Origin of the sequence: Caulobacter segnis, assembly GCF_023935105.1 — a bacterium.
Classification (GTDB): Bacteria; Pseudomonadota; Alphaproteobacteria; order Caulobacterales; family Caulobacteraceae; genus Caulobacter; species Caulobacter segnis_B.
The window spans coordinates 666,480-779,479 of sequence record NZ_CP096040.1; the positions used below are offsets into that span (position 1 = coordinate 666,480).

The 113,000-nt window shown below is 68.7% G+C and carries 100 protein-coding genes, 1 tRNA gene and 5 pseudogenes (1 of these 106 only partly in view); 45 read left to right on the plus strand and 61 right to left on the minus strand.

The features are described from left to right. A protein-coding gene (gene groES / locus MZV50_RS03295) for a co-chaperone GroES (RefSeq protein WP_172270611.1) crosses the window boundary here: on the minus strand, positions 1–120 show its beginning. 171 nt of this gene lie to the left of the window's left edge; 120 of the gene's 291 nt are visible here — the first part of the coding sequence; the start codon lies at positions 118–120; its stop codon lies beyond the left edge, outside the window. Positions 121–296: 176 nt separating this feature from the next. On the opposite strand from groES, the gene MZV50_RS03300 reads away from it, so the two are divergent. After that, on the plus strand, positions 297–707 hold the full coding sequence (locus tag MZV50_RS03300; RefSeq protein ID WP_252632995.1) for a VOC family protein: 411 nt from the start codon (positions 297–299) through the stop codon (positions 705–707). Positions 708–738: 31 nt separating this feature from the next. Then, positions 739–1,167: a DUF4345 family protein gene (locus MZV50_RS03305; RefSeq protein WP_252632996.1), complete on the plus strand. Its 429-nt coding sequence runs from the start codon at positions 739–741 to the stop codon at positions 1,165–1,167. Here MZV50_RS03305 and MZV50_RS03310 read toward each other — a convergent pair. Both MZV50_RS03310 and MZV50_RS03315 read right to left on the minus strand, forming a co-directional pair. Then, on the minus strand, positions 1,151–1,672 hold the full coding sequence (locus MZV50_RS03310) for a methylated-DNA--[protein]-cysteine S-methyltransferase (RefSeq protein ID WP_252632997.1): 522 nt from the start codon (positions 1,670–1,672) through the stop codon (positions 1,151–1,153). The genes MZV50_RS03305 and MZV50_RS03310 overlap by 17 nt on opposite strands. A 216-nt stretch (positions 1,673–1,888) precedes the next feature. Beyond that, a complete protein-coding gene (locus MZV50_RS03315) occupies positions 1,889–3,193 on the minus strand; it encodes an acyl-CoA dehydrogenase family protein (protein WP_252632998.1) in 1,305 nt (434 codons plus the stop codon). A gap of 157 nt (positions 3,194–3,350) precedes the next feature. Between MZV50_RS03315 and MZV50_RS03320 the strand changes: the two genes are divergently transcribed. Both MZV50_RS03320 and MZV50_RS03325 read left to right on the plus strand, forming a co-directional pair. Next, a complete protein-coding gene (locus tag MZV50_RS03320) occupies positions 3,351–3,947 on the plus strand; it encodes a GNAT family N-acetyltransferase (protein WP_252632999.1) in 597 nt (198 codons plus the stop codon). 96 nt (positions 3,948–4,043) lie between these two features. Then, positions 4,044–5,426 (plus strand): hypothetical protein, encoded by a 1,383-nt coding sequence (locus MZV50_RS03325; protein ID WP_252633000.1) that lies wholly within the window; start codon positions 4,044–4,046, stop codon positions 5,424–5,426. Between the two features lie 6 nt (positions 5,427–5,432). On the opposite strand, the gene MZV50_RS03330 is transcribed toward MZV50_RS03325, so the two are convergent. Beyond that, positions 5,433–5,843 carry a VOC family protein gene (locus MZV50_RS03330; RefSeq protein ID WP_252633001.1) on the minus strand — a complete coding sequence of 137 codons (411 nt, stop codon included), beginning with the start codon at positions 5,841–5,843 and terminating at the stop codon, positions 5,433–5,435. Positions 5,844–5,959: 116 nt separating this feature from the next. On the opposite strand from MZV50_RS03330, the gene MZV50_RS03335 reads away from it, so the two are divergent. Then, positions 5,960–6,766 carry a MerR family transcriptional regulator gene (locus MZV50_RS03335; protein WP_252633002.1) on the plus strand — a complete coding sequence of 269 codons (807 nt, stop codon included), beginning with the start codon at positions 5,960–5,962 and terminating at the stop codon, positions 6,764–6,766. 68 nt (positions 6,767–6,834) lie between these two features. Here MZV50_RS03335 and mutL read toward each other — a convergent pair whose 3' ends face one another. Continuing rightward, a complete protein-coding gene (gene mutL / locus MZV50_RS03340; protein ID WP_252633003.1) occupies positions 6,835–8,763 on the minus strand; it encodes a DNA mismatch repair endonuclease MutL in 1,929 nt (642 codons plus the stop codon). 118 nt (positions 8,764–8,881) lie between these two features. Between mutL and MZV50_RS03345 the strand changes: the two are divergent. Together MZV50_RS03345 and MZV50_RS03350 are read left to right on the plus strand one after the other, a co-directional pair. Then, positions 8,882–9,927: pseudogene (locus tag MZV50_RS03345) on the plus strand (TraB/GumN family protein). A gap of 57 nt (positions 9,928–9,984) precedes the next feature. Beyond that, complete coding sequence (locus MZV50_RS03350; RefSeq protein WP_252633005.1) at positions 9,985–10,932, plus strand: TraB/GumN family protein; 948 nt, start codon at positions 9,985–9,987, stop codon at positions 10,930–10,932. Positions 10,933–11,031: 99 nt separating this feature from the next. Here MZV50_RS03350 and MZV50_RS03355 read toward each other — a convergent pair whose 3' ends face one another. The 7 genes from MZV50_RS03355 to MZV50_RS03385 form a co-directional block, all read right to left on the minus strand. Continuing rightward, a complete protein-coding gene (locus MZV50_RS03355; RefSeq protein ID WP_252633006.1) occupies positions 11,032–11,601 on the minus strand; it encodes a DUF3035 domain-containing protein in 570 nt (189 codons plus the stop codon). Positions 11,602–11,725: 124 nt separating this feature from the next. Beyond that, positions 11,726–12,256, minus strand: coding sequence for a signal peptidase II (gene lspA, locus MZV50_RS03360; RefSeq protein ID WP_252635162.1), 531 nt, complete (start codon positions 12,254–12,256; stop codon positions 11,726–11,728). A gap of 125 nt (positions 12,257–12,381) precedes the next feature. After that, a complete protein-coding gene (gene ileS / locus MZV50_RS03365) occupies positions 12,382–15,288 on the minus strand; it encodes an isoleucine--tRNA ligase (protein ID WP_252633007.1) in 2,907 nt (968 codons plus the stop codon). A 79-nt stretch (positions 15,289–15,367) separates the two neighbouring features. After that, entirely contained in the window at positions 15,368–15,412 is a 45-nt protein-coding gene (locus tag MZV50_RS03370) for a hypothetical protein (RefSeq protein WP_252635163.1), read from the minus strand. 158 nt (positions 15,413–15,570) lie between these two features. Further along, positions 15,571–16,524, minus strand: coding sequence for a bifunctional riboflavin kinase/FAD synthetase (locus MZV50_RS03375; protein WP_252633008.1), 954 nt, complete (start codon positions 16,522–16,524; stop codon positions 15,571–15,573). Next, the gene (locus MZV50_RS03380) at positions 16,524–16,958 is read right to left on the minus strand and encodes a MaoC family dehydratase (RefSeq protein ID WP_252633009.1); all 435 of its coding nucleotides are present in this window, start codon (positions 16,956–16,958) and stop codon (positions 16,524–16,526) included. Before MZV50_RS03380 ends, MZV50_RS03375 begins: the two co-directional genes overlap by 1 nt. A gap of 58 nt (positions 16,959–17,016) precedes the next feature. Further along, positions 17,017–17,877 (minus strand): TIGR01459 family HAD-type hydrolase, encoded by an 861-nt coding sequence (locus tag MZV50_RS03385; protein ID WP_252633010.1) that lies wholly within the window; start codon positions 17,875–17,877, stop codon positions 17,017–17,019. A gap of 161 nt (positions 17,878–18,038) precedes the next feature. Here MZV50_RS03385 and MZV50_RS03390 point away from each other — a divergent pair, with 161 nt between their 5' ends. Further along, positions 18,039–18,605 (plus strand): NnrU family protein, encoded by a 567-nt coding sequence (locus tag MZV50_RS03390; RefSeq protein WP_252633011.1) that lies wholly within the window; start codon positions 18,039–18,041, stop codon positions 18,603–18,605. Between the two features lie 31 nt (positions 18,606–18,636). Here the strand turns inward: MZV50_RS03390 and MZV50_RS03395 are convergent, their stop codons facing one another. The 3 genes from MZV50_RS03395 to tipF form a co-directional block, all read right to left on the minus strand. Next, complete coding sequence (locus MZV50_RS03395; protein ID WP_252635164.1) at positions 18,637–19,284, minus strand: 2OG-Fe(II) oxygenase; 648 nt, start codon at positions 19,282–19,284, stop codon at positions 18,637–18,639. Between the two features lie 35 nt (positions 19,285–19,319). Next, positions 19,320–20,051, minus strand: a complete 732-nt coding sequence (locus tag MZV50_RS03400; protein WP_252633012.1) for a methylated-DNA--[protein]-cysteine S-methyltransferase — start codon at positions 20,049–20,051, stop codon at positions 19,320–19,322. 99 nt (positions 20,052–20,150) lie between these two features. Continuing rightward, the gene (gene tipF / locus MZV50_RS03405) at positions 20,151–21,419 is read right to left on the minus strand and encodes a flagella assembly cyclic-di-GMP phosphodiesterase TipF (RefSeq protein ID WP_252633013.1); all 1,269 of its coding nucleotides are present in this window, start codon (positions 21,417–21,419) and stop codon (positions 20,151–20,153) included. Positions 21,420–21,632: 213 nt separating this feature from the next. Here tipF and MZV50_RS03410 point away from each other — a divergent pair, with 213 nt between their 5' ends. After that, a complete protein-coding gene (locus MZV50_RS03410; protein WP_252633015.1) occupies positions 21,633–21,956 on the plus strand; it encodes a FeoA family protein in 324 nt (107 codons plus the stop codon). A 22-nt stretch (positions 21,957–21,978) separates the two neighbouring features. Beyond that, entirely contained in the window at positions 21,979–23,880 is a 1,902-nt protein-coding gene (gene feoB, locus MZV50_RS03415; RefSeq protein ID WP_252635165.1) for a ferrous iron transport protein B, read from the plus strand. A 1-nt stretch (position 23,881) separates the two neighbouring features. On the opposite strand, the gene MZV50_RS03420 is transcribed toward feoB, so the two are convergent. The 6 genes from MZV50_RS03420 to MZV50_RS03445 all read right to left on the minus strand — a co-directional run bounded on the left by MZV50_RS03420 (position 23,882) and on the right by MZV50_RS03445 (position 28,137). Continuing rightward, positions 23,882–25,132, minus strand: a complete 1,251-nt coding sequence (locus tag MZV50_RS03420; RefSeq protein WP_252633016.1) for a DUF418 domain-containing protein — start codon at positions 25,130–25,132, stop codon at positions 23,882–23,884. A gap of 30 nt (positions 25,133–25,162) precedes the next feature. Next, complete coding sequence (locus tag MZV50_RS03425; RefSeq protein ID WP_252633017.1) at positions 25,163–26,041, minus strand: 3-hydroxybutyryl-CoA dehydrogenase; 879 nt, start codon at positions 26,039–26,041, stop codon at positions 25,163–25,165. Positions 26,042–26,181: 140 nt separating this feature from the next. Beyond that, on the minus strand, positions 26,182–27,219 hold the full coding sequence (locus MZV50_RS03430) for a lysine-2,3-aminomutase-like protein (RefSeq protein WP_252633018.1): 1,038 nt from the start codon (positions 27,217–27,219) through the stop codon (positions 26,182–26,184). Between the two features lie 68 nt (positions 27,220–27,287). Beyond that, a complete protein-coding gene (locus tag MZV50_RS03435; RefSeq protein ID WP_252633020.1) occupies positions 27,288–27,551 on the minus strand; it encodes a hypothetical protein in 264 nt (87 codons plus the stop codon). Then, positions 27,548–27,760 carry a hypothetical protein gene (locus tag MZV50_RS03440; protein ID WP_354668922.1) on the minus strand — a complete coding sequence of 71 codons (213 nt, stop codon included), beginning with the start codon at positions 27,758–27,760 and terminating at the stop codon, positions 27,548–27,550. The genes MZV50_RS03435 and MZV50_RS03440 overlap by 4 nt, the downstream gene beginning before the upstream one ends. A gap of 143 nt (positions 27,761–27,903) precedes the next feature. Beyond that, positions 27,904–28,137 carry a hypothetical protein gene (locus tag MZV50_RS03445; protein ID WP_252633021.1) on the minus strand — a complete coding sequence of 78 codons (234 nt, stop codon included), beginning with the start codon at positions 28,135–28,137 and terminating at the stop codon, positions 27,904–27,906. Between the two features lie 166 nt (positions 28,138–28,303). On the opposite strand from MZV50_RS03445, the gene MZV50_RS03450 reads away from it, so the two are divergent. Further along, the gene (locus MZV50_RS03450) at positions 28,304–28,615 is read left to right on the plus strand and encodes a hypothetical protein (RefSeq protein ID WP_252633022.1); all 312 of its coding nucleotides are present in this window, start codon (positions 28,304–28,306) and stop codon (positions 28,613–28,615) included. Here MZV50_RS03450 and epmA read toward each other — a convergent pair. After that, on the minus strand, positions 28,612–29,667 hold the full coding sequence (gene epmA / locus MZV50_RS03455; RefSeq protein WP_436792205.1) for an EF-P lysine aminoacylase EpmA: 1,056 nt from the start codon (positions 29,665–29,667) through the stop codon (positions 28,612–28,614). The genes MZV50_RS03450 and epmA overlap by 4 nt on opposite strands. A gap of 120 nt (positions 29,668–29,787) precedes the next feature. On the opposite strand from epmA, the gene efp reads away from it, so the two are divergent. Beyond that, positions 29,788–30,354, plus strand: a complete 567-nt coding sequence (gene efp / locus MZV50_RS03460) for an elongation factor P (protein ID WP_252633023.1) — start codon at positions 29,788–29,790, stop codon at positions 30,352–30,354. Between the two features lie 20 nt (positions 30,355–30,374). After that, a pseudogene (locus MZV50_RS26655) lies at positions 30,375–30,511 on the plus strand (hypothetical protein); the annotation flags it as partial. Between the two features lie 11 nt (positions 30,512–30,522). On the opposite strand, the gene MZV50_RS03465 reads toward MZV50_RS26655, so the two are convergent. From MZV50_RS03465 to MZV50_RS03475, 3 genes are all read right to left on the minus strand, one after another. After that, positions 30,523–33,000: a TonB-dependent receptor gene (locus MZV50_RS03465; RefSeq protein ID WP_252633024.1), complete on the minus strand. Its 2,478-nt coding sequence runs from the start codon at positions 32,998–33,000 to the stop codon at positions 30,523–30,525. Positions 33,001–33,118: 118 nt separating this feature from the next. Then, positions 33,119–37,141, minus strand: a complete 4,023-nt coding sequence (locus tag MZV50_RS03470; protein ID WP_252633025.1) for a beta strand repeat-containing protein — start codon at positions 37,139–37,141, stop codon at positions 33,119–33,121. 120 nt (positions 37,142–37,261) lie between these two features. Continuing rightward, positions 37,262–38,200, minus strand: coding sequence for a LysR family transcriptional regulator (locus MZV50_RS03475; protein WP_252633026.1), 939 nt, complete (start codon positions 38,198–38,200; stop codon positions 37,262–37,264). Positions 38,201–38,292: 92 nt separating this feature from the next. Between MZV50_RS03475 and MZV50_RS03480 the strand changes: the two genes are divergently transcribed. Further along, complete coding sequence (locus MZV50_RS03480; RefSeq protein ID WP_252633027.1) at positions 38,293–39,285, plus strand: NAD-dependent epimerase/dehydratase family protein; 993 nt, start codon at positions 38,293–38,295, stop codon at positions 39,283–39,285. Positions 39,286–39,498: 213 nt separating this feature from the next. Here MZV50_RS03480 and MZV50_RS03485 read toward each other — a convergent pair whose 3' ends face one another. The 4 genes from MZV50_RS03485 to MZV50_RS03500 form a co-directional block, all read right to left on the minus strand. After that, positions 39,499–41,493, minus strand: a complete 1,995-nt coding sequence (locus MZV50_RS03485; protein WP_252633028.1) for a response regulator — start codon at positions 41,491–41,493, stop codon at positions 39,499–39,501. Positions 41,494–41,501: 8 nt separating this feature from the next. Then, positions 41,502–47,360 (minus strand): hybrid sensor histidine kinase/response regulator, encoded by a 5,859-nt coding sequence (locus MZV50_RS03490; RefSeq protein ID WP_252633029.1) that lies wholly within the window; start codon positions 47,358–47,360, stop codon positions 41,502–41,504. 155 nt (positions 47,361–47,515) lie between these two features. Beyond that, positions 47,516–49,129: a serine hydrolase gene (locus tag MZV50_RS03495; protein ID WP_252633030.1), complete on the minus strand. Its 1,614-nt coding sequence runs from the start codon at positions 49,127–49,129 to the stop codon at positions 47,516–47,518. A 200-nt stretch (positions 49,130–49,329) separates the two neighbouring features. Continuing rightward, on the minus strand, positions 49,330–51,018 hold the full coding sequence (locus MZV50_RS03500) for an acyl-CoA dehydrogenase family protein (RefSeq protein ID WP_252633031.1): 1,689 nt from the start codon (positions 51,016–51,018) through the stop codon (positions 49,330–49,332). Between the two features lie 205 nt (positions 51,019–51,223). On the opposite strand from MZV50_RS03500, the gene MZV50_RS03505 reads away from it, so the two are divergent. Next, entirely contained in the window at positions 51,224–52,426 is a 1,203-nt protein-coding gene (locus tag MZV50_RS03505) for a glycosyltransferase (RefSeq protein WP_252633032.1), read from the plus strand. Here MZV50_RS03505 and MZV50_RS03510 read toward each other — a convergent pair. Both MZV50_RS03510 and MZV50_RS03515 read right to left on the minus strand, forming a co-directional pair. Next, positions 52,332–52,616, minus strand: a complete 285-nt coding sequence (locus tag MZV50_RS03510; protein ID WP_252633033.1) for a hypothetical protein — start codon at positions 52,614–52,616, stop codon at positions 52,332–52,334. The two genes, MZV50_RS03505 and MZV50_RS03510, sit on opposite strands and share 95 nt — an antisense overlap. Beyond that, positions 52,529–53,224 (minus strand): glucosamine inositolphosphorylceramide transferase family protein, encoded by a 696-nt coding sequence (locus MZV50_RS03515; protein WP_436792224.1) that lies wholly within the window; start codon positions 53,222–53,224, stop codon positions 52,529–52,531. Before MZV50_RS03515 ends, MZV50_RS03510 begins: the two co-directional genes overlap by 88 nt. 206 nt (positions 53,225–53,430) lie before the next feature. On the opposite strand from MZV50_RS03515, the pseudogene MZV50_RS03520 reads away from it, so the two are divergent. Further along, positions 53,431–53,986 (plus strand): annotated as a pseudogene (locus tag MZV50_RS03520) (SH3 domain-containing protein). 97 nt (positions 53,987–54,083) lie between these two features. Here MZV50_RS03520 and MZV50_RS03525 read toward each other — a convergent pair. The 3 genes from MZV50_RS03525 to MZV50_RS03535 all read right to left on the minus strand — a co-directional run bounded on the left by MZV50_RS03525 (position 54,084) and on the right by MZV50_RS03535 (position 57,615). Beyond that, positions 54,084–54,602 (minus strand): CPBP family glutamic-type intramembrane protease, encoded by a 519-nt coding sequence (locus tag MZV50_RS03525; protein ID WP_252633035.1) that lies wholly within the window; start codon positions 54,600–54,602, stop codon positions 54,084–54,086. Between the two features lie 163 nt (positions 54,603–54,765). Next, positions 54,766–55,929 (minus strand): aromatic ring-hydroxylating oxygenase subunit alpha, encoded by a 1,164-nt coding sequence (locus MZV50_RS03530; RefSeq protein WP_252633037.1) that lies wholly within the window; start codon positions 55,927–55,929, stop codon positions 54,766–54,768. Between the two features lie 207 nt (positions 55,930–56,136). Further along, the gene (locus tag MZV50_RS03535) at positions 56,137–57,615 is read right to left on the minus strand and encodes a M20 family peptidase (protein WP_252633038.1); all 1,479 of its coding nucleotides are present in this window, start codon (positions 57,613–57,615) and stop codon (positions 56,137–56,139) included. A gap of 235 nt (positions 57,616–57,850) precedes the next feature. On the opposite strand from MZV50_RS03535, the gene MZV50_RS03540 reads away from it, so the two are divergent. Further along, positions 57,851–58,162 (plus strand): hypothetical protein, encoded by a 312-nt coding sequence (locus MZV50_RS03540; RefSeq protein WP_252633039.1) that lies wholly within the window; start codon positions 57,851–57,853, stop codon positions 58,160–58,162. A gap of 73 nt (positions 58,163–58,235) precedes the next feature. Here the strand turns inward: MZV50_RS03540 and spt are convergent, their stop codons facing one another. Next, a complete protein-coding gene (spt, locus tag MZV50_RS03545) occupies positions 58,236–59,456 on the minus strand; it encodes a serine palmitoyltransferase (RefSeq protein ID WP_252633040.1) in 1,221 nt (406 codons plus the stop codon). Positions 59,457–59,568: 112 nt separating this feature from the next. Here spt and MZV50_RS03550 point away from each other — a divergent pair, with 112 nt between their 5' ends. After that, entirely contained in the window at positions 59,569–60,201 is a 633-nt protein-coding gene (locus MZV50_RS03550; RefSeq protein WP_252633042.1) for a TetR/AcrR family transcriptional regulator, read from the plus strand. Positions 60,202–60,340: 139 nt separating this feature from the next. Here MZV50_RS03550 and ccrA read toward each other — a convergent pair whose 3' ends face one another. Further along, positions 60,341–61,612: a crotonyl-CoA carboxylase/reductase gene (ccrA, locus tag MZV50_RS03555; RefSeq protein WP_252633044.1), complete on the minus strand. Its 1,272-nt coding sequence runs from the start codon at positions 61,610–61,612 to the stop codon at positions 60,341–60,343. 260 nt (positions 61,613–61,872) lie between these two features. On the opposite strand from ccrA, the gene MZV50_RS03560 reads away from it, so the two are divergent. After that, positions 61,873–62,604: an enoyl-CoA hydratase/isomerase family protein gene (locus tag MZV50_RS03560; RefSeq protein WP_252633045.1), complete on the plus strand. Its 732-nt coding sequence runs from the start codon at positions 61,873–61,875 to the stop codon at positions 62,602–62,604. Here MZV50_RS03560 and MZV50_RS03565 read toward each other — a convergent pair. Next, positions 62,601–62,960, minus strand: a complete 360-nt coding sequence (locus MZV50_RS03565; RefSeq protein WP_252633046.1) for a DUF6481 family protein — start codon at positions 62,958–62,960, stop codon at positions 62,601–62,603. The two genes, MZV50_RS03560 and MZV50_RS03565, sit on opposite strands and share 4 nt — an antisense overlap. Positions 62,961–63,025: 65 nt before the next feature. Beyond that, complete coding sequence (locus tag MZV50_RS03570) at positions 63,026–63,235, minus strand: cold-shock protein (protein ID WP_252633047.1); 210 nt, start codon at positions 63,233–63,235, stop codon at positions 63,026–63,028. Between the two features lie 367 nt (positions 63,236–63,602). Between MZV50_RS03570 and MZV50_RS03575 the strand changes: the two genes are divergently transcribed. Together MZV50_RS03575 and MZV50_RS03580 are read left to right on the plus strand one after the other, a co-directional pair. Next, positions 63,603–65,591: a protein meaA gene (locus MZV50_RS03575; RefSeq protein ID WP_252633048.1), complete on the plus strand. Its 1,989-nt coding sequence runs from the start codon at positions 63,603–63,605 to the stop codon at positions 65,589–65,591. A gap of 31 nt (positions 65,592–65,622) precedes the next feature. Next, positions 65,623–66,366: a hypothetical protein gene (locus tag MZV50_RS03580; protein WP_252633049.1), complete on the plus strand. Its 744-nt coding sequence runs from the start codon at positions 65,623–65,625 to the stop codon at positions 66,364–66,366. A gap of 247 nt (positions 66,367–66,613) precedes the next feature. On the opposite strand, the gene MZV50_RS03585 is transcribed toward MZV50_RS03580, so the two are convergent. After that, entirely contained in the window at positions 66,614–67,984 is a 1,371-nt protein-coding gene (locus MZV50_RS03585; RefSeq protein WP_252633050.1) for an MFS transporter, read from the minus strand. 146 nt (positions 67,985–68,130) lie between these two features. Between MZV50_RS03585 and MZV50_RS03590 the strand changes: the two are divergent. The 3 genes and pseudogenes from MZV50_RS03590 to MZV50_RS03600 all read left to right on the plus strand — a co-directional run. Then, a pseudogene (locus tag MZV50_RS03590) lies at positions 68,131–68,760 on the plus strand (glycerate kinase type-2 family protein); the annotation flags it as partial. Positions 68,761–69,044: 284 nt separating this feature from the next. After that, entirely contained in the window at positions 69,045–69,407 is a 363-nt protein-coding gene (locus MZV50_RS03595) for an MOFRL family protein (RefSeq protein WP_252633052.1), read from the plus strand. Next, entirely contained in the window at positions 69,404–70,489 is a 1,086-nt protein-coding gene (locus MZV50_RS03600) for a tartrate dehydrogenase (protein ID WP_252633053.1), read from the plus strand. Before MZV50_RS03595 ends, MZV50_RS03600 begins: the two co-directional genes overlap by 4 nt. A 72-nt stretch (positions 70,490–70,561) precedes the next feature. On the opposite strand, the gene MZV50_RS03605 is transcribed toward MZV50_RS03600, so the two are convergent. Together MZV50_RS03605 and MZV50_RS03610 are read right to left on the minus strand one after the other, a co-directional pair. Then, a complete protein-coding gene (locus tag MZV50_RS03605) occupies positions 70,562–72,724 on the minus strand; it encodes a TonB-dependent receptor (RefSeq protein ID WP_252633054.1) in 2,163 nt (720 codons plus the stop codon). A gap of 150 nt (positions 72,725–72,874) precedes the next feature. Further along, the gene (locus MZV50_RS03610) at positions 72,875–73,636 is read right to left on the minus strand and encodes a GntR family transcriptional regulator (protein ID WP_252633055.1); all 762 of its coding nucleotides are present in this window, start codon (positions 73,634–73,636) and stop codon (positions 72,875–72,877) included. A 158-nt stretch (positions 73,637–73,794) separates the two neighbouring features. On the opposite strand from MZV50_RS03610, the gene MZV50_RS03615 reads away from it, so the two are divergent. From MZV50_RS03615 to MZV50_RS03630, 4 genes are all read left to right on the plus strand, one after another. Further along, complete coding sequence (locus tag MZV50_RS03615) at positions 73,795–75,132, plus strand: CitMHS family transporter (RefSeq protein ID WP_289781898.1); 1,338 nt, start codon at positions 73,795–73,797, stop codon at positions 75,130–75,132. A gap of 116 nt (positions 75,133–75,248) precedes the next feature. Beyond that, positions 75,249–76,634 carry an acyclic terpene utilization AtuA family protein gene (locus tag MZV50_RS03620; RefSeq protein WP_252633056.1) on the plus strand — a complete coding sequence of 462 codons (1,386 nt, stop codon included), beginning with the start codon at positions 75,249–75,251 and terminating at the stop codon, positions 76,632–76,634. Next, positions 76,634–76,942, plus strand: coding sequence for a DUF4387 domain-containing protein (locus MZV50_RS03625; protein ID WP_252633057.1), 309 nt, complete (start codon positions 76,634–76,636; stop codon positions 76,940–76,942). The genes MZV50_RS03620 and MZV50_RS03625 overlap by 1 nt, the downstream gene beginning before the upstream one ends. Positions 76,943–77,001: 59 nt before the next feature. Then, on the plus strand, positions 77,002–77,220 hold the full coding sequence (locus MZV50_RS03630) for an AbrB family transcriptional regulator (protein WP_252633058.1): 219 nt from the start codon (positions 77,002–77,004) through the stop codon (positions 77,218–77,220). 15 nt (positions 77,221–77,235) lie between these two features. Here the strand turns inward: MZV50_RS03630 and MZV50_RS03635 are convergent, their stop codons facing one another. From MZV50_RS03635 to MZV50_RS03645, 3 genes are all read right to left on the minus strand, one after another. After that, a complete protein-coding gene (locus tag MZV50_RS03635; protein ID WP_252633060.1) occupies positions 77,236–78,174 on the minus strand; it encodes a LysR family transcriptional regulator in 939 nt (312 codons plus the stop codon). A 47-nt stretch (positions 78,175–78,221) separates the two neighbouring features. After that, the gene (locus MZV50_RS03640; RefSeq protein WP_252633061.1) at positions 78,222–79,226 is read right to left on the minus strand and encodes a phosphoglycerate dehydrogenase; all 1,005 of its coding nucleotides are present in this window, start codon (positions 79,224–79,226) and stop codon (positions 78,222–78,224) included. Positions 79,227–79,372: 146 nt separating this feature from the next. Further along, complete coding sequence (locus MZV50_RS03645) at positions 79,373–79,855, minus strand: SRPBCC family protein (RefSeq protein ID WP_252633062.1); 483 nt, start codon at positions 79,853–79,855, stop codon at positions 79,373–79,375. A gap of 274 nt (positions 79,856–80,129) precedes the next feature. Here MZV50_RS03645 and MZV50_RS03650 point away from each other — a divergent pair, with 274 nt between their 5' ends. From MZV50_RS03650 to MZV50_RS03660, 3 genes are all read left to right on the plus strand, one after another. After that, positions 80,130–80,894, plus strand: a complete 765-nt coding sequence (locus MZV50_RS03650; protein WP_252633063.1) for an SDR family oxidoreductase — start codon at positions 80,130–80,132, stop codon at positions 80,892–80,894. Between the two features lie 122 nt (positions 80,895–81,016). Then, positions 81,017–82,777 (plus strand): aspartyl protease family protein, encoded by a 1,761-nt coding sequence (locus MZV50_RS03655; RefSeq protein WP_252633064.1) that lies wholly within the window; start codon positions 81,017–81,019, stop codon positions 82,775–82,777. A 328-nt stretch (positions 82,778–83,105) separates the two neighbouring features. After that, the gene (locus tag MZV50_RS03660; RefSeq protein WP_252633065.1) at positions 83,106–85,691 is read left to right on the plus strand and encodes a response regulator; all 2,586 of its coding nucleotides are present in this window, start codon (positions 83,106–83,108) and stop codon (positions 85,689–85,691) included. Between the two features lie 5 nt (positions 85,692–85,696). Here MZV50_RS03660 and MZV50_RS03665 read toward each other — a convergent pair whose 3' ends face one another. From MZV50_RS03665 to MZV50_RS03680, 4 genes and pseudogenes are all read right to left on the minus strand, one after another. Next, entirely contained in the window at positions 85,697–86,857 is a 1,161-nt protein-coding gene (locus MZV50_RS03665) for an aminotransferase (protein ID WP_252633066.1), read from the minus strand. Between the two features lie 28 nt (positions 86,858–86,885). Further along, positions 86,886–87,020: pseudogene (locus MZV50_RS03670) on the minus strand (hypothetical protein); the annotation flags it as partial. Between the two features lie 3 nt (positions 87,021–87,023). Further along, positions 87,024–89,471, minus strand: a complete 2,448-nt coding sequence (locus tag MZV50_RS03675) for a putative bifunctional diguanylate cyclase/phosphodiesterase (protein ID WP_252633067.1) — start codon at positions 89,469–89,471, stop codon at positions 87,024–87,026. Between the two features lie 245 nt (positions 89,472–89,716). Next, positions 89,717–90,322: a TetR/AcrR family transcriptional regulator gene (locus tag MZV50_RS03680; protein ID WP_252633068.1), complete on the minus strand. Its 606-nt coding sequence runs from the start codon at positions 90,320–90,322 to the stop codon at positions 89,717–89,719. Between the two features lie 73 nt (positions 90,323–90,395). Here MZV50_RS03680 and MZV50_RS03685 point away from each other — a divergent pair, with 73 nt between their 5' ends. Beyond that, positions 90,396–90,764, plus strand: a complete 369-nt coding sequence (locus tag MZV50_RS03685) for a VOC family protein (protein WP_252633069.1) — start codon at positions 90,396–90,398, stop codon at positions 90,762–90,764. 242 nt (positions 90,765–91,006) lie between these two features. Here MZV50_RS03685 and typA read toward each other — a convergent pair whose 3' ends face one another. Both typA and MZV50_RS03695 read right to left on the minus strand, forming a co-directional pair. Continuing rightward, the gene (gene typA, locus MZV50_RS03690) at positions 91,007–92,842 is read right to left on the minus strand and encodes a translational GTPase TypA (RefSeq protein WP_252633070.1); all 1,836 of its coding nucleotides are present in this window, start codon (positions 92,840–92,842) and stop codon (positions 91,007–91,009) included. Between the two features lie 537 nt (positions 92,843–93,379). Further along, complete coding sequence (locus MZV50_RS03695) at positions 93,380–94,105, minus strand: SDR family oxidoreductase (protein WP_252633071.1); 726 nt, start codon at positions 94,103–94,105, stop codon at positions 93,380–93,382. A gap of 87 nt (positions 94,106–94,192) precedes the next feature. Between MZV50_RS03695 and MZV50_RS03700 the strand changes: the two genes are divergently transcribed. Continuing rightward, entirely contained in the window at positions 94,193–95,113 is a 921-nt protein-coding gene (locus MZV50_RS03700; RefSeq protein WP_252633072.1) for a LysR family transcriptional regulator, read from the plus strand. Here the strand turns inward: MZV50_RS03700 and MZV50_RS03705 are convergent. Both MZV50_RS03705 and MZV50_RS03710 read right to left on the minus strand, forming a co-directional pair. Beyond that, positions 95,110–95,703: a thermonuclease family protein gene (locus tag MZV50_RS03705; RefSeq protein ID WP_252633073.1), complete on the minus strand. Its 594-nt coding sequence runs from the start codon at positions 95,701–95,703 to the stop codon at positions 95,110–95,112. The two genes, MZV50_RS03700 and MZV50_RS03705, sit on opposite strands and share 4 nt — an antisense overlap. Further along, complete coding sequence (locus tag MZV50_RS03710) at positions 95,703–96,122, minus strand: DUF5991 domain-containing protein (RefSeq protein WP_252633074.1); 420 nt, start codon at positions 96,120–96,122, stop codon at positions 95,703–95,705. The genes MZV50_RS03705 and MZV50_RS03710 overlap by 1 nt, the downstream gene beginning before the upstream one ends. Positions 96,123–96,372: 250 nt before the next feature. Here MZV50_RS03710 and MZV50_RS26455 point away from each other — a divergent pair, with 250 nt between their 5' ends. Next, entirely contained in the window at positions 96,373–96,504 is a 132-nt protein-coding gene (locus tag MZV50_RS26455) for a hypothetical protein (protein WP_289781899.1), read from the plus strand. Between the two features lie 12 nt (positions 96,505–96,516). Here MZV50_RS26455 and MZV50_RS03715 read toward each other — a convergent pair whose 3' ends face one another. Beyond that, positions 96,517–97,443, minus strand: coding sequence for an N-formylglutamate amidohydrolase (locus MZV50_RS03715; protein ID WP_252633076.1), 927 nt, complete (start codon positions 97,441–97,443; stop codon positions 96,517–96,519). 203 nt (positions 97,444–97,646) lie between these two features. Between MZV50_RS03715 and cpdR the strand changes: the two genes are divergently transcribed. From cpdR to MZV50_RS03730, 3 genes are all read left to right on the plus strand, one after another. After that, entirely contained in the window at positions 97,647–98,003 is a 357-nt protein-coding gene (gene cpdR, locus MZV50_RS03720) for a cell cycle two-component system response regulator CpdR (RefSeq protein WP_010918630.1), read from the plus strand. A 101-nt stretch (positions 98,004–98,104) separates the two neighbouring features. Beyond that, positions 98,105–98,179, plus strand: a tRNA-Val gene (locus MZV50_RS03725). Between the two features lie 229 nt (positions 98,180–98,408). Then, positions 98,409–99,305: a 3'-5' exonuclease gene (locus MZV50_RS03730; RefSeq protein ID WP_252635169.1), complete on the plus strand. Its 897-nt coding sequence runs from the start codon at positions 98,409–98,411 to the stop codon at positions 99,303–99,305. 15 nt (positions 99,306–99,320) lie between these two features. On the opposite strand, the gene MZV50_RS03735 is transcribed toward MZV50_RS03730, so the two are convergent. Beyond that, positions 99,321–99,584: a DNA -binding domain-containing protein gene (locus MZV50_RS03735; protein ID WP_252633077.1), complete on the minus strand. Its 264-nt coding sequence runs from the start codon at positions 99,582–99,584 to the stop codon at positions 99,321–99,323. 790 nt (positions 99,585–100,374) lie between these two features. On the opposite strand from MZV50_RS03735, the gene MZV50_RS03740 reads away from it, so the two are divergent. Both MZV50_RS03740 and MZV50_RS03745 read left to right on the plus strand, forming a co-directional pair. After that, entirely contained in the window at positions 100,375–100,662 is a 288-nt protein-coding gene (locus MZV50_RS03740) for a hypothetical protein (protein ID WP_252633078.1), read from the plus strand. Positions 100,663–100,695: 33 nt separating this feature from the next. Then, complete coding sequence (locus MZV50_RS03745; RefSeq protein WP_252633079.1) at positions 100,696–101,070, plus strand: transcriptional regulator domain-containing protein; 375 nt, start codon at positions 100,696–100,698, stop codon at positions 101,068–101,070. A 12-nt stretch (positions 101,071–101,082) separates the two neighbouring features. On the opposite strand, the gene MZV50_RS03750 is transcribed toward MZV50_RS03745, so the two are convergent. Both MZV50_RS03750 and MZV50_RS03755 read right to left on the minus strand, forming a co-directional pair. Beyond that, a complete protein-coding gene (locus MZV50_RS03750) occupies positions 101,083–101,451 on the minus strand; it encodes an XRE family transcriptional regulator (RefSeq protein ID WP_252633080.1) in 369 nt (122 codons plus the stop codon). Between the two features lie 277 nt (positions 101,452–101,728). Next, entirely contained in the window at positions 101,729–102,187 is a 459-nt protein-coding gene (locus MZV50_RS03755; RefSeq protein ID WP_252633081.1) for a VOC family protein, read from the minus strand. Positions 102,188–102,684: 497 nt separating this feature from the next. Here MZV50_RS03755 and MZV50_RS03760 point away from each other — a divergent pair, with 497 nt between their 5' ends. Next, the gene (locus tag MZV50_RS03760) at positions 102,685–103,482 is read left to right on the plus strand and encodes a LytTR family DNA-binding domain-containing protein (RefSeq protein WP_252633083.1); all 798 of its coding nucleotides are present in this window, start codon (positions 102,685–102,687) and stop codon (positions 103,480–103,482) included. Between the two features lie 102 nt (positions 103,483–103,584). Beyond that, entirely contained in the window at positions 103,585–105,819 is a 2,235-nt protein-coding gene (locus tag MZV50_RS03765; protein ID WP_252633084.1) for a CocE/NonD family hydrolase, read from the plus strand. Positions 105,820–106,059: 240 nt separating this feature from the next. Here the strand turns inward: MZV50_RS03765 and MZV50_RS03770 are convergent, their stop codons facing one another. Both MZV50_RS03770 and MZV50_RS03775 read right to left on the minus strand, forming a co-directional pair. Next, positions 106,060–106,659: an NADPH-dependent F420 reductase gene (locus MZV50_RS03770; RefSeq protein WP_252633086.1), complete on the minus strand. Its 600-nt coding sequence runs from the start codon at positions 106,657–106,659 to the stop codon at positions 106,060–106,062. A 52-nt stretch (positions 106,660–106,711) separates the two neighbouring features. Then, a complete protein-coding gene (locus MZV50_RS03775) occupies positions 106,712–107,446 on the minus strand; it encodes an SDR family NAD(P)-dependent oxidoreductase (RefSeq protein ID WP_252633087.1) in 735 nt (244 codons plus the stop codon). Between the two features lie 179 nt (positions 107,447–107,625). Between MZV50_RS03775 and MZV50_RS03780 the strand changes: the two genes are divergently transcribed. Then, positions 107,626–108,543: a LysR family transcriptional regulator gene (locus MZV50_RS03780; RefSeq protein ID WP_252633088.1), complete on the plus strand. Its 918-nt coding sequence runs from the start codon at positions 107,626–107,628 to the stop codon at positions 108,541–108,543. A 246-nt stretch (positions 108,544–108,789) separates the two neighbouring features. Here MZV50_RS03780 and MZV50_RS03785 read toward each other — a convergent pair whose 3' ends face one another. Further along, positions 108,790–109,152 (minus strand): glutathione binding-like protein, encoded by a 363-nt coding sequence (locus MZV50_RS03785; RefSeq protein WP_354668944.1) that lies wholly within the window; start codon positions 109,150–109,152, stop codon positions 108,790–108,792. 81 nt (positions 109,153–109,233) lie between these two features. After that, positions 109,234–110,724, minus strand: a complete 1,491-nt coding sequence (locus MZV50_RS03790; protein ID WP_252633089.1) for an alpha/beta fold hydrolase — start codon at positions 110,722–110,724, stop codon at positions 109,234–109,236. A gap of 697 nt (positions 110,725–111,421) precedes the next feature. On the opposite strand from MZV50_RS03790, the gene MZV50_RS03795 reads away from it, so the two are divergent. From MZV50_RS03795 to MZV50_RS03805, 3 genes are all read left to right on the plus strand, one after another. Further along, positions 111,422–111,865 carry an Hsp20 family protein gene (locus tag MZV50_RS03795; RefSeq protein WP_252633090.1) on the plus strand — a complete coding sequence of 148 codons (444 nt, stop codon included), beginning with the start codon at positions 111,422–111,424 and terminating at the stop codon, positions 111,863–111,865. 12 nt (positions 111,866–111,877) lie between these two features. Further along, positions 111,878–112,141: a hypothetical protein gene (locus MZV50_RS03800; RefSeq protein ID WP_252633091.1), complete on the plus strand. Its 264-nt coding sequence runs from the start codon at positions 111,878–111,880 to the stop codon at positions 112,139–112,141. A 69-nt stretch (positions 112,142–112,210) separates the two neighbouring features. Next, positions 112,211–112,447 carry a hypothetical protein gene (locus tag MZV50_RS03805; RefSeq protein WP_252633092.1) on the plus strand — a complete coding sequence of 79 codons (237 nt, stop codon included), beginning with the start codon at positions 112,211–112,213 and terminating at the stop codon, positions 112,445–112,447. A gap of 20 nt (positions 112,448–112,467) precedes the next feature. On the opposite strand, the gene MZV50_RS03810 is transcribed toward MZV50_RS03805, so the two are convergent. Further along, entirely contained in the window at positions 112,468–112,830 is a 363-nt protein-coding gene (locus MZV50_RS03810) for a CZB domain-containing protein (RefSeq protein WP_252633093.1), read from the minus strand. Positions 112,831–113,000: the final 170 nt, after the last annotated feature.

Consider the following 113,000-nt stretch of genomic DNA (forward strand, 5'->3'; position numbering starts at 1 on the left):
GACTTCGCCTTCCTGCGGCTTTTCCTTGGCGGTGTCGGGGATGATGATCCCGCCCTTGGTCTTGGTTTCTTCTTCGACGCGCTTCACGAGGACGCGGTCGCCCAGGGGACGAAACTTCATTGTGGTTCTCCGTCGGAACGGTTTGTGTAAAGGCTTCGCTGGTCCGGGGGAGCGGTGCTGTTAGCAGTCGCTCCCATCGAGTGCCAACGTCGGTGGGTGAGTTAGGCAGCCCCCTTCGAGGAGTCAAGGACGCCAAAGGCGAACTTTTTTTGGCGCGTGAGCGCGGGAGGCTTTCGATGATCGACCATATGGGCGTGACGGTGCGTGATCTCCAGGCGGCCAAGGCGTTTTATGACGCCGCGTTCGCGCCGCTGGGGATCTGCGTGGTGATGAGCGTCACCGCCGAGGAGACCGGCGGCTCGGCCCACTATGGCTACGGCGCCACCGCGGATCGGCGCGACATCCAGGCCGGCAAGCCCAGCCTGTGGATCACCGAAGGCGGGACCGCGACGGGTCCGATGCACCTGGCGCTGGTCGCCGCCGACCGCGCCCAGGTGGACGGCTTCCACGCCGCGGCCCTGGCGGCGGGCGGGACCGACAACGGCGCGCCCGGCGTGCGGCCTCATTATCATCCCAATTACTATGCCGCCTTCGTGCTTGACCCGGACGGACGAAACGTCGAGGCCGTCTGTCACAAGCCCGCCTGAGGCCATCCCCCACGCGCCCCGAGGAGACCCGATGTCCAGCTATGTCCTGTCGCTGCTCCTGGCGGTCCTGGCCTGCATCATCGGCGGCACGCTGGGCGGCATGATCCTGGCGCGGCCGCAGGTGATGCTGGAGCTGGCGGGCCTGGCCGACGAGGCCAATTCCAAGCCGAAGCTGTTCGCCGAGGGCCGCGCGATGGGCGGGGTGCTGATCGCCTCGCACGGGATCGCGGCGCTGTATCTCGGCTATCAGCCCCGCATCGGGGCGGCCATGGCTCTGGTCCTGGCCGTCGCCTGGCTGGGCGCGGCGGCGGGGCGGGCGCTGTCGGCGGCGCTGGACAAGGACGCGGGACGCTTCAACGCCGGCTCGATGGTGTTCAACGCCCTGATCGGCGTCACGCTCAGCCTGCCGTTCTTCAACATCGGCCGCGTCGTGCTGCGGGGCGTCAGCGGCCTGGCCTGACCCCTTCGTGGGCCAACAGCCAGCGCTTGCGCTCGATTCCGCCGCCATAGCCGGTCAGCGACCCGTCCATGCCGATCACCCGGTGGCAGGGCGCGACGAGGCTCAAGGGGTTCGAGCCATTGGCGTGGCCGGCGGCGCGGATGGCGGCCGGACGGCCGGCGCGACGGGCCAGTTCCGAATAGGTGATGGTCTGGCCTGCGGGGATCTGGGTCAGCGCCGTCCACACCGCGTTCTGGAAGGTCGTGCCGTTGGTCGCCCAGGCCAGGGACGACAGGGCCTCGAACCGGCCCTCGAAATAGGCGGCCAAGGCGGCGCGCGTCACGGCGGGGGCCGGACCCGTATCGGGGCGTAGCGGGCCGTAGTGGGTCTTCAGCAGCCGATCCAGGCGGTGCTCGTGATCATGGAAGTCGACGGCCCGTAGCAGGCCGGCCTCGTCGGTGACGATCAGCAACTCGCCGATCGGCGAGGGCTGGCGATCCAGGAACAGGCGGGCGGGACGACTCATCGGGCGATTGTCGCCGGGACGGGCGAGAGTGTCCGCCCGGAAGTTGCTCTCGCGCCAATAGCCTCGCTTCCCCGGCGAAAGCCGGGGCCCAGATCGAACCCATGGGATTTGCGGGTCAGACCTGGGCGGACACTCGGATCATCTCCAGTCGCTCAGGCGGAACCTGGGCCCCGGCTTTCGCCGGGGAGACGTAGTTTCGAGGCGTTACGTGGAAGCCTACCGAATCCCCGGCACCTGCCGCGCGGCTTCCCGCTCGACCTTCTGCTTGTAGGCCAGGTCGCCGTATTTCGACATTTCCATGCGGGCGATGGTGCGGCAGTGGACCTCGTCCGGGCCGTCGGCCAGGCGCAGGGTGCGGATGCCGGCATAGGCCTTGGCCAGGCCGAAGTCGGTGGTCACGCCGCCGCCGCCGTGGGCCTGGATGGCGTCGTCGATGATCTTCAGGGCCAAGCGCGGCGCGGCGACCTTGATCATCGCGATCTCCAGACGCGCCGACTTGTTGCCGGCCTTGTCCATCATGTCGGCGGCCTTCAGGCACAAGAGGCGGCACATCTCGATGTCGATGCGGGCCTCGGCGATGCGCTGCTCCCACACCGAGTGGTCCGAGATGTACTTGCCGAACGCCTTGCGGCTCATCAGGCGCTGGACCATCTTCTCCAGCGCCACCTCGGCCGTGCCGATGGTGCGCATGCAGTGGTGGATGCGGCCCGGGCCCAGGCGGCCCTGGGCGATCTCGAAGCCGCGGCCCTCGCCCAGCAGCAGGGCGTCCTCGATCGGCACGCGCACGTCCTTCAGGATCACCTCGGCGTGGCCGTGCGGGGCGTCGTCATAGCCGAACACCGGCAGCATGCGGACGATCTCGATGCCCGGCGCGTCCAGCGGCACCAGCACCTGGCTCTGCTGGCTGTGGGGGGCGGCGGTCGGATCGGTCTTGCCCATCACGATGGCGACCTTGCAGCGCGGATCGCCCACGCCCGAGCTCCACCACTTGCGGCCGTTGATCACGTAGTGGTCGCCGTCGCGCTCGATGCGGGTCTCGATGTTGGTGGCGTCCGAGCTGGCCACGGCCGGCTCGGTCATCAGGAAGGCCGAGCGGATCTCGCCGTTCATCAGCGGGCGCAGCCACTTTTCCTTCTGCGCCAGCGTGCCGTAGCGCATCAGCACTTCCATGTTGCCGGTGTCGGGCGCGGAGCAGTTGAACACTTCCGAGCCGAAGCCGACCTTGCCCATCTGTTCGGCGATCAGGCTGTATTCCAGGTTGGTCAGTTGCTCGCCTTCGAACTCGAAGGTGTCGTCGACGTGGGTCTGGCCGCTGTGCGGCGGCATGAAGAAGTTCCACAGGCCGGCGGCCTTGGCCTTCTTCTTCAGCTCCTCGACCACCTGGACGACTTTCCAGCGTTCGGCGCCCAGCACGTTCATCTCGGCCTCGTAGGTCGGGATGGCCGGATAGACGTGCTCGTCCATGAACGCGGTGACGCGGTCCATGAAGGCGCGTTGCTTGGGGGAGATGTCGAAGTCCATGGCCGTTCCCTCTACCCGCTCTCTTTGAGTCAAACAGTTGTTTGAAGTGGTTGTAGCACCGCCTTGACGCGAGGGGCAAGCGGGCAGACGCGCTTAAGGAGCCTCAATCGCGGCCCGGCGGGTTGTCACGGCGCCCGTCCTGGTCGAAAACAGCGTCATGCTGACCTTGACCGCCGATACCCTGCAGGGCCGCTACGTCCGGCTCGAACCGATCACCATCGATCACCGCGACGAGCTGAAGGCCGCCGTCGACTGCGATCCCGAGAGCTGGGAGATCATGTCGGTCAACGGCTGCGGCGAGGGCTTCGACGACTTCTGGGGCGCGCTGCAGGGCGAGACCGACCGAGGCGAGCGCATCGGCTTCGCCATCCGCCGCCTGTCGGATGGCAAGGTGATCGGCACCTCCAGCTATCTGAACATCCGCCGGCTGCACGGCGGGCTGGAGATCGGCTCGACCTTCCTGAACCCCGAGGCGCGTTCGGGTCCGGTCAATCCGGAAAGCAAGCGCCTGATGCTGGCCCACGCCTTCGAAAAGGCCAACGCCATCCGCGTCGAGTTCAATATCGACGTCCGCAACGCCCGCAGCCAGGCCGCGGTGCAGAAGCTGGGCGCCAGCAAGGAAGGCGTGCTGCGCAACCACAAGGTCACCTGGACCGGCCACATCCGCGACACGGCCGTGTTCTCGATCACCGACTACGACTGGCCGGCGATCCGCGAGCGGCTGGAATTCCGTCTCAGCGAAACCTTCGTCTAGGGCGGCCGAATAGGACGGTTTGTCGCGGGAAATAAACCGCGGTTTTCCTGTCGGTTGTAAGGATTCACAAATATTGCGCCGATACCGTCGGATGTCATGACGGCCATCGCCTGCCTGCGAATCCTGTTCACCGCCGATGGCGAAAGCCAGCCGGGCGATATCCCCAAGCACAAGGCGCAGGGGGTGGCGGACGCGTTTCTGAAGGCCCGCTGGCGCGCGCCGCGCAAATGCGGGGCCGTGGCGCCGCTGGCCTTCGTGGTGGCCGACCATCACGTCGAGCATCTGGATCCGACCGAGGTTCAGGGCCTGGCCGCCGAGCTTGAAAAAGTTCTGTTCCCCGGTCGCCCGATCGGCCAGATCGCGCTGATGACCTTCGAGGGCGACGAGCAGGCGGTGCTGAAGTTCGCCAGCCTGTCGCAGAAGGCGCTGAAGGGTCTGCTGAACGGCGAAGGCTACGGCGGCGAGCCGGGCCGCGTCCACGTCATCACCGCCGACTCCATCGAGCCGCTGCCCGCCACCCGCGCGGAAGCCAAGGTCCATGCCGAGGAGAAGGCCGCCGAGAAGAAATCCGGCCTGGCGGCCGCCACCACGATCGAGCGCGAGCCCGCGTCGGCCAAGGCCGCCGCCGCGCCCGCCCCGGTCGTCCCCGTGGTCGAGCCGGCCAAGGCCGAGGCCCCGCCGGCGAAGGACGGTCCGCCCATCGTTAAGCCCGAACCCGGCAAGGCCAAGCCGCAGCCGAGCCTGGCCACCAAGCTCGCCGCCAAGGTCGAGCCGCCGCCGCCGCCGCCCGCCGAGACCGGCTGGTGGGGGATCTATGACCTCGCCGAGGGCGTCTTCGTCGGCTCGGCCATCGGCATGCGCGCGGACCTGATCGGCCCGCCGCCGGAAGACGATTCCAAGCTGCTCAAGCGCGACCTGATCGCCCTGACCGACGCGCAAGGCCAGCTCAAGACCGCCAAGTTCGGCGAGATCCATGTGCCGTTCGGGTTCTGGAACCTGACCACGCCGGCCTCGCAGGACGCCTACAAGACCCGCCTGTCGCGCTATCCGCTGGACCAGCAGCCGCGCCTGGTCGCCACGGTCTACGGCACGCCGCGCGAGGCCTCGATCGGCATGCTGCAGCAGGCCCGGGCGTTCCTGCAGGGCAGCTTCGCCCAGATGGACGTGCGGATCACCGATCCGACCTTCCCGCTCTCGGGCCTGCCGCCCGAGCTGGTCGACACCATCACCCTGGTGCTGGACGGCGAGACCGACCACGACCGCCTGAAGCAGATCCTGAAGTTCGTCGAGCGCAAGTCGCAGTACGTGGCCAAGGGCGTGCGCCAGGTCGTGGCCAATGTGACCTCCGACGTCGAGCTGGAAGCCTGCAAGGCCGGCGGCATCACCCGCGTCCAGGGCCCCGCCGTGACCGACCTGCTGGACAAGCCCGTCGCCAGCGCCGAGGGCGCGCCGGTCGCCCTGGCCCGGAACGCGGCCTGAGGCGACTCAGCCCTTTGGCGTCTCGAACGTGAACACCACGCTGTCGGCCGACCGCTCGGCCGGACCGTGGTAGACGGCCTCGATATTGTTGCCGTCGGGATCCCACAGGAACGCGGCGTAGTAGCCCGGATGATACGGCCGCTCGCCCGGCCCGCCGTTGTCCCGGCCGCCGGCGGCCAGCCCCGCGCGGTGGAAACGCTCCACCGTCTCCCGGTCCTTGGCCAGGAAGGCCAGGTGGATGTGCGTCGCCGGCTCGCCCGCGTCGATCCACAACTCGTCGGCGTCCAGGTGGGCGTCGTCCTCGTTGAACGGCGCGCCCAGAGCCTCCAGCACCGCCCGGTAGAAGCGCTTGGTCGCCTCCAGATTCCTGGCGCGCAGGTGGATGTGGTCGATCAGCCGGCCGCGATGGACTTGCATGCAATGCCCTCCAGGGTTCGCCAGCGAACGCCTTGCGCAGGACATCAGTTGCAGGCCGCTTGACCCTAACGCCGCGTCAGACCCCAGTGATAGCGCCATCGAGAAGGAAGGTCATTTTGAGCGTCTACACGGTCAAACAGATGGCGAGTTTGTCTGGCGTCTCGGTGCGCGCGCTGCATCACTACGACGCCATCGGCCTGCTGAAGCCCCGCGCCGTCGGGATCAACGGCTATCGCTATTACGACCGCGCGGACCTGTTGCGTCTGCAGCAGATCCTGTTCCACCGCGCCCTGGAGACTCCGCTCAAGGAGATCCAGGCCGCGCTGGATGATCCGGGCTTCGACCTCGCCGCCGCTCTTCGCGCCCATCGGGAGCGCCTGGCGGCCGAGGCTGAGCGCTACGCCCGGCTGGTGGACGTCGTCGACCGCACCCTCGCCGACCTCGAAGGAGACGAGACGATGGACGACAACCAATTGTTTGACGGGTTCACGCCGGAGAAGCAGGCCGAGCACGAGGCGTGGCTGATTGATCGATATGGGGAGGACAGAGCTGGACGGGCGATCGCTGGAGCCAAGGCCCGGATGGGAAGCCTGACCAAGGTCGAGGTCGCCGCCTTTCAGGCTGAGCGCGCGGCGATCGAGGCGGAGATGGCGACCGCTCTGGAGCAGGGATTGCCGGCCGACAGCGCGGTGGTGGACACGATCATGCGCCGCCATTGGAATTGGGTGGGCCGGGCCTGGAATCGCGAACCGACATCGGAGGCCTTCGTGGGTCTGGGGCGACTCTATCTGGAGCATCCCGAGTTCACGGCGCGATACGAAGCGCTGGCGTCGGGGCTGACGGAGTACCTGGCTGAGGCGATGCGCGCGTACGCGGAGAAAATGCTCCCCCGTGATACGGGGGAGCTCGCTCGCAGCGACTGAAGGGGCCTGGCCGGAGGTCGGCCGCGCTGGCCCCTCTCCGGGCCGCCTCCCCCGTGACGCGGGGGGATCTACCGCCGCCCGAACAGCTTCTCGATATCGGCCAGCTTCAGCTCCACATAGGTCGGGCGGCCGTGGTTGCACTGGCCCGAGTGGGGGGTGGCTTCCATCTCCCGGAGCAGGGCGTTCATCTCGGCGCCGTTGAGGCGGCGGCCGGCGCGGACGCTGCCGTGGCAGGCCATGGTCGAGCAGACCTCCTCCAGCCGCTCCTTCAGCGCCAGGGCCTGGCCGTTCTCGGCCAGGTCGTCGGCGATGTCGCGGACCAGGGCGGCGGCGTCGGTCTTGCCCAACAGGGCCGGCGTCTCGCGCACCAACACCGCGCCGGGGCCGAAGCTCTCGATGATCAGGCCCAGGCTAGCCAGCTCCTCGGACCGGGCGACCACGCGCTCGGCCTCGGCGGGGTCCAGGTCCACGACCTCGGGCAGCAGCAGGGTCTGGCGGGCCACGCCGCCGGTCGCCATCTCGCCCTTCATGCGCTCATAGACCAGGCGCTCGTGGGCGGCGTGCTGGTCGACGATGACCATGCCGTCGCGGGTCTGGGCGACGATGTAGGTCTCGTGCACCTGGGCCCGGGCCGCGCCCAGCGGGAAGTCGACCGGGTCGAACGGCGCGGTGGCCGGCGGATAGTCCGGAGACGGACGATCTTCGAAGGCGACCGACGTGTAGGCCTCGCGCACGACCTCGGCCAGTTCGCCGCCAAAGCCGGGCTCGACGCGGGCGGACACCTCGTTGAGGCCGGGAAGATCCATGCTTTGCATGCCCAGGGGCCGCTGGGTCGGCGGCGTCCAGCCGCCCTCGCGCCAGGCCGAGAAGCCGGCGGCCGACGGGCCTGGCTGGTATTGGGGCTGATACCCCGGGAACGGGCTCTGCTGGGCGCGGATGCTGTCCAGGGCCTGGTTGGCGACGGTGGTCGAGGCGCGGTGGCCGGCGCCGGCCAGCGCGTGGCGCAGGGCCCCGACGATCAGGCCGCGCACCAGGGCCGGATCGCGGAACCGCACCTCGGCCTTGGCCGGGTGGACGTTGACGTCGACCTCGGCGGTGTCGAGCGTGACATAGAGGGCCGCCGTCGGGTGGCGGTCCCTGGCGAGAAAGTCGGCATAGGCCGCGCGCAGGGCGCCTTGCAGCAGCCGGTCGCGCACGGGCCGGCCGTTGACGAACAGGTACTGGTGGGCGGCGTTGCCCCGGTTGTAGGTCGGGAGCCCTGCGAACCCCGACAGCCGCACGCCGTCGCGGACCTGGTCGATCTCGATGGCGTTGTCCTGGAAGTCGCGGCCCAGCACAGCGGCCAGGCGCGCCAAACGTCCTTGCGGTCCCGGATGCTCGGGCGGCAGGCGCAGGATCTTGCGGCCGTCGATGTCCAGCGAGAAGCCGACGCTCTCGTTGGCCATGGCCTGGCGCTTGATCTCTTCGGTGATCGCCAGGGCCTCGGCGCGCTCGGACTTCATGAACTTCAGGCGCGCGGGGGTGGCGTAGAACAGGTCGCGCACCTCGATCCGCGCCCCGTGGGGGCCAGGGAAGGCGGCCGGCGCGACGTCGCCGACCTGGCCGCCCTCGACCAGGATCGAATGGGCGTCGGCGGCGCCCTTGGCGCGCGAGCTGATCGTCAGCCGCGCCACCGAGCCGATCGACGGCAGGGCCTCGCCCCGGAAGCCCATGGTGTGGATGCGCAACAGGTCCCACAGGCCGTCCGCGTCGGGGGCCAGCTTGGACGTCGCATGGCGTTCGATGGCGACCGGCAGCTCCTCGGCCGAGAGACCGCAGCCGTCGTCGGCCACCAGGATCCGGGTCAGGCCGCCGCCGTGGGCCTCGACCTCGATCCGCGTCGCGCCGGCGTCGATGGCGTTGTCGACCAGCTCCTTGATGGCGCTGGCCGGACGCTCGACCACCTCGCCGGCGGCGATGCGGTTGACGGTCTCGGGCGGCAGGCGGCGGATGGGCATCAGGGCGGGCTTCCAACGAAACAAGTCGGTCCGCCGCGAAGCGGGACCGTACATTGCAACTCCTTAAGTTGACCGGACGAACGCCGATCGGCCAACGAAGAGGCGAGGGACGACTCTAGTGCGATTCCGCGCGCCTTCGAGGAACTCAACATAGTGACTCTGATCCGTTTCGCCGCCGCAGGCCTGGCGCTTTCCTTGCTGTGTGGCGGAAGCGCCCTGGCCCAGCAGCAGGGCAAGAACGAGGTCTCGATCCACCAGACCAAGCCCGTCGACCTGACGCCCGTCGACAGTCAGGCCAACCTGGTCGAGGAGCTGATCGTCAACGCCCGCCTGCCCGGACCGGCCTGGTGGAAGGTCACCGACGCCGACACCACGGTCTATGTCATGGGCGTGCCGGCCTTCATGCCGGACAAGCTGGACTTCGACGACTCGGTGCTGCGCCGCCGGCTGGACGGGGCCAATGTGCTGATCATCGGCCAGCAGCCGGACGTGAAGATCCTGAGCCTGCTGGGCCTGATCCCCGGGCGCGGCAAGGAATTCATGGTGGAACGGCCGATGCGCGACACCCTGCCGCCCGACCTGCGCGCGCGGCTGGAGAGGCAGCTGAAGGCGCGGGGCAAGAAGGCGGACGAGTATGACAAGATCAAGCCGGCGCTGGCGGGCTTCGTCATCGCCAACAGTCGGGGCGGCGAGGGCGTCTCGATCACCCTGGGCAAGTCCGTCGACCGCTTCCGCGACCTGGCCAAGAGCAAGGAGATCGCGGTCCAGCCCCGGGTCAAGAAGCTGGACGACTATGACCTGATCGGCATGGTCAAGTCGCTGGCCGAGGCGCCCCAGCCGCTGCAGGAGCTGTGCCTGGACGCGGGCCTCAAGCAGGCCGAGAACGGCCTGGCCACCGTCCGCGAGACCGCAGAACAGTGGGCCGAGGGCCAGGTGCGCGAGGTCGTCTCGGCCGAGCGCGGCTACCAGCGGTGCCTGGCCTCCACGCCCTGGATCGCCCGCCAGTTCAAGGACGGCGAGGATGACGCGGTGGCGGCGATCACCACGGCCCTGAAGAAGCCCGGCAAGGCCGTGGCGGTGATCGAGCTGCGCTCGCTGCTGACCGAGGGCGGCGTGCTGGATCGCCTGCGCGCCAAGGGTTTCAAGGTGGTGGCGCCTGAATAAGGCCAAGCTTCCGCCTCATCGTCCCGCCAGGGTTGCGGCCGTCAATTGGGGATCGAGATGCGCTTCGGACTGATCGGCCTGTTCCTGGCCTTCGCGGCCTCGGGCGCCCACGCCCAGGTGGCCGGAGCCATCGACGATCCGCAAGCCAATGTGGTCGAGGAACTGGTGGTCAGCGCCAAGCTGCCCGGACCGGCTTGGTGGCGGGTGTCGGACGCCGACACCACGATCTATGTCCTGGGGACCCCGGCCGCCCTGCCCAAGGGCATGGCCTGGGACAGGTCGGTGCTGGATCGTCGTCTGGACGGCGCCTTCGCCGTCGTCACGCCGTCGGAATGGCGGGCGGGCCTGGGCGACCTGCCGGCCATGCTGAAGCTGCGCAAGAGCCTCAAGGACGACGGCGCCTGGACGCGCCGCGCACCGGTCTTGTCGGCGCGGATGCAGCGGGCCTGGGCCGCCGCCGACCCCAAGGATCCGATGGGCTGGAAGGACTGGAAGCCGCTGTTCATCGCCCTGCGCCTTAGCGGCAAGGTCGACAAGAGCGACCAGCTGCAGGCCATGGAGCCCGACAAGACCATCGCGGCGATGGCCCGGAAGCACGGGATCAAGGCGCGTCCGGTTCAGGTCCGAAAGGCCATGCCGATGCTGAAGTCGCTGGTTCGCGAGCATAGCGACGAAGCGGGCCTGACCTGCCTGACCGAGACCCTCGACGCGGTCGAGCCGGGGCCTGGCCCCCGCCGCGCCGCCGCCCAGGCCTGGGCCGAGGGGCGGGTGAAGGCGGCGCTTTCCGGCCCGCGCGGCGCCGAGCGGTGCCAACTGCTGCTGCCCGGCGTGCCCGAGGCCATGCGCCAGTCGGTCGATGACGAGGTCGCCGCCCTGGCCGATCTGCTGAAGACCCCGGGCCACGCGGTGGCCACCTTCCCGATCCGCGGCCTGGTGGCCGAGGACGGCGTGCTGGACAAGCTGCGGGCGAAGGGGATCGCGGTCCGGACGCCGGCGGACGGCTAGGTGCTGGTCTCTCCTTTTCCGCATCGCGGGGGAGCAGAAACGAAAACGGCCCGGAACCGAAGCTCCGGGCCGTTCGAATCTCTGTCGTGAAGTCCGGCCTTAGAGGCCTGGCAGCTTGATGCCGCCCTTCTTCTCGCGGCTGATGACCACGCCACCCGTGCCGACCAGCTTCTTCAGGCGGGCTTCCTCGGCGGCGGCGTCGACCTCCACCGGGGCGTTGGCGCCCGATTCGGCGGCGGTGGCGACGTTGGCCGTCTTCTGACCCTTCTTCCAGAACATCACCTTGCTGGCGAAGCTCTCGTCCTTGTGGGCCAGGTCGCCGTTCTCGTCATCGACGACGAAGCGGATCAGCGGATCGGCCTTGTCGTTGCCGGCGCGGGCGACCAGCAGCTTTTCGCCTTCCGAACGGCCGGCGGCGTTGCTCTGGCCGATCAGGGCGGCGCGGGCGGCGCTTTCCGGCTGCAGCTCCTGCGGACGCGGCTCGCCGGGCGCCGGCGGGCGCAGGGCGTAGTCCGGCGGCACGGCCAGCGGAGCCTTGCTGACCACGCGGAATTCGTCGGGCACGACCTTGCTCATGCCCAGGGCCTTCTTGGTGGAGGTGCAGCCGGCCAGGCCGATGGCGACCACGGCGGTCAGGGCGCTCACGGTCGCGACCCGATTGAAACTCATCTAACCATGCTCCAGCGGCCGACCCCCGGCCAAAATTTCGGACGCTCTCGATACGACATCATCGCGCGGGCGCCAATCTCCCACGCGATTGCGGCGTCATTCGGCCCAATTCTCTCCGCCAAAATTACTCGGTTTGATGCGACAGCTTGTTTTCTTCGGAAAGGAAGCTGTCCAGCAGCAGCAGCGCCACGCCGATCGAGATCCCCGAGTCGGCCACGTTGAAGACCCACGGGAAGTACAGGCGCGAGACGTCGATGAAGTCGACGACATAGCCGTACAGCACCCGGTCGATCAGGTTGTTGCCGATGGCGCCGCCGATGATCATGCCGACGCCGATCGTCGGCAACAGCTTGGTCGACTTGCGGATCCAGAAGGCCAGGCCGATCGCCACCAGGATCGAAAAGCCCGTCAGCAGCCAGCGGCCCCAGTCGGTCCCCCGCAGCAGGCCGAAGCTCATGCCGTAGTTATGGACCATGGTCAGGTGCAGCGGGCCCAGAAGCGGCAGGCTGGAGCCCTGCTCGCGGCCCAGGAGGCCCAGGATCCAGAGCTTGCTGATCTGGTCCAGGACGACCGTCCCGGCGGCGATGGCGTAGGCGGTCCAGCCCAGGCGAGTGATCTTCAAAGCGGTCGTCCCTTCTTCGAAACCCTCTCCCAGAGGGAGAGGAGGGACCCGCCGCGTAGCGGTGGGAGGTGAGGGGTCTCACCGGCTGACGTTTTAACCCCTCACCCTTCCACGCCTAAGGCGCGGGCCCCGCCCTCTCCCTCTGGGAGAGGGAGAATTCAGTGCGTCGCGTCCCAGTAAGCCACAGCTTCGGCGTCGCGAAGGCTAAGCTCTGGGTAGCGAGGATCGGTTCCCACTTCCGGCAGGATGCGCCAGGAGCGGGCGCACTTGGCGCCCTCGGCCAGCCTGGGATCGACCGACACGCTCTTGACCTCGTCGGTCCGGAACGCGCCGGCGTCGCCCGCGACCAGGGTGGCGGCCGAGGTGCGGAACACCTCGGCGGCGTCCAGGCCATCGAAGGCGGCCAGCAGGTCGGCGTCGGCGATGTGGACCACCGGCGCGGCCTCAAGGGCAGAACCGATGCGCTTTTCGCGGCGCTCGACTTCCAGGGCGCCGGTCACCACGGAGGTGACGGTCTCGACCTTGGCCCAGCGGGCGGCCTCGGCCTGGTTTTCCCAGGCCGGCACATTGTCGGGGATCACGCGGTAGGCCACCGGGCCGGCCTCGGGGAAGCGGGTGACCCACGCTTCTTCCATCGTGAAGCTGGCCAGCGGGGCCAGCCAGATGGTCAGGCGGTCGAAGACATGGTCCAGCACCGTGCGATAGGCGCGGCGACGCAGCGCGTTGGGCGCGTCGCAGTACAGGCTGTCCTTGCGGATGTCGAAGAACAGCGCCGACAGGTCGCCCTGGCAGAACTCGATCAGCGGCCGGATCACGTCGCTGAAGCGATAGGCCTCGTAGGCGGCCTTCACCTGACCATCCAGTTCCCACAGGCGGTGCAGGATGAACTTCTCCAGCGGCGGGAAGTCGGCGTAGTCGGTGACGCGCTCGGCCTTGTCGAAGCCGGCCAGGGCGCCCAGCAGGTAGCGCATGGTGTTGCGCAGCTTGCGATAGGCGTCGGTGGTGGTGGCCAGGATCGTCTTGCCGATCCGCTGGTCCTCCGAATAGTCGACCATCGCCGCCCACAGGCGCAGAATCTCGGCGCCGGACTCCTTGGTGATCGCCTGCGGCTCGACCGTGTTGCCCTTGGACTTGGACATCTTCTCGCCGTTCTCGTCCTGGGTGAACCCATGGGTGAGAACCGCCTTGTAGGGGGCGCGGCCGCGTGATCCGCAGCCTTCGAGAAGCGACGACTGGAACCAGCCGCGGTGCTGGTCCGAGCCCTCCAGATAGAGGTCGGCGGGCCAGTGGCTGTCGGCGCGGCCCTCGATCGTGAAGGCGTGAGTGCAGCCGCTGTCGAACCAGACATCGAGGATGTCGGTGATCTTCTCGTACTGGGCCGGGTCGTGGACGCCCAGGAAGTCGGCGTCGGGGGTCGTGAACCAGGCGTCCGCGCCGCCCTGGCGGATGGCGTCCAGGATACGGGCGTTGACCGCCGGGTCGTTCAGCGGATGGCCGGTGTGCTTGTCCACGAACATGGCCAGCGGCGTGCCCCAGTTGCGCTGGCGGCTGACCAGCCAGTCGGGACGGGTCTCGACCATCGAGCCGATGCGGTTGCGGCCGGCGTCGGGGTGGAAGGCGGTGTCGGCGATGGCCTGAACGGCCGTCTCGCGCAGGGTCTTGCCGCCCAGGCTGTCCACGGCGTGGTCCATGCGGATGAACCACTGCGGGGTGTTGCGGAAGATCACCGGGGCCTTGGAGCGCCAGCTGTGCGGATAGCTGTGCTCGACGCGGCCGCGCGCCAGCAGGTTGCCGGCCTCGATCAGCTTGTCCATCACCGCGCCGTTGGCGGGCCCGAACTTGCCGGCCTTCTTGCCCTCGGTCTCGATGACCTGCAGGCCGCCAAACATCGGCACGTGCGCGTAGTAGGCGCCGTCGGGATCGACGGTGTCGGGGATCTCGCGATGACCGTGGGCCAGCCAGACCTGATAGTCGTCCGCGCCATGGCCCGGGGCGGTGTGGACGAAGCCGGTGCCGGCGTCATCGGTCACGTGGTCGCCGGCCAGCATCGGCACGGCGAAGCCGTAGTGGCTGTCGAGGTCGGCCAGCGGGTGGGCCAGGACCATGCCTTCGCAATCGACGCTTTCGATCTTCTCGAACGACGCGACCTTGGCGGCCTTGAAGACATCCTCGGCCAGCTTCTCGGCCACGATCAGACGATCGCCGACGGCCGACCACGGGGCGAACTCCAGGCCTTCCTCGAGCGCCTTCACCTCGTATACCGCGTACGGGATGTCCGGATTGTACGAGACCGCGCGGTTGGCCGGGATGGTCCACGGCGTGGTGGTCCAGATCACCAGCTTCGCGCCGACGGCGGCGTCCGAACCCTCGACGACCGGGAACTTCACCCAGATCGTGGGGCTGACATGGTCGTGGTACTCGATCTCGGCGTCGGCCAGGGCGGTGCGCTCGACCGGGCTCCACATCACCGGCTTGGAGCCGCGATAGAGCTGGCCGGTCGACAGGAACTTGTGGAACTCGGCCACGATCGTGGCTTCGCTGCTGAAGTCCATGGTGGCGTAGCGGTTCCACCAGTCGCCCAGCACGCCCAGGCGCTGGAACTCGGTCTTCTGAGCCTCGATCCAGCCGGCGGCGTAGGCGCGGCACTCGCGGCGGAACTCCTCGGCCGGGACCTCGTCCTTGCGGCGGCCCTTGGCGCGGAATTGCTCCTCGATCTTCCACTCGATCGGCAGGCCGTGGCAGTCCCAGCCCGGCACGTAGTCGACGTCGTAACCCAGGGCGAAGCGCGAGCGGACCACGAAGTCCTTCAGCGTCTTGTTCAGGGCGTGGCCGATGTGGATCGCGCCGTTGGCGTAGGGCGGGCCGTCGTGCAGCACGTACAGCGGCGCGCCGTCGGCTTGTCTCTTTGCGCGAACAGCGCCGTACAGGCCCTTGGGCGACAGGGCGGCCCAGCCCTCCAGGATCTCGGGCTCCTTCTTGGGCAGACCCGCGCGCATCGGGAAGGGGGTGTCGGGAAGGAAGACGGTCTCGCGATAGTCGCGGGTGGGCGTGGCGTCGTCGGCCATGGATGGGTGTCCGGCTTTACTAGGGTGTCGGAAGAGGGCGGGAAAAACCCGGCGCGCGCTGGACGATCGACCGGCGGCGTCACGCCGGGCGGATAATTCGCGAAATCTTCCGAACGGAATTCATGGGGTTGGGGGATAGCAGAGGGCGGCAGGTGACGCCAGTACTTGCCCCCTCCGCGCCTGCGGCGCTCCTCCCCCAGAGGGGGAAGAAGGGCCGCGAACCTTCCGCCCCCTCCGGGGGCGGACGACCGCGAAGCGGTCAGGTGGGGGCAAGTGACCGCTTCAAAACGCCGGCGCGACGATCGCTCGGGCGTCCTTTTCGTCCTGGCGGATCTGCTGGATCATCAGCTCCAGGCTGTCGAACTTCAGTTCCGGGCGCAGGAAGGCGATCAGGTCGGTCTCGATGATCTGGCCGTAGAGATCCTCGTCGAAGTCGAACAGCCAGGTCTCCAGCCGGGTCTCGACGATGCCGGTGGTCGGGTTGTTGCCCAGGTTGGCCACGCCGGGCACCTCGCGGCCGTCGGGCAGGCGGGTGCGGGTGGCGTAGACGCCCAGCTTGGGCACCACATAGTCCTCGACCTCGACATTGGCGGTCGGGAAGCCCAGCTGGCGGCCCAGCTGCTGGCCCCGGCGCACCACGCCCTCGATGGCGAAGGGCCGGCCCAGGATGCGGGCCGCCTGGTCGGGCTGGCCGTCGCGCAGGGCGTCGCGGACGGCGGTGGACGAGAACTTTTCGCCGTCTCCTTCCGTCGAGACCTCGGACACCGGCTCGGCCACCGAGACGGTGAAGCCGTATTCCTCGCCATAGGTCTTCATCAGCGCGGCGCTACCGGTGCGGCCGCGGCCGAACGAGATGTCGAAGCCGACGGCCACGTGCTTTACGCCCAGGCCCTCGACCAGCACCTTCTCGACGAACTCGCGATCGCCGAAGCTGGCCATCTCGAAGTCGAAGGGCAGCAGGTAGAAGAGATCGACGCCCAGCCCGCCCAGCGCGCGCGCCTGCTGGGCGTGGGTCATCAGCTTGAAGGCCGGTTCGGTCGGGCGGAACAGGCGACGCGGGTGCGGGTCGAAGCTGACCACGCCCAACGGCGTCTTGGACGCCAGCGCGGCTTTCGCCGCCTGGGCGATCACCTGCTGGTGCCCCCGGTGCACGCCATCGAAATTGCCCAGGGCCACGGACGCGCCGCGCTCCTCGGAGGGCAGGTCCTTCCAGGCGTGTACGGTCTTCAGCGTCATCAGGCGGCCTTGCGCGGAACCATGACCAGGGCTTCGCCGTCGACCACCGCCTTGCCGTTGACCTTGCAGACGGTGGCGAGGGTGACCTGGGCCTTGGCCTCGTTGATTTCGGTGATCGTGGCGGAGGCGGTGACCGTGTCGCCGATCTTGACCGGCCGGCGGAAGCGCAGCGCCTGCGACAGGTAGATCGCGCCCGGACCGGGCAGGGCCGTGCCCAGCACCGCCGAGATATAGCCGGCCGACAGCATGCCGTGGGCGATGCGCTCGCCAAAGCTGGTGCCGGCGGCGTAGGCGGCGTCCAGGTGGACGGGATTGTTGTCGCCGGTCACCTCGGCGAAGGCCTGGATGTCGGCCTCGCCGACGGTGCGGACCAACTCGGCGGTCTGGCCGACGCTCAGTTCTTCGAGAAACTTACCTTGGATCTGGCCCTGCATGACGCGTCCCCTGCGTTTTTATTGTGCGTTGCACACAGTCTAGCGTCTCAAGCCGGCTTCACCAGACCAGATCGCCAATCGCGTGGGTCGCGCCCACCTGCTCGGCGTCCAGCAGGGCGTGAACGGCGTCGGGCTCGAGGTTCCCGTCGGGGCCGATGGCCTTCTCGCCGTGAATGCCCTTGGCGATGAACAGGCAGGCCAGCTTTTGGTCGTGGGCGCCCTTGACGTCGGTGATGACGCCGTCGCCCACGCAAAGCACCCGGTCGCGGTCGACGGGGCGGTCCAGCAGGCGGGCGGCCTCGGCCAGGGCCAGGTCGTAGATCGCGCCATAGGGCTTGCCGGCCATGACGACCCTGCCGCCCAGGCTCTCATAGAGGTCGGCCAGGGCCCCGGCGCAGAAGATCAGCTTGTCGCCGCGCTGCACCACGCGGTCGGGATTGGCGCAGATGAACAGCAGGCCCCGGTCGGCGGCGACCTTCAGGCGGTCGCGATAGTCCTCGGGGACCTCGGTCTCGTCCTCGTAGAGGCCGGTGCAGGAGATGAAGTCGGCGTCCTCGCAGCTGGCGCTCTCCAGGGCCATGCCTTCGTAGAGCACCTCGTCGCGGGCCGGGCCAATCTTCCAGACCTTGCCGGGCGCGCGGGCCCGCAGCAGCGACTGGGTGGCGTCGCCCGAGGTGACGAAGCCGCTCCAGGCCGAGCGCGGCACGCCCAGGCCGTCCAGCTGGGCCACGACGTCCGCCGACGGGCGCGGCGAGTTCGAGATCAGCACCACCGGGCCCTTGCTCTGGCCCCACTTCGTCAGGGCGTGGCAGGCTTCGGGGAAGCTCGCCACACCGTTGTGGATCACGCCCCAGACGTCGCACAGCACCACGTCGTAGCGGTCGGAAAGGGCGGACAGGCCGGCGGGAAAATCCATCATGGCGTGGGCGGTAACGGTCCGGGGGCAGGGCGTCAATGTCGCCACGCGCCATAGCTGTACCCGATCGGCCAGGATTCAAGACCTTCCCGGCGGCTTCAAGGTGAAGCTTTCGGAGATCGGCGTTCCGTGACTATCCTGTGGTTAACGAGGGGGAGGGGCCGATGACGATTCTCATTCTGGGTCTCTTGATGTTCCTGGGGATCCATTCGGTGCGGATCGTGGCCGCGCCGGTGCGCGATGCGCAGGTCGCCGCCAGTCCAAAGCGCTGGAAGGGCCTCTATTCGGTGATCTCGGCCGGCGGGCTGGGGCTGATCATCTGGGGCTGGATCCTGGCTCGGCCGACGGCGCCGCAGGTCTATGATCCGCCGGCCTGGGGGCGGCACGCGACCCTGGCGCTGGTCTGGATGGCCTTCGTGCTGATGCCGACCGCCAACGCCCCGACCGGGCGGATCAAGGCGACGGTGCGCCACCCGATGCTGCTGGGCGTGATCTTCTGGTCGTCCGGCCATCTGCTGGCCAATGGCGACCAGGCGTCGGCGGCGCTGTTCGGATCGTTCCTGGTCTGGGCGATCCTCGACCTGGCCTCGGCCCTGAGCCGCAAGGCCCCCGCGCCAGTGGCGACCAACCCCCGTTCGGACATCATCGCGGTGCTGGCCGGCACGGTGCTGTGGTGCGTGTTCGTGGTCTTCCTGCACCGTCTGCTGTTCGGCGTCTCGCCGCTGGGGTGACCTCTCCTCCCCGCATCGCGGGGGAGGAGAGTCAGGTCGCGTCGTGGAAGATCACGCCCAGCGTCCTTCGCCGCCCCGACCGCACCTCGCTCACCCCGTGCCGCAGCATGCGCCGGTGGACGCCGCGAGTCCCCTCGGCCGGGCGTTCGCGGACGGCGAAGATCACGCCTTCGCCCTGGCGCAGGGGCACGACCTGAGGCGCCGACTGCTGGCGCGGGCGCTGCTCGACGATGACGAACTCGCCGCCCTCGAAGTCGCGGCCCGGTTCGTCCAGCAGGAACGCCGCCTGCAGCGGGAAGACGTGCTCGCCATAGAGATCCTGGTGCAGGCAGTTGTAGTCGCCGGGGCCGTAGGTCAGCAGCAGCGGCGTCGGCCGCGCCTGTCCCGCTTCGCGGCAGCGGGCCAGCATGTCGTCCAGCGCCTCTGGGAAGCGCCGGTCCTCGCCCAGCCGCTCGGCCCAGGCATTGGCGATGGTCGACAGCGGTCCATAGAGCCCCTGCCGGAGCCGTTGCACGACGTCCGGCAGGGGATAGCTGAAGTACTTGTACTCGCCGCGCCCGAAGCCGTGGCGGGCCATCACCACGCGGCTGCGGAAGCCCGCATCCAGGGGATAGAGATCGGCGATCCCCTGGCAGGTCTCGGGTTTCAGCATCGGGCCGGTCAGGGCCCAGCCACGCATGTCGAGCTCGGCGGCGATGCGGGTCCAGTCTAGAGTCACGCCGCCTCGCGCGCCAATTCACGAGCCAGCAGCGCCCGCTTGCGCTCGACGCCCCAGCGGTAGCCCGACAGGCCGCCGTCGGCGCGGACCACGCGGTGGCAGGGCGTGATCACCGCCAGCGGATTGGCTCCGCAGGCCTGGGCCACGGCCCGGAACGCGCTGGGCCGGCCAATGGCGCGGGCGATGTCGCCATAGGACGCGGTCTGGCCCGCCGGGATCTCGCGCAGGGCCGCCCAGACTGCCTTCTGGAGGTCCGTGCCCTGGGCGTCGATCGCCAGATCCAGGTGGTGGTCGGGATGGTCGACCAGCGCGGCCACGGCCTTCAGGTCGCTCGCCAGGGCGTCGGCGTCGGGAACGATGCGGGCGTGCTTGAAGCGCTTCTCCAGGTCGGCCTTCAGCGCCTCGGCGTCGTCGCCCAGGGTGACCAGGCGCAGGCCGGCGTCGGAGCGGGCGACCAGGGCCAGGCCCAGGCTGGTCTCGCCGACCGCCCAGCGCAGGGTCTCGCGGTTGAGGTCGGGCTTGCAGCGCAGGCAGGCGCGCAGGCCATCGGCGCGGGCGTCTTCCCGGGTGGCGTAGAAGGCGACGTTCTTGCGCAGCGGGCGGCCGCCGCAGCTGGCGACGCAATAGACGCCGGTCGTGCGCACGCCGATGTAGAAGGCGCCTTCGGCGGCGCGGTCCTTGGCGCGCATGGCGTCCCAGCGCGCATCGTCGGTGAGGTAGGCGGTCATGGGATGGTCTCCTTTCGTGGGGAGACCATGCGCCGGACAGCGCGTCGGATCATTCCGATGCTTGCGGCCGCGCGCCCAAACCTGTCAGCAGCGTGGGGCCTACCAGCCCGACGCGCGGCGGCGCAGGGTCCCGCGCATGAATTCCTGCGGCGGCTCGGCCTCGGCCAGCACCGCGTCGCGGATGGCGCGCGGCTCGCCGAACAGGTTGCCCTGGCCATAGCCGATGTCCAGGTCGAGGATGTCGACGATCTGCTTCTCGGACTCGACCTTCTCGACGATGACCTCGATGCCGTAGCGGCGGGTCAGGGCGGCGAAGTCGGCGGCGTTCAGGTCGGGCAGTGAGGCGATGACCAGCTTGCCGTCCTGCTCTTCCAGTTGGTCCAGCATCATCTGGGCGCCGACCTTGATGTAGCGGACATCGGCGCGGGCCAGGTCCTGGAAGTCGAGGTCCAGGTCGTTGACCTTGTCCAGGCTGAAGCTGAAGCCCAGGCTGGCCAGGCGGCTCATGTGGCGGGCCTCGACCGCGCCCCGGCGATCGAAACTCGCCTGGCCCAGCTCGAAGATCACCGCGCCGGCCAGGTCCTTGTTGGCCTGCATGAATTCCAGGAACTGCGGGAAGAAGCTCTCGTCGCCCAGGCTGGCCAGCGAGATGTTGCAGAAGATGCCGACCTTGCGGTCCTGCTTGGCCAGGCGGCGGACGATCTGCACGCAGCGGAACAGCAGCAGGTTGTCGATGGTCGTCATCAGGCCTTCGGGCTCGGCCACGGCCAGATATTCGGCCGGCATCATCACCCGGCCGCTCTCGTCGCGCAGGCGCGAGAAGCTCTCGTAGAACGTGGTCCGGCGCTGGGGCAGGTTGACGATCGGCTGCAGGTAGAGGTCGACGCGGTTCTCGGCCAGGGCGTCCTGCACGATCTCCAGCATGTGGCTGGCGTGCGGCGCGCGCTCGCGTCCCAGCGCGGGCTGGCGCGCGGCGGCGACCTGGTGGCTGAGCTGGTGCTCCAGCCGCTCGCTCATGCCTTGGATCAGGTCCTCCAACTGGTGGACCTCGGTCGACAGCTCGTCCGAGCGGCGCTGGGAGTCGGCGGCGACGGTCTCGACCAGGTCGGTGACGCGGGCGTCCACCTTCTCGATCTGGTCCAGCAGGATGGCGTGCGCCTCGCGCACGGTGTCGATCTCGCCGCGCAGGCCGGCGGCGACGAACGCCTGGGCGACCAGGCCGTGGAAGGCGAAGCACAGGCCCAGCGCGCCGACGAAGGCCGAGACGCCGACAGCCGGGGTCGCGCCCATCCTCCAGAGGAAGAGGGAGACGATCAAGGCCAGACAAAGATAGGCCCCCGTCAGGAGCGCCAGCATCAGCTTACGCATAATCAGCCCACACGAATCGTTACACGCAATCAGACCGATCCCGGCGCGCGAAGTCGAATCTATTAACGACCCTGCGCCATTCGGTCCCAACAGCCCGAGCCGCCAAGCCGGCGGCGTATCCTTAAGGTCTCAGCATAACCCGAAACGCCACGATCGCTGAATCGACATCGGTCGCTTGGACTGATAATCGTTCGCAATCTAATCGGAGCCATTATGTCCGAAGCGTTCGCGTTGTCGCCTGAACTCAACCCCGCCGGGATCGAAACCGCCGGCGTTCGCCCCCTGGCCAGCGCCGGGCGGGGCGAGCGCGGCGTGATCGTCCGGGTCACCGGCGTCTCCGGCGCGGCCGAGGCCGTCGCCGCCGAGGAGCTGGAGCGCCGCCTGCTGGAGATGGGCTTCGTCGAGGGCGCGAGCATCGAGGTGCTGCACGAGGGCCTGTTCGGCCGCGACCCGATCGCCGTGCGCGTCGACGACACCCGCGTCGCCCTCCGCCGCCGCGAGGCCGGCGCGGTTTCCGTGAAGTTCGACGGGCGCTAGGACCTTGGCCCTCGACACCGCCATCGCCGCTTCGGACGCCGCCCCGAAGCCCCCCGCCGCCGACACCGCCCGGATCGCCCTGGTCGGCAATCCCAACTCCGGCAAGACGGCGCTGTTCAACGCCCTGACCGGCAGCCGCCAGAAGGTGGCCAACTACGCCGGCGTCACCGTCGAGCGGAAGGAAGGCGTGCTGACCACGCCAGCCGGCCGCCAGATGCGCGTGCTCGATCTGCCCGGCACCTATTCCCTGCGCGCCCGCAGCCCCGACGAGGCGGTGACCCGCGACGCGGTGCTGGGCAAGCTGGCCGGCGAGGTCGCGCCCGAGGCCCTGATCTGCGTGGCCGACGCCACCAATCTGCGGCTCGTCCTGCGCCTGGTGCTGGAGCTCAAGCAGGTGGGCCGCCCGTTCGTGCTGGCCCTCAACATGTTCGACATCGCCCAGCGCCAGGGGCTGCGCATCGACCTAGAGCGCCTGTCCCAGGAACTGGGCGCGCCGATCGTCACCACCGTGGCGACCCGCAAGCGCGGCCTGCCCGAGCTGCTGGACAAGGTCGAGGCGCTGGTCGCCGAGCGGCGCATCGAGACCGAGAACGTCTGGCGCGAGCCAACCGCCGGCGAGATCCGCGCCGCCCACGCCGAGGCCCAGCGCATCTTCAAGGCCTGCGTGAAGCCGCCCGAGCGCCCCGACACCGTGACCGGAAAGATCGACGGCGTGCTGCTTCACCCCGTGGCCGGTCTCGTCATCCTGCTGACCCTGCTGTTCGTGATGTTCCAGGCGGTGTTCACCTGGGCCACGCCGCTGATGGATGGCATCGACGCGGGCTTCGCGGCCCTGGTCGCCTTCACCAACACCCACCTGCCGCAAGGCCTTTTGACCAGCTTCATCGCCGACGGCCTGATCGCCGGCGTCGGCAGCGTGCTGGTGTTCCTGCCGCAGATCCTGATCCTGTTCTTCTTCATCCTGATCCTGGAGGACAGCGGCTACATGGCCCGCGCGGCCTTCCTGATGGACAAGATCATGGGCGGCGCCGGCCTGCACGGGCGGGCGTTCATTCCGCTGCTGTCCAGCTTCGCCTGCGCCATTCCCGGCATCATGTCGACGCGGGTGATCGACAACCGCGAGGACCGGCTGACCACCATCCTGGTCGCCCCGCTGATGACCTGCTCGGCGCGGATCCCGGTCTACACCCTGATCATCGGGGCTTTCATCCCGCAGCAGACCGTCGGCGGCTTCCTGTCGCTGCAGGGGCTGGTGATGTTCGGCCTCTACGCCTCGGGCATCGTCAGCGCGCTGCTGGTCTCGTTCGTGATCCGGCGCATCTTTTGGCGCGGCGCGGTCGAGCCCTTCATGATGGAGCTGCCGACCTATCGCTGGCCCGAGCCGCGCAACCTCCTGATGAACCTGTGGACCCGGGCGCGGATCTTCCTGGCCCGCGCCGGCCGCATCATCCTGCCGCTGATGGTGCTGGTCTGGGTGCTGTCGACCTTCCCCTACCCGCCGGAAGGCGCGACCCGTCCGGCCATCGACTACAGCATCGCCGGTCGCCTGGGCCAGTTCCTGGCTCCGCTGATGGCCCCGATCGGCTTCAACTGGCAGATGACCGTGGCCCTGATCCCGGGCATGGCCGCCCGCGAAGTGGCCGTGGCCGTGCTGGGCACGGTCTATGCCGTGGGCGGCGGCGGCGGCGACGGCGAGACCGGCGCCCTGTCGACCCTGCTCAAGCACCAGTGGTCGCTGGCCAGCGCCCTGTCGTTCCTGGCCTGGTACGTCTTCGCGCCGCAGTGCCTGCCCACCCTGGGCGTGGTCAAGCGCGAGACCAACAGCTGGGTCTGGCCGACCGTGATGTTCCTCTACATGATCAGCCTGGCCTACCTGGCGGCCTTCGCGGTCTATCACACGGCCGTGGCGTTCGGGCTGGGGTGAGCTACCCCGCCCGTTCCAGGCCCTGGCCGTAGGACAGCCGTCGCCAGATCCATTCCAGCGGGCCCATGCGGAAGCGGGCCAGCCATAGCGGCGACCAGATCAGCTGCAGGGCCCAGATGGCGATCACGCACATCCACAGCTGCACGCGGTCCAGCTGGCCGAACAGGCCCAGGCCCCGGCCGCTCCAGAACAGCGTGGTCATGATGATCGACTGGGTCAGGTAGTTGGTGAAGGCCATCTGGCCCAGGCGCGCCAGCGGCGTCAGCAGGACTCGGACGGTCGCCGAGCGGATCAGCAGGATGGCCAGCGACGCATAGCCCAGGGTGATGGGCAGGGTCATGAATTCGTAGGCCAGATTGTAGCGACCCAGCGCCTGCGGCTTGGCGAAGCTGGTGGCAAGCTTCATGCCGTTCTCCCAGCCGGTCCAAACCAGACCGATCGCGCCTAGGGCGATCAGCAGCCCGTAGACCCAGGTCCTGGCCTTGCCCGTCAGGAAGCCGGTCTTGAACAGCGCCATGCCCAGCAGCATCAGGGCGCCGGTCCGCCAGATGAAGATGATCAGGCTGGCGGTCTGCAAGCTTGTCCACTGTTTGAAGTTGGCGGCGGTGGCCGAGGCCAGCCCCGAGCGCATGGCGGCGATCGCCGCCGGAATGTCGGTGTCGCCGGCCGGCGGGCCCATCTGGGAGACGACCCGCGCCCGGACCTCCAGCGGCGCGCCCTCCAGCACGATCATCGGGACGACGGCCAGGGCCGAGCCCAGCAGCAGGACGGCGATGCTGACCCCGACCAGCCGCCTGGGCGGCCAGGATCTCGCCCGCATGACGAGCAGGCCGGTGCAGGCGTAGAGCAGCAGGATGTCGCCGAACCAGATGAGCGCGCCGTGGATCAGGCCGATCACCAGCAGCCAGAAGAGCCGCCGGCGCAGCAGGGCGCTACGGGCGACATCCGACCGCTCGCCGCCGACCAGCAGGATCGACACCCCGAACAGGATCGAGAACAGGGTGACGAACTTGTAGTGAAAGAAGGTCTGGACAATCCACCAGGCGGCGGCCTCCGACCCGACCAGCGGGAACGGCGACAGCTCCGGCGAGACATAGACCGCCATCGGCTGGGCGAAGCCCACGGCGTTGACGGCCAGAATGCCCATCACGCCCAGGCCACGCAGGATGTCGAGGCTGAGATGCCGATCGCCCTTGGCGACAGGCCTCAGGGCGACCGGCCGCTGGGCCGGCGAGAGATCAGCGTCCGTCATCGGCGTCCCCTTCAGGACGCCGCCGCGCCCTTAGCGCGTGGGAACCGGCGTCTCGCCCCGGTAGTCATAGAAGCCGCGACCGGTCTTTTTGCCAAGCCACCCAGCTTCGACATACTTCACCAGCAGCGGGCAGGGGCGGTACTTGCTGTCGGCCAGGCCCTCGTGCAGCACGTTCATGATGCTCAGCACGGTGTCCAGGCCGATAAAGTCGCCCAGTTCCAGCGGGCCCATCGGATGGTTGGCGCCCAGCTTCATCGCCGTGTCGATGGCGTCGACCGTGCCGACCCCTTCGTACAGGGTGTAGATCGCCTCGTTGATCATCGGCACCAGCACGCGGTTGACGATGAAGGCGGGGAAGTCTTCGGCGTTGCTGGTGATCTTGCCCAGCGACTGGGCGAAGGCGACCGCGCGCTCGTAGGTCGGGACGTCCGTGGCGATGCCGCGGATGATCTCGACCAGCTTCATCAGCGGCACGGGGTTCATGAAGTGCAGGCCGATGAAGCGCTCGGGACGGTCCGTGGCCGAGGCCAGGCGCGTGATCGAGATCGACGAGGTGTTCGAGGCCAGCAGCGTGTCGGGCTTGAGGTGCGGCTGCAGGCTGCGGAAGATCGACTTCTTGACCTCCTCGTTCTCGGTGGCCGCCTCGATGGCCAGGTCGGTGGCGCCGATGGCCTCCAGGCCCTCGGCCGGCTGGATGCGGGCCAGGGCGGCCTGCATCGCGGCGTCGTCGATGATGCCGCGACCGACCTGGCGGGCCAGGTTCTTCTCGATCAGGGCGAGACCGGCGTCGATCCGCTCGCGCGAGATGTCGTGGAGACGTACGTCATAGCCGCCAAGGGCGACGACATGCGCGATGCCCGACCCCATCTGGCCGGCGCCGATCACGCCGACCGATTTGATTTCACTCATAAAAGCCAAGCCTTCGCTTGAATGCGCGCCAGGCTTCCCGCCCGGGCCGTCGGATATGACGACTTTTCTAGCACGAGAAACCGTGGCGCCGCCAAGGCTTTGCTGCGATGCAACGCGAGCCCGGCCGCGGGGCGCGGGACTCAGCCCTCGGGCGGATACGAACGGACGACGCCGTTGGGATCCTCGACCTCGCCCTCGGCCACGTAGTTCGGACCGACCGGGACCTTGCCGTGACCGCCCGGGATGTCGAGGACATAGGTCGGCTGGGCCAGGCCGGAGACCGTCCCGCGCAGGGCCTTCATGATCGCCTGGCCCTCGGCCAGGGTGGTGCGCAGGTGGGCCGTGCCGGGGGCGTGGTCGCCGTGATGCAGGTAGTAGGGCCGGATCCGCGTCTCGACGAACGTCCGCATCAGATCGGCCAGCACGACTGGATTATCGTTGACCCCGCGCAGCAGGACGGTCTGGCTCAGCATCGGGACGCCGGCGTCGACGATCCGGGCGCAGGCGGCGCGGGCGGCGGGCGTCAGCTCGCGGGCGTGGTTGGCGTGCAGGGCGACATAGACCGTCTTGGTCGTGCGCTTCAGCGCCGCGATCAGGTCGTCGGTGACGGCGTCGGGATCGACCGCCGGGACGCGGGTGTGGAAGCGGACGATCTTGACGTGGTCGATCGCCTCCAGCCGGTCCATCAGCGCGGCGATGCGACGGGGCGACAGCACGAAGGGGTCGCCGCCGGTGACGATCACCTCCCAGATCTCGGGCCGGTCGGCGATATAGGCGAAGGCCGCGTCCAGCTGGGCCGGCGTCAAGTTCGACAGCCCCTCGGGCCCGACCATCTCGCGCCGGAAGCAGAACCGGCAATAGACCGCGCAGGTGTGGGTGGGTTTCAGCAGCACCCGGTCGGGATAGCGGTGGACGATCCCCTCGACCGGGCTGTGGGCAGTGTCGCCGATCGGGTCGCCGTCTTCGCCGGGGCTGGCGATCATTTCCTCGGACGCGGGGACGAACTGGCGGGCGATCGGGTCGTTGGCGTTGGCCGGATCGATCAGCTCGGCCATCGCCGGCGTGATGGCCACCGCGTAGCGCGCCGCCACCGCCTCCAGCGCCGGCAGGCGCTCGGGCGGGACCAGCCCGGCCTCGACCAGGGACCGGGTGTCGCGGAGGGTCTTCACGGGGGTCATGAGGGGCGGGGATATGAGGGAAAACCACGCGCGTGGCAATCGCCGCGCCGCGCGTGGCGAGACGACGTTCACGCCTGGGTGGGTTGTTCCAGAACGCTGGCCTCGACGCCGCCTTCGACGACCTTCACGCCCAGGAAGTGCATCTGCCCGCCCAGATAGCTGATCGCCTCCAGCGGCACGCCGGTGTCGCGGCGCAGGCGCCGCGCATCGCCCAGCGTCAGGCGCAGGGTGAGGTCGGCGGCGGTCGCGCCCTCGGCGATGGCGTCGGCGATGCGGCGCTGGAACAGTGCGGCCGGCGGAACGGGCGGGGCCGGGGGGCGATCCTTGCTCACGACGGCTTGATCCAGAAGCCGTGCTCGCCGCTCACCCGGATCTGGCAGGCGTGCCCGTCGTCCTGCAGGCTGCGCGCCCGGCGGCACGCAGCGGCCTTGGCGACTTCCTTGTCGGCGGACTGGCCGAAATGGACGCCTTCGTGCTCCACGCTCCAGTTGCCCTCGTGACGGGCGACGGTAAGAATTTTTCGTTCTGTTGTCATGCGCATGCCGCAGGGTATCACGAAATCGCCGCGCGTTTACGAATAATAAAATTTCGCGTGCGGCCGCGATTTTTCTCGGCCGTAAAAATAGAAGTCGTCGCTATTTTCATCCGAAGTCTTGAGATTTTTCTCGAGCGGGTGGTGCGATTTCACGGAACATCTTCGCCCGCTGGGACGCATCGCGCGGACCACGCCAGGCCGTTCCGCTTCACCTCGATCACCACGAAGTCCTTGCAGTAGCCGCTCTGGCCGCTGATCGTGCAGGTCTCGCCGGGGTCCAGGGGGCGGCCCGATCGCGCGGAGATCGTCACCTCCAGCGCGTGCTTGGACCAGCCATAGACGATCTCGTAGGCGTGCGGCCCGAACAGCTGGTGGACGGTCATCGTCGTCGCGATCTGGTCGGCGCCGCATCGGTCACGCTCGACCAGAGGCTGGCGCGCGCCCGACGGCGATGACGGACCATGCGCCCTTACGGCGGACAAAGCCAGCTAGGGCGAGGGCGCACGGCGGCCGCGCCAACCGGCGTGTCCCGTGCTAGGCTGAGGCATCATGTCGACCTGGCGGCTTCTCCAGGCGTCGGTCGGCGGCTTCGATCGCAACCCGCATCGGACGCCCATGACCCAAATCTTCACCCAGAGCGACTCACTCGACGCGGGCCAGCTGCGCGCCTTGCAAAGCCTGGCCGAGCGCCAGCCGGGGCAGGACGCGAACTTCGTCAACATCGCCGCCGCCCAGGCCCTGACCGTCCTGGGCCTGGCGCGTCGCGGCGGCGGCGGCTGGGAGATCACCCCGCTGGGGCGCAATCATCTGCTGCGGGACGTTTCGCGCGACGACGCCGAGGGCGTGGCCAACGCGCCCTAGGCCGACCCCGCGACCGGCGTCCACACCACATCCTCGATCCGCCGCGCGCCGGTGGCCAGCAGGACCAGGCGGTCGAAGCCCAGGGCCGAGCCCGAGGCCTCGGGCATGGACGCCAGGGCGGCCAGGAAGTCTTCGTCGATCGGATAGCGCTCGCCGTAGATCCGCGCCTTCTCGTCCATCTCGATCCTGAACCGGCGGCGCTGCTCGGCCGGGTCGGTCAGTTCCCCGAAGGCGTTGGCCAGCTCGACGCCACACGCATAGAGCTCGAAGCGCTCGGCCACGCGCGGGTCGGCGTCCTTCGGCCGGGCAAGCGCCGCCTCGCTGATCGGATATTCGCACAGGACGGTGGCGCGACCTTCGCCCAGGCGCGGCTCGACCTTCTCGACGATGATCCGGCTGAAGATGTCGGCCCAGCCGTCGTCCTCGGCCACCCGGATCCCGGCGGCGCGGGCGGCGGCGGCCAGGGCGTCGCGGTCCGTCGAACCGTCCGGGGCGACGCTGGCCAGCAGGTCGACGCCGGCGTGGCGGTCGAAAGCCTCGGCCACCGACAGCCGCTCGGGCGGGGCGAACGGGTCGCAGGCCATGCCCCGGAAGTCGAAGCGCGTGGTCCCCGCCGTCTCGGCCGCCAGGGCCAGCAGGGTCGCGCAGTCGTCCATCAGGGTCTGGTAGGGCTGTCCGGCCCGGTACCACTCCAGCATCGTGAACTCGGGATGGTGCAGCGGTCCGCGCTCGCGATTGCGCCACACCTTGCCCAGGCTGAAGATCTTCTCCTCGCCGGCCGCCAGCAGCTTCTTGCAGGCGAACTCCGGCGAGGTGTGCAGGTAGAGCGGGCTGGCCTCGCCCGAGATCGTCATGGCCTCCGTGGCGAAGGCGTGCAGGTGGGCCTCGTTGCCGGGCGAGACCTGCAGGGCGGCGGCCTCGACCTCCTCGAAGCCCTGCCCCTCGAACCAGGCGCGGAACGCCTTGGTGATCCGGTTGCGGGCCAGCAGGAACGGGCGGCGGTCGGCGTGGACGTCGGCGCGCCACCAGGATGCGGTCGGGGATGAGGGCAAGGCGTCAAAACCGAAGAGACTGGAGATTTCGGCCCGTTCGCTATACGAGGGCGCTCACAGATCAATAGCACGATCGCGCCCGCGGCCTCGCGCGCGCTTTCATCCAAGGACGGAACTTAAGTGAAGGTCGCAGCCAGCTCGCTCCGCAAAGGCGCCGTCGTCGATATGGACGGCAAGCTCTACGTCGTCCTGACGGTCGACAACATCCACCCCGGCAAGGGCACCCCGGTGACCCAGCTGAACATGCGCCGCATCTCGGACGGCGTGAAGGTTTCGGAGCGCTACCGCACGACCGAGCAGGTCGAACGCGCCTTCGTCGACCAGCGCAACCACACCTTCCTGTACCAGGACGGCGAGGGCTTCCACTTCATGAACCCGGAAACCTACGACCAGCTCGTGGCGACCGAAGAGGTGATCGGCGACGCCGCGCCCTACCTGCAGGAGAACATGACGGTCCAGCTGTCGACCCACAACGACGTGCCGATCGCCATCGAACTGCCGCGCACCGTAGTCCTCGAGATCGTCGACACCGAACCGTCGGTGAAGGGCCAGACCGCGTCGTCGTCCTACAAGCCGGCCGTGCTCAGCAACGGCGTCAAGACGACCGTCCCGCCGTACATCACCGTGGGCACTCGGGTGATCATCCTGACGGAAGACAACAGCTACCAGGAACGCGCCAAGGACTAAGCGTCCTTCGGAACGCCGAAATGACGAAGGCCCGGCGGTTTCCCGCCGGGCCTTTTTCTTGGTCCGTCCTCGCCCTTCGACGCGCTCAGGGTGAAGACTACTTTCATGGCCGTTCAGTCGGAAACCTCACCCTGAGCTTGTCGAAGGGCGAGGTTTCCGTTGCGCCGACTAGAACTCCGCCGACACCGTCACGAAGCCCATGCGCGGGGCCTGCGGGAAGGCCGTGTAGCCGCCCGAGTTGCTGGTCACGCCGGCCGTCGAGACGCCCTTCTTGTCGAACAGGTTGGTGACGTTGGCGGTGACGCGCAGGCCCTTCACCATGCCCTTGTCGGCCATGTCGAAGGTGTAGCCGGCCTGCAGGTCGACCAGCATCATCGACTTGACCGAGAGGTCGTTCAGGTAGGTCACGAAGCGCTTGCCGACATAGTCGCCGCTGATCTGGGCGTCGAAGGCGCCGTAGTTCCCGCGGGCGATGGTCTTGTTCATCCACTTGGGCATCAGCGGCACGTACTTGCCGCCGGTGGCGACCGTGACCGGGGTGGAGACGCCGCCGACGATCGTCGTGCCCGACTGGTAGTCCTGGTCGTACTTGGACTCGTTGTACGAGACGGCGTTGTAGAGCTGGAAGTGGTCGCCGAACTTCAGGGTGCCGGCCACGTCGACGCCCTTGGTGGTCACGTCGCCGACATTGGCCAGGATGGCCGGCGCCGGGTTGATGAAGTTGTAGGGCGCGATGTTCAGCAGGCGGTTGCTGAACTTGACGTTGTAGGCGTTGACTTGGCCCTCGACGCCGGTGATCGGGCCCCAGGCCACGTCGTGGCGGCTGCGCAGACCCACTTCATAGGTCCACGAGGTTTCCGGCTTCACCGTCGTCTTGAACAGGTCGAAGGCCGCCTGGGTGCCCAGGCTCCAGGCCGAGAAGCCGTAGAAGCCGCTGCCCGCGCCATACGGGATGAACTGGCGCATGTTCTGCTGGACGTTGACGAACACCTGCTCGGTGTCGGTGGCGTCCCACAGCAGGCCGGCCTGCGGCAGGAACCACTTGTTCGACTTGATCGAGCCGGTCGGATAATGGACCGGCACGGCCACGGTCGGCAGGTTCTGCTGGTTGATCGGGAACTTGCCGGTGGCGTCCTGCAGGCTGGACTTGAAGCCGGCCTGCAGCAGCAGCTTGGGCGTGATCCGCCACTGGTCCTGCAGGTGCAGCTGCACGTCGTTGACGTAGAACTCGGCGAAGTACTGGGTCAGGGCCTTCTTGCCGCGCGGCACGTCGTACGGCGACAGGTCGTTGTTCTCCTTGGTCATCGGATACCAGACGCGGTGCTGGGCCGGTTCGTTGTGCTCGAACCAGACGCCGCCCTTGATCTGGTGATCGCCCAGCGTCCACTCGGCCGTCGACAAGAGGCCCGTGCGGTTGATGCGGTACTCGGTGGTGCGCACGGCGTTGCCGCTGCCGCCCATCAGGTTGACGATGTTCTGCAGGGTGGCGGCGCTGGTCGCCGTGCCGACCACCAGGCTGGGATAGTAGGTGGCGAACAGCGCCGGCAGGCCGGCGGTGTTGATCGGACCCGCCACGATGCCGCGGCCGAAGTTGTAGTGGTGATACAGCTGGTTGGTCCAGGTGAACCCCTCGACCGGCTTCCAGGCGTATTTCAGGTAGCCGATGATGTCCTCGCGCTGGGCGGCGCTGAAGCAGTTCGAGAAGTTGTTGCCCTGGGCCGGCGGCGGGGTGCCGGGGCCGCCGGTCAGGCGGCTGGAGCAGGCGGCCAGGTCCGGATAGATGAACGGGCGGGTATAGGGCGTGTAGCCGGCCGCGGCGGCGGTCTGCTGGTTGCCCATGGCCGTGGCGTCCTCGTTCGGCTCCACCTTCATCTGCCAGTCGGCGTAGAAGGTCAGCTCGCCGTGCTCGTCTTCCTTGACCAGCTTGAGGTTCACCTGGTGGCCGCGCTGGTGGCCGTCGAAGTCCCAGGCCTTGGCGTCCTGGCGCAGGTACGAGACGTAACCCTTGAAGCCATTACCCATCTCGCCGCTGTCGAGGCGCACGAAGGTGCGGCTGGTTTCGTTGCTGCCCAGGGTCTGGCGGACGTTGAAGCCGCGCTCGGCCGACGGATCGCGGCTGAAGGTCTCGATCGCGCCGCCCAGGTTGCTGGTCGAGGCCACGCCCAGCGAGCCGGCGCCGGACGACAGGGTCACGCGGCTGACGTTCTCGCTGGTCACCGCGCGCGACACCGACAGGCCGTTGTAGTTGCCGTACTGCTGGTCGCCCAGCGGCACGCCGTCCAGGGTGAAGCCCAACTGCTGGGTCGAGAAGCCGTGGACGAACAGCGACAGGTTCTGCTCGTTGTTGCCCCACGGATCGGCGGTCCGATAGACGACGCCGGGCAGGAACTGGATGGCCTTCAGCGGGCTGGCGCCGGGCAGGACGCGCTGGATTTGCTGGGCCTCCATGGCCACCGCCGAGCGGGTCTCGCGCTGGCTGGTGATGATTACCTGCTCGACACTGGTCGAGTCGGTGTCGGCGGCCGCAGCGGCGGCGCCCGGCGCGGCGGCGACTTCGGCGGCGTGCGCGCCCGTGGCCAGAAGCGCCGCGGCGGCCGCGCCGCACCACAGCCGCGCCTGGCGGCTGAACGTCGTGTTGGACTGCATGATTCCCGTATCCCCCATCGCGATTGCGTGGGGCGGGCATAGGGACGCCGTGGGACGGCTCGACGACAGATTGACGACGCTCCCGTGACGGTGGCGCCGACGCCACAGGGGCGGGGCGCTACAGCCCGATCGCCTCCAGCTGCGCGCGGTTCATGGCGTCCAGCTGGGCGGCGGTCAGCTTGTTGACCTGGGCGCGGGACAGCTGGCTCAGTTGCGAGGGCGCGAAGGCGGCGATCTGCTCGCCGGTGAAGCCGGCGATCTGGCTGGGCATGATCTGGCCGATCTGGGTCGCGCTCAGGCTCTGGATCGCCACCCGGGGCAGCTGGCCGACCTGGGTGGTGGTCAGGGCCCCCAGCTGGGCGCCCGACAGCCGGGCCAGGCCCTCGGCCCCGAAGGCGGTCAGCTGCTCGTTGGTGAAGCCGCGCACCTGGGTCGCGGTCAGGCCGCCGAACTGCTCCTCGTTCAGGCCGGCCAGCGCCGTCAGCGACAGCGCGCCGATCTGGCCGGTGGTCAGGGCGGCGACCTGGGTCTTGTTGAACTCGCCGATGTCGGTCGCCGACAGGCCGCGCACCTGGACCGGCGACAGGGCGGCGATCTGGCCGACCGTCATGGCCGCCACCTGGGTCACGTTCAGGGCCGAGATGTCGGCGGCCGAGAAGCCTTCCAGCTGCGCCGCGCCCAGGGCCGCGACCTGGGTGGTGGTGAAGTCGCCGATGTCGGCGGCGTTGAACCGCTCGATCTGGGTGGCGGTCAGGCCGCGCACCTGGGTCGCGGTCAGGCGGGCGAACTGGGTCGCGTCCAGAGCCGAGAGGATCTCGCCGCGCACCGCGCCCATCTGGCCGGCCGAGAGGGCCGCGACCTGGCTTTCCGACAGCGCCCCGAAGGCGGCGGCGTCCAGGCTGGCCACGATCGTCGTGGACAGGCCCGCCACCTGGGTCGTCGCCAGGCTGGGCAGGCGCGAGGCTCCCAGGGCCGCGAAGGCCGTCGGCGTCAGGGCGCCGATCTGGGCGGCGCTCAGGCTGGCCAGGTCGCTGTTGGAGAGGCCGGCGATCAGGGTGGTCGACAGGCCCGCCATCTGGGTGGCGGTCAGCTGGCCCAGGCGCCCCTGGAACGCGCTGTCGGGCAGGCCGGCCATCTGGGTCGTGGTCAGGCCCGCGAACTGCGCCGCCGACAGGCCGGCGATGGCCGTGGTCGACAGGCTTCCCAGGTTCGTCGCCGACAGCGCCCCGATCTGGGCGCCGGTCAGGGCCGCGACCTGGGTCGTCGTCAGCTCGCCGAAGTCGGTGGTCGACAGCGATCCGACCTGGGTGGTGGTCAGGCTCTGGACCTGGGTGGTCGACAGCCGCGCGACCTGGGTGGCGCTGAAGGCGGCGAAGGCGGTGGCGGACAGGGCCGACAGGAAGCCGCTGGACAGGCCGCCGACCTGGGTCGTGGCCAGGGCCGCCAGCTGCGCGCCGGTCAGGCTGCCCGCCTGGGTGGTCGACAGGCCGGCCAGCTGGGTGGAGGCCAGGGCGCCGACCTGGGTGGCGTCCAGGGCCGGCAGCACGTCGACCGACAGCGCCCCCAGCTGCACCGAGGTCAGGGCCGCCAGCTGGCTGGCCGACAGGCCTGGCGTCTGCGACGGGCGCAGCGCCGAGATCTGCGACGGCGCCATGGCCTTCAGCTGGGTCGCGGTCAGGGCGGCCAGCTGGGTCGGGCTCAGCGCCGACACGTCGGTGGCGGGCAGGGCGGCCAGCTGGCCGGGCGCGATGGCCCCGACTTGGGTGGCGCTGAGTTCGGCCATGTCCTCGGGCGTCAGGCCGCGCAGCTGGGTGGCGGTCAGGGCGCCGATCTGGCTGGTCGACAGCGCCGCGACGTGGGTGGCGTCCAGGGCCGAGACGGCGGTGGACGACAGGCCGCCGATCTGGGCCGGGGTCAGCTGGGCCAGGCGACCGCTCTCCAGCCCGGCCACGGCGGTGGCCGACAAGGCCGCCACCTGGGTCGCGCGCAAGGCGGTCCATTGGCCGCTGGTCAGGCCGCCCAGGTCCGTGGCGTCCAGCGTGGCCAGCTGGGTGGTCGACAGGCCCTGGACCTGGGTCGGCGTCAGGCCGGCCCATTGGGTGGGGGTCAGCTCGCCGACCAGGGTCGACGACAGCGCGCCCACCTGGGCGGTGGTCAGGGCGGCGACCTGGGTGGCGCTGAGCACGGCGAAGGTGGCGGGCGCCAGGCTCCTGACCTGGGTGGCGGTCAGGCCGCGGATCTGGGCGGCGTCCAGCCGTTGCAGGCCTTCGGTGCTGAGCGCGGCCAGGCCGGTCACCGACAGGGCGCCGATCTGGCCGGCGGTCAGGGCGCCGATCTGGGTCGGGCTGAGGGCCGCGACCAGGTCGGAGGGGGCCTTGCCGATCTGGTCGTTGGACAGGGCGCGCAGCTGGGTGGGGCTCAGCGCCGCCACCTGGGCGTCGGTCAGGCCGGCCAGGGCGGTGGCCGACAGCTTGTTGACCTGGGCCACGTTCAGATTGCCCACCGCCGCGGCCGACAGGTGATCGATCAGGGCGCTGACCTGGGTCCCGTCCAGCGCGCCGATCTGGGTGGTGTTGAAATCCCCCACGTCGGTGTCGGACAGCCCCAGCAGCTGGGTGGTGGTCAGGCCCTTCATCTGCACCGCCGACAGGCGCGCGGTCTGGGTGGCGTTCAGGGCCGACAGCACCTCGGGCGTCAGGCCGGTGATCTGGACGGCGGTCAGGGCCCCCAGCTCGGTGGTGCTCAGCCGCGCGATGTCGCTGGGCGTGAAGATCTTCAGCTGGGCGGCCGTGATCCCCTGGAACTGGGCCGGGGTCAGGGCCGAGACGCTTCGCAGGGTGGCCAGCTGGGTTCCCGACAGCGCGCTTACCTGGCCGGGGCTGAGGGCGCCGACCTGTTCGGGCGACATGGCCCCGACGTCGCTGACCGACAGGGCCTTCAGCTGCAGCGGCGTCAGGGCCTTGATCTGGGTGGGGGTCAGGGCGCCGAACGCCGCGTCGGACAGCTCGGCCAGCCGCTCGGGCGGCAGGTCACGGATTTGGGCGGCGGTGAAGGCCTTCAGCTGGGCGCGGGTGAACTCGTTGAAGTCCTCGCCGTCCAGGGCCTTCAGCTGGTCGGTGCGCAGGCGGGCGATCTGGCTGGCGCTGAGCACGCCCACCTGCTCGGCGTCCAGCGCCGCGAAGCCGGTCGCCGACAGGCCGCCCACGGCCTGCGGGTCCAGGGCGGCCAGCTGGGTCGGGGTCAGGCTGGTGATCGTCGTCACCGACAGGGCGGCGGTATGGGCGCCGGACAGGCTCGCCAGCTGGGTCGGGGTCAGGGCGTCCAGCACGGTCGCGCCGGCCTTGCCCAGTTCGACGGGCGAGAGCGCCTTGACCTGGGTCGCGGTCAGCACCGCCAGGCGGCCGGGAACCATGGCCTTCAACTGGTCGGCGTTCAGGGCCGACAGCTGCAGGGCGGTGGCGCGGCTCCACTGGCCGGGATTGGTCAGGGCGACGGCGCTGGGGGACAGGCCGCGCAGGGCGGCGACCGACAGGTTGGAGAACTGGGTGGCGTCCAGGGCGCCGATCTGCTCGGCCGACAGCAGGGTGACCTGGCTGGAGGCCAGCGCCGACACCTGGCTGTTGCTCAGGGACCCGAACTGGTCGCGGCTGAACTCGCCGATGTCGGTGGCCGACAGGCCGCGCAGCTGCGCGGCGCTCAGCGCGCGGACCTGGGCCAGGGATAGGCTGCGCACCTGGTCCTGCGACAGGGCCGACACGGCCGTGGCGGTCATGGCCGCCATCTGGGTGGTGGCCAGCCCGTCCAGCGCCTGGGTGCTGAGGCCCGCGACCGTCGTGCGCGACAGCGACTGCATCTGGGCCTGGTTCAGGACCACCAGCTGGTTGGCGCTGAAGGCGACGGTGGCCGACAGGCGCGGCAGCTGGGCCGTGGTCAGGGCCGTGACCTGGCTGGGCGAGAAGGCGGCGAACTGCTCGGCGGTCATGCCGCTGATCGCGGTGACCGAGATGGCCGCCACCTGGGCCTTGGTCAGCTTGGCGAACTCGGATGGCGGCGCATCGGCCAGGGCGGCGCTGGTCAGGGACGCGATCTTGGCCGGAGTCAGGCTCGACAGGACCGACGCGTCGGAATTGATGGCCACCATGGCGGGACTTCCACCGTACTCGGGCCGCGCGATCCCCTTCGAGGAGGCTGAGCCAAAAAACCGCCAACATTCCCGGACGGCGAATCGTTAACCTCCACTTTAGGTGGAAGGGCGTTTCGTTCAAACTGTATTTCCGAGCTTGGCATAGGCGGTCAGGCCGGCGACCAGGGCGTCGAAGACCAGGCGCACGCGGCGCACGTCCTTCAGATCCTCGTGGGTGACCACGAAGGTCTCCAGGTCGAAGTTGAAGACCTCGGGCAGCACCCGCTCCAGCATCGGGTCGCGGATGGCCAGGCCGCTCTGGCAGACCCCCAGGCCCAGGCCCGCCCGGATGGCCGCCAGCTGGGCCACGTCGCTATCGGTGCGGAAGGTGAACGCGTCGAGGCGCAGGTCCAGGCCCATGGCCTTGAGCGCCCGCACCAGGGTCGTCTCGCTCTCGTAGCCGATCAGCGGCAGTCGCTGGGCCTCGTCCAGGGTCGTGGGCCGGCCCCAGGCGTCCAGCAGGCGCCGATGAGCGTGCAGGCCCAGCGGGATATTGCCGATCCGCTTGGCCACCAGCGCCTCCTGGGTGGGGCGGACCATGCGCACGGCGATGTCGGCCTCGCGGCGCAGCAGGTCCTCGCTGCGGTTGGTCAGGGCCAGCTCGAAGACCAGGCCCGGATGGGCCTCGCGCAGGGTTGCCAGGATCGGCGGCAGCACCTCCAGGCCGACCACCTCGCTGGCGGTGATGCGCACCGCGCCCGAGGCGGCGTCGGCCTCGGCCGAGGCGGCGCGGGCCAGCGAGGCCGCCGCCAGAGCCATGGCCCGGGCGTGCTGGGCCAGCTCCTGGCCCAGCGGCGTCGGCGTCAGGCCCGAGGGCGAGCGGGTGAACAGCGCCACGCCCAGCTGAGCCTCCAGGTCCTCGATCCGCCGGCGCACCGTGGGCTGGGCCGCGCCCAACTGGCGGGCGGCGGCCGACAGGCTGCCGGTCTCGATCACGGCCAGGAAGGCGCGCTGGCGCTCCCAATCTACAGGGGTGGCCACGGCGCTGGCGACGGCGGAGGGAAGATCAGGGCTCATATATTTTTGATAGTCCGATCGATCGTTCTCGACAATTTCTGTCAGGGGCGTCGCGGCGCATCTTCGGGTCATCGCAACGACAGGAGCCGGCCATGACCGCCCAGAACGCTCGCATCGCTCTCGTCCTCGGCGCCAATGGCGGCGTGGGCGGTGAAACCGCCGCCGCCCTGGCCCGCCGGGGCTGGACCGTCCGCGCCCTGGTGCGCGATCCCGGCCAGGGGCGCCTCGCCGGCGTCGACTACCGGAAGGGCGACGTCCTGGATCGCGACGCCGTGGTCGCCGCCGCCCAAGGCGCCGCGATCATCGTCCACGCCGTCAACCCGCCCGGCTATCGCGGTTGGAAGACGCTGGTCCTGCCGATGATCGACAACACCATCGCCGCCGCCCGGGCCAGCGGCGCGCGGATCCTGCTGCCGGGCACGATCTATAACTACGACCCCGCCGCCCATGCCGTGATCGACGAGACCACGCCCCAGCGCGCCCTGACGCGCAAGGGCCGGATCCGCATCGCCATGGAGGCCCGGCTGGAAGCGGCGGCGGAAGATGGCGTGCGCTCACTGATCCTGCGGGCCGGCGACTATTTCGGCCCGCGCTCGACGGCCAACAGCTGGTTCGCCTCGGGCCTGGTCAAGCCGGGCCAGGCGGTGAAGACCATCCTCTATCCGGGCGACAAGAACGTCGGCCACGCCTGGGCCTATCTGCCCGATGTCGGCGAGACCTTCGCCCGGTTGGCCGACCGCGAGGCCGAGCTGCCGGCCTTCGCCCGCTTCCACTTCGAGGGGGTCTGGGACGCCGACGGGACCGCCATGGTCCGCGCCATCGCCCGCGCCGCCGGCCTCGCCCGTCCCGACGTCCGCCGCCTGCCCTGGGGCCTGTTGCCGGTCGCGGGCCTGTTCAACGAGACCATGCGCGAACTGTCCGAGATGCGACCGTTCTGGCGCCATCCCGTGCGGCTGGACAACCATCGCCTGGTCGCCTTCCTCGGCGAGGAGCCGCGCACGCCCTTGGACGTCGCGGTCCGGGCGACCATGCAGGGCCTGGACGTGCCGGTGGCCGAAACCGCGCGGCTGAAGCGGGCGGCTTAGGGGCAATCGACATCTAGCTTTGAGCTAGCCAAGACCCGGTCTCCCCGGCGAAAGCCGGGGCCCAGATCGAACCCAAGGGCGTCACCGGAATGGCGAGGCTAACAGGTGCGTCACCCCAACCTCTCTGGATGAATCTGGGCCCCGGCTTTCGCCGGGAGACCGGTTATGGGGGATATGAGCCTGGCGCGGATGCGGGACTTCGATCCATGCCCTCTAAGCGTCCAGCACCGACCGCACCTTGGCGGCCAGGGAGGGGCTGTCGTAGGGCTTGTCGAGCATGGGGTACTCGTCAGCCCAGTCGATGGCCTCCTCGCCGATGAAGCCCGAGGTCAGCAGCACCTTCAGCCCCGGATTGGCGCCCCGCGCCCGCCGGGCCAGGTCCAGGCCGCTGACCCCGCCGGGCATGACCACGTCCGAGAACAGCATCTCGAACGCCGTCCCGCCCTTCAGCCGGCGCAGGGCGCTGGCGGCGTTGCGGGCGGTGGTGACGCGATAGCCCAGCGACTCCAGCGTATCGACGGCCAGGGCCAGGACCGAGGGATCGTCCTCGACCACCAGGATGTGCTCCGAGCCGGTGGCTTCCTCGGACGGCGCGGTGGGGGCGGCCTGGGTCGTGGCCGGCGGTGCGATGGCCGGCAGGGTGATCTCGAAGGCCGCGCCCTGGCCCGGGGCCGTGACCACGGTGACCTCGCCGCCGGACTGCTGCACGAAGCCGTAGACCTGCGACAGGCCCAGGCCCGAGCCCTTGCCGACGTCCTTGGTGGTGAAGAACGGCTCGAAGATCCGCGAGGCGACGCCCGGCGCCATGCCCGGGCCGGTGTCGCGGACCACCAGACCGTGAGCCCCTGTCGGATCGGCGCGGACGGTGATGGTGAGGCCGCCCGCGCCCTCCATGGCGTCGCGGGCGTTGACGGCCAGGTTCAGCAGGGCGCTTTCCAACTGGGCCGGGTCGATATGGACGAAGGCCGGGGCGTCGGCCAGCTCCAGCGACACCGACACCGCGTCGCCGACCGCCTGGCGGATCAGGGGCGAGAAGTCGCGGACCAGCTCGTTCAGGTCGACGGCGGCCGGGTCCAGGCGCTGACGGCGCGAGAAGGCCAGCAACTGGCGGGTCAGGGCCGCGCCGCGCTCGGTGGCCTGGCGGACCGCCTTGACCTGGCGGGCGAACGGGAAGCCGTCGCCGCAGCGGCGCTGGATCAGGTCGACATTGCCCAGGATCACGGTCAGCAGGTTGTTGAAATCGTGGGCGACGCCGCCGGTCAGCTGGCCCACCGTCTCCATCTTGCGGGCGTGGCGGAAGGCGTCCTCGAGGGCGCGGCGCTCGGTGTTGTCCAGCAGGGTGCCGAACACCACCGCCGCCCCGGTGTCGGGATCCTCGCTGAGGATGCCCTGGTCGATCACCGACTTGTACGAGCCGTCCGCGCACCGCAGCCGGTACTCGCAGGTATAGGCTCCGGCGTCGCGGGCCTCGGCCTGGGCGCGGGCCACGATCGCCTGGTCGTCGGGATGGACCAGGCCATAGCCGAACTTGCGGTTCTGGATGAAGTCCTCGGCCTCGAAGCCGGTCAGGCCCTTCATGCTGTCGCTGACCGACACCGCCGCGTACGGATGGTCGGCCTGGCGCGAGTAGAACACGATCGGCAGGGCGCGCTGGATCGCCTGCTGGCGGCGCAGGGACGCCTGCAGCGAGCGCTCGGCCTCCAGCTTCTCGGCCTGGACGCGGGCGTGCTCCTCCAGCAGGCGCTGGCGGCTCTCCAGCTCGCGGGCCAGTTCCAACCGCTTGATGTGCAGGTCGACCAGCACCTGCACCTTGGAGCGCAGGATGAACGGATCCACGGGCTTGAACACCACGTCGACGGCGCCGGCCGAATAGGCCTTGAAGATGTGGCCCTCGTCGCGGAACACCGCCGTCAGGAACACGATCGGCACGTCGCGGGTGCGCCGCCGCTCGCGGATCAGGGCGGCGGTCTCGTAGCCGTCCATGCCGGGCATGTGCAGGTCCAGCAGGATGACCGCGAAGTCGTCGGTCAGCAGCTTGCGCAGGGCCTCGGGCCCCGAGCGGGCGACGACGAGCTCCTGGCCCAGCGCCTCCAGCGCCTGGGTGGCGGCGAAGGCGTTGCGCTCATCGTCGTCGACGATCAGCACCTTGGCCCGCGGTCGGTCGACCGGGACGGGCTCTGGCGGGAACTGGACGGCGGGCGTCGACATGATGCTCGTCACTGGTGGGCGACGGTGGACAGGTTGACGATGTTGCCGCCGACCAGCTTGCGGGCGTCGGCGCGCTGCACCGAGACCCGCAGGACCGAGATCAGCTGGTCCAGGTCGACGGGCTTGGACACATAGTCCGAGGCGCCGGCCTGGATGCACTTCTGGCGGTCGCCCTTCATGGCCTTGGCGGTGACGGCGACGACGGGCAGGTCGAAGAACCGGGCGCGCGAGCGGATCTCGCGCATGGTCTCGTAGCCGTCCATGTCGGGCATCATGATGTCGACCAGGACCATGTCGACCGACGGCAGGCTGTCCAGCAGCTCCAGCCCCGCGCGGCCGCTCTCGGCGTAGCGCAGCTCGATGCCGTACTCCTCCAGGGCGCTGGCCAGGGAGAAGATGTTGCGGATGTCGTCGTCGATAACGACAGCGGTGCGGCCCGCCAGGACCGCATCCGCGTGCTTGGTCTTGGTCAGCATGGCGCGGGCCGTGTCGGGCAGGCCCTCGACCGGGGCGTGCTGGATCAGGGCCACGTGGTCGATCAGCTGTTCGGCCGTGCGGGCCAGGCGGGCCGCGCCGGTGAACACCGCCAGGCGCAGGCGGCGCTCGTCCTCGGTGTCCAGTTCGCCGGGGGCGTAGAGCACCGTCGAGCCCGAGACCGCGCCGCGCTGCTTGAGCAGGTCCAGGGTCGGACCGACCGCGCCCCCGGCGTCGATGGCCTCGCCGCCGACGGGAACGACCAGGCAGCCCTGCTCGCCGGTGAAGGCCTCGGGCGGCAGGGCGTCCAGGGCGGTCTCGACGCGGACCGCATCGAACACCGACTTGAGCAGCTCGGCCGTGGTCTTGTCGCCGCCGACCAGGATCGGGGTGCGCTCGGGATGGTCGGCCAGGCGCCGCACGCGATCAAGGGTGGAGACCACCGCCTCCTGTTCGACCGGCTTGCTGGTGAAGCCCAGGGCGCCCATCGACAGCGACAGGCCGCCGCGGTCGTCGGCAGAGATCACCTGCACCGGGATGTGCCGGGTCTCGGGCGTGCGCTTGAGCAGGTCCAGCAGGGCCAGCCCGTCCATGTCGGGCAGGCCGACGTCCAACAGGATGGCCTCGGGCGCGAAGCGGCGGGCCAGGGACGGGACGGACGAGCCCTCGGCCGTGACCACGCCCTTGAAGCCGTTGTCGCGGGCCAGGGCCAGCAGGATCGAGGCGAAGCGCGGATCGTCCTCGACGATCAGCACGGTGGGGTCCTCGGGCCTGACCGTGTCGCGGTCGTCGACGACGCTTTCCACCGGCTCGTACGACGGCGCGTCGGCCGTCGAGAAGGTGAAGGTCGAGGACGGACTGGCGGGGGCGCGCGGCGAAGGCGTCGGGGCCTGCTGCTGGGCGGTCGGGCTGAAGTTCAGCGGCAGGTAGAGCGTGAAGGTCGAGCCGACGCCGGGGGTCGAGACGACCTTGAGCTCGCCGCCCAGCAGGCGGGTGATCTCGCGGCTGATCGACAGACCCAGGCCCGTGCCGCCGTACTTGCGGCTGGTGGTGCCGTCGGCCTGCTGGAAGGCTTCGAAGATGATCCGCTGCTTGTCCTCGGGGATGCCGATGCCGCTGTCCTCGACCTCGAAGGCCAGCACCTGGCCGGCCTTGTTCAGGTGGTCGTTGCCGACGGCCCAGCCCGACTCGGCGCGGCGCACGGACAGCTTCACCGAACCGGCCTGGGTGAACTTGAAGGCGTTGCTGAGCAGGTTCTTGATCACCTGCTGCAGGCGCTTGTCGTCGGTGTACATCGCCGGCGGCAGGGCCGGGTCGATGTCGATGGCGAAGTCCAGCTTCTTGTCCTGGGCCAGCTGGGCGAAGGTCCGCTGGGTCTGGTCGCGCAAGGATGCGAACGGCATCTGGCCGATGTCCAGCGTGACCGTGCCGCTCTCGATCTTGGACAGGTCGAGGATGTCGTTGATCAGGCCCAGCAGGTCGGCGCCGGCCGAGTGGATGTTCTTGGAGAACTCCACCTGCTTGTCGCTGAGGTTGCCCTGGGCGTTCTCGCTGAGCATCTTCGACAGGATCAGCAGCGAGTTCAGCGGCGTGCGCAGCTCGTGGCTCATATTGGCCAGGAACTCGGACTTGTACTTCGAGGTCAGGGCCAGCTGTTCGGCCTTCTCCTCCAGCGCCGCCTTGGCCTGCTCGACCTCGGCGTTCTTAGCTTCCACCTGCTTGTTCTGGGCGGACAGCAGCACGGCCTTGTCCTCCAGCTCGGCGTTGGTCTGCTGCAGCTCTTCCTGCTTGGAGCGCAGCAGCTCCTCGGACTGGCGGAGCGAGGCGGCCTGCAGTTCCAGGCGGTCGTTGGTCTTCTTCAGCTCTTCCTGCTGGGCCTGCAGTTCGGCGGTCAGCAGCTGCGATTGCTCCAGGAGGCCCTCTGTCCGCATGTTGGCGGCGATGGTCGACAGCACGATGCCGATCGACTCCATCAGCTGGTCCAGGAAGGCCCGCTGGGTCTCGTTGAACTCGCCGAAGCTGGCCAGCTCGATCACCGCCTTCAGCTCGCCCTCGAACAGGGCCGGCAGGACGATGATGCTGCGCGGCGCGCTCTCGCCCAGGCCCGAGCTGACCTTGACGTAGTCCTTGGGGACGTTGGTCAGCAGGATGCGTTCCTTCTCGGCCGCGCACTGGCCGATCAGGCCCTCGCGCAGGCGCAGCTGGGCGGCCGGGGGCTTCCTGCGATTGCCGGCATAGCTGGCGGCCAGGGTCAGCACCGGCTGGCCGTCCTCGTCGGCGTCCGAGACATAGAACACCCCATGCTGGGCGTTGATCAGCGGGGCCAGCTCGGACAGGACGAGGTTCGACACGGTCGACAGGTCGCGCTCGCCCTGCAGCATGCGGCTGAACCGGGCCAGGTTGGTCTTCAGCCAGTCCTGCTCGGTGTTCTTCAGAGTTTGATCCTTCAGATTGCGGATCATCTCGTTGATGTTGTCCTTCAGCGCCGCGACTTCGCCGGACGCTTCCACGGTGATCGACCGGGTCAGGTCGCCCTTGGTCACGGCGGTGGACACCTCGGCGATGGCGCGGACCTGGGTGGTCAGGTTGGCGGCCAGCTCGTTGACGTTGTCGGTCAGGTCGCGCCACAGGCCAGCGGCGCCGGGCACCCGCGCCTGGCCGCCCAGCTTGCCTTCCGAGCCCACTTCACGGGCCACGTTGGTCACCTGGTCGGCGAAGGTGGCCAGGGTCTCGATCATGCCGTTGATGGTGTCGGCCAGCGAGGCGATCTCGCCCTTGGCGTCCAGGGTCAGCTTGCGCTTGAGGTTGCCCTGGGCCACGGCGGTGACGACGTCGGCGATGTTCCGCACCTGGCCGGTCAGGTTGGCGGCCATCATGTTGACGTTGTCGGTCAGGTCCTTCCAGGTGCCGGCCACGCCGGGCACCTGGGCCTGGCCGCCCAGCTTGCCCTCGGTGCCGACTTCGCGCGCCACGCGGGTCACTTCCGAGGCGAAGCCGTTCAGCTGGTCCACCATGACGTTGATGGTCGACTTGAGTTCGAGGATCTCGCCCTTCACGTCGACGGTGATCTTCTTGGACAGGTCACCCTTGGCGACGGCGGTCGTCACGTCGGCGATGTTGCGCACCTGGCCGGTCAGGTTGGCGGCCATGAAGTTGACGTTGTCGGTGAGGTCCTTCCAGGTGCCGGCCACGCCCTTCACCTGGGCCTGGCCGCCCAGCTTGCCTTCGGTGCCGACTTCGCGCGCCACGCGGGTCACTTCCGACGAGAAGCTGTTCAGCTGGTCCACCATGACGTTGATGGTGTTCTTCAGCTCCAGGATCTCGCCCTTCACGTCGACGGTGATCTTCTTGGAGAGGTCGCCCATGGCGACGGCGGTGGTCACCTCGGCGATGTTGCGGACCTGGCCGGTCAGGTTGCCGGCCATCAGGTTGACGTTGTCGGTCAGCTCCTTCCAGGTGCCGGCGACGCCCTTCACCTGGGCCTGGCCGCCCAGCTTGCCTTCGGTGCCGACTTCGCGGGCCACGCGGGTCACTTCGCTGGCGAAGGCGTTCAGCTGGTCCACCATGGTGTTGATGGTGTTCTTCAGCTCGAGAATTTCACCCTTCACGTCGACGGTGATCTTCTTGGAAAGGTCGCCGTTGGCCACGGCGGTGGTGACGTCGGCGATGTTCCGCACCTGACCGGTCAGGTTGGCGGCCATGAAGTTGACGTTGTCGGTCAGGTCCTTCCAGGCGCCGGTGACGCCCTTGACCTGGGCCTGACCGCCCAGCTTGCCTTCGGTGCCGACTTCGCGGGCCACGCGGGTCACTTCCGACGAGAACGAGTTCAGCTGGTCCACCATGACGTTGATGGTGTTTTTCAGCTCCAGGATCTCGCCCTTCACGTCGACGGTGATCTTCTTGGACAAGTCGCCCATGGCGACGGCGGTGGTGACCTCGGCGATATTGCGGACCTGGCCGGTCAGGTTGCCGGCCATCAGGTTGACGTTGTCGGTCAGCTCCTTCCAGGTGCCGCCGACCCCGGTGACGTTGGCCTGACCGCCCAGCTTGCCTTCCGTACCCACTTCGCGGGCCACGCGGGTCACTTCGCTGGCGAAGGCGTTCAACTGATCGACCATGACGTTGATGGTCGACTTCAGCTCCAGGATCTCGCCCTTCACGTCGACGGTGATCTTCTTGGAGAGGTCGCCGTTGGCGACGGCGGTGGTGACCTCGGCGATGTTGCGGACCTGGCCGGTCAGGTTGGCGGCCATGAAGTTGACGTTGTCGGTGAGGTCCTTCCAAGTGCCGGCCACGCCTTCCACGCGCGCCTGGCCGCCCAGCTTGCCCTCGGTGCCGACTTCGCGCGCCACGCGGGTCACTTCGGAAGCGAAGCCGTTCAGCTGGTCCACCATGGTGTTGATGGTGTCCTTCAGCTCCAGGATCTCGCCGCGCACGTCGACGGTGATCTTCTTGGAGAGGTCGCCGCGGGCCACGGCGGTGGTCACCTCGGCGATGTTGCGGACCTGGCCGGTCAGATTGCCGGCCATCAGGTTGACGTTGTCGGTCAGTTCCTTCCAGGCGCCGGTGACGCCCTTGACCTGGGCCTGGCCGCCCAGCTTGCCTTCCGTACCCACTTCACGGGCCACGCGGGTCACTTCGCTGGCGAAGCTGTTCAACTGATCGACCATGACGTTGATGGTCGACTTCAGTTCCAGGATCTCGCCCTTCACGTCGACGGTGATCTTCTTGGACAAGTCGCCGTTGGCCACGGCGGTAGTGACCTCGGCGATGTTCCGGACCTGGCCGGTCAGGTTGGCGGCCATCAGGTTGACGTTGTCGGTCAGGTCCTTCCAGGCGCCGGTGACGCCCTTGACCTGGGCCTGGCCGCCCAGCTTACCCTCGGTGCCGACTTCACGGGCCACGCGGGTCACTTCGCTGGCGAAGCTGCCCAGCTGGCCCACCATGGTGTTAACGACCTTGCCGATGCGCAGGAACTCGCCGCGCAGGGGACGGTCCTCGTTCTCCAGGTCCATGGTCTGGGAAAGGTCGCCGTTGGCCACGGCGCCGATCACGCGGGCCATTTCGGCGGTCGGGTGCACCATGTCGGTGATCAGGCTGTTGACGGCCTCGACGCTCTCGGACCAAGCGCCCTGCGCGCCGGGCAACTGGGCCCGCTGGTTGATCTTGCCCTGGCGGCCGACGACGTCGCGCAGGCGCTCGAACTCCTTGGAGATCCGGTCGTTCAGGTCGACGGCGTCGTTGAAGGCCTCGGCCAGCTCGCCGTCCAGGCCGGACAGGTCCGTGGGCAGGCGGACAGAGAAGTCCCCGCGCCGGAACGCCCGCAGCGCCGCCAGCAATTGATGACCGTCGAGCTCGCGTCCGCCAGCGGCTCGTTCCAAAACGCCTTGCATGCCCTGCACCCCCAAAGTGCGTTACGTTCGGGGCGGGGACGGGTCGATCGGATCGACGCCGGATGAGCAAAGACCCACCACCCCTGAACCTCTCCGAAAACGCGGCTGTTGAGTGGGGGTTCCGAAGCTTTGTGCTGAAGCTTCGCCGGAGCGTCTCAGCTTGTCTTGGTCAGCCGCAGATCCTGGTAGTCGTAGCTGAAGTCGGCCAGGGGCGACACCGCCTTGACCAGGGCCGAGACCACCTTGCCGTCCTTCAGGTCGAAGCTGAAGAAGGCGTCTTCCTGGGTGCGGTCGTCGAACACGGTCTTGAACATCTCGCCGTCGAACGGGACCAGCTTGCCGCGCAGGGCCGGGGTCTTGTCGAACGAGACGGTCAGGCCCTGCTTCTTGCCTTTCCCGACCAGGCCGATCGTCACCGTGCCGTACCAGGGATCGCGATAGACGCCGGAATAGGCGGCCAGCGGCAGGCTGGGCTTGGCGCCGCCAGGGGCCGAGGTCGTGGTCGCGCGGGCGGCGTCCTTGATCGTGTTGGCGTCGGCCTCGGCCTGGACCCGCTTGCTGGAGGCGATCCAGTCGAAGTCGCTGCGCCCCTGCAAGCGGTCGGGCCCGCCGAAGCGCAGGGACCGCAGCACCGGCGTCTCCTCGGCGTTGGTCATGATCATGATCCCGGACTTGCGGCCGGGCAGCAGGCCGGTGAACGAGATGAAGCCGGCCAGGCCGCCGGTGTGCCACAGGAAGCGTTCGCCGCGGTGGTCCTGGACGAACCAGCCCAGGGCATAGGCCTGCAGCGAGGGGCGGACCGGGTTCTCGTCGGTCGGGCCGTCCGACCAGGTGGTGATGGTCTGCGGCTTCCACATCTCGCGGGCCGACGGCTCGCTCCACAGCCGCTTGGCGTTGGGCAGCATGCCCAGGCCCAGCTGGACCAGCATCCACTGGGCGATGTCCTTGGGCGTGGAATTGACCCCGCCGGCCGGGGCCGCGGCGGCGAAGCTGTTGTCGAACGGCAGCACGGTCTGCGGGCCCAGGCCTCGCACAGGCGGACCCAGGCGGGCGTGCGGCGAGGCCCGGCGGCTCTTGTCCACCAGGGCGGGGCTGGAGACGGTGCTGGTCATGCCCAGGGGATCGAAGATCCGGGCCTTGATCAGCGATTCCCAGCTCTGGCCGGTCACCGCCTCGATCAGCGCCCCGGCGGCGACGTAGAGCACGTTGTCATAGGCGTAGCCGCCCCGGAACTGGCCGCCGATCGGCAGGTACTTCAGGCCCGCCACGATGTCGGCGCGCGTATGGGTCGGGGCCGGCCAGATCATCAGGTCGCCCGCGCCCAAGGTCAGCCCGCTGCGATGGACCAGCAGGTCGCGGACGGTCATCAGCTTGGTGATGACGGGATCGCTCATCTGGAAGGCCGGCAGGTGCTGGGTGACCGGATCGTCCCAGCCGATCCGGCCCTCCTCGACCAGCATGGCGACCAGGGCGGCGGTCATGGCCTTGGTGTTCGAGGCGATGCCGAAGACGGTGTTCTCGTCGCAGCGATCCTGGGTCCCCAGCGTCTTGACGCCATAGCCCTTGGCCAGGGTGACCTTGCCCTTCTCGACCACGGTGATCCCCAGGCCCGGCTGGTCGGGGAAGGCGGCCATGACGTCTTGCGCCAGCTGGTCGACCGCCGCGGCCACCGAGCCGGTCTCCTGGCTCCAGGCCTTGTTCCCGAACGCCGCCAGACCCGTGGTCGCCAGGGCCGAGACGAGGGCGGAGCGGCGGGTCGTGGTCAGCATGGGGCGTCCTTGGAATGGCGCGACCACGCTATGCCGAGGCTCCGGCGGCGGACAAGGGTGGAAGCGCCCCCTCCGTCACGATGCTGCGCATCGCGCCACCTCCCCCCGCTGCGCGGGGGAGGAGAGTGCTCATCCTCCCCCGTGTAACGGGGGAGGTGGATTGCTGCGGATACGCAGCAAGACGGAGGGGGCGTCTAGCCTCAGTTCCCCCCGTCCAGCAGCCGGCGCGCGATGACCTGGGCCTGGATCTCGCCGGCGCCCTCGAAGATGTTGAGGATGCGGGCGTCGGCCAGCAGGCGGCTGGCGGCGTACTCCATGGCGAAGCCGTTGCCGCCGTGGATCTGCAGGGCGTTGTCGGCGCAGGCCCAGGCCACGCGGGCGGCGATCAGCTTGGCCATGCCGGCCTCGAGATCGCAGCGCTTGCCCTCGTCCTTCTGGCGGGCGGCGTAATAGGTCAGCTGGCGCACGCCCATGATCTCGGCGGCCATCATGGCCAGCTTGTTGGCCACCCGGGGGAACTCGAAGATCGCCTGGCCGAACTGCTGGCGGTCCAGGGCGTAGCCGAGGCCGGTTTCCAGCGCCGCCTGGGCGACGCCGACGGCGCGGGCGGCGGTCTGGATGCGGGCGCTCTCGAAGGTGGCCATCAGCTGCTTGAAGCCCTGGCCGGGGACGCCGCCCAGAAGGTTCTCGGCCGGGACGGTGAAGCCGTCGAAGCCCAGCTCGTACTCCTTCATGCCGCGATAGCCGATCACCCCAATCTCGCCGCCGCTCATGCCGTCGGCGGGGAAGTCGTTCCCCTCGACGCCGCGCGGCTTGGGGGCCAGCAGCATCGAGAGACCGCGATAGTCAGTGGTGCCGGCCTCGGTGCGGACCAGCAAGGTCATGACGTCGGCGCGGGCGGCGTGGGTGATCCAGGTCTTGTTCCCGGTCACCACGTAGTTTTCGCCCTCCAGCACCGCGCGGGTGCGCAAGCTGCCCAGGTCGCTGCCGGTGTTCGGTTCGGTGAAGACGGCGGTCGGCAGGATCTCGGCGCTGGCGATCTTGGGCAGCCAGTACTGCTTCTGATCCTCCGTGCCGCCGGTCAGGATCAGCTCGCCGGCGATCTCGGAGCGGGTGGCCAGCGAGCCGACGCCGATCCAGGCCCGCGACAGCTCCTCGGAGACCACGCACATGGCGGTCTTGCCCATGCCGCTGCCGCCGAACTCTTCCGGAATGGTCAGGCCGAAGACGCCCAGGGCGCCCAGCTCCTCGACCAGTTCGATCGGGATCAACTGGTCCTTCAGGTGCCATTCGTGGGCGAAGGGGGTGACCTTCTCCTCGGCGAAGGCGTGGAACTGGTCGCGGATCATCTCGAACGTCTCGTCGAGGCCGGTATGTTCCAGCGTCGGGCGGCCGCGCGCCTCGGCCAGGCGCTGGGCGATTCGGCTCTTCACGGCCTGGGTCCCGCCCTCGACCATCAGCTTCATCAGGCCGTTCGAGTAGAGGCGGTTCAGCACCGCGCGGTCCTCGACCAGGTGCGCCGGACGGACGATCTCGCCCTGGTTCATCGGCACGCCGCCGACCAGCTGGGCGCAGTATTCCGAGAACAGCAGCTGGGCCAGCAGGGCCTCGATCTCGCCGAAGCGGCCTTCATCCTGCAGCCGCTCGGCCCAGCCGGCGACCTGGTTCATCAGCTCGGCATAGGCCGCGTACCAGCCGTAGCCGTGGACGCGGTGCTGGTGGACGTCGGCCAGCTTGCGGTCGACCTTTCCCGTCTCGCCGGTGATGTGGGCCAGCACCTGGGGCTTGGCCTCGGCCACGAACAGCCCCGCCGCGTCGGCGGCCTCGCGCAACAGGCCCGTCAGGCCCGGAAGGATCAGGCTGGTGTCCTTGGCTTGCGTATCGGTCATCGCTTACTCCCCTGCGCGAACATTTGTTTTTCTTCACCGTGGCTCATTTCGCATGTGCGAGCAATGCCGCAGCGCAGCATGACGTGAAAAAGCGTCGAGCGCCTGCGGTTCCCCGCCAGCGGCGTCGTCTCATCAGAGTGGCGCTCGAGGAGCCGCGGTTCGTCCGTGTCCAGAAGCGTCCGGCCGGGGGGCGCGGATGGATGACATGGCCAAGACAATCGCGATCGTGCTGCATGACCTGCCTTTGGGAGGCTCCGAGCGGATCGCGGTGCGGCTGGCCAACCGCTGGGCGGCGGCGGGCCGGCGGGTGACGCTGTTCTGCGGGACGCGCGACGGCCCGCTGGCCGCGCTGATCGACCCGGGGGTCGAGGTGGTGGCGTGCGATCCGCCGATCCCGCGCGGCCGGGGCTCGCGCCGCCGCCTGGGCAAGGCGACCGCCGACTATGTCGCCGCCCACCGTCCCGACATCCTGTTCGTGCCCGGCAACTATCATTGGCCGATCCTGCCGGCGATCGACGCCCTGCCGGCCGACCAGCGGCCCGGCGTGGTCGCCCAGATCGGCACGCCGCTGTATCGCCACGGGCGCGGCCGCCTGGCCCAGATCCCCTACAACCTGCGCACCTGGCGCCAACTGCGTCGCGTCGACCGCGCCATCTCGCTGTCGGACAGCATGACCCACGACGCCGACCGGGTGCTGGGCCGACGCGTCACCCAGCGCCTGCCGCTGCCGGCCCTGGACGACGCCGACCAGGCCTTCGCCCGCCCCGCCGAGGGCAAGGTGATCCTGGCCGCCGGCCGGCTGGTCAAGGAGAAGGGCTTCGAGGTCGCCCTGCGCGCCTTCGCCCGCGTCAAGGATCCGGAGGCCCGGCTGGTGATCGTCGGCGAGGGCGAGCGCCGCGCGGCCCTGGAGGCCCTGGCCCGCGACCTGGGCGTGGCCGACCGGGTCAGCTTCCCCGGCTACGCCCGCGACATCCGGCCCTGGCTGGAGACGGCGCGGGCCTTCCTGCTCAGCTCCTATTACGAAGGCTACGCGGCGGTGATCGTCGAGGCCCTGGGCGCGGGGCGTCCGGTGGTCAGCACCGACTGCACGCCGGCGGCCGGCGAGCTGCTGGGCTCGCGCCTGGCCGGCCAGGTGGCGCCGATCGGCGACGTCGACGCCCTGGCCGCCTGTCTCGACGCGGAGCTGGCCCGACACGCGCCGGATCCGGCCGCCCTGGCCGCCCTGGTCGCCGACTACCGGATCGGACCGATCGCCGAGGCCTATCTGCGGGTGTTCGACGCCGTGGCGGCCAAGCGCGGCGCCCGCGGGCGGATCAGGCCCGCCGCGCCCGTTTTCGCCATGCCCGTCGCGCGTCCAGCGCCAGCGACGCCGGCGACAGTTCGAACCGCTTGGCGTCGATCAGCGTGACCGGTCCCGCCGCCGCCAGGGTGTGCAGCCCCTGGACATGGCGGCCGAAGCTGGGCGGGGCGGTGATCGGCTCGTCCGCCTGGGCCTCGAAGCGGTCGGGCGTCAGGGTGGTGATGCGCAGGGCGCGGATCGCCCCGCCATAGGTGCGCCGGCAGTCCTGGACCGGCAGCACGATCGCGCCGTCGACCACGATCGGCGTCCCCCTGGCCGCGAACTGGACGGGTCGTAGCGGACCGGATTGCCGGCGTGCGGCGTCCACGGCCCGGTCAGCCGGTCGGCCCAGGCCACGTGCAGGGCGCTGACCTTGTCGGCCTTGGTCGTGGCCGGGGTATAGAACAGCCACCAGCGGCCCTCGTGGAAGATCGGCGTGGCGTCGATCGCCACCTGGTCCAGGTCCAGCACCGCCGCCGGGACCCAGCGGGTCGGAAAGGCCTCGGCCCGATACAGGGTCAGCCGGCCCGACTTGTGGGCCTCGGGCAGCATGTACGTCTCGCCATCGGTCTCGATGATGAACGGGTAGGACAGGTGCCAGGCCTCCTTCAGGGCCGGCCGGCGGTTCAGCAGGGTCAGGTCGGCGTCGAAGGTCAGCACCTCGATCGCCCCGACCCGGTCGCGATAGTCGTAGATCTCGGCGAACACGTAGAGGCGGCCGTCGCGCCAGACGCCGATCGGGTCGGCCAGGAAGCGCAACGGACCCGGATCGGGGATCCATTGGACCTCATGGCGGGCCAGGGCCCCCGGCGCCAGCAGCGCCTCCAGCGGCGCGCGCACCAGGCCCACGCGCCACATGTCCTTCACCAAGCCCAAGAGCGTCCCCCAACACACATAAAAGGCGTCGAACCCGGCCCCATCATGGACGTTGCGAGGCTCCGGCCAAACTTTTTTCCAACATGAACGAACTCTGTCAGTCGGGTCGCCGACACCGTTCAGCTTCGCCCTGCCATGGTGCGTCTCACGAGGTCGAGACGGCCTCGGACACATCACTGGGACGAAGGAATACGACCATGACCATCACGACCAAGATCAAGACGATCACCCTGACCCTGGGCGCGGCCGCGGCCGCTCTGAGCATGGCCGCCGCGCCGCAAGCCAACGCCGGCGTCGTCGGCTGCAAGGCCTCGGGCGGCAAGCAGGAAGTCGGCGCCGTCCTGGGCGGCCTGCTGGGCGGCCTGGCCGGCAACAAGATCGCCGGCAAGGGCGATCGCGGCACGGGCACGGCCATCGGCGCGGTGCTCGGCGCGGGCGCCGGCTCGGCGGTGGGCTGCAACATGCAGAAGAGCGAGGCGGCCAAGGAGGTCGGCGGCATCTACAAGTCGGGCGGTTATCGCTACGCCCAGACCGTCGAGGCCGAGCCGCTGGTCAAGGTGAACCGCAAGTACGTGGCCCGCTCGACCCTGAACGTGCGCTCCGCCGCCTCGACCCGCGCCGACCGCGTGGGGGCTGCCTTCGGGCGCCACCTTCCAGGCCCTGGGCCGCACCGGTGACGGCAAGTGGATCCTGGTCGGCCAGGACGGCGTCGGCGTCGGCTACGTCTCCAGCGCCTACGTCTACCGCGCCTAAGGGCGTCCAGACTTCGGGGCGTGGCCGCTCCGTCCCTCTGGCCGCGCCGTGAGGAGAGCCCGTCCGGTGTTCGCACCGGGCGGGCTTTTTCATGGGATCACGAGAGGGCGCTGACCCCGCCCAGCCAGGTCTGCCAGACCACCACCAGCGCCCCGTGCAACAGCACCGCCGGCCATAGCGAGCCGGTCTTCAGCCGGGTGATCGCGCAGCCCAGACCCAGCACCGCGCAGCACAGCAGGAAGTCGGGGCGCAGGAAGACGGGGGCGGCGGATTTCAGGAACGTCAGCCCCTCGACCACGTGCCAGAGGGTGTACAGCGTCGTGGAGAGGGCGACCGCCAGCCAGGGCCGCCGGCTCTCGCCCGGCCCCGGCGTCAGCAGGCCCCGGAACGGGATCTCCTCGCCCAGGGCGGGGATGACCAGGACGGTCAGCAGCCGCAAGGGCAGGCCCGGTTGGGTCGGCGTCAGGCGGTAGAGCCCCGTCGCGAACCCGATCGCGGCCATGATCGCCAGGGTGACGGCGGCGACGGCGAGGCAGAACCCCCAGCCGCGCGGCGAGGGCAGGGTGCGCAGGCTGGCGAGGAGGCTTGCTTGATAGACCTTGAAGCTCGCCGCCATCCCCAACTCCGCTTCCCCGGCGAAAGCCGGGGCCCAGATTCATCCTGAGAGGTTTGGGTGTTCGCGCCTAGATGCCACGCCAAGTTCGGTGAAGTCGGTGGGTTCGATCTGGGCCCCGGCTTTCGCCGGGGAAGCGGGTCCTGGGAACGCTCTTGCGGAACCCTTAAGTCCGCCAGCGCAGCGTTTGGTCCCGCACCGGGTTGGCGAAGGCGCGGCCCTCCCGCCGGCTGGCGTTCCATTCGCGCTTGCACTGGTGGTACCAGCGGGCCTGCTGGTCGGCGTCGCCGACCCACATCAGGGGCGGATTGCACTGCAGGCCGGGGGTCTGGCAGTCGACGATCTTGCCGTCCTGGCGCAGGAAGGCCCGGGCGGCCACGCGGATCAGCGGGTAGAAGGCCGTGAAGGCCCAGTGATCCGACCACATGATCTGGTTCATCCGGGTCTTGTGCGCGTTGATCGGCGTCATCGCCGACAGGGCCAGCACCTGCCGCTCGCCCACCGTCACGTGCTCCCAGCGCAGGCCGGGCAGGCGGAAGGTGATCTCGGTCAGCGGCTCGCCGCCCAGGATGGCGTAGGCCTTGGAGTTCTTCGAGGGCTCGTGCCGCACCATGGTGAAGCCGGCTTCCGACGCACAGAAGCGCTTCTTCTTCTCGTGCTGGCTGGCCTTGGTCCGCCACCACCATTGCTGGTGGACGTAGGGGCCATGGGCCGGGTCGATCAGGCCCAGCACGGCGTGGTCGATATGGATGTCGTAGTCCAGGTGGTCGACCAGCTTGGGCGCGCCGCCCGCGACGCCCGGGATTTCCGGCGGCGGCTCCGGCGGCTCGCCGTCGAAGCGCGGGTTCGAGCTCATCCAGATCCACACCAGGCCCTGTTGTTCCACCGTCGGATAGCGGCGGACGCGGACCTTGGAGATGTCGAAGTCGCTGTCGCCGGTCAGGGACGGGATCGACTTGCACGCCCCGTCGGGGCCGAAGCGCCAGCCGTGATAGGGGCACTCGACGCTGTCAGTCCCGTCGGCCTCGCGGTGGACGCGGCCGGCCGACAGGGCGGCGGCGCGGTGGGGGCAGATGTCGCGGATGGCGTAGGCCTGGCCCGCGCGGGTGCGGCCCAGCAGGACCGGCTCGCCCAGATATTCGCGCTTCTCGGCCTTGCCCGGCTTGATCTCGGGCGACACGCAGGCGACGTACCAGGCGTCCCAGACGAAGCCTTCGCCGAACTTCTCGCCCAAGGGGGCGCCAATCACGGGCTTGGCGGTCACGGGCTTGGCGGCCGCGGGCTTGGCGGTCGCCTTGGCGTTCAGCAGCGGAGCGTCGTCGGCGGGCATGGGGTCGCTTCTAGCGGGCTTGGGTGAACGCTGTAACTTGAGGCGCGATGTCGCACGGGCCCCGAACGCGCAGAGTGCGCTCGTACAGGCCGAATGCGACAGCCGTGCTCAGGCCAAGGAAGGCGACAGCCAAAGTTGTGGGCGGATTGCCCCCGCCAAGTCCCCCGACCGTGTTCCCCCGAACACGCCCCTATCCGGAAGAAGACGTCACCGCGACGCGGCGGTCTCCACCAGACGCTGATAGAAGCGCACCATTCTACCGACATTGTCCAGGCTGATGTGCTCGTCGGTGCCGTGGATGATCTTGGTTTCGTCGACCTTCAGCACCAGCGGCTGGAAGCGATAGACGTCGCTGGCCACCCCGCCCATGTAGCGGCTGTCGGTGCCCGCCGTGACCAGGCCCGGCACGACCGGGGCCTTGCTCTCGTCGGCGGCCAGACCGGCCAGGGTCTTCCAGGCGTCCGAATTGGTCGAGGACACGGCCGAGGGCTCGTCCGGCGTCTTGGCCCATGACAGCTGGACCGGCAGGGCGCCGACCGCGTCCTTGGCGCGGGCCATCACCGTGGCCGAGGTGTCGCCGGGCGCGATGCGGTAGTTGATCCAGGCCGTGGCGTCCTGCGGCAGGACGTTCTCCTTGGGAGATCCCTTCAGCATGGTCGGGGCGATGGTGGTGTGCAGCATGGCCGCCCCGGCCGGCGACTTGGCGGTCACCTTCACCAGCAGCGGCGAGAACAGCCAGGTGTTGGCCGCGAAGATCTTGACCACCGGCGAGGCGTGCGGGGCGATGGCCTTCAGCATGTCGGCGCCGGGGCCCTGGAAGCGCATCGGGAAGGCGTGGTCGTTGATCGCCACCACGGCGCGCGACAGGGCGACCACGCCGCCGCCGTCCTTGGGCGGGGCCGACGAGTGGCCGCCGACCGCCGGGGCGACGACCTTCATCGTCGCATAGCCCTTCTCGGCGGTGCCGATGATGGCGGCGGGCTTGCCGGTCACGGGATGGTCGGCGACCACGGCCATGCCCTCGTCCAGCACGAACTGGGCCTTGATATTCCGGGACTTCAAGAGGGCGGCGGCGGCGCGGGCCCCGACGCCGCGCACCTCCTCGTCGTGGCCGCTGACCACGATGACGGTGCGGAGGGGCTTGAAGCCGCTGGCGGCCACCGCGTCCAGGGCCTCGAACAGCGTGACCAGCGAGCCCTTGTCGTCGATCGAGCCCCGGCCCCAGACCGCGCCGTCGGCCACGACGCCGTCGAAGGGGGGATGGGTCCACTGGCCCTCGCTGCCCGGCGTCACCGGCACCACGTCCTGGTGGGCCATCAGCACGATCGGCGGCAGGGCCGGGTTCGAGCCGGGCCAGGTATAGACCAGGGTGTGCTCGGCGATGACCTCGCGGGTCATGACCTTGTGGGCTTCGGGGTAGGTCGCCTGCAGCCAGGCGTGCAGCTTGTCCCACTCGGCCGGCTGGTCCTCGGCCCGGTCCTGGTGGCTGACGGTCTGGAAGCGGACCGCCTGGGCCAGGTGGTCGGCGGCCCTGGCCACGTCGAACGGCCGGGCCGGGGCCAGCTTGACCGAGGCCGGATCGACCTGGGCCGGCGGCACGAACATCGCGGTCTTGGCGGCGACCACCGCCGCCACGGCCAGCACCAGCCCCACGGCCGTCAGCGCGACCTTTCCCCCGACACCCATGTCCGTCTCCCCAAACACTTGTTGGAAGCGACTGTGCTTTGGGGCGGGAGCGCTGGCAATCCCGCCGGGGACGCGAAAGTTATCCACAGGACGCGGGGCGGAAGAGGCTCCCCCGCATCGCGGGGAAGGGCTCAATCCCCGTGCTTTTCGAGGTCGGCGCCAAGGAATTCAGAAGCTTGCAGGAAAACGCACGTTTCTTATCCTCGGTGTCCGGCGCGGCCGCACACTCGGGGGCATGACCCAATCCTCTACGCAAACCTGGTGTGAACGCCTGCAGCGCCAGCTGATGGCGGCCCTCGACGCGGTCTGGGAGACCATCGCCGCCACCGACGATCCCGCCGTCATCCGCAAGGCCCGCGACAAGGCCAAGGCCTGCGGCGACCTGGCCGCCATGGCCCGCAAGGTCGCCGCCATGACGCCAAGACCAAAGCCGTCCCGGTCACCGGCGGGTTTGGCGCCGCTGGATTTCGAGCCGGAGGTGGCGGCGGAAGAGCGGCCGCCCCGCAAGCTGGACCGCCTCAAGGGCGGAGGGCGCGGGCGATTGTGAGGCGAGGGGGTGTTGGACCATGCACCCCATACCGCTCGTCCCCGCTTTCGGGGATGAGCGGATCAGGAGCGCTCTACCGCCCCGTCACCGCCTGTCGCGGCGCGGCCAGCGCGCCGAAATCCTGGCCCAGGCGGATCAGCTGCTCGGCCAGGCCGTCGATCTGGGCGTCGGAATGGGCCGCTGAGATCGCGCAGCGCAGCAGGCTCTCGCCCGAGGGCGTGGCCGGCGGCAGGCCGACATTGACGTAGTAGCCGGCGTCCAGCAGGGCTCGCCACATCGCCAGCGTCGTGGCTTCGGAGTCGAGGCGGACCGCGATGATCGGGCTGGGCGTCGGACCCAGCGCGAAGCCGGCGTCGTCGAGGGCGGCGTACAGGCGATGGACGTTGCGCCACAGTCGCTCGCGCAGCTCCGGCCGCTCGGCCACCGCCTTCAGGGCCGCGCGCACCGAGGCCGCCGTCGCCGGGGGCAGGGAGGCGGTGAACATGTAGGGCCGGCAGGCCAGGCGCAGCAGGTCGAACCGGTCGTGGTTGGAGACGCAGTAGCCGCCGACCGCGCCCAGGCTCTTGGAGAAGGTGCCGACCACGAAGTCGACCTGATCCAGCACGCCCTCGTGCTCGGCCAGGCCCGCGCCGCGCGCGCCCAGCACGCCCATCGAATGGGCCTCGTCGACCAGGAGATAGGCGCCGTGGCGGCGGCAGACCTCGACGATGGCCTTCAGCGGGGCCATGTCGCCCAGCATCGAGTAGATCCCCTCGACCACCACCAGCTTGTCGCCCGGTTCGCCGGTGAGCCGCCGCAGGCGGGCGTCCAGGTTGGCCGGGTCGTTGTGCTTGAAGCGGATGGCGCTGGCCTGAGTCTGCTTGCAGGCGTCGTAGATCGAGGCGTGGCTGTCGGCGTCCAGCAGCAGGAAGTCGCCGGCTCCGACCAGGGACGAGATTACCCCGAGGTTGGCCTGATAGCCGGTCGAGAAGGTCATGGCGTGGCGCAGGCCGTGGAAGGCGGCCAGCTCGGCCTCCAGGGCCACGTGGTCGGCGAACGAGCCGTTGGCGATCCGCGAGCCGCAGGTGCCGGTGCCCTCGCGCCGCACCGCCGCGACGGCCGCCTCGATGCAGGTCTCGTCGAAGGCCAGGCCCAGATAGTTGTGGGTGCCGGCGGTGACGGTGCGGCGGCCGTCGATGATCGCCTCGCTGGCCGACAGCAGCCGGTCCATGACCACGCCGGTGGGCATCCGGCCCGAGGCGCGGGCGGCGTCGTAGCGAGCCGCCAGGGCGGCGTGCGAACTGAACAGACCCAAGGGCGTGCTTTCCTCGAATTGCGCTAAGAGGGCATGACGGCTACCGCCAGGCTTTTATTTGGAATAGAGTCTAAAAATAGATCAAGCAATGAAATTGGAATTGAATCCATCTTTGGCCGGATCGCTTCGCGAGCGCGGCAAGGCGCGGCGCTACGCCGAGATCGTGGCCGCGGCCTCGGGCCTGTGGCGCGCGCAGGGGTTCGAGAACGTCGCGCTCAGCCAGATCGCCGCCGCGGCCCAGGTCGCCCCCCAGACCATCTACAACCTGATCGGCGGACTGGACGCGGTCGGGCTGGCGGTCATCAACGTGGCGATGGACCGGGTCGAGGCGGCGCTGGCCGACACCCGGGCGACCGGCGTCGCCCTGGCGCTGGAGGCGGCGCGGGTCTCGGCCCAGCTCTATATCGACGACGCGGCGCTCTATCGGCAGGTGTTGGTGCGGATCCCGCGCGTGCTGTTCGACGGCACCCATATCGGCCGCGACGCCGCCGATCCGGCCGTGCGGGCCATGGTCCAGGCCCAGGCGGCCGGCGAGATCGCGCCTAGGGTCGACGCCGACCGGCTGGGGCGGGTGATCTATTCCAACTATCTGGGCGCGATCTACGACTGGGCCTGCGGCGACTCCACCGACGCCGGCTTCCTGGAGACCGCCCAGATCGGCGTCCTGGCCCCCGTGGTCGCCTGCGCCACCGACGCGGCGCGGCCGGCGCTGGCCGAGCGGCTGCTGGCGCTGATGAGCCGCTAGTCTCCCCTCTCCCCTTGCGGGAGAGGGTGGCCGCCGGAGGCGGTCGGGTGAGGGGTCGCGCTCCGCTAACCGGACAGGCCTATCGACCCCTCATCCGTCGGCTTCGCCGACACCTTCTCCCGCAAGGGGAGAAGGAAGATTACCCCCCGCTCAGCTCCTGCACTTCCTCGAACGTCCGCAAACCCGGACGCTGGGCGCAGACCAGGACCGCCATGTTGCCGGGCAGGTGCTGGTTGGCCAGCATCTTCTCGTGGGCGGCCGGGATGTCCTTCCAGGGGAAGACCTCCGACAGGCAGGGGTCGACGCGGCGGTCGACGACCAGCTGGTTGGCGGCGCTGGCCTGCATCAGGTTGGCGAAGTGGCTGCCCTGCACGCGCTTCTGGCGCATCCACAGGAAGCGGGCGTCCATGGTCAGGTTGAAGCCCGAGGTGCCGGCGCAGATGGTCACCATGCCGCCGCGCTTCACGACGAACACCGAGACCGGGAAGGTCTGCTCGCCCGGGTGCTCGAACACCAGGTCGACGTCGCGATTGCCGGTGATCTGCCAGATCGCCTTACCGAACTTGCGGCTTTCCTTCATGTAGTCGTTGAACTCGGGGCCGTTGACCTTGGGCAGCTGGCCCCAGCAGTTGAACTCCTTGCGGTTCAGCACGGCCTTGGCGCCCATCGACAGCACGAACTCGCGCTTGTCGTCGTCGCTGACCACGCCGATGGCGTTGGCGCCGGCCACGGCGGCCAGCTGCACGGCGAAGACGCCCAGGCCGCCCGAGGCGCCCCAGACCAGCACGTTCTGGCCGGGCTTCAGCTCATGCGGCTTGTGGCCGAACAGCATGCGGTAGGCCGTCGCCAGGGTCAGGGTGTAGCAGGCGGCCTCTTCCCAGGTCAGGTGCTTGGGGCGCGGCAGCAATTGTCGGGATTGCACCCGGCAGAACTGGGCGAAGCTGCCGTCCGGCGTCTCGTAGCCCCAGATGCGCTGGCTGGACGAGAACATCGGGTCGCCGCCGTTGCACTCCTCGTCGTCGCCGTCGTCCTGATTGCAGTGGATGACGACCTCGTCGCCCAGCTTCCAGCGCTTCACCTTGGAGCCGACCGCCCAGACGATGCCCGAGGCGTCGGAGCCGGCGATGTGGTAGGGCTGCTTGTGGCCGTCCAGCGGGCTGATCGGCTCGCCCAGGGCGGCCCAGACGCCATTGTAATTGACCCCGGCGGCCATCACCAGGACCAGCACCTCGTCCTCGCCGATCTCCCAGGTCGGGACCACCTCGACCTGCATGGCCGTGGACGGCGTGCCGTGGCGCTCCTTGCGGATGCTCCAGGCGTACATGTTTTTCGGCACGTGAAAGGCCGGCGGGATCTCGCCGATCTCGTACAGGTCCTTCAGCTCGGTCTTCGCCAGCGTCTGCGTCGTCATCTCACTCCCCGTTCCTTCTGCGCTGCAACAACGCTCAAAGGTTAATCTCGGCTGCGCCGTCCCTGAGGTGAGGCGGTGAAAATCGCCTCCCTGGGGTTCGTTTTTTGGCTTCTGGGCGCAAAAATCGACCCGGAAGACCCTTACGCTGAGATAGATGTTTGAAACTGGCAAGCGGAATCTTGTGCGTCGCAACATGATTGATCGTGGCGCCGTGACGTAAGGTTGCGGACCGCCCTGGCGCGGGCCAGTTTGGCGCCGCCATGATCCACCTGTCGCATCCCGAACCTTCGATCGTCCTCGTCGAACTGGACGCCGCCCCGGCCAACGTCCTGGCCATGGCCGAGCGGGCCCGGCTGCTGGACGCCTTCGCGGCGATCGAGGCCGACCTGGCCGTGCGGGCGGTGATCCTGACCGGCCGCAACGGGGCGTTCTGCACCGGCGACGACCTGGCCGAGTCGCTGTCGCGGGACGTCGAGACGCAGACGGCGGCGATCCTGCATTTCCTCGACATGTGCGACACGGTCGCCGCCTGCCGCGCGCCGGTGATCGCGGCTGTCGACGGCTGGTGCATCGGCGGCGGGCTGGAGCTGGCCCTGGCCTGCGACATCCGCCTGGCCAGCGCCCGGGCCAGCTTCGCCTGCTCGGCGGTGCGGATGGGCCTGACCGCTTCGGCCGGCCGGCTGACCCGGCTGATCGGCGAGAGCCGCGCCAAGCCCCACCTGCTGACCGGCGCCCCGTTCGACGCGGCGCGAGCGCTGGCGGACGGGGTGGTGGCCGAGGTTCATCCGGCCGACGGGCTGCTGGACGCGGCGCTGGGGATGGCCCGCGTGATCGCCTCCCGCGCGCCTCTGGCCGTCGCGGCCACCAAGCGCGTGGCGTCAGGGGTGTCGACCACCCAGGCCGAGATCCCGGCGCTGGCCTCGAGCGCCGATCACGCCGAGGCGCGGGCGGCGTTCATCGCCAAGCGCCTGGCCGTGTTTGAGGGGAGCTAGCGACGCGCCTGGCGAGCGGCATAGCGCGCGTCGCGTTTGGCCTTCGCTTCGATCGCGGACAAGGCCTTACGCTCCTTGCGTTCGCCGCGCTTGGCGTTGAGTGCGGCCGCCTCGGCATCGGCCACGGCCTGGGCTTCGGCGGCGACGGTCGCCGCGGCGGCGTCCTGCCTGGCGGTCTTGGCCAGGGAGCGGTCGGCGCGAACCTGGGCGAGCATCACCTTGCGCTCGTTGGCCCGGTCGATGCGTTCCGGCGCGGGGCGAGCCTCTTGAGGCTTGAAGCGCGAAAGCAGGGCCTGGCGAGCGGCTGCGGCGGTCTTGAGGCGATCGGCGAAGCCGTCGTTGAATGTGTTCTGCACGAAGTCTTTCTGACTGAAGGAGAAAGCATTGGCCCCCGAACCCGGAGGAGCGGGGGCCTGAGGGCTTAGGCCGCCTGAAGCTGGCCGGCCGAGGTCTTGCCGCTGCGCTGGTCTTGCTCCAGCTCGTAGCCAATCTTCTGGCCTTCGTGCAGCGCGCCGAGGCTTGAGCGCTCGACGGCCGTAGCGTGGACGAAAACGTCCGGGCCGCCGTTGTCAGGTTGAATGAAGCCGAAGCCCTTGGTCGAGTTGAACCACTTCACGGTACCGGTCGTCATGGGAAACACCTTTCAGGCGCAAATGTTCTCGCGCCTCGATCGAGGCGCGACGTCAAATTCGAGAAGGATCGGAGACAGACCCGGAAGCTCAATCCTGAGATTGAAACCTGGAGAGCGACCGTAGCCAAGGCGATATTCGATATCGAGATACTGGCACAGATATCAATGTGACGCGAACTAATATTTTATTTTTCTAATCATTCGGCTGAATTCAATTTATTGAAGCGGCGCTTTGATTTGGATTCTCGCCGTCAGTTCGGGTGGCCTGCAGGCGCTCCCGCACCCGCGAAATCCATATTGCATCGCAGCAAATCCGGGATCATGATCGCCGATAAGCCAGGCCACTAGAGCCGCCCCGGGAGCGACCATGACCACCACGCCGTACCAGCACGCGCCCGATCCGCCGTGGATCTTCCGCACCTATGCCGGCCACTCGACGGCGGAGAAGTCGAACGCGCTCTATCGGGCCAATCTGGCCAGGGGGCAGACAGGCCTGTCGGTGGCCTTCGACCTGCCCACCCAGACCGGCTACGATCCGGACCACATCCTGGCGCGCGGCGAGGTCGGCAAGGTTGGGGTGCCGATCAGCCATCTGGGCGACATGCGCGCCCTCTTCAGCGAGATCCCGCTGGAGAAGATGAACACCTCCATGACCATCAACGCCCCGGCCGCCTGGCTGCTGGCGATGTATGTGGCCCTGGCCGACGAGCAGGGGGCGGACCGGGCCCTGCTGCAGGGCACCACCCAGAACGACCTGATCAAGGAGTATCTGAGCCGGGGCACCTACATCTTTCCGCCGGGGCCCAGCTTGCGGCTGATCGGCGACATGATCGCCTGGTGCTATCGCGAGGTGCCCAAGTGGAACCCGATGAACGTCTGCAGCTACCACCTGCAGGAGGCCGGGGCGACGCCGGAGCAGGAGCTGGCCTTCGCCCTGGCCACGGCGATCAGCGTGCTCGACACGGTCAAGGCCGGCGGCCAGGTCCCCGACGAGGACTTCGAGATCGTCGCCTCGCGGATCAGCTTCTTCGTCAACGCCGGGGTGCGGTTCGTGACCGAGCTGTGCAAGATGCGGTCGTTCACAAAGCTCTGGGACCAGATCCTGCTGGAGCGCTACGGCGTCCAGGACAAGAAGGCCCGCCGCTTCCGCTACGGGGTGCAGGTCAACAGCCTGGGCCTGACCGAGCCGCAGCCCGAGAACAACGTCTACCGCATCCTGATCGAGGCTCTGGCCGTTACGCTCAGCAAGGACGCCCGTTGCCGGGCCCTGCAGCTGCCGGCCTGGAACGAGGCCCTGGGCCTGCCGCGCCCGTGGGACCAGCAGTGGTCGCTGCGGCTGCAGCAGGTGCTCGCCTACGAGACCGACCTGCTGGAATACGAGGACCTGTTCGACGGCAGCCACGTGGTCGAGGCCAAGGTCGCCGAACTCTCCAAGGGCGCGCTGGCGCAGCTGGCCTTGATCGACGAGATGGGTGGGGCGTCCAACGCCATCGACTACATGAAGGCCGAGCTGGTGGCCTCGAACGCCCGCCGGGTGCGCTCGGTCGAGACCGGCGACATGACCGTGGTCGGCGTCAATCGCTGGACCGACAGCGAGGCCTCGCCCTTGTCTGCTGGCGAGAGCTCGATCGAGACCGTCGACCCGCGCCTGGAGGCCGACGTCGTCGCCCGCATCAAGGCCTGGCGCGAGGCCCGCGACCCCGCCGCCGTCGAGGCCGCCCTGGCCGCGCTGAAGGCCGCCGCCGCCTCTGGCGCCAACATCATGGAGCCCTCGATTTCCGCCGCCAAGGCCGGGGTCACCACCGGCGAATGGGCCGGCGCCCTGCGCGCGGTGTTCGGCGAATATCGCGGCCCGACCGGCGTGGCGGTGGTCGTCTCCACGGGCGAGGCCGAGGACGTCGAGGCGGTGAAGCGCGAGGTCGAGCGGGTCTCGCGCGTGCTGGGCCGCACCCTGACCTATCTGGTCGGCAAGCCGGGCCTGGACGGCCACTCCAACGGCGCCGAGCAGATCGCCACCCGCGCCCGCGCCTGCGGCATGGAGGTGGTCTATGACGGCATCCGCTCGACGCCGGAAGAGATCGTCCGCCGCGCCAAGGAGAGCCGCGCTCACGTCGTCGGCCTGTCGATCCTGTCGGGCTCGCACCTCGACCTGGTGCAGGAGGTCATCCGCGTGATGCGCGCCGAGGGCCTGGGCCACATCCCCGTCGTCGCCGGCGGCATTATCCCCGAGGCCGACGCCCTGATCCTGAAGCAGATGGGCGTGGCGCGGATCTACACGCCCAAGGACTTCCGGATCACCGAGATCATGGGCGACGTGGTCAAGCTCGTGGAAGCGACGGCGCTGGAGCAGGCGTGACAGTCAAGGCGTTCGCGCCTAGATTGAATTCATGCTTCGCGCGCTCCAGCATCGCCTGGCGCCCTACAGAACCGTCCTCACCTGGGCCGGCTTCTTGGCCCTGCTCATCGGCGCGACCGTGTTCCAGCGCTGGCTGGAGCAGCCCCTCGAAAACGCGCCCCGCACCTTCTTCGCCCTCGCCATCGTCGCGATCTGGGCGCTCCGCGCGCTGCTGTCGCACGAGAGCGCGGAGCGGATCATCGGCCGGCTGAACGTCGCCGAGCCCGGCGTCTGGCTGACGGCGCGGCCGGAACGCCTGAAGCGACTGGTGTTCGCGCTGTTCATGGTTCCGCTGCTGGTCGTGCTGGCGCGGATCGCTTGGGCGCACTGGCTTGGCGGCGACGTGCTCCGGCTGGCGGGCGCCATCGTGGCGAGTCTCGTCGGGCTGGCGATGACCGTCCTGCTCGTCGCCAAGGCCTGGCGCGCGCGGGTGGAACTGAGGATCGACCGGGACGGAGTCTTCGCGCCAGCCTGGTCGGCGCCGGTCGCCTGGAGCGCCATCGACTTCGCCATTCGGTCCCAGGGCGCGCGCGAGTTGCGTCTGATGACGAAGCACGACGGCTTGCGGGTTCTGCCCTTGGCGCCCACCGGCCTCTATCCGGGTGAGGCCCTGGCCGCCTTGCGCGCCCTTCGGCCGGATCTGCGGATCGAGCTTTGGACCACGAACGGCGTCGTCCTGCCCATCCACGGCGCCACCGACGTACCGGACACCGTCAAGGTCACGACCTACGGCTGAAGGCGGTGTTTCGTGCTATGATCACGCCATGACCCCGTCATTCTCGCCCTTGTGGCGGGAACCCCTCTGTCCGCCGCAGGTGCGGGCGAGGCGGACTGCTGAGCAGTCCGCTTGCTCTTCACGTGTCAGCTGAACCAGGGGTTCCCGCCACAAGGGCGGGAATGACGAGAAAATAAAGTAACGTTTGCTCGGTGACCCAAGCCGCTTGGGTCCCCGCTTTCGCGGGGATGAGCGGTACGTGGAAGCCCTAACGCCCCAACCGCCAAGCCGCCGCGAACCCCACCACGGCCAGGGGCAGGAAGGCGCCGAACAGCACCAGGCCGTGGCTCGCCGCCAGGGTCGGGTCGACGCCGTGGCTGAAGCCCAGGACGTTGGCCAGGGCCCCCGCGCCAGCCGCCCCCGCCGCGCCGCCGATCAGCTGGGATGTGGGCACGGCCGAGGAGGCCATGGCCTGTTCGTCGGCCGGGGCGGCGCCGATGGCGCGGCGGGCGACGAAGGCGTGGGCCAGGCCGAAGCCGGCGCCGAGGACGGCGAAGGCGGCGGCGGTCTCGATCAGGGTCCCGCGCGCCGTGGCCCAGGCCGACAGCGCCGCCCCGACCAGGATCACCCCCGCGCCCAGCCGCACCAGGCGGCCGTCCTTCTGGGCCGGGGTGTGGCCGAAGACCATGGCGCACAGGGTCCAGCCGGCGGCGATGGCCCCGACGACATAGCCGGCGGTCAGCGGCGAGGCGTGATGCCGGACCTGGATGAAGGCGGGGCCATAGACCGTGAAGCCGATCACCGCCGCCTCGGTGGCGAAGATGGTCAGCAGGCCCAGGCCCGTGGCCGTACGAAGGTCGGCGGCGTTGCGGGGCAGCAGGCGGTCGTGGGTGCGGGCGTTGACGGCCAGCATGGCGGCCATGCCGACCATGCCGCCGACCGCCAGGGTCGCGGCCAGGCCCGGCGAGGCGACGACGCCCGCGCCGCCGATCAGGCTGACGCCGACCACCAGCAAGGCCAGCTGCAGGGTGGGGATCCGGCCCCGGCCGGTGTCGCCCTTGTCGGCCGGCAACATGACCAGCACCGCGCCGACGAAGATCACCGCCTGGACCACGAACAGCCAGAAGGCCCCGCGCCAGAAGCCGGCGGCGGCGAACAGGCCGCCCAGCAGCGGGCCCAGCAGGGTCGCCGCGCCCCACACCCCGGCCACCGCGCCGTAGACGCGCGGCCACAGGCGCTCGGGGAACAGGGCGGTGATGGCCACGTAGCACAGGGCGACGACGGCCCCCGCGCCCAGGCCCTGGATCAGCCGGCCCAGGATGAAGGTGACGAATTCGGGCGCGAGCGCGCTCATCGCGCAACCCACGGCGTAGATCAGGCCGGTCAGGGCGGTGGCCGCGCGCAGGCCCAGACCCGTCGACAGCTTGCCCGAACAGGCCCCGGCGACGATCGAGCCGGTCAGATAGGCCGCCACCGACCAGCCGAAATACTGATAGCCGCCGATCTCGCGGGCGACGCTGGGCATGATGGTGGCCGTCACCAGGGTGTCGGCGGCGTTCAGCCAGACGCCCAGGCACAGCAGGGCGAAGCGCGGCGCCAGGGCCTTGTCGACGAGGCGGGAGGGAGCGGCGGCGTTCATCCCGCGCACATGACCGCTTTCGCCGGCCGCGCCAAGCCCGTTGTCGATCGGCGGATGCGCGCCGGCCGATGATTTGATGCGTTTTGCGCATTGGCCGTCGGCGTCGTCGCCAGCCTAACAGGGCGGGAACGAAAGGCGCAGGCGACGTGACCAACGACAAGGCTCGGGAGACCCTGGAGGCGCTGTTCGAGGCCGCCGTCGGCGCGGCGTCGCCAGCGCTTCGCACGCCGCAGCACCTGCCGCCGCCGCCCAAGGGCCGGACCGTCGTCGTCGGGGCGGGCAAGGCCGCCGCCGCCATGGCCGCGGCGGTCGAGGCGCACTGGCGCGGGCCGCTGGAGGGAGTGGTGCTGACGCGCTACGGCCATGGCGCGGCGTGCGAGCGGATCGTCGTGGTCGAGGCGGGCCACCCGGTCGCCGACGCCGCGGGTGTGGCCGGGACCGCCGCCATGATCGAGCAACTGCGCGGGCTCACCGCCGACGACCTGGTGCTGTGCCTGCTGTCGGGCGGCGGCTCGGCGCTGCTGGCGGCGCCGGCGCCCGGCCTGACCCTGGCCGACAAGCAGGCTATCACCCGGGCGCTGTTGCGCAGCGGTGCGTCGATCGACCAGATCAACTGCGTCCGCAAGCACCTGTCGGCGGTGAAGGGCGGACGGCTGGCTTTGCTGGCCGCGCCGGCCCGGGTGGTGACCCTGGCCATTTCCGACGTTCCGGGCGACGAGATCTCGACCATCGCCTCGGGTCCGACCACGCCCGACCCCACGACCCGCCACGACGCGCTGGCGATTCTGGAACGCTGGCGGATCGCCGTTCCCGAGTCCGTGCGGGCCTGGCTGAACGATCCGCGGAGCGAGACGCCCAAGCGGATCCCCGGCGCGGAGGCCGTGCTGATCGCCCGGCCGCGCGATGCGCTGAACGTCGCGGCGCGCGAGGCCTCGGCCCGAGGGCTGACGCCCATCGTGCTGGGCGATGCGATCGAGGGCGAGGCCCGCACGGTCGCCGCCGCCCACGCCCGCATGGCCCTGAAGATCGCCGACGGACGCGGGGAGGGGCGCGGCCCTGCGTGCTGCTGTCGGGCGGCGAGACCACGGTCACGGTCGTCGGCCAGGGGCGCGGCGGGCGCAACGCCGAATATCTGCTGGCCCTGGCGGCGGCGCTGGACGGCCGGCCGGGGATCCACGCCCTGTCGGCCGACACCGACGGGATCGACGGATCGGAGGACAACGCCGGCGCGTGGCTGTTCCCCGACAGCCTGACGCGCGCCGCGGCCCTGGGCCTGAACGCCGTCGAGCGGCTGGCCGACAACGACGGCTATGGCTTCTTCGCCACCCTGGGCGACCTCCTGATCACCGGGCCGACCCGCACCAACGTCAACGACTTCCGGGCGATCCTAATCGACGCCCCATCCTCGGAGGATGTCCCATGAGCCAGACGCGTTCCTATCGCATCGCCGTCATCCCCGGCGACGGGATCGGCAAGGAGGTGGTTCCCGAGGGGCTGCGGGTGCTGGAGGCGGTCTCGGCGCGCTTCGGCTGCCGCTTCGCGTTCGACCCTTTCGACTTCGCCTCGTGCGACTACTATCTGGCGCACGGCAAGATGATGCCGGACGACTGGAAGGCCAGGATCGGCGGTCACGACGCCATCTTCTTCGGCGCGGTGGGCTGGCCGGCCAGCGTGCCCGACCACGTCTCGCTATGGGGCTCGCTGATCCAGTTCCGGCGCGAGTTCGACCAGTACGTCAACCTGCGCCCGGTCAAGCTGATGCCGGGCGTGCCCAGCCCGCTGGCCGGGCGCCAGCCGGGCGACATCGACTTCTACGTCGTGCGCGAGAACACCGAGGGCGAATATTCCTCGATCGGCGGCCGCATCTTCCCGAACACCCCGCGCGAGGTGGTGGTGCAGGAGACGGTGATGACCCGCATCGGCGTCGACCGGATCCTGAAGTACGCCTTCGACCTGGCCCAGCGGCGCGAGAAGAAGCACCTGACCTCGGCCACCAAGTCCAACGGCATCTCGATCACCATGCCCTACTGGGACGAACGGGTCGAAGCCATGGCGCCGGCCTATCCCGACGTGCGCTGGGACAAGTACCACATCGACATCCTGACCGCGCACTTCGTGCAGCACCCCGACTGGTTCGACGTGGTGGTCGCCTCGAACCTGTTTGGCGACATCCTGTCGGACCTGGGTCCGGCCTGCACCGGCACGATCGGCATCGCGCCGGCGGGCAACATCAATCCCGAGCGGATATTTCCGTCGCTGTTCGAACCCGTGCACGGCTCGGCCCCGGACATCGCGGGGCAGGGGATCGCCAATCCCGTCGGCCAGATCTGGTCGGCGGCGCTGATGCTGGATCACCTGGGCGAGCATGCGGCGGCGGCGGCGGTGCTGGCGGCGATCGAGGCGGTGCTGGCCAGGCCCGAGCTGCGCACGCGCGACCTGGGCGGCCCCCTGGGCACGGAGGCCTGCGGCCGGGCGATCGCCGAGGCGGTCATGGCCGCTCGGTGATGCTGAGGGCCGCTCGAATTAAGGCCGCTGGCTCTCGGTGAGCCAGCGGCCTTTCTCGTGCGTCCGGGGCCCTCAATGCTTCCAGTTCAGGGTGACGCCGAAGGTGCGGGGCGGGTTGTAGGCCCCGAAGTTGGCGCCCAGGAACACCGCCTGGAAGGTGCGCGTCACCTCGTTGGACAGGTTCTTGCCCCACAGCGACACCGACCAGTGGTCGCCCGGCGTGGTGTAGACGATCCGTCCGTCATAGAAGTTGGTCGCGGGGCGGCGCTCGGGGCCGTCGTTGGAATTGTCGTCGAAGATCAGGCTCTCGTAGTGATAGTCGACGGCGAAGCGGACATCGCCGCCGCCGGCTAGCGCCAGGTCGTAGGACGGCGACAGCACCAGCTTGTGCTTGGGCGTGCGCGAGATGCGGTTGCCGGCGTAGTCGACGCCCGGCTCGGGGCTGAACACGTCGAACTTGGCGTCGGTGTAGCCGTAGCTGGCCACCAGGCGCGCGCCCGAGAACGGACGCCAGGCCAGATAGGTCTCGTAGCCCTTGATGGTCGCCTCGCCGGCGTTGTCGGTGACGACCGAAAGGTTGGGCAGGGTGCGCCGCGTCTGCAGGTCGGTGTACTTCATCACGTAGATCGTGTTGTTCCAGACCAGCGCCCCGCCCAGGAAGGTGCTCTTCTGGCCGACCTCGTACTGGGTGGCGAACTCGGGCTCGAAGCCGTCGCGGGCGTCGGCGGCGCTGCCCGGGGTGTCCTGGAAGCCGCCGCTCTTGAAGCCGCGCGAGGCCATCGCATAGAGCAGATGATGCTCGACCGGCTTGAAGTTGACGCCGGCCCGCCACGTCCAGGCCTTGTAGCTGTCCGAGACCGCGACATCGAACCGTTCGTCGGCCCGGAACAGCGTGTTTCCGGCCAGGTTGTCGACGCGATAGTCCTTGTCGTCCTTCGAATAGCGCAGGCCGCCGATCAATGAGAGGCGGTCGCTGAGCGGTACGGTGACGTCGCCGAAGGCGGCATAGCTCTTGAGCTTGGCCGACTGGGTGTAGATCTCGGTCCCGGGGCGTCCCAGGTTGATGCCCAGCGTGTCCTTGCGGTCGGTGTCGCTGTTGAACGTGTAGAGGCCGGCCACCCACTGCACGCCCTCGCCGGGAAGCGAGGACAGGCGCAGTTCGTGGCTGGAGAAGTCGCTGGCCTCGTCGTTGGCGCCCGAGATGCCGGCGCGGTTGAAGGTGGGATTGCCGCCGTCGAAGTCGTAGGCGACGTGATAGTCGAGGTCGCGGTACGAGCCCAGATAGGTGAGGGTGGCGAACGACAGGTCCCAGTCGGCCTGGAAGCGCACGCCCCAGGTGTCGCGGTTCTGGTAGCCGTCATCGGAGCCGGCGGTATGCTTGCGGTCGCGGTTGACCGTCCAGAGGGCCGATCGGGGATCGCTGGCGTCCAGGTCCAGGACGTGCTGGGCGGGGCCGGTCGCGCGGTCGCGGGTCCCGTCGATCGTCGCCAGCAGGCGCAGGTTCTCCTGGGGCTCGAAGCGCAGGGACAGGCGGCCGCTGCGGGTGTCCTGGTCCTCGACGTCGTCGCCGGTGAAGGTGTTCTTCACATAGCCGTCGTGGGTGCGCCAGGCGGCGCTGGCCCGGAGGGCGGCCTTGCCGTCGGCGAACGGCGCGTTGATCACGCCGGCGCCTTCCAGGCGGCTGTAGTTGCCGGCCGTCGCCTCGGCGGCGGCGTCGAAGCCGCCCAGCTCGGGCTTGTGGGAGACGATATTGATCGCCCCGCCCACGACGTTGCGGCCGTAGAGCGTGCCTTGCGGGCCCTTCAACACCTCGATGCGCTCGACGTCGAAGGCGTCGAAGGCCACGGCGGCGGGACGGCCCAGATAGATCTCGTCGAGGAACACCGCCGAACTGGGATCGCCGGCCGCGCCGCGGTCGGACGAGCCGATGCCGCGGATCGAGATGCGCGGCTGCGAGGCCGGGAAGGCGTCGAACTGCAGGCCGGGGGTCAGGCCGGCGACGTCGTCGATCTGACGGATGCGGGCCTGCTGGACCTGATCGGATCCAAAGGCCGTCACGGTGACGGGCACGTCCTGCAGGCTTTCGCTGCGGCGCTGGGCGGTGACCACCACCTCCTCGATCTGGCTCACCTCCTGGGCGGGCGCGGCCGACGGGGTCCGGGCCAGCGCCGCCGGGGCGCCGAGCAGCGCCAGAAGCGCGGGTGCATAGGTCAAGGCTTTGCGGCTGGCCGCCATGTTCAACTCCCCAATTGTTGTTCTTGCGGCATGGGTCGCGCCCCGCCGTCGGGGAACCTTAGGGGAGTTGGATCACATCGGTCAATAAACTGGATGCAATTGCTATGACGTTTGGATGTGTCTATGACGAGGCCAGGGAGGACCGCCGGTTCATCGTCGAAGAGCGATGGCGTGCAGGCGGGTCCGTGTAGCGAGAACGTGGTCCGACATGAGACGCCCAGCCTCCATGCTGTCCTCGGCCTGGATCGCCGCCAGGATCTTCTCGTGATCGTCCTGGGACTGGCGGATGTGGTCGGGCGGCGTGGCCGGCACCTGGCGCAGGCGCGGCGGCACGCAGGCCGAGACGGTCGGACACAGGCGCGCGGCGTCGCCGAACAGCGGATAGATCAGGGTCATGCGCAGGGCGTTGCGCAGCACGGTGTTCTGAGCGGCGTGCAGGATCTGGGCGTGGAACTGCCGATTGATCGTGTACCAGGCGTGTTCGATCACCTCGGACCATTGGCCCTTGTCGACGATGGCGCGGCCGGCGCGGGCCAGGGACGCCAGATGCTCCAGCGCCTCGGGCGCCCAGCCCAGGTCGACCGAGGCCCGGGCGGCCAGGCTCTCCAGCGCGGCGCGGGCCTCGATGGAATCGAAGATGTCGCCCAGCGACATGGCGCGGACGGTGTAGCCGCGATTGACGCTGTAGCTGACCAGCCCCTCGGCCGACAGCACCGCCAGAGCGCTGCGGATCGGCGTGCGCGAGACGTTCATCTCGGCGGCCAGGCCCTCGGCCCGCAGGCGGGCGTCGGGCGGAATCTCGCCGGTCACGATCCGCTCGCGCAGGCGCGTCAGCACCGTGTGGGTGGCCGGCTCGGTGTGCGGCGGGTGGTCCGTCACGCCCGCCTCCTGATCCGCTGCAACCGCCGTCATGTCCGCCCTCTGATCGATACGCCCGCCGCCGCGCGTCGCGGCGCGCCGTCCTTTCTCTACACCGGTCCGCCCGCGGCCGCGCAAGTCACCCTCGACAACAACCGCCGAAACTGGATGCATTCCAGCCTTCCGGCCGCCTCCCAGCAGGAGACCGCTTCGTGATCGACGTTCTGCGCCAGCCCGCCGTCCTTGGCCTGCTGATGGTCGTGACCTTCATGACGCTGATCATGACCAAGCGGATGTCGGCCGTCGCCGCCCTGCTGATCGTGCCCGTCGTCTTCGGCCTGCTGGCCGGCGCGGGCGCAGGCCTGGGCGAGATGATGGTCAAGGGCGTGCTGCAGGTGGCGCCGACGACGCTGATGCTGTCGTTCGCGGTGCTGTACTTCGCGGTGATGATGGACGCGGGCCTGTTCGAGCCCCTGGTGCGCAAGGTGCTGTCGATCGTCGGCGAGGACCCGCTGCGGATCAGTCTGGGCACGGCGATCCTGGCCACCGTGGTGTCGCTGGACGGCGACGGCACGACCACGGCGCTGATCGTCATCACCGCCTTCCTGCCGGTCTATCGGCGCGTGGGCATGAACCCGCTGATCCTGGCGACGCTGCTGGGCCTGAGCAACGCCCTGATGAACTACGTGCCGTGGGGCGGGCCGGCGGCGCGGGCGGCGGCGGCTGTCCATGTCGACCTGGCCCAGGTGGTCGGACCGATGCTGCCGGCCGCCGGGGTAGGGTTGCTGGCCGTCTTCGGCCTGGCCTGGCATTTCGGACGCGCCGAGCGCCGCCGCCTGGCCGACCGGACCGCGCCGGCGGCCGACGACGTCACGCCCGTGGCCGTCCTGGCCGCCGCGAAGGCGATCGAGGTCGAGCGCGACATCCGCCGGCCCAGGCTGTTCTGGTTCAACCTGGTTCTGACCCTGGTGCTGATCCTGGGCATGGTCTCGGGGCTGGCGCCGCTGCCGGTGCTGATGATGAGCGCCTTCGCGATCGCCATCACCGTCAACTACCCGGTGCTGAAGGACCAGAAGGCGAGGATCGCCGCCCACGCCGACAATGTCGTCAACATCGTGGTGCTGCTGTTTGCGGCCGGCGCCTTCACCGGCATCCTCAACGGGGCCGGCATGGCCGACGGCATGGCCAAGGCGGCCCTGTCGGTGATCCCGCCCAGCGTCGGACCCTATCTGGCGCCGATCACCGCCCTGGTCAGCATGCCCCTGACCTTCGTGATGTCCAACGACGCCTATTACTTCGGGGTCGTGCCCGTAGTGGCCCAGACCGCCGCCAGCTTCGGCGTCGAGCCGGTGGAGATCGCCCGCGCCGCCCTGATCGGCCAGCCGGTCCACTCGCTGAGCCCGCTGCTGGCGCCGATCTACCTGGCCTGTGGTCTCCTGGGCGTGGATGTCGCCGACGCCCAGCGCTTCAGCCTGAAATGGGCGGTGGCGATCTGCCTGGTGGTGCTGGTCGCGGCCCTGGCCATGGGCGCCTTCCCCCTGCGCGCCTGACGCGATGTCGCACTGAATGATAAATTGGATCCAATTTATTGACGTACTGGATCCGATGGCGCTAGACACGATCTTGAAGCGGCCGGCAGGGCCGCGCCCTGGCGTGGTGGAAGCGAATGTTGGAAGGTCCGATCAAGATCATCGTGCCGTGCGGATCCCTCGGCGCGGGCGTCCACGAGGACGAGGTCCGGCGCGGGCTGGAGATGGGCGCCCACGCCATCGCCACGGACGCCGGCTCCACCGACAGCGGCGCGGCCTATCTGGCGCTGGGCGTCTCCAAGAACAACCGCGCCTCGGTCAAGCGCGACCTGGCCATCCTGATGAAGGCCGGGGCCGAGGCGGGCATCCCCGTCATCGTCGGCACCAGCGGTCAGGCCGGCGGCGACAAGAACGTCGACTGGACGCGCGACATCGCCCTGGAGATCGCCGGCGAGCTGGGCCTGAAACCCAAGATCGCGCTGCTGTATTCCGAACAGGACAAGGCCGCGCTGAAGGCTCGCAACGCCGCCGGCGCGATCCGGCCGCTGGCGCCGCTGGGCCCGCTGGACGACGCCACCATCGACGCCTGCGACCACATCGTCGCCGTGCTGGGGGCCGAGCCCTATGTCGCCGCCCTCGAAGCCGGCGCGGACCTGATCCTAGGCGGTCGCACCACCGACACCGCCGTGCTGTCCAGCTTCGCCCTGCTGAAAGGCGCGCCGTGGGGACCGGCCTGGCACGCGGCCAAGATCGCCGAGTGCGGCAGCCAGTGCGCGGTCTACCGGACCAAGGGCGCGGGCGTGCTGATCAGCATCGACGCCGAGGGCTTCGAGGTGGAGCCGCTGAGCCTGGAGAACCGCTGCGATCCACACAGCGTCTCGGCCCACATGCTGTACGAGAACGCCAATCCGTTCCTGCTGACCGAGCCCGGCGGCGTGCTGGACGTCACCGCCGCACGCTATGCCGCCCTGGACGACCGCCGCGTGCGGGTGACCGGCTCGGTCTGGGACGAGAAGCCCTACACCCTGAAGCTGGAAGGCGCGGGATCGGGCGGCTTCCAGACCCTCATGCTGATCGGCATCCAGGATCCGGAGGTCCTGTCGCGGCTCGACGAGTTTCACGACAAGATGCTGGCGGCCCTGAACCACCGGGTCCAGACGACGATCGGCGAGGCCGCCGGCGACTACAATATCTCGCTGCGGCTCTACGGCTGGAACGCGGTCTCGGGCGATCGCCCGCCCGAGGGTACGCCGGCCCCGCGCGAGGTGGGGGTGATGTTCGTCGCCACCGCCGCGACCCAGGAGATGGCCACCCAGATCGCCAAGGCCTGCAACGCCTGGTTCTTCCACTTCCCGATCGTCGAGGACGACGAACTGCCCAGCTACGGCTTCGCCTTCACCCCCGCCGACATCGAGCGCGGGGCGGTCTACGAGTTCAAGCTGAACCACGTGATCGCGATCGACGACCCGATGGCCCTGGCGCGCACCACCTGGATCGACCTGACGAAGAAGGAAGCGGCGTGATGACGACGGTCAAGGATGTCTGCCGCCACGTGCGCTCCAAGAACGCCGGCCCCTACTGGGTGACGTTCGACCTGTTCTTCGACGGGCCCGAGAGCTTCGAGAAGCATCACGCCAATCCGGCGCTGGGCCCCCAGCTGTTCCAGCGCCTGTTCGGGGCCGATCCGGCGCTGGTGCGCCACTATCCGGTCGCCGACCTCAACGTGGTCAAGATCTCGTACGCCCGCACCAGCCCGCAGGGCGGGGTGGTCGAGCGCGACATGCACTGCGGCCAGCAGTTCGTGCGGCTGCTGGACGTCCGGCTGGACTGATCCGGTTTGACGCTTCTGACGCGGCGAGCGCGCCAGGCCCTGGGGCGGCCCGGGGTCCAGTGGGCGCTGCTGGCCCTCACCACCGCCCTGGCCGACGCGGCGCTCGCGGCGCTGCGCGCCCCGGCGGCGTCGACTCGATCCTGATCATCGCCGCCTCGACGCCGGTCGACCTGCCGTTCATCCTGGCGGCCCAGGTCACGCGGATCATCCTGGTGCTGATGGTCGGCCCTTGGGCGGCTAGCCGGGTGGCGCGCTGGACCCGGCCGCCAGCCGCTTAGGTCCGGCTTCCGCGACTAGACGGAAGGCGACGGAGCATCGGCCTCCGCCCGGGCCTTCAGGCGTGTCCAGAAGGCCTCGGCGGCGGCGGTCTGGCGGGCGCGGGGGCGGAACAGCCGGATGTCGATCGGCACGTCCCAGGTCTGGTCGCCCGCCCGCACCAGGTCGCCCTCGGCCAGGTCGCGGGCGATCAGGCTCAGCGGCAGCCACGCCATGCCGCGTCCCGCCCGGGCCATGGCCGCTAGCACCGTCGCCACATGGGCGGTGAAGCGGGGCTCCAGCCACATCGACGGGCCGTCCAGCGCATGGGCCGAGGCCAGGATCCGGCCCATGCCAGACACCTCGCCGAAGGCCAGATAGGGCGTCGGCGCGCCGAGCTTGCCGGGCAGGGCGAAGCGCGGCCGCGCCGGATCGTCCGCCGCCGGGGCGCTGACCGGGATCAGGACGTCGTGGCCGACATCGATCGAGATGAAATAGTTCGGCCGCAGCGACACGGGGGTCGAGGGATGGTGGTGGCACAGCAGGAAGTGGGCGTGGCCCTGCTGCATGATCCGCTCGCAGCCGGCCATGTTGTCGGTCACCAGGCTGACCGACGAGCTCAGCGGGGTCTGGGTCTCGATCGCCTCCAGCCATTGCGGAAAGAAGGTGATCGACAGGGCGTGGGTCGAGGCGAAGCGCAGGGTCGAGACGAAGCCCTCGGCCATCGCCCGGGTCTGTTCCCGTCCCAGGGTCAGTCGCCGCAGCAGGTCCTCGGCGGTCGGCTTCCACTGCTCGCCGGCCGGCGTCAGGGCGACGCGGTGGGTGTCACGGTTGAAGAGCGGCGCGCCCAGCCAGGCCTCCAGCAGCCGGATCCGGCGACTGAACGCGGGCTGCGAGAGATTGCGCGCCTCGGCCGCGCGCCCGAAATGCTGATGGTCGACCAGCGCCAGGAAGTCTTCCAGCCAATCCAGCTCCATGGAACGCGGGCTTTTCCTTCGGCGTGCGGAAGCGGGGGCGGCGCGGATCAGCGGCCGGGACGGCCGTCGGCGACCACACATTCCGGCGCGGGATCGACGCCGTCAAGGACGGCCACCACCGACCGGGCCGCGACCAGGTTGGTGCGCTCCAGCCCCTCGCGCGAGGAAGCCCCCGCGTGCGGCGCGCCCACCACGTTGGGCAGGGCCAGCAGGGCCTGGGAGATCGGCTTGTAGGCCGGATCGCTCTCGCTGACGAAGACGTCCAGGCCGGCCCCGCCCAGCCGCCCCGCGCGCAGGGCGTCCAGCAGGTGCGCGTCCTCGACCAGCCCGCCGCGCGCGGTGTTGATCAGTATGGCCCCCGGCTTCATCGCCTGGATCGCGCTGGCGTCGATCATGAACCGGGTCGCGGGCGTCAGCGGCGCGTGCAGGGTGACGTAGTCGCAGCGCGCCAGCAGCTCGGCCAGCGCGACGAAGGCCACGCCCGTGGCCTCGGCATAGGCGGGGTCCGGCCGCGTCGTGTGGACCAGCACCCGGCAGTCGAAGCCCGACAGCCGCTTGACCACGCTCTTGCCGATCCGGCCCAGGCCCACGACGCCGACGGTCTTCTCGCAGAGGTCCGAGCCCATCAGGATCGACCAGTCGCCGTCCAGCATGCGCTGCTGCGACTCGCGGAAGCGTCGGCCCACGGCCAGCATCAGGCCGATGACGTGGTCGGCGACCGAGGCGTCGTTGCCGCCCGCCGCGATGGCGACGACCCGGCCCAGGTCACGCGCGGCCTCCAGATCGACCCGCTCGTAGCCCACCCCGCGCCGCGAGACGACCTGCAGGTCCGGCAGCGCCTCCAGCAGCGCCCGCGTCACCCGCGCATGGCCGACGATCCAGCCGGACGCCCCCGTCAGCATCTCCACCAGAGTGTCGTGGTCGAGGTCTCCGTCGGCCTTGCCGGGCGGCAGGGGCGGCAGGACGACCTCCACGCCCTGGGCGCGCAGATAGGCTTGGGTCCGGTCGTCGAAGAAGCGCTGGGTGACGACGACCTTACGAGGGCGAGGCATGGGTCCTGAAGATTTCCCGACATCCGACTGGAGGCGACAGAAAGCCATGACCTCGGCGCGCGCCACATCACAGCGCGCATCATTCGATCCAAATATCGAAAGACCGAACGCCCGCCCGGGCCCGGCCCGGGGGCGCTCGATCGCCCCTAGAGCGTCCGCGCCAGCGCCGCCAGCTGGTCGGCGACGATCCCCCAGCCCTCGTGGAAGCCCATCTGCTCGTGGGCGGCCTTGTCCTCGGCGCTCCAGTGGCGGGCCGCCGCGCGGTAGCGGGTCGTGCCGTCGCCCAGGTCCTCGAAGGTGACGATGGCGACCATGAACGGCTTGGCGGACGGCTTCCAGGTCTCGGTGAAGGCGTCGGTGAAGACGATCTTCCTGTTCGGGACCACCTCCAGATAGACGCCCGGCTGCGGCATCACCTCGCCGTTGGGGCCGTTCATCTCGAGGTAGGTGTTGCCGCCGGTGCGCACGTCCATGCGCACGTTCGAGACGGTCCAGGGCTTGGGGCAGAACCACTGCGGCATCAGCTCCGGCGTGGTCCAGCACTGGTACAGCTTCTCGGCCGGGACATCGATGATGCGCTCCAGCACCAGTTCGCGGTCAGCGGGGAAGTCGGCGGTGTCCAGCGGCATGAGGCGTCTCCTTGTTGGCATGAACTCTCGCCTCAAGGACGGCGGCGATCCACCCGTCCCGACAGCGAGTGCGGAATTTTTCCATCCTCCCCCCAGCGGGGGAGGTGGTCCGAAGGACCGGAGGGGTAAGCACTGCCGAGCCTGCCGCTTCCCCCTCCGTCGTCTCTTCGAGCCGACACCTCCCCCTTGGGGGGAGGATGTTCGGGAACCTTGACCCGCCGCGCGCCTCGTCTCACTGTGCTCGCAATTCAAACAAGCGTTTAGGGCGCGCGACATGAACCTCTTCGACCTCACGGGCAAGGTGGCGATCATCACCGGATCCTCGCGCGGGATCGGCAAGGCGATCGCCGAGCGGATGGCCGAGCACGGGGCCAAGGTGGTGATCTCGTCGCGCAAGGCCGGGCCGTGCGAAGAGGTCGCCGCGGCCCTGAACGAAAAGCACGGCGCGGGGACGGCCATAGCGGTCCCGGCCAATATCGCGTCGAAGGACGAGCTGCAGAACCTGGTCGACGAGACCCGGAAGGCGTTCGGCCAGGTCGACATCTGCGTCTGCAACGCCGCCAGCAATCCCTATTACGGCCCGCTGGCCGGGATCAGCGACGAGCAGTTCCGCAAGGTCCTGGACAACAACATCATCAGCAATCACTGGCTGATCGGCATGGTCGCGCCGGAGATGCGCGCGCGAAAGGACGGGGCGATCGTCATCGTCAGCTCGATCGGCGGCCTGCGCGGCAACGCCATCATCGGAGCCTACAACATCAGCAAGGCCGCCGACTTCCAGCTGGCGCGCAACCTGGCGCACGAGTTCGGGCCCGACAACGTGCGGGTCAACTGCATCGCGCCGGGCCTGATCAAGACGGACTTCGCCAAGGCCCTGTGGGACGACCCGGCCACCCTGGAGCGCGCGACCAAGGGCGTGCCGCTGCGCCGCATCGGCGAGCCCGACGAGATCGCCGGCGCGGCCGTCTACCTGGCCAGCCAGGCCGGCAGCTTCATGACTGGCCAGGCCCTGATCGTGGACGGCGGCGCGACGATCTAGAACCCGAAGACGCCCGTCATTCCCGCCCGGAACGGCGAAGCGCTTGCCGAGCGCAAACCGGCGTAGGAAGATCGCTCTACGAGTGAAGCGACTTTGCTGTCGCTAAGGGCGAGGGGCTGTTCATGTTTTCCGCGTTGCGCGTGTCGGGCCTCGCCTTGGCGCTTGCCTTCCTGTCCTCCCAGACCCTGGCGGCGTCGAAGTGCCAGGTCATGAAGCTGGCCGAGCTTCCCGTCACCATGGAAGGCCTGTCGCCGGTCACGACGGGCCAGATCAATGGGCGCGAAGCGCGCTTCATCGTCGATAGCGGCGCGTTCCACAGCACCATGTCGGCCGGCGCCGCCCAGGAGCTGGGCCTGTCGGTCGGCAGCCTGGGCGTGAACGCGCGCCTGAAGGGCGTGGGCGGCGAAACCTCGCTGGGCGTCACGACGGCCAAAGAGTTCGTCATCGCCGGGCAGAAGCTCCCACGCGTCGAGTTCGCCGTCGGCGGCAGCTCCACGCGCTATGCCGGTCTCCTGGGCCAGAACATCCTGGGCATCGCGGGCGTGGAATACGATCTTGGTCACGGCGCGGTCCGGATCATGAAGACCAAGGACTGTGGCGACGTCAGCCTGACCTACTGGGCCGGGGACAAGCCGTTCACCCTCATGCGCATCGAGCCCATGGAGAATGGCGACCGGCACACCCTGGCGACGGTCGAGGTCAATGGCGTCAAGCTCAAGGCGATGTTCGACACCGGCGCCTCGAGTTCGGTCCTTTCGCTGGACGCGGCCAAACGCCTGGGCGTCAATCCGGACAAGGACGGCCTGCCGCTGGAGGGCTTCAGCTGGGGCGTTGGCCAGAAGCGCGTGCGGACCTGGAAGGCGCGTTTCGACAAGATCGATATCGGCGGCGAGGTGATCAGCAAGCCCTGGCTGCAGATTTTCGACGGGGCGCTGGGGGACGCCGACATGCTGATCGGCGTCGACTTTTTCCTCAGCCACCGGGTCTTCGTCGACAACCAGAACCACCGGATGTTCTTCACCTACGAAGGCGGGCCCTTGTTCGGGATCAGCCCCAAGGGCGCGGTCGACAAGGCCGGCAAGACGGTGGACCTGACCGACAAGACGGCCGAGCCGACCGATGCGCCGGGCTATGCCCGGCGGGGCGCGGTGCTGGCCTCTAACGGCAAGTTCGACGCCGCCATCGCCGATTTCGACAAGGCCGTCGCCCTGGCGCCAAACGATGCGGACTACTTGCTGCAGCGCGCCCGGGCGCACCTGTCCAACCGTCAATTGCTGCTCGGCGCGGCCGACCTGGACAAGTCCGTCGCGCTGGATCCGAAGGACGCGGAGGCGCGTCTGACCCGCGCCCAGTTGCGCCGCGGCTCGCGCGATCCGGCCGGGGCGCTGGACGATCTCAAGGCGGCGGACGAGAACCTGGCGCCGTCCGCCCAGCCCCGGCTGCGCCTGGCTCGCCTGTATTCGGCCCTCGACGCGCCCGAGCAGGCCCTGACCAACTACGATCTGTGGCTGAAAAGTCATCCGGAGGACGTGGGGCGCGCCGAGGCGCTGAACGGCCGCTGTTGGGCGCGGGCGCTGCTGAACCGGGAGCTGGACAAGGCGATGAGCGACTGCGACGCGGCGCTGCGCCTGCATCCCGGCGATCCGGCCTTCCTGGACAGCCGCGCCCTGGTCCGTTTCCGCCGTGGCGAATTGGAGAAGGCGTTGGTCGATTACGACGCCGCCGTGAAGGGATCGCCCCGTGAAGCCTGGTCGCTCTACGCCCGCGGCCTCGTCGAGCGCCGCCTGGGCAAGGTCGCGGAGGCCGACGCGGACAAGGCCAAGGCCCTGGCGATCAATCCCGACGTCGCCGCCCGGATCAAGCGCTACCAGCTGGATGGCTGAGGGCTGACGCAGTCCGTACGACCAGCGCCGCAGGCCCCCACCTGACCGCTTCGCGGTTCGTCCGCCCCCAGAGGGGGGCGGAAGCTGCGCGCGGTCCTTCTTCCCCCTCCGGGAGAGGAGCGCCGCAGGCGCGGAGGGGGCAAGTATCGGTCGAGAGCGCCCTTCGGCATCGGCCTCGCCCGGCGCCCCGCCTTCGCGGCGATGAGCGGGGCGGCCAGGTCATCCAGCCGCCCATACATACCCGAACCGCGCATCGATAGGCGGTAAGCTTAACTGGTCCTACATCAATCCTCACGAAGGCTGCGCCGCGAGTATCCGGGATGCCCATTTGCGCCGCCTTCTGACTTCCATCCTGATGATCGGAACCCTGGCGGCCGGCGCCGCCTGGGGGCAGACGGGCGCATCACTCGCCAAATCCTCCCAGGCCGCCGCCTCTCCCCTCGGGCAGCGGCTGGAGCAGCTGAGCGAGGAGATCGGCGCGCACGAGGCGGCCAATCCGCCGCGCGACAACGCCGACATCGAGCGGGCCGGCCGCCAGGCCTTGCACGAGCACGGCCAGGCGCGGCTGTTTGGCCTGTGGCGGGTGCTGTACGCCTACAAGAGCAACCAGATCCCCGACCGCTTCGACGCCTGGGCGCGCGAGGCCGGCGCCGTGGCGCGGCGCGACCATGACACGGCCCTGGCCACGCTGGTCGAGCTGGAGACCATCGCCTATCGCCACGAGACGCGCGGCTATCGGGCGTTCACCGACGCCGACTGGGTGCGGTTCCTGACCCGGTCGGGACCGGACATCCGGGTAATGGCGGGGATCGAGCGGGTGCGGCACCTGGGGCAGATGGGGCGCTGGGCCCAGGCCGCGCGCCTGGCCGCCGACCTGACCGGCGACCTGGAGCGGCGCGGCCGCGTGGCCCAGCCGCTGCTGGCCGAGCTGCACCAGGTGCACAGCTACACGCTGTCGGACATCGGCGACCGCGAGGGGGCCCTGGAGCACATGGCCCAGGCCGCGCGGCTGGACGAGCGAGACGCCTTCCAGGTGCGCAAGATCGAACGGATCTACGACATCGCCTACACCGCCGCCGCCCTGGGCGAGCTCGACGCGGCCGAGCGCTTCGCCGCCCTGCATCACAGGATGGTGGCGGCGTATGGCGACCGGAACCTGCTGACCTGGGACCGCTTCCTGTGCGCCCGGATCGCGGCGCGCCGCGAGGCCCCCGCCCGGGTGCTGGCCTGCCTGGAGCCCGCCGCCGCCGACCTGGCCCATCCCGATCGCCGCCTGCAGGTGCTGATGCTGGGCCAGCGCGCCCTGGCCAAGGCCCAATTGGGCCGCGCCGCCGAAGCCCGCGAGGACCTGCTGCGGCTGCGCGCCGCCCCGCTGGCCCTGGCCCCGCGCGACCCGCACGCCGAGGCCCTGATCGACGCCTATATCGACCAGGCCGAGGGGCGCGGCCAGGACGCGTTCCGCAAGCTGGACGCCTGGCGGCGCATCGACGGCGTCGAGGAGGACCGCGCCCATTCGCGCAGCGTCACCGAGATGTCCTCGGCCCTGGACAGCGAGCTGCGGGCCAAGCGCGACGAGAGCCGCCGCCTGACCGAGGAGGTGCGGCTGAGCCGCAGCCTGGCGCGGGCCTCGGCGGTCATCGCCCTGCTGCTGGCCGCGCTGGTCGCCGGCGGGGTGGCCTGGGCCGTGCACCAGCGCCGCGCCTCAGGCCGTTTCAAGGACGCCCAGGAGCACGCCGAGGCCGCCAACAAGGCCAAGTCGGCCTTCCTGGCGGTGATGAGCCACGAGCTGCGCACGCCGCTGAACGGCATGCTGGGCGTGGGCCAGGCCCTGCGCGGTGGCGAGCTGACCGCCGAACAGCGAGAACAGGTCGACCTGTTCATGGACAGCGGCGACACCCTGCTGGTTCTGCTGAACGACATCCTGGACCTGTCCAAGATCGAAGCCGGCAAGCTGGAGATCGCCCCGACGGTCGGCGACATCGTCCAGACCTGCGCCCGGCTGGTCGGCGGCTACCAGCCCACCGCCCTGGAGAAGGGCGTGGGCCTGACCTTCAAGCTGGAGAGCCAGGCTCCGGGGCCGCTGATGTTCGACGGGGTGCGGGTGCGCCAGTGCCTGACCAACCTGGTCTCCAACGCCCTGAAGTTCACCACCCACGGCAAGGTCGAGGTGGGGCTGGCCTGCTATCCCGAGGATGATGGCCGGGTGCGGGTGCGCCTGCGCGTCGCCGACACCGGCATCGGCATGAACGCCGTCACGGTCGCCAAGCTGTTCCGGCCCTTCACCCAGGCCGACGCCTCGACCACCCGCAACTTCGGCGGCACGGGCCTGGGCCTCAACATCACCCGCCGCCTGGTCGAGATGATGCGCGGCGAGATCCGCGTCGAGAGCGAGGAGGGGCTGGGCTCGGTCTTCACCATCGAGATGCTGGTCGACGCCGCCGAGCCGTCCGAGCTGCCGGTGCGCGAGGTCGAGGCGGGCGAGGAGGAGACGGGCTTCGTCGCCCTGCAGGGTCGCCGGGTGCTGGTCGTCGACGATCATCCGGTCAACCGCCGGGTCATCCGCCTGTTTCTCGCGCCGTTCGAGTGCGACCTGGTCGAGGCCGAGAACGGCCAGCAGGCCCTGGACATCCTGGACGCCCAGCCGATCGACATCGTGCTGATGGACGTCAACATGCCGGTGATGGACGGGCTGGAGGCCACCCGCCGCCTGCGCCTGGACCCGCGCTTTGCGCGCCTGCCCGTGGTGGCCCTGACCGCCGACGTGATGTCGGCCCAGATCAAGACCTGCCTGGACGCCGGCTGCGACGCCCACGTGGCCAAGCCGATCGACCTGCGGAATCTGCTGTCGGCCATGGACCGCTGCCTGGCCCGGACCACGGCGCGCGAGCTCGCGGCGGCGCTGGGGGCGCTGTAGGGGCGCTAAGCCAAAGCCGTCCGCGCCGCCCCCAGCCGGCCCACCGCCTCGTCCAGCGTCGCGTCGCTCTTGGCGAAGCACAGCCGCACCACGTTGCGCACCGGATCCTCGGCGAAGAAGGCCGAGACCGGGATCGCCGCCACCTCGAACTCCGCCACGCAGCGCTCGCAGAAGGTGACGTCGTCCACCGCGATCCCCGAAGCCGCCAGGTCGACGTTCAGGAAATAGGTCCCCTGGCTGTCCAGCACGACATAGCCGGCCGCGCGCAGGCCGGCCGTCAGGCGGTCGCGCGAGCGTTGCAGGCTGGCCGGCATGTCGTCGAACCAGGCGCGGTGGTGCTCCAGGCCCCAGGCCACGCCGGCCTGCAGGTTGGGCGGGGTGGTGAAGGTCAGGAACTGGTGGGCGGCGGCCAGGGCGCGGGTCAGGCGTGGCGCGGCGATCAGGAAACCGACCTTCCAGCCGGTCATGCCGAACAGCTTGCCGGCCGAGCCGATCTTGACCGTCCGCTCGCGCATGCCGGGAAAGCCGATCAGCGGCCGGTGGCGGGCGCCGTCGAACACCACGGCCTCCCAGACCTCGTCGCAGACGGCGATGACGTCGTGCCGGACGCAGAACTCGGCCAGCAGGGCCAGGTCTTCTTCGGGCGCGACGACGGCGGCGGGATTGAGCGGGCTGTTCAGCACCACCATCCGGGTCTTGTCGCTGAAGGCGGCCTCCAGCATGGCGCGCGTGAAACGCCAGTGCGGCGGCGAGAGGCGGACCAGCTTGGGAACCCCGCCCGCTCGACGCACCAGCGGCAGGTAGGCGTCGTACAGCGGCTGGAACAGCACCACCTCGTCGCCCGGCGCGATCAGCGACAGGAACGCCGCCGCCAGGGCCTCGGTCGCGCCGGAGGTGACGGTGACCTCGGTGTCCGGATCCAGCTGCAGATCCTGCGTCCGGCCATAGTGACCGGCGACTGCGGCGCGCAGCTCGGGCGGGCCGCGCATCGGCGGATACTGGTTGGAGCCCTCGATCAGCGCCCGCGCGGCGGCCTCGCGCACGGGCAGGGGCCCCTGGTCGTCGGGAAATCCCTGGCCCAGATTGATCGCGCCATGCTGGCGGGCGAGGCCGCTCATGCGCTCGAAGATCGTGGTCGGCAGGTTGTCGAAGACGGGATGGACCATGGGGGAGGCGTAGCATGGTCGGCGGTTTAGCGCCCCCTCCGTCACGATGCGTTTCCGCATCGCGCCACCTCCACCGTTTCACGGGTGAGGAGAAGAGCGTCCCATCCTCCCCCGCGTGCGGGGGAGGTGGATCGGCGCGGATACGCGACGAGACGGAGGGGGCGTCCTAGCCCGCGACCGCCGCCTCTTCGCCCTCATGCCCCTCATCCCCCCGCCGCATCTGCTGGGCCATGTTGGACAGCAGGAAGCTGGGGATGTCGCCGACCGGCATCGGGCGGCCGTACAGGAAGCCCTGGAAGGTGTCGCAGCGCATGTCGGCCAGCAGGCGGGCCTGGGCCGGGGTCTCGACGCCCTCGGCCGTGACCTTGAGGTTCAGGGTCTGGCCCAGCAGGGCGACGGTGCGCAGGATGTCGGCGATGGCCGTGTTGTCCTGCATCTCGGCCACGAACGAGCGGTCGATCTTGATCTTGTCGAACGGGAACCGCCACAGATAGGCCAGGCTGGAATAGCCCGTGCCGAAGTCGTCCATGGCGATCTTGACGCCCAGGACCTTCAGGGCCGCCAGCTGCTTCAGGGTCTTGGCGCTGTCGTGCAGCAGGAGGCCCTCGGTGATCTCCAGCTCCAGGCGCTCGGGCGCCAGGCCCGAGACCTTCAGGGCCTTGCGCACCTGGGACACGAGGTCGCCGGTGGCGAACTGGTTGGGCGACAGGTTGACGGCGACCGACAGGTGCGAGGGCCAGGTCGCGGCCGTGCGGCAGGCCTCGAACAGCACCCATTCGCCGATCGCCCCGATCAGGCCCCACTGCTCGGCGCATTCGATGAAGTCGGCCGGCGCCACCAGCCCCCGGGTCGGGTGCTGCCAGCGCAGCAGGGCCTCGAAGCCGGTGACCTCGTGCTCGCCGCTGCCGATCAGCGGCTGGAAGAACAGCTTCAGCTCGTCCTTGGCCAGGGCGTCGCGCAGGTCCAGCTCCAGGGCGCGGCGCTCCTGGGCCCAGATGTCCATGGCGGTCTCGAAGAAGCGATAGGCGCCCCGGCCGTCGCCCTTGGCGCGGTAGAGGGCCAGGTCGGCGTTCTTCAGCAGGCCGTCGGGGTCGTCGGCGTCGAACGGGGCCACGGCGATGCCGACGCTGGCGCCGATCAGCACGTGGTGGCCGCGCACCGCGTAGGGCAGCGACAGGTCCGAGACGATGGCGCGGGCCAGCTCGCCGAGGGCTGCGTGGCCGGGCGAGGGCGCGACGACGACGGCGAACTCGTCGCCGCCCAGGCGCGAGACCAGGCCGTCGTCGCCCACCAGGTCGTCGACGCGGTCGCGCAGACGGGCCGAGGCCTGGATCAGCAGGTCGTCGCCGATCGGATGGCCCAGGCTGTCGTTGACGCCCTTGAAATGGTCGAGGTCCAGGCACAGCACCGCGCAGCCTGCGCCGGTCCCGCCCTTACTCCGGGGCTTGCCGTGGTCGGTCCAGGCCTTGCTGAGCGCCTGCAGGAACGACAGGCGATTGGGCAGCTGGGTCAGCACGTCGTAATGGGCCAGGCGCGAGATGCGGGCCTGGTCCTCGCGGGCCTGGGTGATGTCGGCGCCGACGCCCCGGAAGCCGGTGAAGACGCCGTTCAGGTCGTGGACCGGCTTGGCGGACAGCGACCACCAGTGGGTCTGCCGGGTCTCGCCGTCCGGGCCCACCGCGATCGACACGGTCACGTCGCGGAAGGCCTTCTGCTCGGCGAACAGGGCCGAGAGGGCAGCGACCGGCCCCGTCGGGGTCTCGGCCGCGCCGCACAGCTCCGACATCGGCTGGCCGATCAGTCCGGCCTTGTCGACGCCGGCCGCGGCGGCCATGCGGTCGGAGACGTAGGTCAGGGCGCCGGCGGCGTCGACCTCCCACAGCCAGTCGCTGGCGCCTTCCTCGAAGTCGCTGAGCAGCAGGGAGACGACTTGCTTCTGCTTTTCCAGCTCCTCGGCGGCGACCAGGCGGTCGGCGAAGATCTTGGCGTGGGCCAGGCACGAGACGCTGACCACCAGGTGGCAGAAGATCAGCAGGCCTCCCAGGGCGTAGAGCACGGGGTCGCCGCTGGTGGCCAGCACCCAAAGGGCGCCCAGGGCCATGGGGGTCGAATAGGCGATGGCGGCGGCGGGCAGGGTCAGGAGGGCGAAGCCGCCGCAGCCGATCATGCCGGCGATCACGCAGGCGACCAGCATCGGCATGGCGCCGGCGAAGCCCTGCTCCCTGGGCATGGTCAGGATCGGCAGGATGGCCCACAGGCAGCCCAGCAGGCCGGCCTGCAGAACCACGCGGTTGACCCCGTGCTGCGAGACGGTGCTCTTGCCGCCCTTGCGGCGGCGCGCGGCGAACCAGCCGCGCAGGCCCAGCAAGGCGTAGCTGATGACCAGGGCGGCCCAGACCGTCAGGACGATCGTGTGCGGGCTGGCCAGGCCGGCGGCCCCGACCAGCACGGCGATGACGATGTTGGCGCCCATCATCACGGGCGTCATGCGCAGGATGCTCTGCACCTGCTCCATCCGCACCCGGCCGGCCATGGCCTCGGGCACGTGCGGAACCAGGCGGGCGTACAGGGCGGACAGGCCGCGATGAATGAGCGTGCTGGCGACTTTGCGCACGACGCGGGCCCTCTGGTCCAAACTCAGGAGAAATCCCCCGCCGGGACCTTGGTCCGCCCGGGTAAACCCGTGGTTAAGCTGGAGTATTGGCCGGAGGGGGCGTTGAGCCGGAAATGAGTACGCGGGCGCCGGCGTTCCGGAGGGGCGGTGCTCGTGGGGCGGCTTCCGACCCTGGTCGGACGTTGTGAGGGACCCTTTAGTAGTGGCCTAGCGGCCCCGGCGCCTCGGTCGCACGTCCTAACCGATCAGACCTTAGGACGAAGCGGGATCGTTCCGTCCACGACATCGGCCACAAAGCGTTCGTCGATCTTTTCCTTCGAAAACCAACGCCGGTAAAACAGCGGCCCTACCAAGCTCGCTACCAAACTGCTTGTCGATCGCTCCGGTCCGGGTTGTCCTTTGGCTTTGCCCCGCTCAACCACCGTCTCGATGGGGGCCATGAAGGCGGCGTGCAGCGCACGTTGCATCGTTGCGATCTCGGCATCCCGCTCAGCGGCGTCAATGATCGAGGGATAGACCGAACTCCAGCTCGCGTTCTGCAGTTGCTCGGCGAGGTTCACGAGCAATGAAATCAGGTCGGCGCGAATATCCCCGGTGTCGGGCGCTTCAACATTGCTCCCCAAACTAGAGCAGGCATCGATCACCAACGCGGAACGCGACGGCCAGTGGCGATAGATGGTGGTTTTGGCGACCCCCGAATTGCGGGCGATTTCGTCAATGCTTACGCCTCCAACGCCAGCCCGTGAGAGCTGTCGGTAGGTTTCGGCCATCACCTTTGCTTTCGACCGTTCGACCCTCTTGTCGGCGTTCTTGGCGGGCACTGTCACATCACCTTCGTTGACGCGGCGCACAACATTACGCTACGATACGGTATCGTTTCTAAATAGCGCGCGAGGCGTTCGAGCGCATATGGAGCTTAGCACCATGAAGTTCGCCTATACCCGGCTCGTGACCACCGAGGTAGCCAAGCTCTCCGCATTCTATCGGCAATTGCTCCGGGCTGAGCCGGTGGGCGAGGGCGACTACGTCGAGTTCCGCCCCGGAGGCGCCATCCTGGCCCTCGTCAGCAACCGAGCGGCCGAGGCGATGCATGGCGGGGTGTGGCCGGGCGGCGCCAACCGATCGGCCATACTCGAATTCGTCGTCGACGACGTGGATGCCGAGCGCGCGCGTCTGGATCCGTTCGTCCGCCAGTGGCTTCAGGAGCCCAAGGACATGCCGTGGGGCAATCGTTCGATGCTGCTTTGCGATCCCGACGGCAATCCCATCAACGTCTTCTCGACAGGGGCATAAGGCAGCTGATCCGAAGCGTAGGATTGTGGGCGCGCAGAAGACCGCCTGTAGGTCTAAGTCTGAAATGCGGCCTTCCCAACCAGCTCTCTGGCCGCTTCTAGCGCGAAGTCTGACGTCCGCTCCCGACCCACTGCGGACATTCCGAAACCCTCTCTCTTAGAGAGAGGGATTTCCAAGGGCCCCCACGAAAAAGGCCGCCGTTCTTGCGAACGGCGGCCCCATCTCGGGATGAACCCGGAAGACTAGTCTTCCTTCACGCGCTTCTTGCGGAACGAGGGGTTCAGGGTCTGCTTGCGCAGGCGGATGTTCTTCGGGGTGACCTCGACCAGTTCGTCTTCCTCGATGTAGGCGATGGCCTGTTCCAGGGTCATCTTGCGCGGCGGGGTCAGGCGGATCGACTCGTCCTTGCCCGAGGCGCGGACGTTGGTCAGCTGCTTGGCCTTCATCGGATTGACGTCCATGTCATCCTGGCGGCTGTTCTCGCCGATGATCATGCCCTGGTACGTCTTCTCGCCGGCGCCGACGAACATCACGCCGCGCTCTTCCAGGTTCCACAGCGCGTAGGCCGCGGTCTCACCGTCCGAGTTGCTGATCAGCACGCCCTTGCGCTGCTGGTCGATGGCGCCCTTGTAGGCTTCGTAGTGGCTGAACACGCGGTTCAGCACGCCCGAACCGCGCGTGTCGGTCAGGAACTCGCCCTGATAGCCGATCAGCGAGCGCGACGGGGCGGTCAGCTGGATGCGGGTCTTGCCCGCGCCCGACGGACCCATGTCCCGCAGCTCGGCCTTACGCAGCGAGAGCTTCTCGATGACGATGCCCGAGAACTCGTCGTCGACGTCGATCATGACGTCTTCCATCGGCTCCAGGCGCTTGCCGGTTTCCGGATCGGCCTGGAACACGACGCGCGGACGCGAGATCGAGACCTCGAAGCCTTCGCGGCGCATGTTCTCGATCAGCACGCCCAGCTGCAGTTCGCCACGGCCCGAGACTTCGTAGGCGTCGCCTTCCTTGCTCTCGGTCACCTTGATGGCGACGTTGCTCTCGGCTTCCTTCAGCAGGCGGTCGCGGATGACGCGCGACTGGACCTTGTCGCCTTCGCGGCCGGCCAGCGGGCTGTCGTTGACCGAGACGGTCATCGAGATGGTCGGCGGGTCGATCGGCTGGGCCGGCAGGGCGGTGGTGACGTCCATGGCGCACAGGGTGTCGGCCACGGTCGCCTTGGACATGCCCGCGATGGCGACGATGTCGCCGGCCTCGGCGCCCTCGTCGATCGGCTGGCGCTTCAGGCCGCGGAAGGCCAGCACCTTGGTGATGCGGCCGCGCTCGATTTCCTTGCCGTCACGGTCCAGGGCGTGGATGGCCATGCCGGGGACGGCCTTGCCGCTCTCGATGCGGCCGGTCAGCAGGCGGCCCAGGAACGGATCGCTTTCGATCAGCACGTTCAGCATCTGGAACGGCTCATCCTTCTTGGCGATCTGCTTGGGTTCCGGCACGTGGCGGACGATCAGGTCGAACAACGGGCCGAGGTTGTCGCTGGGCACGTTCATGTCCAGCGTGGCCCAGCCCGAACGGCCCGAGGCGTAGATGTGCGGGAAGTCCAGCTGCTCGTCCGTGGCGCCGATGGCGGCGAACAGGTCGAAGGCGGCGTTGTGGACGCGGTCCGGATCGGCGTGGGCGCGGTCGACCTTGTTGATGCAGAGGATCGGGCGCAGGCCCATCTTCAGCGCCTTGGTCAGCACGAACTTGGTCTGCGGCATGACGCCTTCCTCGGCGTCGATCAGCAGGACGCAGCCGTCCACCATGCCCAGGATCCGCTCGACCTCGCCGCCGAAGTCGGCGTGGCCGGGGGTGTCGATGATGTTGATGCGGGTCTCGCCCGCTTCACCGTTCCACAGCACGCTGGTGCACTTGGCCAGGATGGTGATGCCGCGCTCACGCTCCTGGTCGTTGGAGTCCATCGCCCGTTCGGTCGTGGCTTCGTTGGCGCGGAACACGCCGGACTGGGCCAGCAGCTGATCGACGAGGGTGGTCTTGCCATGATCGACGTGCGCGATGATGGCGATATTTCGCATGGACATGGGAACGGACGGACTTTCGGGAGGAATAGGAGATGACGAGTCAAGCGTCAGGCGCGCGGCTTTTACGCGACTGCGCTGGATTTATCCACCCCCACCCCTATGAAACCCTTGTCGCAGGAAACCGGTGTCATTCAGAAAGCCTTGCCGGAACAGGCTTTGCGCGGTGTTCTCGAAAGAGACGGTTTCAAACGCAACAAATTGTGCAGTGCAGCATGCCTAAAATATAGGCTATTTCAAATAGCGTCGTTACGTAACCCTTGTGGGGCAACGGGTTGCATCAATTCCCCTCGAAAAAATCGACATTGCCGTCCACTTTTTTGCTTGCCTAATTTTGCGCCGCACCCTATAAACAATCCTGTGAGGCGGCGCTGCCGCTTCTGCCCTTCCTGGGCGTTTCCTCCCTAATGAACTGGCCCGGCGGTTTCGCCGGGCTTTTTTTTGGCCCAAGCGGTCGGGAAGCAACGTCAGCGAGCCTTCGGGGGTTCCGACCACGGACTGGCGGGGTGGCCAGGGCCATCCAGGACCTGGCCGCAGCGATCACCAGGGAACCGTTTCCTGCTCGAAGTAGAACCCGCCGGTCGGGCCGGACGCGTCCTGGCTGGCCAGCCAGGCGACGCCGGCCGCCGCCTGTTCCACCGTGCGATAGCCCGTGTGGCCGTTGAAGTCGGTGGCGGTGTAGCCCGGATCGGCGGCGTTGACCGCGATGCCGTCGGCGGCCAGCGACTTGGCCATCGAGACGGTGACGGCGTTCAGGGCCGACTTGGAGCTGTTGTAGCCTAGGGCGTTGACGCCATAGAACTGATTGTGCGGGTCGGACAGCCACCCCAGCGATCCCAGCCCGCTGCTGACCATCACGACATTGGATCGACCCGCCGCCTTGAGCAGCGGCCGGAAGGCTTGGGTGACGCGGATGGGGCCCAGGACATTGGTCTCGTAGATGGCGCGAATGTCGTCGACGGACTGCTCATGCGCCGCCTCGGGCGTCGCGCCGAGGACGCCGGCGTTGTTGATCAGCACGTCCAGCTTGCCGTCCGCCGCGCGAACCGTCTCGGCGGCGGCGCGGACGCTGTCGTCGCGCGTGACGTCGATCTCGAGCAGCCGCACGTCCAGGCCCTCCGCGAGCAGTTGCGAGACCGCGGCCTGGCCTCGGGCGGCGTCGCGGCAACCCAGCCAGATGCGATAGCCCGACCGACCCAATTGCCGCGCCGTCTCAAAGCCGATGCTCTTGTTCCCGCCGGTGATCAGAACCGTTTTGCCCGTCATGTTCGAAGCCTTCATTGAGGATAGGGCGCATTGAACGTCGCGCTGGCGCCTTTGATAACGGCCTCAAATCCGACCATACTGATCGCCATGCCGAACAATGATGGTCAGCCGTCGCTCGACGATCTCGCGCTTTTCGTGGCGGTCATCGAGGCCAACGGTTTCCGCGCCGCCGCCACGCGGCTGGGGCTGTCCCCCTCGACGGTCAGCGAAAAGATCACCCAGCTGGAAGCGCGCCTGGGGGCGCCGCTGCTGGTGCGCACGACGCGCAGCCTGATGCCGACGGAAGCCGGCCGCGCCCTGGCCGACCGGCTCCGCCCGCTGTTCAACGAGACCCGCGCCGCGGTGCAGGACGCGGCCAGTTCCCAGCGCGAGGTGCGCGGCCTGCTGCGGCTGAACGTGACGGGCGCCGTCATGGTGGACATCCTGCCCCCGATCATCGACCGCTTCCTGCGGGTCCACCCCCAGGCCCGGGTGGAGATCGTGGTCGAAGACCAGCTGGTCGACATCGTCGCCGCCGGTTGCGACGCGGGGGTCCGGTATGGCGAACATCTGGCGCAGGACATGATCGCCGTGCCGATCGGACCGCGTGTCCAGAGCTTCGCCCTCGGCGCCGCGCCGCGCTATTTCGAGACGCGCCCCGTCCCCGCCCATCCGAGCGATCTGCTCGCCCACGATTGCATTCGTCTGCGATTCTCGAGCGGCGCGCTCGTGCCCTGGGACTTCGAGCGCGGCGACGAGGCGATCACGGTCGCGCCTCCGGGGCGCCTGATCGTCGGTGTCGACGCCGTCCCGGCCGCGATCGACTTCGCGCGCCAGGGACATGGGATCATCGGCTGTTTCGAAAACTGGCTCGCGCCGCATTTCGAGACGGGAGACCTCGCGCCCGTCCTGCCCGATTGGTGGACGCGGTTCGAAGGGCCGTGGCTCTACTATCCCAATCGCTTCGTGCCCGCGCCTCTGCGCGCCTTCGTCGATCTCATCGCGCGCGAGCGGGCCATGGCCGGCTAGGGGCGCTGGAAGCGGCCGGCCCACAGACCCGCCTTGCGCGCCTGGGCGCTGTCCTCGGAGTCCGCGTACTGGCCTTCCTGGTCGACGGCCCAGCCATTCTCGACCATCGCCAGGTTCAGCGAGGCCAGGTCCGACTCGCACGGACCCGTGTCGCCCTGGCAGGGGGCCTCGGCGACGTAGCACAGGCCCAGCCAGCGGCCGTCCGCCGTCGGCGGGCCTTCGGGACGGCAGGCCACGCGGTGGTCGCCGATCAGCGTCTGCAGATGGGCGCGGGCGGCCTCGCCGCAGGCCCAGGGACGGCCGTCCGCGTCCTCGCAGGTCTGGCCCAGCTCCGGCGCGTCGATCGTCCAGAGGTCGGCCTCGACGCCCTGGACCAGCAGGGTGTCGCCGTCGACCGCCTTGGCCGGGCCGAACAGGTCGGCGCGGGGATCGGACGGGTCGGCGGGCGGCTGCGCCCCCAGTGCGTACTTGCGTTCGTCGGCCTGCTTGATCGGATGCACCCGTGGCCGGGCGACCTCGTAGGCGAAGACGCCGGCGGCGATCACGCCGGCTACGACCAGCACCGCCAGGACCAGCCTGGACGCGCGCATCAGCGGACCTTCTCGAAGAACGGGGCGGGCGTTCGCGTCGCGCCCTCGTCGGGGACGAAGCCGGTCCAGCGGGTCAGCAAGCGACCGTTCGAGCGCGAAAGCGTGAACAGCGCCGCGCCGGGCTTGTAGCCCTGGACGCCGAACCGCGTCCCGGCGGCCGGCGGCGGATAGCGCAGGAAGCGGACATCGAGGCCCTCGGCCGACGGCGTGGCCGTGCAGTCGAAGGTCTCCAGAGTCTGGAAGCCCTCGGCATGGAACAGGCAGGCGCCGTCCTTCAGGGTCAGTCGCCAGGTGACCAGGATCGGCGAACCGCCGGCCGTGCGGCCGCCGTCATAGGTGTAGGCGTAGACCCCGTCCCAGGCGGCGGTCGACGGCGGTGAAGCCAGGGCCAGGGCGGCGGCTAGCAGCAGGGGCGACATGGACGACTCCCGGTGACGGAGGACTCCTCAACGCCAGGTTAGGTCTTCGGGCTCCCATCGGCATCCCCTTGTCGTATGCTCCGGGCTGCGGCAGGTTCAACGTTAAATTGCGGGTGGGGACTTAGAACGTGAACTTGCGTCGAGTGAGCGTCGCGACGATCGCGCCCCAGGCGTCGCTGATCCGCATGACCGCCGCGCGGTTGTTCATCCAGGCCAAGGAGTACGAGGCCGCCCGTGAGATGATGGCCCGGTGGCCGGCAATCCGCACGGCGGAGCCAGCGCCAAGTTCGCCGCCCAGCTGCTGACTGAACTCCGCGACAAGGTCGACGGTGAAACGCTGTGCGGCGCGCCCCTGTCGGCCCGGTTCGCGGCCGAGGGGTAGGGAAGGACGGGGCTACCGCAGCTCCGCCAGGTCCAGCCCAGCCAGCGCCCGGGTCAGCGCCTCGGCGTCGGCCGTCAGCCGCGCCAGGCCTTCGGTCGGCTCGCGCGTGGTCTCGTTCATATAGAGCGCGCGGTTGATCTCGATCTGCAGGGCGTGGGTGCGCTTGGCGGGGCGGCCATAGTGTTCGGTGGTGTAGCCGCCGGCATAGGGGGCGTTGCGGACGACGCGGTAGTCCAGGGCCTCCAGCGTCCGCTCGACCAGGGCGGTCAGCTTGGGCGAGCAGGCCGCGCCGAAGCGGTCGCCCAGCACGATGTCGCAGGGGCCGCCGCCCTTGGCCCGCTGGCCGCGCGCCGCCGCCGCCGGCATCGAGTGCCAGTCGATCAGGATCGCCGCCCCGTGCGCGGCCCGCGCCGCCGCCAGCTGACGGTCCAGGGCGTCGTGATAGGGGCGGTGGGCCAGCTCCACCCGGGCCTGGGCCTCGGGGAAGGTCAGCTTGCGGGCGTAGATCGGCCGGCCCTCGCCGGCGATGCGCGGGATCGTGCCCAGCCCGGCCGCCACCCGGGCCGTGCGGCCGCGCGCGTATTCCGGCAGGTCGCCCTCGAACATCGCCGGGTCCAGCTCCCACGGCTCGCGGTTCAGGTCGACATAGGCGCGGGCGAAGCGGGCGCGGATCAGCGCCGCGCCCAGGGCCGGCGTCCCGGCGACGATGCGGTCGACGAAGGCGTCCTCGGAGGCCCGCAGGGTGGCGACCGGCAGGCGGGCGGCCGAGGTCATGTCCTCGGGATAGACGTCGCCGGAATGGGGCGAGGCGAAGACCAGGGCCGTCGGCGGCGGCGCTCCGGCCGGCGCGGCGCGCGACACCTCGAACGCCGGGCCGCCGAACGTCTCCAGCGCCTCGGTCGCCGTGGCTTCGGTCTGCAGGGGCCGCCAAGCGCTCATGCCTCGCATCATCGAAGGCGGGCCGCCCAGGGTCAAATCCCAAAGCATCGTCGGCGACTTTCCGGCCAATCCGTCCACAGTCCCGCGCGGCCGCCCACAGCCCGATGGGGGGGCGCGACACTTAGGTTCATCCCCGATTTACGGACGACGCGCTAAGGTGGCCCTTCGATCGACGCCTTATTTGCTTCCGGACACGTGACCTCATGGCCCGCATCCTCCTCGCCGAAGACGATGATTCCCTCCGCGGCTTCCTGGCCCGCGCCCTGGAACGCGCCGGCTTCGAAGTCCAGGCCTGCGCCGATGGCGAGGAAGCCGTCCAGCACCTGGATCACCCCTGGGACCTGCTGCTGACCGACATCGTCATGCCCGGCATGGACGGCATCGAGGTGGCCCGCCAGGCCGCCGCCCGCGATCCGTCCCTGCGCATCATGTTCATCACCGGCTTCGCCGCCGTCGCTCTCTCGGCCCAGGACCGCGCCCCGGCCGGCGCTAAGGTGCTGTCCAAGCCCGTCCACCTGCGCGACCTGGTCGCCGAGGTGGAAAAGATGATGGCCGCCTAAAAAACTTTGTCGGGCGGCTTGCCTACCGGAAAAGCCGCCGCTATACCCCCACACCTTCCCGGCCGGGACGTCTTCACGAAGACGCCCCGGATCGCTTCGGCGGACGCGTAGCTCAGCGGGAGAGCACTACGTTGACATCGTAGGGGTCACAGGTTCAATCCCTGTCGCGTCCACCATCCCTATTTTTCCTTTAATATCAAAGCGTTCTATGGCATCCGCGCGGCGCCGTTTCGTGCGCTTTGAGAAGCCTTCCCCCCAGAGTCCCCCCAGAATAGGCCGGGAACGTCCTTGCGCGGCTGGGCGCAAACACGCTCCTGAACCGCCCTTCCGCCAGGTTCGAGAGGCATTCCTGTCCTGAGCGACCAAGACGAGAGCGGAATCGCCGAGAGTGGTATGCCCAGGTCCATGGCTGAGGACTCTGTGGATCTCGAGGCGATGGCGGCGGCGCTACAGGCGAGCGGTCAATACCGTGTGCTGCGCCGCCTCGCGCCGCGACCGCCTGTTCCCATTCCAGATGGGGTCGTCACCCGCATCGGCCTCTTCGTCGATGTCGAGACGACCGGTCTCGACTGGCGCTCAGACGAGATTATCGAGTTGGCGATGATCCCGTTCCGCTACGGGACGGACGGGCGGATCTATGAGGTCGGCGAGGCCTTCCAAGGCTTGCGTCAGCCCGCCGGACCCATCTCGGCGGAGATCACCGCGCTCACGGGCATCGACGACGCCATGGTCGCGGGCAAGACGATCGACGTGGCCGCCGTCGCCGCCGTCGCCATGCCGGCGGCGCTCGTCATCGCGCACAACGCCGCTTTCGATCGGCGCTTCCTCGAGCGCTTCTGCGAAGTCTTCCGCACCAAGCCTTGGGCGTGCTCGATGAGCCAGATCGATTGGGCGGCAGAGGGACACGAGGGGGTCAAGCTCGCCTGGCTCGCGGCCGGAGCCGGCTTCTTCTACGACCGCCATCGGGCGGTGAATGATTGCGCAGCGGCGATCGAACTCTTGGCCGCCGATCTGCCCCGGCGCGGCGGACCCGCGCTGGCCGCATTGCTGGAGCGGGCGAGAATTCCGACCTGGCGGATCTGGGCCGAGAACTCACCCTTCGCCATGAAGGACCGGTTGAAGGCGCGTGGATATCGCTGGAATGGCGACGACGTCTTGCCGTCGCGCTGCTGGTATGTCGATGTCGCCGACGCCGACAAGGACGCCGAGCTCACCTTCTTGCGTCAGGAGATCTATGGCGGAGACATCGATCTGCTGGCTCGGCGTATCGACGCCTACGACCGGTTCTCGCAGCGGTGCTGACCCACTGAGCGTCGGCTAGCGGTCGCGCTTCAGGCCATCCCTGGCCTCAAGCAAGAGTCTATAGCCCATCTCGGTCATCCAGCGCGCGCGCTGCATGTGACTCTCCCAGCACCGGCGCGCCCCGGCTTCGTCCTCACCGGGATCTCGCCCCAGGACCAGGCGCGTGGCTTCGCGCCAGTCGGCATTGTCCTGCTCGGCGTCGAGAAGCCGCAGATAGGTCGTCATGTGGCCAATGTCGTAGTCGGTGAGCTTGTCGCTCGCCGGGACTTCATCCGCCACTTCTGGTTCAAGTTCAGTTTGCAAGACGTCCTCAGTGCGTCGGCTTGAGCGCCGGCGAGGCCGGTGGCTCGACCGACCTTAGACCCTGGGGAGGGCGTCTGACGAGGTTGGTCGCGCGACTTGGTCGAGTCGACAGGGTCCTGCGATTGGTGGACAGTTTTGCCGCTGAGGGGGCGGCGAGAGCCGCCATGAGCGATGAGCTAGGGCCTGCGCTCGATTGGAGGCGGGCTGAATCCTATCGACCGCTGTTGCAGGCCGACGCGGCGATCTGGGCCTGGGAGTTTGGTCGCCGCGGACCGATGGCGTCGGAGGCGCCTGCGCGCGCGCGGGCGCAGGACTTGCCGGGACTGTGTTTCGTCGGCGCGGGACCCGCGGGCGACGATCTGCCCGCCGTCCTGTGGCGCGAAGACCCGTCCGCTCTCCTCGTAGACGCCATGGCGGCCCAAGCTGGTGAGCCAGGCCTATTCGATCTCCAGGGCCTGTCGCTACCGGCCATAGTCGTGCGAACCGCGGACGGCCAGCAGCACGTCTTGATCTGTGATGGCGCGAAGCGTCTGCGGTTGATCGTGGCTGATGGCGACGTGCTTGCTGGAGCGGTGAGGCTTCGTTGGCGTCTTCCGCCACACCCGGTCGCGGCTGCTCTGGAAGGGCTTCGGTCTCTGCTCGCCCTGAGTGAGGTTGGGCGTCTGCCGTCGCCTGCGACACGACGATCGGCCAAGGCCTTGCGATGGCTCGAAAGCCTGCGGCTCATGACGCACGGCGGTCTGGCGCCAGTCAGCGTGACATCGCCATGCTGCTTTTCGGCGACGAACGGGTGCGGAAGGATTGGAATGGCTCCTCCGACTACATGCGCATGCGGGTCCTGCGTCTGCTGCGCACGGCTGATCATCTATCGAGAAGCTATGGCGGCTTGCTAGGCCTGTCCGCCGCGCCTGATTATCGGGTCGCGCCGATTGCTGAGATCTGGCGTTCGGTGACTTGGCGTCGGGGTGTAGGCACCACGATGCGGAGCGGGATTTTTCTCGCCCTAGCTTGGCAATGTTCGACTTTCCCGCAGATTTTATCCGCCCTTGCATGACAGCCCTGCGGAAAAGCCGTTGGTGTGTGCGGAATGTCTGCGCAGGTGAAGGAGGCGCGCGACTTTTTCAAAAGACGTCCATTGCGCGAAAAATATAGAGTACGTCCATGGGATGACCTGGCGCTCAATAGCGCCATGGTGAAGTCCCGCGTAGCTGATCCGATATTGTCTTCGTTCCGCCGTGCTCTTCGGTTGGAACTTGGATCTGATCGCAGCGGCGCAACACGCCTGGCCTGGGAGTTTCTGCGGCGCAACCCGGCCTATCGCGCTGACTATGCCCGGGTTAGGGCTGGCGAAGCCGACATGATCGGCGAGCATTGGGGGCTAGCTGTTGCGGTCGATCCTGATCAGACCGAGGTCGATGCGAGCGTCTGGCGTTTGTCTATCGCCGAGGCGGATGGGCCATAGGGCGTGGCCGCTCTAGTCCTCTTGCGGGAGAACCCTGGGCAGGTTTTCCGCGAGCCATCGCTCTGCGCTGTTGTCCCGCCTTTCCAGATGGTCTTCCAAGGCGTCGAACTGGCGCTGGAAAGCCTCGATCAGGATCGGCTGGCCGATCGTGGTGAGGCGGTCGCCGACCCGCGCGTTGAACCGTCGATACGAGCCCAGCAGGATCGAGGAGACTTTGTTGTCCATCGCCCGCAGCGCATACTCAGGTGAGCCGAGCATCAGGCCGTCCATGATGCCGACCGGATCGCTATCGGTCGTCGCTGCGAAGCGCCAGATCCTGGCGATGCTGAGCGGACCCTCGCCCGCTTCGAAGCCGTAGTAGCTGCGCGCCTTCATGCCCATGCCGGCGGCGACGTCGTGAGCGCTGAGGCGCCGCTGGCTGCGGATCGTCTTTACGATCGTCGAGAGGAGCTGGCGTTGGCGCTCCAGATCACCGGATGAACTTTTGACCACGACAAGACTCGTTACTGAACCGAATGAGTGAAAGCGACTATCGCGCGGCGTTAGCAGGCTGTTGCGCCATGGCAGTGGCGCTTCCTAGGGTTGCATTATGAGTGGGCGAGATTTTTGAAAGAGTCTAAAAGGATGTGGTTACTTCTGGCGCGCCCCTGCCTGAGCGTTATTGGCCGCCGCGACCGAGAGGTTCGGCGAGTCCGATAAGAATGCCCTCGGGGCCGCGGATGTAGCAGAGCCGGTAAGCGTTCTCGTACTGAACGACTTCGTCGACGACCTGTGCCCCGTGCTTGCGGAGGCGGCCGAGGGTTTCGTCGATGTCGCTCACCGCGAACATGGCCCGCAGATAGCCGAGGGCGTTAACCGGGGCGTTTCGGTGGTCGGCGACGACCGACGGCCGGAGAAAGCGCGATAGCTCGAGGCGGCTATGGCCGTCTGGCGTGACCATCATGGCGACCTCGACGCTCTGATCACCAAGGCCAGTGACGCGTCCGGCCCACTCGCCTTCGATATTCCCACGCCCCTCAAGCGTCAGGCCGAGCTCCGTGAAGAACGCAACGGCGTCGTCGAGGGATTCAACCACGATGCCGACGTTGTCCATTCGCAGCAAATTGCTCTTCGTCATTTCGACAGCTCCTTGGTGACGGCGCGGGGGAGATCATCGGCGCGGACGAGCGAATCTGCTGTCAAATTCTTTAGTGATCGGCACGGTCCTGCTGGGCCGACGTCTGCGGCTCCGGCCCGCGACCAATGTCCGGTTCCTGGAGGTGCGCCAACGTCGGTTCACGGCGCAGCGCCGCCGGGGAAGCTGTCCTCGGCACAGCCGCGAGGGCGCAAGGCACGCCTTCGGCTCCCGGGCGACCAGCGGACATCGCCATATCAGAGGCTTTGTGTCGCAGGCCTGTCGTGTGTCGGCTGAGTGGCTCGCGGCGCGAGAACCGAGAGACCGGCAGCAATGATGTCCAACAAGGGCGCTGGCGACGGTCGGGCGCATAGAAAGCGCACACGGATTTCGGCTACCTATTCCGTCCCGAAGAGTATCGTGAGGGGACTGTCATTGTGGATGCGCCAAGCTCGCCCTCCGCGCGTTCTGGGTTAGCGTTGGGAACACGCGCCTTCGACATGCTCGCGGTCGCTGTCATCGGCTGCGCCTATACGGCGACAATCTTCGTCGCGCGTGACGATACCGATCTCGGCGCCGCGATTGTGGGTGGCATCGCCAACACCGTCCCCGTCATCCTCTTTGGCGGCTTGGTGCGGCGCTTCATCATCGAGAAGCTCGTCGGTCGCAGCGCGATCCGCCAAACCCTAGGCCATGCCGTTCTGTGCATGGCGTTTTCGGTTTTGTCCTTCTGGGTTCTCATCATCCTGCTGGGCATGACGAGCGGGGCCTCCCCCTTCACCTTCGAAGTGAAGCCCTTTGGGAAGGGAAGCGCCTGGCAGTTGCTGGAGAACGCGACGACCTATGCCGCCATCGCCGCCTTGTCCTATCTTCAGGCCTGGCGGCCTGTTGCGAACGCCAAGTCTGCAGCCGGTGAAGGGGAGGTCACACTCCCCGCAGGTCTTCCGGATCTGGAACGCCCACGCAGACCTCGGGCGTCACGTCATTTCATCCGTAGCGGCGAGGACATCCTCCCGGTGGACGTGAGCCGCGTGGTCTGCATCACTGGCGCCGACGACTATTCTGATGTCGCAACGCTCGATCGCAACCATCTCGTTCGCATGACTCTGGCCGAATTTGAAAAGTCTCTCGACGCCGCTGTATTCGTGCGCGTGCATCGCTCCTCGATCGTCAATGTCGATCTGATCGAGCGTGCGGAACCCGCCGGCGGCGGCCGGATGCTGCTGCATATGGCCAATGGCCAGGCTATCCAGTCGAGCCGAGCTGGGGCGCGGCTCCTGCGCGCGCGGGTTATTTAGCGGCCTTCAGAGACCGTTCGGCCGCCTCTGGTGTCAGTTGGCCGATTTCTGGTCGGCCGGTTTTCCGTTTCGCTAGCCTGTAGGCGAACGGGGAAAATCACTTTGAACATACGCTCTCTTCGCCAGGCTGCGGTGTTGTGCGCGGCGCTGTCTCTTGCCGCCACTCTACCGGCCGCCAGCGCTTCGACCGCCCCTGTCGACACCAAGGTTGAGGCTGAAGCGTCGGTCGCCGAAGCGCTTCTCGCGCGCTACAGCGCGGCGACCACGCCGGACGACATGAAGCGCCTCTATCGGCTGCAGATCGCCGCCGGCCTTTACGAAGCCGCCGAGAGCAGCATCGACCGGTTGCAGGCGATTTACCGGCCCGATCAACCCCGACAGGCGAGCGGGCTCGTCCCTTGGCGCATCTATGTCCGTGCAAAACGTCATGAGGCGCGTGGCATGGGGGCCGACGCGGCGTTGAAAACAGGTTTCGGCGAAATCTTCGGCGCTTTGTCAGACACGCAGATGGCCGAGGTGCTTCCAGACTATCGCGGCGACTTGGAACGGGTGCGCGATCAGTATGCTGTCGCGGCGAAGGCTTGCGCTGATACTGTCTTGCGTGACTGCGCGTCGGCGGCGGATGTGATCGCGGCCCGTCAAGCGGTCCTTGCCTGGACCGCTCTTTGGCCTGCCTCCGCCCCGCTGATCCGCGCCGACGCGGAGCGGCGCTTCGTCGTCGACGACCGCGTTCTGGTCCAGACGCCAGACGGCGCGCGGATCGCGGCGATGATCGTTCGACCGCGCGAACCCGCGACCGCCAAGCGGGTCGCGCTGCTGAACTTCACCATCTACGCCAGGGACGACTGGAGCTTTGCCGACGCAGTCAAGATGGCCGCCCACGGTTATGCCGGCGTCGTGGCCTATACGCGTGGCAAGGGCGCCAGCCCGGGGCCCGCCGTGCCCTACGAGCACGACGGCGCCGATGCGGCGACGGTGATCGAATGGCTGGCGCGCCAGCCTTGGAGCGACGGGCGTGTCGGAATGTTCAGTGGCAGCTACAACGCCTCAACCCAATGGGCGGCCGTCAAACACCGTCCGGCCGCCCTGAAGGCGATCGCGACCAACGCCAGCAACGCGCCAGGCATCGACGCGCCGATGCAAGGCAATGTGTTCCAGACGTTCATGTATCCTTGGCCGTTCTACACGACCAACACCAAGGGCCTGGACGACAAAACTTATGGCGACAGCGCGCGCTGGGCGGCGCTCGAACGCAACTGGTATGTGCGCGGCCGGCCTTATCGCGATCTCGACCGGATCGACGGGGCGCCGAACCCGATCTTCGACCGGTGGCTGGAACATCCAGACTATGACGCCTACTGGCAGAGCCTGATCCCGTTCGGGGAGGAGTTCGCGAAGGTCGACATCCCTGTCTTCGTGCAGACCGGGTACTATGACGGCGGCATGGTCGGGGCGCTGTATTATCTGGAGCAGCACTATCGCTACCGCCCTTCGGCGGAGCATCGCCTGCTGGTCGGCCCGTATCATCACACCGCGATGCAGACTGGCGTGCTTCCCACGGTGCGTGGTTATGAGGTCGACCAAGCCGCAAAGATTGATCTGCAGGACGTCCGCCTGAAGTGGTTCGATCATGTTTTCCACGGCGCGCCAATGCCCGACGTTCTGCGCGATCGGATCAATTTCCAGGTGATGGGCGCCAATCGATGGCGGCACGCGTCCAGCTTGGCCTCGATGGCCAACAAGCCGTTACGCCTCTACCTGACGGGCCAACGGGAGGGCGCGCGCCTGCTTTTCAGCAAGACCGCTCCGGTCTCCGGGCCAGAGCCAGAACTGCACGTCGATCTTGCGGACCGTAGCGATGTCGACGCCGCTCCGTCGGCGGACGGCGTGGACAGGAACAACGCGCTGGTGTTCGCGACCGCGCCGCTCACCAAGCCGACCGAGGTCGACGGCTTGTTTAAAGCGCGGTTTCGGATCGTGACGAACAAGCGCGACTTTGATTTGTCCGTCGATTTTTACGAGCGACGGGCGGACGGGACCATGCTGCCGCTGGCGTCCTATCTCGGTCGAGCGAGCTACATGGCGGACCGAAGCCGCCGCCAGCTTCTTCGTCCTGGGCAACAGCAAATGCTCGCCTTTACGAGCCAGACCGTCACGGCCCGTCTGCTGGCACCGGGAAGCCGCATCTTGGCGGTCATCGCAATTCCCAAACGCCCAGACACCCAGATCAACTACGGCACGGGACGAGCGGTCAGCGACGAGTCCATCGCCGATGCGGGCAGGCCCATCGAAATCCGCTGGCGGTTGGGGAGCTATTTTGATCTTGCGGTCCGATAACGCCAGCGGCCGACGGCGAGATCGGAGGGCGGCCGCCGGTCCTGTAGCAGACATAATGGTTGTTTGTCGGGGCGATCTTATCCTTGTGCCTAGCGGGCTGGATGTCGCCTTGCTGGAGGCACGCCAATGTTCGCTTGTGGCGCGTACTGGGCGTGGACGGTCTGGCATACACTTTCGCTAAACTGCGGACCGAAAAGGGGATGGCAGGAGGGCGTCGGAGACACCCTCCTGCAATTTCCGCTACTGGTCTTTCTTGAACACGTTCTGGAAGATAAGCGGACCCCAGGCAGGCCCTCGGGCGTGGACCAGCGCGCCGCCTTCGTCGAACCGCCCCAGATTGATGGGAGCGAAGCCGAGCTGCTTGGCCAGGGCCGCTACGGGCGCGACGGCGTCCTCGTCGTCGCTCGCCAGGAAGACCACGCGGTGACCGCCCGGGACGGCGGGATCCGTCGCCAGGGCGGTGGCGCCCAGGTGGTTGAACCCTTTCACGACCTTGGCGCCAGCATAGAGCTTGGCGACGAACGCCGACGACAGCAGGCCGTCCATCTCGTCGAGGGGCGCCTGCGAGTTAGTCACGTCGACGAGAGTCTTACCTTCCCAGCTCGGCAGGACCTTGGCGAGTTCGGGGTGGGACTCGGAGCGGACGGCCAGGAAGATGGTGTCGGCTTCGAGCGCCTCTTGCAGGGACTTGGCGAGGATGGTCGGGCCGATCGCCCTGGCCTGAGGCGCCAGGGCGTCGGGCGTGTGGCGGCTGGCGACGGCCACCTCCATGTTCCGGCGCGCGAAGGCGTGGGCAAGGGCCTGGCCGATCTTGCCAAAGCCTATAATCGCATAGCGCATGATGTTTCTCCTGTAATTTGGGGGCAGCCGCTCGGAGCAATCCGGCGCGCATTCAGATGGCCGAGAAGCCGCCGTCGACCGCCAGTTCCACGCCGTTCACGAAGCTCGAGTCGTCCGAGGCCAGGAACAGCGCGGCGGCCGCGATCTCCTCGGGACGGCCCATCGTTCCCCGCGGGATCAGCGACTCAAACATCTGCTTGGCCTCGGGGGTAAGAACCTGGTCTTGCATCGGCGTGGCGATCGGGCCTGGATGCAGTACGTTCACCCGGATGTTGCGGCCCTTCAGCTCGTTGAGCCACCCGCGCGCGAAGGCGTGCAGGGCCGCCTTGCTGGCTGCGTAGACGCTGTAGCCGGGGAAGCCTTTGATCGAGGCCACCGACCCGGTCATGAAGATCGACCCGCCGTCGTTGAAGAGCGGCAAGGCCTTCTGCACCGTGAACAGGGTCCCGCGCGTATTCAGGCCGAAGGTCGTGTCGAAGTGCTGCTCGGTGATCTCGCCCAGCGCGACAGCTTCGCCCATGCCGGCGCTTGCGTAGAGGACGTCGATCTTGCCCTTCTCGCGCTTGACCGTTGCGAACAGGCGGTCGAGGTCGTCGAGATTGGCCGCGTCGCCACGCACGCCCGTGACGTTCCGGCCGATCGCTTTCACCGCCTCGTCCAGCGCCGCCTGCCGCCGGCCGGTGACGAACACATAGGCCCCTTCCTCGACGAAGCGCTTGGCGCTGGCCAACGCCATGCCGCTCGTTCCACCGGTGACGACCGCGACCTTACCTTCAAGCTTACCCATGACCTTGTTCCTTCAGGCTGTGGTTGATCGTCTTGGGACGATCCAACAGCCCCGAAGTAGGCCTCCCGGCATTTGGCGTTCAGTACCGAACGATGCATATCAGTGGTGCGAAAACGATCCATGAGGCCGCGCTTCTTTTCGGGCCGATTCCAGAGTGCCTTGGAGATTTTGAGCAGTAGGTGCAGAATCGCACCATGAGCGCGTTGGGCTGGGATGATATTCGATACTTCCTGGCCGTCGGCCGTGGCGGATCGGTCAGGGCCGCGGCCGAGCGCCTGGGCGTGAACCATGCGACCGTGCTCAGGCGCATTGCTCAGCTGGAGCAACGCCTTGGGGTGGAGATCTTCGAGAAGCGTCCAACAGGCTATCGCCTCACCACGGCGGGCGAGGAGGTGCTCGAGTTCGCCGAGCAGATGGAAGCATCGTCTCACCAGTTGGAGACGCGTGTCCTAGGCCGAGACCAGAGCGCGCGCGGGCTCTTGCGGGTCACGCTGCCGCCCTTCCTGGCGACCCACCTTCTCATGCCGGACCTGACTGAATTCGCCCGGCTGCATCCAGACATCGAGATCGAGATCCTCTCGACCGGCGACGTCGCGAACCTGACCAATCGTGAGGCCGACGTGGCGATCCGTTTCGTCGTCGATCGCAAGACCTTGCCGCTGAATCTCCATGGTATGGCCGGGCCTCAGGTGGCTGGCGGCGTCTACCTCTCGCGTGATCTGCTCAGCCGGTGGCGTTCGGGTGCAGAAGGGATCGTCCGGCCTATCGTCATCAACGACCGCGGCGTTCCCGACTGGGCCAGCGCTGGCGAAATCCGCGCGACCGGGGCGCCATTCAGGGCTCCGGACGCCGAGGCGCAGGTCGCCGCCGCACGGCAGGGCATCGGGATGACAAGGCTGCCGTGCTTCGTCGGCGACGCCGACCGCTTGCTGGCGCGGGCGCCGGGCGTCGAGCCGCGCCTGAACGGCGCGATCTGGGTCCTCACCCAGGGCGAGACGCGGAAGACCAAGCGTGTGCGGCTGTTCATCGACTTCGTGTCCCTCAAGCTCGCCGGCTATGCACCGCTGCTCATGGGGCTGTCCGCATCGGGCGACTGAAACGCTGCAGGTCGCCAGCGAAACTGGCGGCGGATGAGGCATCGAGCGCTGGTCGTGTCGTTCAATTATCTTCGGTCGCGCCACGGCGCCACGCTGGAAGTCTGGTTTCTGGAACCCAGGTGACTTCCGCTCCTGGCGCGTTTACCGCTCGCGAATGACTTGGAGCTCTGGCAAAGACCGAGAAGCGAGGCTCAGTTCGCGCCGAGCCTCTCCTCCCATTCTAGGGTGTTGCGTGACGGCGCTTCTTCATGCGGAGACATGCGCTGGATCGGACATTGTGACCCGGTTTCGCACGCTGGGCCGCTCTTGCATCCTTTGATGCCAGGCTAGCAGCGCCTCGCAGTCACTGGGCACGGGCAACTCTACGAGTTCTGCGAAGATCAGGCCGCCGATGACCGTAATGTCGGCCATTGAGAAAGCGTCCCCGGCGACAAACTGCCGCTTTCGTAAAACGCCGCCCTCATCGACGGCTATCGCGTGGCGGGCCTGCTGCCGGCTTAACCATTGCGGGCGAATGCGACGGAATTTGCATCGAGCGAACGACCTAGTCCGTCGAGTGGGTGTGCACCTTCTCAGCATGAGTGCTGAACATCCAATTCCTGGCGGCATGCCGACGCCTGCTATTGGCGCGACATAGAACACCCACGGCTCCTTCAGCGATGGGCTCTAATCCGTAGTGCTTGAGCCGCGTCAGGGACGGTCTGCGACGTCCACCGGCGCAACCAGGGGGCTGGCGAAAACCACCGGCGCGAGTTCGGCCTGGGTAGGTAGATCGTCGACGGCGCCGGTTCGCAGGAAGTCATGAACCTTTTCGGCCAGGTCCGGGCGGGTGCGCAGCCACTGGAAGGCGCCGCCGTGCTGCGCCCGGTGCAAGATCATCATCCGGGCGTTGGGAAACCAGGGCAGCATGGCCAGGGTGTTCTCCAGGGGCGTGGACGGATCCCAGTCGCCTTGGACGAAAAGGATCGGCGTCAAATCGCGCACCGGCCGACGGAAGGCGTCGCCGGCGTCGGGCGTGGGCCACTCGCCCTTGGTCTGAAGGTAGGATTCGAAGTTCCAGCCCCCGATGACAGGCAGGGCGGGATCGCTGCGCAACAACGCCTTTCGCTCGGCGCTTATGTCCAGGCCGATATTGATCAGGGGATTGATCAGGGACCGTTCGCCGGCGGCGCGGTCGGCCAACGCGTACTGTCCCAAGGCGCCGTAGCCGCCATGATAGGTATCGAGCACGAAACGGGGGAAAGTCGCCGCGCGCTGGGCCGCGTCTAGCAGGGCCGCCTGGTAGTCCTCGAGGCCGACCACGACCTGACGGCTGATCCCCGCCTCGTCGATTGCATTTACGGATACGGGACCTTTGGCGAGCCGCGCGCGTGTCGCCTCGATCGCCGCGAGAAGGCCGCCAGGCGGCAGCCAGGGCCCGAGCGCCGCGTCGTGGTCGGCCTCCCAGGCGATCCGCTGATAGACCGAATAAACCTGCGAGGGCAGGTCATAGCCGTAATCCAACGGCTCGGCGGAGCTGATCACCGCCCGCGCCACGAGGCCCGGATGGCCTTTCATCACCGCGAACGCCCATTGCGAGCCGAAGCTGGCGGCCAGCAAGCTGACCTTCGGATAGCCCAGCGCATCGGCCAGATCGGCGACGTCGTCCGCGATCTGGCCGATGCTGTAGCCTGAGAGATCAGCGAAGGGATAGGCGGCCTGGGCGCGCCGGGCCATGTCGCGGACGAGGGCGGTGTCCGCGGCGGTCGAATTGGGCCGATCCAGCGGCAAGGCGCGAGTCTTCAGCACCATCATGTCGCCGCGAAGCGTGTAGCCGCGCTGTTCGATGACGATCAGGTCCGCGTTCTTGGCGTAGTCCTGCCAGACCTTGACCCGGCGGCTGGCCGCCTCGTCGTGGTCCAGGACGATGTCGAGCATTGTCACCCCCGGACCGCCGGCTAGGAGCACGATCGGCGGCGCTCCGCTTGGATGAGCGGCCTTCACGCGCGCGAAGCCCACGCCGATCCGCCGGCTGCCGGGCTTGGCGCGATTCTCGGGAACGTAGAGCGTACCGATCTCGTAGGGCATGGCCGAGCCGTCGCTAGCCACGGCCACGCCAGTCTCGACGACGATGCGACGATCTTCGGCGGCGGCTGGAACGGCGATGGCGAGGGCCAGAAGAGTGGCGAGTCGCTTGATCATGTCTGGAACGCTTCCCTGGCTCGGCACGGGAAGGGGCCTTCGAAGTCGTTCCCTGTCAATCGGATCGAGCTGTCTGGATGCAAGGCGAAGAGCCGATCCGTCCGATGGGCTCGCCCCGGCGAGGGTGTCGCCCAAGACGTCGCCTTTCTGCGGGCGAACGAGCGACAGCTGTTGACGTTCATTAGCCAAGCGAACCTGCCTCTTGTTCGAGAACCTGGCGCTCATGCTCCGCAGCAAGGTCATCCCAGGTCTCGGCCATTCGAACAATGACGTCGCGCATCCTGGCGCCGAGCGCAGACTTCGCCGGGTCTTGGGCCTGGCAACCCTTGTCGCGATGGTCGGATGCCGTTTTCATTCCTCTGCCGCCAGCGCTTGCGGCGCGCGCTCTCCGCTCGGCAGCCGGCGCCAGGAACGAGCGTCAGCTCGGCGGCGAGCTGGGCGCGGTGAATCCATTTGCGGGCCTGCTACGAGGCACGCGTCCAAGGCTGGGGCGGCGAGCCCACGGACGAGCAGATTTTTTGCCCGCGGACGTCTTGACGCCTTTCGGCGATGTCCTAACTCATCCCGTGCTTGCCAGGCGCCGACAGGGTCTGGCGGTGGGGCGCCTAGCGCTCGTCTCAGCGCCCCTCATATCCAACTTGCTTGCGAGGAGATGGAAATGAGCACCGCGTTTGATTTCACCCCGCTCTATAGTTCGATGATCGGCGTCGATCGCATGGTCGACCTTGTCGAAACGGCGCTGCGCACCGAAGCAAGCGCCGGCTATCCGCCCTACGATATCGAAAAGACTGGCGAGGACGCCTACCGCATCTCGCTGGCGGTCGCCGGTTTCGCGCCGACGGACCTGGAGATTGTCGTCGAGCCCAACCTCTTGGTGATCACAGGGCGCAGAGTGGCGAACGAAGGGCAGGGCGCTCGAACGTTCCTGCACCAGGGTCTGGCCCAGCGCGCCTTCGAACGTCGGTTCGAGCTGGCCGACTATGTCGTCGTCAAGGAAGCCCGCCATGCCCATGGCGTCCTGGCGATCGATCTCGCGCGCGAGGTGCCGGAGGCTTTGAAGCCAAGGCAAATTCCAATTAGCTTGGGCGCGACCCAGCAAGCGCTGGAGCTTGAGCGCGCCAAGGTCCGCAAAGCTGCCTAAGGGAGGTTCGCCATGCGCACGGACTCCTCTTCAGCCGATCGGGCGCGCCCATGGCCCGTGCGGCCGGCCGTCGGCTTCCTCCATCCCTTGGAAGTTATCAAGGATCAGGATCTCGACCTTGCCGAAAAGCGTGAGATCCTGGCCGCCTGGGCCTCGGACGCCAGTGCGGTAGAGCACCGGCCCAGTCAGAGATGGCTCTTGGGGACGCCAGCGCCGGTGCCGCTCAGCGAGGTTCTTTCCGCGCTGAGGCGCCTGGACCGCGACACGTTCTCTTGAGTTGGGCAGGTGGCCGGCCAGCGGAGAGCCGGCCGCCATCGCTCCGTGCTTAGTTCGAAGTTGATGACCATGCCTTGCTTTGTCTTTGTCGAGCCGTCTGGCGACGGCTGGATCGTTCGTGGCGACTTCAGCGACAGTCCTCTGGACTTTACGACGGGGGCCCGCGCCGAACAGGCCGCGCGTGACCTTGCTCACCGCTTGGCCGAGGCGGGCGAGCCGGTCGTCCTGGAAATACGCCTGCGCAACGGCGCGCGCGCCGGACGGTTCCTCTTCCCACCCTACGCGGGCCGGCCGGACGCCCCCTAACGCAGCGCGCCTAGCCTGGTCTATGCGGCGAGGGTCGCGGCCGCCGCCCGCATCCGGCGTAGCGCCGCGTTCAGATCAGCGTGCGCCAGGGTGAAGGGCGATCCGGTGCGAAACGCCCTTTGTGCTTCGGCCCATTGCCCGCGGCTGATCAGGTCTGCGACCAGGCTAGCATGCTGGTGGAATGAGCGATGGGCCTCGAGCAAGCCCAGGAAAGCGTGGTTGCCCGCCCAACGCCTGGCGCCCTCGCCATGCAACCAACAGCCTGTAGGGCAAAGTCGATCAGAGGGCAGGGCGGCGGAGTCGAACGGATGGCGCTTGGCGATCGCCGCGATGAGCGCTTCGCGAATCTGGGCGTGTTGGTGTGCTTGTTCCTGGAAATCCATGACCAAACCTCTCGGCTTAATCCAATGGGCCGCCTTTTCGCGCAGGATGGTTTCCGGCTGGTTTTCAGGGACGACCTTTCCACAGGTTTTTGGCAAATGACGGCAGCGGGCTCTCATTCGCAAGCTGCGCAGCCTTTCAGAACGGAGCGTCGCCTTCCTTGAGCTTAGTG

Coding starts and splice junctions, on each gene's coding strand:
- MZV50_RS03300 (WP_252632995.1), top strand. CDS start 297: ATGATCGACCATATGGGCGTGACGGTGCGTGATCTCCAGGCGGCCAAG.
- MZV50_RS03305 (WP_252632996.1), top strand. CDS start 739: ATGTCCAGCTATGTCCTGTCGCTGCTCCTGGCGGTCCTGGCCTGCATC.
- MZV50_RS03310 (WP_252632997.1), bottom strand. CDS start 1,672: ATGAGTCGTCCCGCCCGCCTGTTCCTGGATCGCCAGCCCTCGCCGATC.
- MZV50_RS03315 (WP_252632998.1), bottom strand. CDS start 3,193: ATGGACTTCGACATCTCCCCCAAGCAACGCGCCTTCATGGACCGCGTC.
- MZV50_RS03320 (WP_252632999.1), top strand. CDS start 3,351: ATGCTGACCTTGACCGCCGATACCCTGCAGGGCCGCTACGTCCGGCTC.
- MZV50_RS03325 (WP_252633000.1), top strand. CDS start 4,044: ATGACGGCCATCGCCTGCCTGCGAATCCTGTTCACCGCCGATGGCGAA.
- MZV50_RS03330 (WP_252633001.1), bottom strand. CDS start 5,843: ATGCAAGTCCATCGCGGCCGGCTGATCGACCACATCCACCTGCGCGCC.
- mutL (WP_252633003.1), bottom strand. CDS start 8,763: ATGCCCATCCGCCGCCTGCCGCCCGAGACCGTCAACCGCATCGCCGCC.
- MZV50_RS03350 (WP_252633005.1), top strand. CDS start 9,985: ATGCGCTTCGGACTGATCGGCCTGTTCCTGGCCTTCGCGGCCTCGGGC.
- MZV50_RS03355 (WP_252633006.1), bottom strand. CDS start 11,601: ATGAGTTTCAATCGGGTCGCGACCGTGAGCGCCCTGACCGCCGTGGTC.
- ileS (WP_252633007.1), bottom strand. CDS start 15,288: ATGGCCGACGACGCCACGCCCACCCGCGACTATCGCGAGACCGTCTTC.
- MZV50_RS03375 (WP_252633008.1), bottom strand. CDS start 16,524: ATGACGCTGAAGACCGTACACGCCTGGAAGGACCTGCCCTCCGAGGAG.
- MZV50_RS03380 (WP_252633009.1), bottom strand. CDS start 16,958: ATGCAGGGCCAGATCCAAGGTAAGTTTCTCGAAGAACTGAGCGTCGGC.
- MZV50_RS03385 (WP_252633010.1), bottom strand. CDS start 17,877: ATGATGGATTTTCCCGCCGGCCTGTCCGCCCTTTCCGACCGCTACGAC.
- MZV50_RS03390 (WP_252633011.1), top strand. CDS start 18,039: ATGACGATTCTCATTCTGGGTCTCTTGATGTTCCTGGGGATCCATTCG.
- MZV50_RS03395 (WP_252635164.1), bottom strand. CDS start 19,284: ATGCGTGGCTGGGCCCTGACCGGCCCGATGCTGAAACCCGAGACCTGC.
- MZV50_RS03400 (WP_252633012.1), bottom strand. CDS start 20,051: ATGACCGCCTACCTCACCGACGATGCGCGCTGGGACGCCATGCGCGCC.
- tipF (WP_252633013.1), bottom strand. CDS start 21,419: ATGCGTAAGCTGATGCTGGCGCTCCTGACGGGGGCCTATCTTTGTCTG.
- MZV50_RS03410 (WP_252633015.1), top strand. CDS start 21,633: ATGTCCGAAGCGTTCGCGTTGTCGCCTGAACTCAACCCCGCCGGGATC.
- MZV50_RS03420 (WP_252633016.1), bottom strand. CDS start 25,132: ATGACGGACGCTGATCTCTCGCCGGCCCAGCGGCCGGTCGCCCTGAGG.
- MZV50_RS03425 (WP_252633017.1), bottom strand. CDS start 26,041: ATGAGTGAAATCAAATCGGTCGGCGTGATCGGCGCCGGCCAGATGGGG.
- MZV50_RS03430 (WP_252633018.1), bottom strand. CDS start 27,219: ATGACCCCCGTGAAGACCCTCCGCGACACCCGGTCCCTGGTCGAGGCC.
- MZV50_RS03440 (WP_354668922.1), bottom strand. CDS start 27,760: ATGCGCATGACAACAGAACGAAAAATTCTTACCGTCGCCCGTCACGAG.
- MZV50_RS03445 (WP_252633021.1), bottom strand. CDS start 28,137: ATGACCGTCCACCAGCTGTTCGGGCCGCACGCCTACGAGATCGTCTAT.
- MZV50_RS03450 (WP_252633022.1), top strand. CDS start 28,304: ATGTCGACCTGGCGGCTTCTCCAGGCGTCGGTCGGCGGCTTCGATCGC.
- MZV50_RS03465 (WP_252633024.1), bottom strand. CDS start 33,000: ATGCAGTCCAACACGACGTTCAGCCGCCAGGCGCGGCTGTGGTGCGGC.
- MZV50_RS03470 (WP_252633025.1), bottom strand. CDS start 37,141: ATGGTGGCCATCAATTCCGACGCGTCGGTCCTGTCGAGCCTGACTCCG.
- MZV50_RS03475 (WP_252633026.1), bottom strand. CDS start 38,200: ATGAGCCCTGATCTTCCCTCCGCCGTCGCCAGCGCCGTGGCCACCCCT.
- MZV50_RS03480 (WP_252633027.1), top strand. CDS start 38,293: ATGACCGCCCAGAACGCTCGCATCGCTCTCGTCCTCGGCGCCAATGGC.
- MZV50_RS03485 (WP_252633028.1), bottom strand. CDS start 41,493: ATGTCGACGCCCGCCGTCCAGTTCCCGCCAGAGCCCGTCCCGGTCGAC.
- MZV50_RS03490 (WP_252633029.1), bottom strand. CDS start 47,360: ATGCAAGGCGTTTTGGAACGAGCCGCTGGCGGACGCGAGCTCGACGGT.
- MZV50_RS03495 (WP_252633030.1), bottom strand. CDS start 49,129: ATGCTGACCACGACCCGCCGCTCCGCCCTCGTCTCGGCCCTGGCGACC.
- MZV50_RS03500 (WP_252633031.1), bottom strand. CDS start 51,018: ATGACCGATACGCAAGCCAAGGACACCAGCCTGATCCTTCCGGGCCTG.
- MZV50_RS03505 (WP_252633032.1), top strand. CDS start 51,224: ATGGCCAAGACAATCGCGATCGTGCTGCATGACCTGCCTTTGGGAGGC.
- MZV50_RS03525 (WP_252633035.1), bottom strand. CDS start 54,602: ATGGCGGCGAGCTTCAAGGTCTATCAAGCAAGCCTCCTCGCCAGCCTG.
- MZV50_RS03530 (WP_252633037.1), bottom strand. CDS start 55,929: ATGCCCGCCGACGACGCTCCGCTGCTGAACGCCAAGGCGACCGCCAAG.
- MZV50_RS03535 (WP_252633038.1), bottom strand. CDS start 57,615: ATGGGTGTCGGGGGAAAGGTCGCGCTGACGGCCGTGGGGCTGGTGCTG.
- MZV50_RS03540 (WP_252633039.1), top strand. CDS start 57,851: ATGACCCAATCCTCTACGCAAACCTGGTGTGAACGCCTGCAGCGCCAG.
- ccrA (WP_252633044.1), bottom strand. CDS start 61,612: ATGACGACGCAGACGCTGGCGAAGACCGAGCTGAAGGACCTGTACGAG.
- MZV50_RS03560 (WP_252633045.1), top strand. CDS start 61,873: ATGATCCACCTGTCGCATCCCGAACCTTCGATCGTCCTCGTCGAACTG.
- MZV50_RS03570 (WP_252633047.1), bottom strand. CDS start 63,235: ATGACGACCGGTACCGTGAAGTGGTTCAACTCGACCAAGGGCTTCGGC.
- MZV50_RS03575 (WP_252633048.1), top strand. CDS start 63,603: ATGACCACCACGCCGTACCAGCACGCGCCCGATCCGCCGTGGATCTTC.
- MZV50_RS03580 (WP_252633049.1), top strand. CDS start 65,623: ATGCTTCGCGCGCTCCAGCATCGCCTGGCGCCCTACAGAACCGTCCTC.
- MZV50_RS03585 (WP_252633050.1), bottom strand. CDS start 67,984: ATGAACGCCGCCGCTCCCTCCCGCCTCGTCGACAAGGCCCTGGCGCCG.
- MZV50_RS03600 (WP_252633053.1), top strand. CDS start 69,404: ATGAGCCAGACGCGTTCCTATCGCATCGCCGTCATCCCCGGCGACGGG.
- MZV50_RS03605 (WP_252633054.1), bottom strand. CDS start 72,724: ATGGCGGCCAGCCGCAAAGCCTTGACCTATGCACCCGCGCTTCTGGCG.
- MZV50_RS03610 (WP_252633055.1), bottom strand. CDS start 73,636: ATGACGGCGGTTGCAGCGGATCAGGAGGCGGGCGTGACGGACCACCCG.
- MZV50_RS03620 (WP_252633056.1), top strand. CDS start 75,249: ATGTTGGAAGGTCCGATCAAGATCATCGTGCCGTGCGGATCCCTCGGC.
- MZV50_RS03625 (WP_252633057.1), top strand. CDS start 76,634: ATGACGACGGTCAAGGATGTCTGCCGCCACGTGCGCTCCAAGAACGCC.
- MZV50_RS03635 (WP_252633060.1), bottom strand. CDS start 78,174: ATGGAGCTGGATTGGCTGGAAGACTTCCTGGCGCTGGTCGACCATCAG.
- MZV50_RS03640 (WP_252633061.1), bottom strand. CDS start 79,226: ATGCCTCGCCCTCGTAAGGTCGTCGTCACCCAGCGCTTCTTCGACGAC.
- MZV50_RS03645 (WP_252633062.1), bottom strand. CDS start 79,855: ATGCCGCTGGACACCGCCGACTTCCCCGCTGACCGCGAACTGGTGCTG.
- MZV50_RS03650 (WP_252633063.1), top strand. CDS start 80,130: ATGAACCTCTTCGACCTCACGGGCAAGGTGGCGATCATCACCGGATCC.
- MZV50_RS03655 (WP_252633064.1), top strand. CDS start 81,017: ATGTTTTCCGCGTTGCGCGTGTCGGGCCTCGCCTTGGCGCTTGCCTTC.
- MZV50_RS03665 (WP_252633066.1), bottom strand. CDS start 86,857: ATGGTCCATCCCGTCTTCGACAACCTGCCGACCACGATCTTCGAGCGC.
- MZV50_RS03685 (WP_252633069.1), top strand. CDS start 90,396: ATGAAGTTCGCCTATACCCGGCTCGTGACCACCGAGGTAGCCAAGCTC.
- typA (WP_252633070.1), bottom strand. CDS start 92,842: ATGTCCATGCGAAATATCGCCATCATCGCGCACGTCGATCATGGCAAG.
- MZV50_RS03695 (WP_252633071.1), bottom strand. CDS start 94,105: ATGACGGGCAAAACGGTTCTGATCACCGGCGGGAACAAGAGCATCGGC.
- MZV50_RS03700 (WP_252633072.1), top strand. CDS start 94,193: ATGCCGAACAATGATGGTCAGCCGTCGCTCGACGATCTCGCGCTTTTC.
- MZV50_RS03705 (WP_252633073.1), bottom strand. CDS start 95,703: ATGCGCGCGTCCAGGCTGGTCCTGGCGGTGCTGGTCGTAGCCGGCGTG.
- MZV50_RS03710 (WP_252633074.1), bottom strand. CDS start 96,122: ATGTCGCCCCTGCTGCTAGCCGCCGCCCTGGCCCTGGCTTCACCGCCG.
- MZV50_RS03715 (WP_252633076.1), bottom strand. CDS start 97,443: ATGAGCGCTTGGCGGCCCCTGCAGACCGAAGCCACGGCGACCGAGGCG.
- cpdR (WP_010918630.1), top strand. CDS start 97,647: ATGGCCCGCATCCTCCTCGCCGAAGACGATGATTCCCTCCGCGGCTTC.
- MZV50_RS03730 (WP_252635169.1), top strand. CDS start 98,409: ATGGCTGAGGACTCTGTGGATCTCGAGGCGATGGCGGCGGCGCTACAG.
- MZV50_RS03740 (WP_252633078.1), top strand. CDS start 100,375: ATGCTGCTTTTCGGCGACGAACGGGTGCGGAAGGATTGGAATGGCTCC.
- MZV50_RS03745 (WP_252633079.1), top strand. CDS start 100,696: ATGTCTGCGCAGGTGAAGGAGGCGCGCGACTTTTTCAAAAGACGTCCA.
- MZV50_RS03750 (WP_252633080.1), bottom strand. CDS start 101,451: ATGGGCATGAAGGCGCGCAGCTACTACGGCTTCGAAGCGGGCGAGGGT.
- MZV50_RS03755 (WP_252633081.1), bottom strand. CDS start 102,187: ATGACGAAGAGCAATTTGCTGCGAATGGACAACGTCGGCATCGTGGTT.
- MZV50_RS03760 (WP_252633083.1), top strand. CDS start 102,685: ATGCTCGCGGTCGCTGTCATCGGCTGCGCCTATACGGCGACAATCTTC.
- MZV50_RS03770 (WP_252633086.1), bottom strand. CDS start 106,659: ATGCGCTATGCGATTATAGGCTTTGGCAAGATCGGCCAGGCCCTTGCC.
- MZV50_RS03775 (WP_252633087.1), bottom strand. CDS start 107,446: ATGGGTAAGCTTGAAGGTAAGGTCGCGGTCGTCACCGGTGGAACGAGC.
- MZV50_RS03785 (WP_354668944.1), bottom strand. CDS start 109,152: ATGCCGCCAGGAATTGGATGTTCAGCACTCATGCTGAGAAGGTGCACA.
- MZV50_RS03790 (WP_252633089.1), bottom strand. CDS start 110,724: ATGATCAAGCGACTCGCCACTCTTCTGGCCCTCGCCATCGCCGTTCCA.
- MZV50_RS03795 (WP_252633090.1), top strand. CDS start 111,422: ATGATCGGCGTCGATCGCATGGTCGACCTTGTCGAAACGGCGCTGCGC.
- MZV50_RS03800 (WP_252633091.1), top strand. CDS start 111,878: ATGCGCACGGACTCCTCTTCAGCCGATCGGGCGCGCCCATGGCCCGTG.
- MZV50_RS03805 (WP_252633092.1), top strand. CDS start 112,211: ATGCCTTGCTTTGTCTTTGTCGAGCCGTCTGGCGACGGCTGGATCGTT.
- MZV50_RS03810 (WP_252633093.1), bottom strand. CDS start 112,830: ATGGATTTCCAGGAACAAGCACACCAACACGCCCAGATTCGCGAAGCG.